We start from the raw sequence: 110621 nt of genomic DNA on the forward strand, positions 1-110621 counted from the left end.
GCTGACGCCCGGAAGTTCGGGATCGGCGACAATGCGGTTCACGAAGATCGCCTCTGTCATGACGACGATCCGCGTGTCCTTGCCGACGCGGGTGTCCATGCGGGTGGCATAGCCGACGGTCTCGCCCGCCTTTTCGCCCAGCATTTCAGCCATGCGTTCGGCAGCGGCGCGGGCAGCGACGCGGCGGGGGCTGAGGAGGAGGACCTGCCCCTCGCACCAGTCCTGATCGAGCAGAGCTGGCGCGACAGCCGTGGTCTTGCCCGCACCGGGCGGCGCGATCAGGACAGCGCAGGTGCGTTCACGAAGCGCGGCGAGAAGGTCGGGAAGGACGGCTTCGACCGGAAGGGTCATGGACCCGGCCGGATCAGAAGCGGCGGGAAACCGCGAACTGCGCCGCCTCGATCATCGCGGCGCGAGCCTCGTTCGCCGGGAAGCCGGAGATCGAATCGATGGCGCGGTTGGCAAAGTGCTTCGCCCGTTCACGAGTGTCGGCCACCGTGCCGTGCTTTGCGATCAGCGCGGTCGCGTGGGCCAGATCCTCGTCCGAAGTGCGGCGGCCCTGCATCGCGTCCTGCCAGAACTGGCGTTCCTCGGCATCGCCGCGCGCATAGGCGAGGATGACGGGCAGCGTCATCTTGCCGTCGCGGAAGTCGTCACCCTTGTCCTTGCCGCTTTCGTCGACTTCGGAATCGTAGTCGATGGCATCGTCGACAAGCTGGAACGCGATGCCGAGATTGCGGCCGTAATCGTCCAGCTTCTGCTCGATCGCCGGATCGCGCTCGGCAACGACGGCAGAAATGCGGCAAGCCGCAGCGAAAAGCGCGGCGGTCTTGGCGCCGACGATGTCGAGGTACTGGTCCTCGCTCGTCTCCACGCGGCGCTGGGCGGTCAGCTGATCGACCTCGCCCTCGGCGATGATCGCGCTGGCACCCGAAAGGATCTTGAGGACTTTGAGGCTGCCGTCCTCGACCATCAGCTCGAACGAGCGGCTGAACAGGAAGTCGCCAACCAGAACCGCCGCCGGATTGCCGAAGATGATGTTCGCGGCCTGCTTGCCGCGGCGCATGTCGGACCCATCCACGACGTCGTCGTGCAGCAGCGTGGCCGTGTGAATGAATTCTACCGCAGCCGCGAGCTTGTGATGGCGGTTGCCTTCGTATTCGAGCAGCGCCGCGCTGGCCAAAGTCAGCATCGGGCGCATCCGCTTGCCGCCGCCAGCAATCAGGTGTCCGGCAAGGGCCGGGATCAGCGGAATTTTGGACTGCATGCGATCTAGAATGATCTGATTCACGCAGTTCATGCCGTCCGCCGTCAGGGCGAGGACAGGCGCAAGCGAAGGCTCGCTACGGGGCATCGTATGTACGGTCGCACTCACGGGCGTCCGTTTGGGCGCTGCAGCGCGGAATGGCAAGTGCTTTGGGGCAGAACCATCGCGGTTAGCGGCGTTTTGCCCGTCACGCCTCGCGCCGTTTTGTTTTGCCTCTGCCCGCCACGCTTTGCTAGGGGCCTGCCCCCATGAGCGGATCGAACGAACAGCAAGGCGCGCCGGACAAGGTCCTGGCCGGTTATCGCAAAAGCATCGACAATATCGATGCCGCACTGGTCCACATCCTTGCCGAACGATTCCGCATCACCAAGGCCGTCGGCGAATACAAGGCGCAGACCGAACTGCCGCCTGCCGATCCCAATCGCGAGAAGAACCAGATCGCCCGCTTGCGCAAGCTGGCCGAGGATGCCGATCTGGACCCCGAGTTTTCGGAGAAGTTCCTGCGTTTCATCATCGATGAAGTCATCCGCCACCACGAAAAGGCGCGCGGGCAGTAATCTTCAAGAGAGGCGGCGCAATAGCCGCCGGTCAGCCGTTCAGGACGGCCTGCACGCTGTAGAACAGCACCACCACTAGGGCGAGGAACAGGCACAGCGCGACGAGCGAGCGCGTGTCATCGCGTTCGGTGCGCACTTCACGAACCGGGCGGCGCTGTACTTCGACAGGGCGCGGCTGCACCGAACGGGTCCGGCGCGCAGCATCGTCCACCACCGAAACCGGGATCGGCGCGAAGAAGCGGCAACCGTATTCATCGGCGTCGTGCCACATCACTTCGGCAGAAGTCGAACCGATCTGCGGCAGGTCCACTTGCACCGTATCACCCACGCGAAGCGCGCGCGGGCTGGAAAGCATCATGCCGGAAGTCGAAAGGTTGATGAGCGTAAGCGGGTAGTCCCCGACCGCATCATGCGTGACGAGGCGTACCGAAACGCGGTTAGCGCGACGTTGTTCGTCAAGCTTCGCCATCGCCATGCCCATTGTTTTCAACCCCTGTATCTTAGCGGTTCGTCTCAGGCTTTACTATCGCGTAAACGGTTAACGAGTTGTGGAGGAATCCCTTCCTCCCCTCATTTGTCATTAATTAGGGCGCGCGGGAGGCGAAGTTCGACGAGAAGCCCGCCCAGATCCTCGCTTTCGCCCAAGGCAACGGTACCTCCGTAAATCTCGACGACATCGCGAACGATGGCAAGGCCAAGGCCCGTTCCGGGCTTTCCGGTATCGAGTCGCGCGCCGCGATCGAAGATGCGCTGGCGATCCGCCTCGGGGATGCCGCGTCCGTCGTCCTCGATCCAGACGACGCACGAGCGGGCATTGTCGGGTTCGGCATCGACCGTCACGAAGACACTGCCGCCGCCGTACTTGGCCGCGTTCTCGATGCAGTTGCCGAGGATTTCGTCGAGATCCTGCCGCTCGATCGCGACGATCGTTTCACCTTCCGCGCATCCGGCGATGTCGAAGCGGACGTGTTGGTAGAGGCGCGACACCGCGCGCTCGACCGCTTCCGCCGCTTCGCGCACGTCAGCGCGGGCAAGACCGGTGGCACGGCGACCCACCGCGCGGGCACGGGCGAGGTGATGATCGACCTGCCGTCGCATCGTCGCGGCCTCACGCTGGACCAGTTCGTCAAGATCGGGCGCGTGCGCGGCAGCGGCATTGTTGAGGACGGTGAGCGGCGTCTTCAGCGCGTGGGCAAGATTGCCGGCATGGGCACGGGCTTCCTCGGCCTGGCGCTCCGAGTGGGCGAGCAGCGCGTTCAGCTCCTCCACCATCGGCTGGACTTCCAGCGGCAGGGGCTCGGTCACGCGGCTTTCACCCGTTACGCGGATACGCTGGATCGCACGGCGCACACCGCGCAGCGGCGAGAGGCCAAGCCATGTCTGAAGCGCGGCCATCATGATGAGGCCGCCCGCCAGCACGATGAAGCTGTAGAACAGGATCGAGCGGAACCGCGCGATCTGGGCGTTCAGTTCCTCGCGGCTTGCGGCGACAACGAACCACCATGTCGTATCGCTGCCCGGCAGCATGATCGGCCGCTGCATGACGCGCAGCGGTTCACCAGTGAACTGGACGCTGTCGAAGACCATCGGTTCGAGATGGTCGCTGGGGCGTACTTCGAGCGTACGGTCCCACAAGGAGCGCGAGGGGAAATCCTCGTGCCCCTCGCCCGTGATCTGCCAGTAAAGGCCAGAGTTCGGTTCAAGGAAACGCTGATCGCCCAGCGGGCGCGAGAAGAACACCTCGCCATCGGGGCCGATCTCTGCCGAGGCGACCATCGCGGTCAGCATATATTCGAGCTGTTCGTCGAAATTGCGGGTGATGAGGCCCGACAGCGTGCGATCGAGCGCGACGCCGCCGATCAGCAGCAGGAACACGATCCACCCGATCGCGATCAGCATCATGCGCCGCGACAGCGATCCGGTGTGCCCGGCGTTCAAAATACGGTCAGGGCGCACCAATCGGCGAGCGACCTTCAGGCGATACTTGCCCACGCCCGAGCCGCCGGGCTCAGCCCCAGCCGAAGGCGGCGTACCAACGCCACCCCCGCCTGTCGGGCGATCAGCCGCGGGGCTGGTCGGCGGGATCGTCGAGGCTGTATCCGAGGCCACGTATCGTCGTAATCACGTCGGCACCCAGCTTCTTGCGGATGCGGGTGACGAACACCTCGATGGTGTTCGAATCGCGATCAAAGTCCTGGTCGTAGATATGTTCGATCAGTTCGGTGCGGCTGACGACCTTGCCCTTGTGGTGCATCAGGTAGCTCAGCAGCTTGTATTCCTGCGCGGTCAGCTTGACCGGTTCGCCCTTCAGGGTAACTCGGCCCGAACGCGTGTCCAGCCGCACGTCGCCCGCGGTCAGTTCGCTGCTGGCGTTGCCGGTCGCACGGCGGATCAGCGCGCGCAGGCGGGCGATCAGTTCCTCGGTCTGGAAAGGCTTTGCCAGATAGTCGTCGGCCCCTGCGTCAAGGCCCGCGACCTTGTCCGACCAGCTGTCGCGCGCGGTCAGGACCAGCACGGGGAAATTCCGCCCCTCGCGCCGCCACATGCCCAGCACGGTCAGGCCATCGATCTCGGGCAGGCCGAGGTCAAGCACGACGGCGTCATACTCTTCGGTCGAACCCATAAAGTGACCGTCCTCGCCATCGACGGACAGGTCGACGGCATAGCCGTTCTGCTCCAGCGTGGTCTTGAGCTGGTTGCCGAGGGTGGGTTCGTCTTCGACGATCAGGATACGCATGTGCTCTCCACATCAACGGGCATTGTGCCCGGCTTGTTCATGTAGATGAACAGATGGGAGCAAGAAAAGGTCCGCGCAAGATGAACGGATTGCGATTCCGGCGGGCAAAAGGAAAGGCGCGCGCCCAAGCGGCCCCTCACTTCATGACGTTGATGATACGGCCCGTCCGCGCATCCACGTCGACGAAGACGACGCGGCCGTTCTTGATGAACTTCAGGCGGTAGGTATTGGCCACGAATTCATCCATGCCGAGATAGTCCATGCCGCGCATCTGCGGCAGGACCCGGTTTTCGATCTGGCGAAGGGTCTGGACGTTACCCGCCCGCAGCTCGCGGCGCGCCTCGCCCTGCCCGTCCCGGCGGCCCTGCGCCGACGCGGGGGCCACCATGGCAAGACATGAAAGCGAGGCCAGCGACAGGCCGACAAGGCGCATGAGACGGTTCATCCTGGGCACTGTGCCTATCCCCATGGCATTGAACAAGGCGTGAATGTGGCGTTCGCGAACCGGAAAGCAGGGAAGTGTTGCCGCTTGGCGACAGTCACTTAACCAGCTCGAATTTCGCGATCAGGGTCACCTGCGTGGCAACACGGCCCGGTCGGGTCGGCGTTACTGCTGCAGGCGGCGGCGGAGCGGATGCCTGAGCAGTGATGGCCCTGTCATACATCGGCTGCGAATAGCCCAGCGACTCTTCAACCGCGAGCAATCGGGCATCGGAATATCCCGCCATCCGGGCATAGTCGCGGGCCTGCGCGAAAGCTGCCTCGAACGCGGCCTTGCGGGCCTGTGCCTTGGGCGCGGTATCGTCGACGATACCCCAGGCCGGACCGTTGAGGTTCGTCGCGCCAGCCGCCACCAGCGAATCCAGCACCGGTCCCACGCGCTCCAGATCGCGCAGCTCGATGCTTACCGTATTGGTCGCGTCATAACCGATGAACTGCGGCGGCTGATTGTTGCGGTAATTGTACTGCGGGTTGAGCGTGATGCCGCTGGTCTGCACCCGATCATCCGGCACGCCCAGATCCTTCAGCCGCTTGAGCACTGCATCCATTTCCCTCGCGTTAGCCTGCATCGCGGCAACCGCGGTCTGGGCGCGGGAGGTAACACCGGCGCTCACCATCGCCTTGTCCGGATCGCCCAGAACCTGCTGGCTCACCTGCAGTTCAACGACCGGACCGGTTACCGCGATGTCGACGTTGGCGGCCAAGGCAGGCGTTGCGGCAGTGGCGACGGCGGCCAGTGCGACGGACGGCATGGTGATTATTTCGCGCATGGGGTTCTCCTCTAAATCCCTTCCCATCTCAACCCGCCCCGAATGCGGCTTGTTCCCTGAACCATCGCTTGCGGCCTCGTTCACACACAGCTAGTCGCCGCGCGACATGGCACAACCTCCGATCCTTTCATGGGAAGGCCTCGGCCTGCAGCAGGGTGGCGGCTGGCTGTTCGGCGGCCCCGACAGCCCCACCGCGTCCGGCGGCCTCGACCTCCACATCGCCCCGCGCGACCGGCTGGCGCTTATCGGCCGCAACGGCGCGGGCAAGACGACGCTGCTGAAGCTGATCGGTAACGAGATCGAAGCCGACCGCGGCAAGCGTTCGATCCAGCCCGGCGTCAAGGTCGTGATGCTGGAGCAGGAGCCCGACGTCGCGAAATACGAAACGCTGATGGACTACGCGCTGGCGGGCAAGGACGCCCCGGCGCAGTACGAGGTGGAATCGATCGCCGGACAGCTCGGCATCGACATGACCCGCAACGCGAAAAGCGCCAGCGGCGGTGAACGCCGCCGCGCCGCGATTGCGCGGGCGCTGGCGATGGAGCCGGACCTGCTCCTGCTGGACGAGCCGACCAACCACCTAGACCTCGGCGCGATCGACTGGCTGGAATCCTGGCTCAACCGCTTCAACGGCGCTTTCGTGGTCATCAGCCACGACCGTACTTTCCTCACCCGCCTGACCAACGCGACGCTCTGGCTCGACCGCGGCAACTTGCGCCGCCGGGAAATCGGTTTCGGCGGGTACGAGGCATGGGAAGAGCAGGTCTATGCCGAGGAAGCGCGCGCGGCCGAAAAGCTCGACGCAAAACTGAAGCTGGAAAACCACTGGCTGCAACGCGGCGTCACCGCGCGGCGCAAGCGCAACATGGGGCGGCTCGAAAAGCTCCACGAAATGCGCGCCCAGCGTGCCGCGATGATGAGCCCGCAGGGTGCTGCGAAGATGGCGGTCGTCGCCGACGACACCAAGACCAAGTCGGTCATCACGGCAGAGCACGTCACCAAGACTTACGGTGACCGCACGATCATCAAGGACTTCAACCTTCGCATCCAGCGGCAGGACCGCATCGGCATCGTCGGGGCCAATGGCGCGGGGAAAACCACGCTGCTAAAGATGCTGACCGGCGAGCTGGAGCCCGACAGCGGCACCGTCACCCTCGCCAAGACGCTGAACGGCGTAATGATCGACCAGCAGCGCAGCCTCTTGAGCGACGAAAAGCGGATGCGCGACATCCTGGCCGAAGGCGGCGACTGGGTCGACGTTCGCGGGGTTCGCAAGCACGTTCAGGCTTACCTCAAGGACTTCCTGTTCGACCCATCGCTGGTCGATGCGCGGGTCGGCACCCTGTCGGGCGGCGAACGCTCGCGGCTTCTGCTCGCCCGCGAATTCGCGCGCACCTCGAACCTCCTGGTGCTGGACGAGCCGACCAACGATCTCGACCTCGAAACGCTCGACATGCTGCAGGAGGTCATCGCCGACTATGACGGCACCGTCCTAATCGTCAGCCACGACCGCGACTTCCTCGACCGGACGGTGACGATCACGCTGGGCCTTGATGGCAGCGGCACGGTCGACGTGATCGCGGGCGGCTATGCCGACTGGGAAGCGAAGCGCAAGAAGCCGGCGGGCTCTGCAAAAGAAGCGAAGAAGGCAGCTGCTCCGACACCCCCTCCCCCGCCGCAGAAGAAGACGAAGCTGTCGTACAAGGACCAGCGCGACTACGACCTGCTGCCCGGCAGGATCGAGGAACTGGAGGCCGCGATCATCGCCGACGAGGAAGCGCTGGCCGATCCCAACCTCTACGCCAGCGACCCCGCGAAGTTCGCAAAGCTGAGCAAGGCGCTGGAAGACAAACGCGCCGAAAAGGACGCCGCAGAAGAACGCTGGCTGGCGCTGGCCGAAGAGGTCGAGGCGCTGGAGGGCTGACCTGCCGCCCTGATTGCAGTGGGTGACAAAGGTGACACCCTGTCACCCACTGCAAATCGCACGAAACCCGCAGAATTGCTCGCCTGACCGCCCATGCGGTCAGGGTGACAGGTTGTGCGCAGACATCACGATGGCAAAGAACGGCGCGCATCATGACGGGCGCGGCGCGTGTAGGAAAATGGTTTCGCGGGCGGCTTTTGCGCTTGAAATGACGCCGCGACGACCGATATAGTTACCATGATAACAAAAGGACTTTCCATGACCGAACGGCTGAACGTCATCGCCCGCATCAAGCCGCACGCCCGCCATCTCGACGACGCGCGGGCCGCCATCTGCGACATCATCGACCGCACCCGCGCCGAACCGGGCTGCATCGAGTTCCGGTTGAGCGAGGACGCAGGCGACGGCGCGCTCTATCTCTACGAGGAATGGCGCGACGAAGCGGCGCTGGCCGCCCATCACGAACAGGATTATACCCGCGCCGTCTTCACCGCTTACGAGGACTGGCTGGCCGAAGAACCGCAGATCCGGCACCTGACGCCGGTCGGTTGAGGCGCGCATGTTCTTTCTGAAAGACCTGCCCAGCCGGCGCATGGTGACAGGCTATGCCGACCGGTTCGAAGGCGTGGACCCAGCCAAGGTTTCCGATGCGCTTGCCCTGATGCGCGCCGCGAGCGTGCTGATCCGCGACCTTGAATCCTATTTCGCCGCACACGGCCTGTCGCAGCTGCGTTTCCTGACCCTGATCGTGATCGACCGCGAACCGGAACGCACATCGCTCTCCGTCCACGAGATCGCCGACCGGCTCGACGTCTCCCGCCCCGTCCTGACCCGCACGCTGCAAACGCTGCACAAGGCGGGCCTCGTCACGATGAACGCGAATGAGGACGATGCGCGGTCGAAGGAAGTGTCGCTGACGAAAGCGGGTAGCGACAGGCTCGAGCAAGTCCTGCCGGGTTATTTCGCAATCCTTGATCGGGCGATGTCGGGAGATGGCAATGATTTGAACTAACGGACAGCGCGTCATTGATGTGCGTAAGAATAGACCTCGTCTTGCGCGTAATCGTCCGCACCCTATTCCTCACCACATGAACTTAAAATCGCTACTTCTCACAGGCTTATTTGCTCCTGCCATGGTAGCCCTGACCGGTTGCGGCGAGAGTGGAGACAAGCCTGCCACTCCGCCTGTTTCGGTTCCGAACCCGACGCCAACGCCAACGCCTACCCCGACACCCACACCCACCAGTGCCGGCTTCGCGAAACTACAGGCGGCGCTGGCCGAAGGGCGTGCACTGACCGTCGATGAAAGCGCTGGAGTTACCGCGACAACGCAATCAGCCTCTTCGTCATTCACGTCTCCGGAAGTCATTGCTTTCGACGACGAACGAATTCGATGGCTTGGCGGAAAATGGGTCCGAGGGGAAAACTATCCTCTCAACTGGGCCCGCGTGGGCCAATCGACCACGTATCGAGACCCATCCGAGCTTAACGGTGGCGGAGTGCCGCGCTACCGCCTTGGCCAGAACAACGGGGTTCAATTCAGCCTTCCCGCCAATCAGAATGATTTCGAAGCAGTCTTGCTCGACTCCGGCTCTCCGCAGAACATCAATCTGATCGTCGATGGCTTTGCGACAAGTTCATCGGGTTACAGTGGAGAGCAAACCTTCAACGGCAGCTTTAAATACACCCGTTTCAGTCTGCCACCTTCCACAGAGGCGCGGACCGTGACAGTGAATTTCGGCTTTCGCCCATTCCTGGGGCTGAGACTTCCCTCCGGCGGCACAATCGATGCTCCGCCCGCCGCCAATGTAAGCGTGGTATTTATTGGCGACAGCATCACTGAAGGGGCTGTCTCGACCATGGCGGACAAGGCTTGGCCGATGCAGACTGCCTATCGGCTAGGCATATCCGATCCCATCGTTTCCGGCGTCGGCGGTTCCGGCTACCTCAAACGAAACCCCTCCGATACTGGCTTTAATTTCCGCGACCGGATCGACGACGTTTTGACGGCCGTAGAAGGCGGCCCTCCGGATGCGGTGATCGTCGCCGGTGGCATCAATGATTGTTCGGTCGCTCCAGGTGGGCCGTACTCGGCAAGCGAGGTTGGAAGCGGAGCCTTGATCTACTTTCAGGAATTGCGCTCGGGCGCTCCTGACATGCCGATATTCGTGCTAGGGCCTTTCACCGACTACAATAATCCAAATTATTCGCAGACTCTCGCCAACTGCCGGGATGCGATCTTTGATGCAGCCGCCCAAGTGTCAGACACTTACACGATCGATGTGTCGGACTGGGTAAACACCAGCAATCGTGACGTGGTCTTTGACGGCAATAACAACGGGCCGCACCCGGTGAATGCGGGCCATGCAATTTATGGCGAACGGGCTGCCGAGGCCATTGTCAGGATACTCAACGACCGCATGTGATTGCGGGGCGACTTGCCCCTCAAACCCCCAGCCGCGCCTTCTCAGCCGCGATCCACTGGTCGATGCGTTTGTCGAGCAGGGCCAGCGGCATGTCGCCGTCGAGCAGGAGCGTGTGGAAGCGCTTGATGTCGAAGCTTTCGCCCAGCGCCATGCGCGCGCGTTCGCGGCCTGACAGCCAGGCGTTCTGGCCGATCTTGTAGCTGCACGCCTGCCCCGGCATCGTGATGTAGCGTTCGATCTCGTTGCGGGTCTGGTTGTCGGGATAGCCGACGGTCGATCCGAAATAGTCGATCGCCTTCTCGCGGCTCCACCGCTTGGAATGAAGGCCCGTATCGGTCACCAGCCGCGCCGCGCGGTAGAGCCATGACTGCAGCGCGCCTGCGCGTTCCAGCCCGTCGTACATGCCCAGTTCGTCGGCAAGGATCTCGCTGTAAAGCGCCCAGCCTTCGGAATAGGCCCCGATATACTGGTTGCGCAGCAGGAGGTGCAGGTCGTCGTTTCCGGTCAGCAGGCCGGTCTGCAGATGGTGTCCGGGCAGCCCTTCGTGGAAGATGATCGCGGGCAGCGTGTAACGCGGCCAGTCGTTCATGTCGTAGAGGTTGAGGAAGAACGTGCCCGGACGCGTCCCGTCGGGCGAAGGCGACTGGTAATAGGCGGTCGACGCGCCGACCTCGATCGCCACCGGCACGCGCTGCACTTCCAGCGCCTGCGGCGGAAGCTGCGCAAAGGCGGGGCTGACCTGCTGCCAGCTTTTCTCGACCCGACCGGCCAACCAATCGATGATCTCCACGCGTCCTTCGGCGCTGTCCGCGAACAGCTGGTCGGGCCGCTTGTTGAGCGCCATCAGCCGCTCACCCACCGTGCCGCCGGTCATGCCAGCCGCGGATAGTTCAGTGTCGAGCTGGGCGAGAAGGTCGGCGACCTGTTCAAGCCCGATCTCGTGGATCTCGTCCGCGCCGAGGTTCGTTGTCGTGTAATAGGCCAGCGCATCGGCATAGAGCGCATCGCCATCGGGCACGCGCCACACCCCGTCGCCTTCGCGGGTGCGCGGCAGCAGGTTGTCAACCAGCGCCTTCTGACGCGACAGTGCGGGATAGACCGCGCCTTCGAGGATTTGCGCCGCCCGCGCGGCCCAGTCGCCCGCGATACCCTTGTCCGCTGCGCGCTTGGCCAGCGATTGCACCATCAGCGCATCGGCGGGCTTGGTCGCCAACATCTCGCCCAGCGAATTCGACACGTGTGTCAGCGACCAGTCGGGCGCGGCGAACCCGCGTGCGGCCTCGCTGCGCTGAAGCTCGGTCTCGTTGTCGAGCGCGTAGGCAAAGCTGTCGAGGCGGGCGAGATAGGCCTCCGCATCCCCGGCGGTTTCGACCGGATGCACGGTGTCGAGGAAGTCGGGGACCGAACCGTAGAGCCCGTCCTGCTGCGAAAGGACATAGGGCGTGCCGAGGTGCGACAGCCCGTGATCGCGCGCCTTCAGCCGGGAATCGAGCGTGAATGAGACGATGCCGGCGTGGACTTGCGTGAGGTCGGAAAGCGCGGACGTATCGACCTTCGCCAGTTCGCCCTTCATCCGCTCGGCATGTTTCCACGCCGCGACACGGCCCGCCATGCCCCCGCTCGCCAATTGCGAACGCGCCCAGGCATAGGGGCCGGTGTCCAGGCCCATGTAGGTCAGTTCCGAGGGATCGAGACGGAAGTCGCCCCACAAGATCCGGTCCATCACCTGATCAAGCTGACCCGCCCCACCTGCGTCCGTGGCGGCGATCGCCCGCCCGCCGGTGGAGGCGAGAAACGCTGCCGCCGCCCCGGTCCCGAGAAACTGCCTGCGATCCATGGCGCGTCCCTTATGCTCCGCGTTCGCGGGCGATGAAGGCGTCGACCCGCTTTTCCAGCAGGTTCAGCGGCATCACGCCTTCGAGCAGGATGTCGTGGAACCGGCCCAGCACGAACTTGTCGCCAAGCTCGCGCTCTGCCTTGGCGCGCAGGTCCATCCACTTGTTCTGGCCGATCTTGTAGCTGCAGGCCTGACCGATCATCACGCAATACCGCTGCGTTTCGCCCAGCGAACGATCGTACGTCAGGCCGATCGTGTTCTGGAAATAGTCGGTCGCCTTCGCAATATCCCAGCGCTTGTAATGCAGGCCCGTGTCGGTCACGAGCCGCGTCGCGCGGTAGAGCCACGATTGCAGGCGGCCGATCTGTTCAAGGCCGGAATAACCGCCCAGTTCATTCGCCACCTGCTCTGCATAGAGCGCCCAGCCTTCGCCATAGGCGGAGATGAAATAGCCCTTCAGAAGCAGCGGCAGGTCTTCGGCCTGCTGCATGAGGCTGCCGTGCAGGTGATGGCCCGGTACGCCCTCATGATAAGTCAGCGCGGGCAGGAAGAACTTGGGCCAGTTCGCCGTGTCCTTGAGATTGATCCAGTAGATGCCGGGGCGCGACCCATCGAGCGAGGGGCGGTGGTAGTAACCGCCCGATGCGCCGTCCTGGATCGCTTCGGGCACGGCGCGGATCTCCAGCGGCTGGGTCGGGACCGTGTTGAACGCCTGCGGCAGCTTTTCCATCATGGCCGCAGTCTGTTCGTTGAGGCTTTCAAGCAGCTCCGCCTTGCCCGCAGGGGTATTGGCGTAAAGCTGGTCCGGGCGCTTGTAGAGTTCCGCCATGCGCGCACCGACCGGCCCCTTCGTCAGGCCCGCACTTTGCAGCAGGGGTTCCAGCTCGGCATGGATTTCATCGACCTGGCGCAGGCCGATCTGGTGGATTTCCTCGGGCGACAGGTCGGTCGTGGTGTAAAGCTTCAGCGCGTCGGCATAGATTTCCTCACCACGCGGCAGGCGCCACGCACCGTCGCCTGCGGGCGTATCGGCCTTCAACGCGCGCATCGCCTCTGACTGGCGGGCAAGCGCCGGATAGACCGCGTCCTCGAGGATTTTCGTTGCGCGTGCAGCCCAATCGCCCTCGATCCCCTTTTCGGCCGCACGCGTGGCGAGCGAGGAGACCATGCCGCTTTCCGCTGCCGCGGGCGCCATAAGCGCGTCGATCTGCTTTGCGGTCATTTCCAGCGACCACACGGGCGGCAGGTAGCCGCGCGCGCCTTGCGCCTTCTGGTATTCGGTCTCTGCATCCAGTTCGCCTGCGAAAGCGTCCAGACGATCCAGATAAGCCTCGGCATCGTCGGTCGTTTCCACCGGATGCTTGGTATCCAGCATGACGGGGATGGACACATAGGCCCCGCTGCGGTGTTCCACGACGAAGGGATTGCCGACATTGGGCAGATCGTATTTCGTTGCCAGAAGGCGCTTTTCCATCATGTCGATGGCGATGGCGCGCTGGGTCTGCTTCGCCTCGCTCAGCCCGCTTTCAGGAACACGCTTGAGGCTTTCAAGCACGTTTGCCGACAGCGCCATGCGTGCCTTGGTGCCGCCTTCGCCGTAATTGTCGATCGCGTGCCGCGCCCATGCGAAGCGACCATCGTCGAGCCCTGCACTCGTCAGCGATTCCGGGCTCAATTGCTTATCGCCCCAGAACGCCGCGTCGAGGACGGTATCGAGCTGCGAAGAGGCATCGGCCTGCGCAAGCGCGGTGCGCGGCGCGGCGGCGGCGATGGAGGCTATCGAGGCGGAGGCGATGAACTGGCGACGATGCATAGAACGGTGTTTCCCGGGATTGCTTTGGTTGCAGGGGAAACCATGTGCCAGCTAGGGCGGGCGTGCTCAAGCAAAAGCGCCCGCCCTTTCGAACTCAACCCATCCGATAGTAATCCGCCACCCTGTCGAGCGCGAGGCCCAGCACCAGTTTGCCGCTGCGTGCGGGCCATGACAGCGCCTTTTCCGCGTCCGGCAGGCTCTCGCCGGCGCAAGCCACGCGCCAAAGGATGTCGGACAGGCCCGGTCCTGCTTGCGCCGTCGCCTCGTCAAAGCGGCGCTTGGCTGCAAGTTGGCGTTCGGACGGTGTAAGGTCCGCATCACGCTTGCCGCCGTCGACGCGCACCGGGTTCCAGCTCATCGTGATAGAGGGGGCAAGCTGCGCGCGTTCCCAGTCGGCGCGCAGGCGTTCGCCCGCATCGTACTGTCGTTCGGACAGATGCCCGCGCGCGTGGAGCCAGCTGAGCGGGCTTTCGCGCAAGTTGACCGTGACGCTGCGTCCGCGTTTCGGCGCGCCGCCCTTGTACTTGGCCGATGTGCGGCGCGGACCTTCGCTGGTGAGTTCGCGGGTGACGTAGTGGGCGCTCTCGGGCTGGCTCATCCGGTGATTCTCCCTTCTGGACAAGATGAACCGCCCTCTTGCGCAGCGGTTCATTGTGTAGGAAAATAACACCAGATAGGTTATTTACTTTCGGAGCCTGCCCCGATGATCAACCGCATCCGCGCCATCCGTAAAGACAAGGGTATGACCCTGTCCGACCTCGCCCTCGCCTGTTCGCCGCCGACCACGCCGCAAACGATCGGACGGCTCGAAACCGGCACGCGCACGTTGTCGATCGACTGGCTGAACCGCATCGCCGGTGCACTGGGCGTCGATCCCGAAGCGCTGTTGACCAGCGAGGCAAAGGCCGCACCAATGGTTGTCGCGCGATTGGGTGCGGAAGGCCCTGAGGCGCTGACCCGCCCGCGCGAAGCGGTACCGCCGCAAGTCCTGTTGGGCGATGCGCCGATGGGCGTTCTGGAAATCGAAGTCGCGCAGGGTGAATACCGGCCCGGAGACCGGCTATGGCTGCGCGAATTGAAGCCGGAGGAAACGGCGCAGGCCATCAACCGCGACGTCCTGGTCCCCCGTCCGGGCGGGCGGTTCGTGTTCGGCCGGCTGATCGACCGCGACGCGAACTTCGTGGCGATCCTGCCGCCGGGTGCCGGGCAACGCCAGGCCGTGGTCAAGGACCCGGCCTGGGTCGCACTCGGCGTTATGCTGGTACGAATGCTTTAGGCGGTTTCCGCCTCGACCATCTTGCGCAGCACGGCGATCCGCTGACGGGTCGCGTCATGATTGCGTTCGGGGTGGTCGCGCATTTCGGCAAGCAGGTTCTGCAGCTCGGCGCGGTAGCGATTGTCGTGTGCCATTCTCGGCCTCCTTTCCCATTGGAAGCCGAGATTAGCACAAATGCTCCGATCGCGAAAAACCCCCCTGCCGCAAGGGCAGGGCGGACCGCCCGTCAGATCTCTCCGCGGGCGATCTTTTCCTGCTTGTCGGTGGCGGTTTCACGCGGGACGAAGCTGTCCGAATTGACCTTCAGCCAGATCAGGATCGGCGCGGCCATGTAGATCGACGAATAAGTACCGACGAAGATACCGAACGCGATCGCGGCCGAGAAACCGAACGTCGTTGCCGGGCCCAGGAACATAAGCGCGAGGAGAACCATCAAGGTCGTCATCGAGGTCATGATCGTGCGCGGCAGCGTTTCGTTCACCGACAGGTCGAGCAGTTCCTCAATCGGCATCTTGCGATACTTCTTCAGGTTCTCGCGGACGCGGTCATAAACGACGATCGTGTCGTTCAGCGAATAACCGATGATCGCAAGAATGGCGGCGACGATATTGAGGTCGAACTCAAGCTGCGTCAGCGCGAAGAGGCCAAGCGTCAGCGACACGTCGTGGACCAGCGCGAACAGCGCGCCCACGCCGAACTGCCATTCGAAACGGACCCAGATGTAGATCGCGATCGCGACCATCGCGGCCAACAGCGCGAGCATACCGGTTTCGAACAGCTCGCTCGACACCTTGCCCGACACCGAATCGACGCCATCGATGCGTACGCCGGGGTAGTTCGCTTCCATTTCGCCGACGATGGCGTTGGTCATCTGGTCGGCAAGGTCTTTCACCTGCACCGCGTCTTCGCCTTCTGGCAGACGCATGCGGATCGACACCTCGTTCGGCTGACCGAACCGCTGGATGATCGGCGTGCCGTAGCCCAGCCCCGCGATATCGTCGCGCAGTTCGGCAACGGGTGCCTCCGTGCTTTCGACGAACGTAGCGCGGATCATCTGGCCGCCGACGAAGTCGACGCCGAGGTTGAGGCCGTTGGTCGCGACCGCAGCCCAGCTTGCGGCCATGAGGATCAGCGAGACAATGTAGAACGGCAAGCGCCAGCGAAGGAACTTGATGTTCGTGTTGTCGGGGACGAGTTTCAGGAGTTTCATGCGTCCCTCCTCAGATGTTCAGGTCGCTGGGGCGGTGCTTGCGCAGGTAACCTGCCACCCACATGCGGGTCATCGTCACGGCGGTGAAGACCGAAGTCACGATACCGATGATAAGAACGATGGCGAAGCCGCGGATCGGGCCGGAGCCGAACAGGAACAGCAGCACGCCGGCGATCACGTTGGTGACGTTGGCGTCGATGATCGCGCGCTGTGCCTCGCGGTAACCCACCTCGACCGCCTGTACGACACGGCGTCCGCGCCGCCGTTCCTCGCGGATGCGTTCGTTGATCAGCACGTTGGCGTCGACCGCGGTACCGATGGTGAGAACGAAACCGGCGATACCCGGCAGGGTGAGCGTGGTGCCCAGCGCCGCCATGATACCGAGGATGATCAGCACGTTGAGGAAGATCGCAAGGTTCGCATAAAGGCCGAAGCGGCCATAGCTGGCGAACATGAAGGCCAGCACGGCCGCGCCGCCGATCATGAGCGCGAGAACGCCCTTGCGGATCGAATCGGCACCGAGATCAGGCCCGACGGTACGTTCCTCGACAACCTGCAGGTCGATCGGCAATGCGCCCGAACGCAGCGAGATGGCAAGCGCATTGGCGCTGTCCACCGAGAACCCGCCCGAGATCTGGGCCGAGCCGCCCAGGATCGGTTCGTTGATGTTCGGCGCGGAAAGCACTTCGCCGTCGAGGATGATGGCAAAGGGCTTGCCGACGTTGGCGGTCGTCAGCGCGGCGAACTTGCGGCCGCCTTCCTGGTTGAAGGTGATGTTGACGACGGGCGTGCCGTTCTGATCGTAGCCCTGCTGCGCATTGGTCAGCTGGTCACCCTGAATCCCGCCAAGGCGGCGAACGGCGATCGCGCCCTGCTGGCTGGCGTCGGGCGCGAAAGGCAGGATCTGGCTGCCCGGAGGCACGATGCCCTGCGCGATATCGGTCGGTAGCGCGGTCTGGTCGACCAGCTTGAATTCAAGCTTCGCGGTCTGACCCAGCAGCGCCTTCAGCGCCTGCGGATCGTCAAGGCCCGGGACCTGAACGACGATGCGGTCATCGCCCTGCCGGATGATGGTGGGTTCACGCGTGCCCAGTTCGTCGATGCGGCGACGCACGACGTCGGTCGCGGTATCCATCGCGTTTTCGACGGCCTGGTTCAGGCCGACATCGGTCGGTTCGAAAATGAAACGCTGGCCGTCGACGACGTTGATCGTCCAGTCGCGCTGGCCGGTCAGGCCCACGCCTTCGGTCATCGGCAGCAGCACTTCGCGGGCCGCATCGACCTGGCTTTCATCCTCCACCATGAACGACAGGCGGCCGTTCGCGGTCGAGATATCGCCGATGGCAATGGCCGGATCGGCATCGCGCAGGGCGCGGCGCACTTCCTCTTCCATCGCCTCGATACGAAGCGAGCGGACTTGCCCGGTGTCGGCTTCCAGCAGGATGTGGCTGCCGCCGGCAAGGTCGAGGCCGAGGTTGATTTCAGGGTCGGGAAGCTGGGACGGCCAGCGTTCACCGGCCAGCATCGTCAGCGACGGCAGGGCCATGAACACGCCGACGAGCGTGAGACCCCACAGCCAGATGCGTTTCCAGCGTGGAAAATCGAGCATTCGCGTTAACTCAGTCGTTCGCCGGTGCCGAGCTGCCCGGCGGGATCACGTCGCCGATGGTCGAACGCACGGCCTTCACCTTGACGTTCTGGCCAAGGTCGATGTCGACGTAGTGTTCGTCCAGCTTGACGATCTTGCCGACCAGACCACCTGCGGTGACGACCTTGTCGCCCTTTTGCAGGCCGGCGATCTTCGCCTGGTGCTGCTTGTGCCGCTTCATCTGCGGGCGGAACACGAGGAACCAGAAGATGACGCCCATCGCGAGAAGCGGCAGGATCTGCACCCATCCGGGAGGGCCCCCGGCAGGGGCGGCGGCGGCGAGTACGAGCATGGAGCTGGACATGAATGGCCTTCGTCTTGTTGTGACGGCTTGAATAGGGTCGATCGGCCGCCAGACAAGAGCAAAGGTTCAAGGGCGACCGGTCAAGCCCGCGCGCCTAGCAGCATTGCCAGAAGGTGGCAATGGAATGGGGCAGCATTGCCATAGTGTGGCAATGGAGGGTCGCGGGCTGCACACGGCGATGCCGCAAGGCCGACAGGCCTGCGGTGCCTTGATCTATCGATGTCCTGAAAAGACTGGTCGGGACGAGAGGATTCGAACCTCCGACCCCCACACCCCCAGTGTGATGCGCTACCAGGCTGCGCTACGTCCCGACCGGAGCGCGCCCTATAGGCCCGCACTTTTGGCGATGCAACCCGTTGTTGCGCCCTAATTCGGACGCTTTCGGCCTTTGGTGACCGTTCGCCTCGTCCCTTCGGTCGAACTTGGCGCAAAATGATGCAGATCCATGGTTAACGCCGGCGCCCGAAAGGATTCGGCAAGACCTTTGGCGTATCGCGGGTGGAGCGGTCGCTCGCTCACACGGAGTCGCTCTCGTGAAAGGCATAGTCTTCAACCTGCTTGAAGAAGTGGTCACCTCCGACCACGGTGCCGACACGTGGATCGCCCTGATCGAGGCGACCGAGGTTTCGGGCATCTATACCTCCGTCGGATCCTATCCTGACGAAGAACTGTTCACGCTGGTCATGGCCGCCGCCAATGGCCTCAACATCTCGGTCGACGAAACGCTGCGCCTGTTCGGGCGCAAGGCCATGCCGCTTCTGGCAGAGCGTTATCCGGTCTTCTTCCAGGATCACACGTCGGCGCGCAGCCTCATCCTGTCGGTGAACGACATCATTCACCCCGAGGTGCGCAAGCTCTATTCGGGCGCAGGCTGCCCGCATTTCCACTTCCAGCACGGCGCGGACGGGCGGTTGATGGTCGGCTACCAGTCCCCGCGCAAGCTGTGCCAGTTGGCCCACGGTTTCGTCCACGGCACGGCCGACCACTTTGGCGAAGCGGTCCGCATCGAACACGAGATGTGCATGAACCAAGGCGATCCCGTCTGCCGCATGGGGATCGAGTGGATGTCATGAACGCCGGAGAGCCATCTGGCGTGTTCGGAGAAGCGACCGATACCGAGGCTCGCATCGCGCGGCTGGAACGGCAGGTGCTTCGCGAACGCATGGCGCGGATCGAGGCCGAATCGATTGCCGAAAAGGGCCTGCGCGACCTCTTCGAATCGACCCAGCGCATCAGCCTGCTCCAGAAGATCACCGACATCGCCAACAGCTCGAACGAGGTGAACGCCTCAATCAGGGCCGCGCTGGAGGAGATCTGCTGCACGCTGGGCTATGATTTCGGCAACGGCTACCTGCTCGACGGCGAAGGACGCATCTGCGCCTGCGACACGTGGTTCGTGCAGGAACCGCAGGATTTCGCGCGGCTGGTCGCGGTATCGCGCAAGGCCGAATTCGAAGTCGGCAACGGGCTTCCGGGCAAGGTCGTGGCAAAAGGCGACATCGTCTGGACGCGCGAGCTCTATTCGATCACCGGCTGCACCCGCGCCAAGGAAGCCGAGGCCTGCGGCCTTGCCTCTGCCTGCGCATTTCCTGTGCGGGTCGAGAACGAGATCGTCGCGGTGCTGGAATTCTTCACCCGCAAGCCGGTCCACGAGACCAAGGAACTGAGCTGGCTGATGAACCAGATCGGCACCCAGCTTGGCCGCGTGATGGAACGCCAGCGCGCATGGTCGCTGCTGCAGACCGCGCGGCACGATACGCTGACCGGCCTTCCCAACCGCGCGATCCTTGCCGACAGGGCGCACGCGGTCTTCGCGTCGCTTCCGGCGGACAACACTGGCATGGCGATGATCGTGCTGGACCTCAACGGCTTCAAGGCGGTGAACGACCGCCACGGCCACCACGCCGGCGACAAGCTGCTGACGCTGGTCGCCGCGCGGCTGGGGCGGTCCGTGATGAGCTGGCAGGAACATCACCGGCTGGGCGCCAAGACGCTGCTGGCGCGTACCGGCGGTGACGAATTCGTGCTGATGCTGCACGGGCGTTTCGATTCCACCTCGCTCAACACGCTTGCCGAAACGATCCACGATTGCCTCGCCCCGCCGTTTCGCATGGGGAACACCTCGGTCAATGTCGGCGCATCGATCGGCATCGCCACCAGCAACACCGTGCACGAAAGCCACGATCACCTGCTGCGCGACGCCGACCTTGCCATGTACGAAGCCAAGAAGCTGGGCAGCCGCCGCACGATCATGTTCACGCGCGAACTGGGCACATCGGTGCGCCGCGCCCGCCAGCTTGAAGGCGAAGTGCGCGACGCGGTTTCGAAGGGGCAATTCCAGCTCTACTATCAGCCCATCTTCACGCTGGGCCCCAACACGCGCATCTGCGGGTTCGAGGCGCTTTTGCGGTGGAACCACCCGATGCGCGGTCTGATCGGGCCGGACGAGTTCCTGTCGTGTGCCGAGGATATCGGCGCGCTGTCGACCATCGGCGAATGGGTCCTGCAGGAAGCCTGTGCCACGATCGCGCGCATGCCGCCCATGGCCGGCGCGGTGGAATCGCCGTTCATTTCAGTCAACATCGCGCCCGAACAGTTCCTGCTGCCCAACTTCGTCAAACAGGTAAAAAGCGCGGTCAACGGCGCGGGCGTCGCGCCATCACGCCTCAAGATCGAGATTACCGAGAACGTCGCGATCATCGACGCAGCAGCGGCGGCAGAAGTGCTCACCGAAATCCGCCGGTGGGGCGTGAAGGCCAGCCTCGACGATTTCGGGACGGGCTATTCCTCGCTGTCCTACCTGCACCAGATGCCACTCGATTCGCTGAAGATCGACAAGAGCTTCGTCGCATCGCTGCACGAACCGAAGAACGTGAACATCATTCGCGCCATCGTCGACCTTGCCCGCGATCTCGAACTGACGGTTATCGCCGAAGGGATAGAGACGAGCGAGCAGGCGCGCGTCCTTGCCAGCTTTGGTTGCCAGCAGGGCCAGGGCTTCCTGTTCGGCAAACCCCGTCCGCAGTGGAACATCTTCGGCCTGCTGGCCGCCTGATCACCACCCGCCTTGCCACTATGCCGCGCCACTGATCCTGCACTCGTTCAGGAAACAGCCATCTGATAGTTCACACTTTTGCAGCCGAAACGTGCAACACCAGCGCCAAAGTGTGGGGAGGCGCCGGAATGTGAGAGGCGCCAGAATGTGGGGAGATAGGGCCGTGGCAAAAGGTTTCAAACGGGCATTCGCATCGCTGGCGCTAGCCGGAACGGCTTTGATCGCCGCGCCCGCGATTGGCCAGAGCGACCCGACCGGCAAGAGCGAGCAAGGCGACGTTGCCGTCACCATCTACAACAGCGGACAGGCGCTGGTGCAGGACGTGCGCCAGATCGCGATCCCGCAGGGTCGCACCCGAATCGAGTTTCCCGACGTGTCCAGCCGCATCCGGGCGGAAACGCTGTCCTTTGATGCCGCGGGCACGACGATCGTCGAACAGAACTTCGACTATGACCTGCTGACGCCGGGCAAGCTCATGGAAAAGGCGGTGGGCGAGACGATCACGCTCGTCCGCACGAACCCCGCCACAGGCGCCGAAACGCGCGAGCGGGCGAAGGTCCTGTCCGTCGCGGGCGGGGTCGTGGTGCAGATCGGCAACCGCATCGAAGTGCTGCGCGATGACGGCCTGCCGGTGCGCGCGGTCTTCGACAAGGTACCCGACAACTTGCGCGCGCGCCCCACGCTTTCGGTGACGGTCGATTCCGCGCGCGGCGGCACGCGGCCCGTATCGCTGCGTTATCTGACGCCGGGGCTCGGCTGGTCCGCCGACTATGTCGCGCTTTACGACGAGGTGAAGGGCACGGTCGACATGCAGGGCTGGGTCACGCTGACCAACCAGACCGGCACCACGTTCGAGGCGGCAAAGACCATGCTGGTCGCGGGCAACGTCCAGACGCAGAACAACAACCGCTATGGCCGCCCTTCCCCGCCGCCCCCGCCGCCCCCGCCGCGGGGCAGCATCGATTCCATGGGCACCGAGAGCCCGGACCGCGAGCGGCTGGGCGATTTCTATCTCTACCCGCTGGATGAACGCACGACGATCGCCAATGCGCAGACGAAGCAGGTCAGCTTCCTAGACGTGACCGCCGTTCCCGCGTCCAAGGTCTATACCCGCACCATCGGCTGGCTGCAGAGCGACAACGAACCGCAGAAGGCCGCGAGCGAGATCGCTTTCTCTTCCTCGCGAAATGGCGGGCTGGGCGATGCGCTTCCCGCTGGCACGGTGCGTTTCTACCAGCGCGATGCGCGCGGCACGCCGCAGTTCATCGGCGAGAATTCAGTCGGACACACCCCGATGGGCAGCCGCCTCTCGCTCAGCACCGGCGAGGCTTTCGACGTGTCGGTCGAGGCGACCGTCATGGCGCGCACCAAGATCGCGTCTGAGGAATATGAAAGATCGGCCCGTTACCGCGTGATCGAGGACGGGCGCGTCCGGCAGGTCCAGATCGACCGGGCCAAGGACTTCTACCGCACGACGATGCGTTACCGCGTCACCAATGCGCGGCCCGTGCCAGTCAATGTCGAAGTGACGCAGGCAGGGCTCGACCGCGGATACTGGAGCAACGACTTCCGCGTTGTGTCTGAAAACCTGAAGGGCGAGCAGATCAATCTCGACCGCCGCAAGTGGACCGTGCCGGTGCCCGCGAACGGCGACTATGAACTGACCGTCGTCTACGAAACCCGCTATTGAGGGGCGGCCCCGTGCGGCACCTTCCCCTGATCCTTGCGGTAAGCGCGCTGGCCCTGCCCGCGCAGGCAGAGACGCGCACGGTAGTCGAGGCGTCGGCGCCCGAAAGCCTTTCCGTCACCGTCTATCGAGATCCCGACCGCGACCGGCCCATGCGGCTCAACTGGCTGAACGGCTTTGCGCTCATTTCCGAAACGCGCACCGTCACCCTGCCGCCGGGTGAGAGCCGCATCCGCTTCGATGGCGTCGCCGAAAGCATGGTCGCGGTCAGCGCCATCGTCACCGGCCTTCCCGGCGGGACGATAGAGAAGAACCGCAACGCCGACATCCTCTCGCCCGCATCACTCGTGAACGGGGCGCTGGGCAACCGCGTCACGATCACGCGCACAAATCCCGCGACCGGCGCGGAGACCAGCGAGCGCGCCATCGTGCGGACGCGGGCCGACGGCGGGCTCGTCCTGCAAACGGACGAAGGTTACGAAGCGGTGCGATGCGCCGGCATTCCCGAGCGGCTGACTTTCGACGAAGTGCCCGAAGGCCTGTCGCCCAACCCCGTCTATAGCGTCGACACCCGCAGCGAGAGCGGCGGGACTTATACCGTCACGCTGACCTACCTCGCCTCGGGCTTTGACTGGAGCGCGCATTACGTCGCGACTTTCGCAAAGGCGGGGCAGGAGCGGGAACGCCGCCTGAACCTCACCGCCTGGCTGACGCTGGCGAACGGCAACGGGCAGAGCTTTCCCGATGCCGAACTGATGGCCGTGGCGGGCAAGCTGGAGATCAGGAGCGACTACCGCGATCTGGGCACCCCGCCGCGCGGAGAGCCGCTGCGCCTGACCTGTTACCGGATCGGCAGCACGGCAACGGGGACGAACTATCCGCCGCCCCCGCCACCGCCGCCTCCCCCGCCCGCAGTGATGAGCGATGCCATCGTCGTGACGGGCAATCGCGTCATGGCGCAGGAAATGGCTTTCGCGCCTACCGCCGTGATGAAGGCGACCGAGGAGGCCTTGGGCGACCTCAAGCTCTACCGCGTGCCCGAGCCTGTCACCGTCGCCGCCAATGCGCAGAAGCAGGTCGCTTTCCTGACGCTGGACGCGGTCGAGGGAAAGCTCGTCCACCGTGCCACCTGCCTGCCGCATATGCCGGGTAACGAGATGCTCGCCGATGTCGTGCTGCGCAGTACGAACGAAGACAGGTTCGGGCTTGGCCGCGCGCTTCCCGCAGGCGGGATCACCGTTTTCGAGCCGAGCGGCTATGGCCCGCTTCTGATCGCGGAAGACAAGATGGAAGACCGCGCCGTGGGGCAGGAAGTCGAGATCGCCATTGCCCCGTCCTCGCAAGTCAAAGTCTCGTGCGAGGCAGGGCGCGGTTTCGTGCTCGGCGAAACCGACGTGCACGACGGCAAGTGGCATGAACTCGCCGCCAGCATCACGAACGACAGCGCGGAGGCGGCCGAGGCCGAGATCGCCATCGGCAACCCCGCGCAGTGGGAAGTGCGTAAGTCTTCGCGCAAGACGGCAATGCAGAACGGGTTAAAAGTGATCCGCTTGTCGGTCCCGGCAGGCGAGACGCGTAAGCTTAACTGGCAGGTCCGCAATCCGGCGCAAGCGCGGTAGCTATTCGACCGGCAGCGCTGGCGAGGTCTTCACGTTTTCGAGGACAAGGATCGACTTCACGTCGCGCACGCCGGGAATGCGGACCAGCGTCTTCAGCGTGATTTCGGACAAATGCTCCATGTCCCGCGCCGTCACGTGCAGCAGGTAATCCATCTCGCCGGTCACCGCGTGGCACGCGATCACATAGGGGTTGTCCTTAATCTCGCCCTCGAACCGGTCGATGATCTCGTCGCTGTGCGCCTGCAGGTTGATCATGATGTAGGCGTCGAGCGGGAAGCCCAGCTTGCGCGCATCGAGCCGCGGGGAATAGCCGGTGATGACGCCGTCATCCTCCAGCTTTTTCAGCCGCCTGCTTACGGGCGTGGCCGATAGCGACACGCGTTCCGCGATCTGCGCCACGGTCATGCGCGCATCTTCCTGCAGCGCGGCGATGATACGGCGGTCAAATCTGTCGAGGGGCATGAAATCACTCACTTTAGGGTATTCGACGCGATAAATCGGCGCGTCACCGCGTTACCTTGCATGGATTAGCACACAAATCGCCACCTGTTGATGGTATTGTGCACGTAATGGAGAAGCCTGGAACAGCAAAAAGCGAGAGTGAACTGCGCGGCGATTATTCGCAGGCCGGGCGCGACTATACCGTTGCGCAGGACTGGGATGCCTATTCGCCCGAAGAGCACGACCGCTGGCGCCGCCTTTACGAGCGGCAGAGCAAGCTCGCCGAACTTTATGCAGCACCCCAGTTCCTCGACGGGCTGAAGCGGCTGGATTGTTCCTACGGCATCCCGCGCTTCGAATATGCGAACATGGTGCTGAAGGAAGCGACCGGCTGGCAGCTTGTCGCCGTCCCCGGCTTTATCCCGGACGAGATCTTCTTCGACCACCTTGCCGCACGCCGGTTCCCCGTCACCCGCTGGATTCGCGAGGAGCACGAGCTCGACTACCTGGTCGAGCCGGACATCTTTCACGACTTCTTCGGCCACGTGCCGATGCTGCTCGACCCCAGCGTTGCCGACTTCCTCGAAGCCTATGGCAAGGCGGGCCGCCGTGCGATGGAAATGGGCGCGCTCGACATGCTTGCGCGCATTTACTGGTACACGATCGAATTCGGCCTGATCGACAGCAAGAAGGGCCTGAAGGCCTTTGGCGCTGGCATCGTGTCCAGCGCCGGCGAGACCGTCTATTCGGTCACCGATCCCGATGTCCTGCGCCTGCCGTTCGATCCCGAACGCATCATGAAGACCGCGTACCGGATCGACGATTTCCAGACCAACTACTTCGTCCTCGATTCGATGGAGCAGCTTCTGCAGCGGCTCGTCGAACTGGACTTCGGACCCATCTACGAAACCTGGCGCGACAGCGACCCGATTCCGGCAGGCACCCTGCTGGAAGGCGAGGCGGCGTGGCGCGGAAAGCTTGCGGAGAAAGCATCATGACCGACCTTTTCGAAAATCCCATCGGCCTCGACGGGTTCGAATTCGTGGAATTCTCCGCGCCCGAAAAGGGCGTGCTGGAACCGGTGTTCGAAGCCATGGGCTTTACCCGCGTGGCGCGCCACCGTGCGAAGGACGTGGAGCTTTGGCGTCAGGGCGACATCAACCTCGTCACCAATTACGAACCGGGCAGCGCTGCATGGTACTTCAGCCGCGAACATGGCCCCTCGGCCTGCGGCATGGGCTTTCGCGTCAAGGATGCGGCCAAGGCCTATGACGAACTGCTGAAGCGCGGGGCGGAGCCGGTGGAGACCAACACCGGGCCGATGGAACTGCGCATCCCCGCGATCCGCGGCATCGGCAACGCCATCATCTACCTCACCGACCGTTACGACGACGGTGCCAAGAACGGGGGGGGCGGCAGCCTGTCGATCTACGACATCGATTTCGAATACCTGCCCGGCGTTGCCAAGCGTCCCGAAGGCGCAGGGCTCGACCGGATCGATCACCTGACGCACAACGTCTATGGCGGGCGCATGGCCTATTGGGCCGACTATTACGAAACGCTGTTCAACTTCCGCGAAATCCGCTTCTTTGACATCAAGGGCGAATATACCGGCCTTACCAGCAAGGCGCTGACCGCGCCCGACGGCAAAATCCGCATTCCGCTGAACGAGGAAGGCAAGTCCGGCGGCGGCCAGATCGAGGAATTCCTGCGCGCCTACAACGGCGAAGGCATTCAGCACATCGCCTTCATCTGTGACGATCTGCTGGGCACGTGGGACAAGCTGAAAGAGAGCGGCGTGCCCTTCATGACCGCGCCGCCTGCGACTTATTACGAAATGCTGGAAGAACGCATGCCCGGCCATGGCGAACCCGTGGGCGAACTGCAGTCGCGCGGCATCCTGCTGGACGGTACGACCGAAGGGGGCACGCCGCGCCTCCTCCTCCAGATTTTTGCCGAGGCGCAGGTTGGCCCCGTCTTCTTCGAATTCATCCAGCGCCGCGGCGACGAAGGGTTCGGCGAAGGCAACTTCACGGCCCTGTTCGAAAGCATGGAGCGTGACCAGGTGCGCCGCGGGGCGCTCAAGGTCGACGAAAAGGCCTGATTTGCACCTGCCGGGGGCCGCGTGTCCCCGGCTTGCACCGCCTGGCGCTGCATTTTCACTCCAATGTATGGTTTGACCCGCAGGGTGCGGAACCCCTAGGCCTTCGGTCGATTTGTCAAAAAGACACCGAAAGCTGGAGAAGCCGTGCAAGTGCTGGATATCGTCGAGATACTGAAGACCGAACTGCTGGGAATGGGCGAAGGCCTGATCGCCCTGCTGCCCAATCTTGCCATTGCGCTGCTTGTCGTTTTCATCACGTGGATCGTCGCGCGTTTCGCAACGCGCATCGCCGATCGCATCACCGGCAAGACCGCGATGCGCGAAAGCCTGAAGGCCCTGGTCGAAACGCTGGTAAAGCTGACGATCTGGCTTGCCGGCCTGCTCATCGCGCTTACCATCCTGCTTCCCGGCCTGTCGGCGGGCGGCCTGATCGCAGGCCTTGGCGTCGGCACCGTCGCCATCGGTTTCGCCTTTCAGGACATCTTCGAAAACTTCCTCGCCGGCGTGCTCATCATGCTGCGCGACAAGATGCAGATCGGCGATGCGGTCGAAGTTGAAGGCATTCTGGGCAAGGTGGAGCACATTACGCTGCGCGAAACGCATATTCGCCAGTTCACCGGCGAGCTGACGGTCTGCCCCAATTCGATGCTGTTCAAGAACCCGGTCAAGATCCTGACCGAACAGCCGATCCGCCGCTGGGAAGTCATGGTTGGCGTGTCCTACGACACCGATCTCGACCACGCGACCGAAGTGATCAAGAAGTCGCTCGAAGGTCTTGAGGACATACCCGACGACAAGCCGATCGACGTCTATGTCGTCAACTTCGGCGGCAGTTCGGTCGATTTCATGATCCGCTGGTGGTGCGGTTCGATGCCGCGCGACATGTTCGCCATCCGCGATGATATCTTCAAGCGCGTGAAGGCAGGGCTTGAAGCTGCGGACATCGAGATTCCGTTTCCCTACATCACCCATACCTTCAAGGAACCGGTGCCCTTCCTGCCTGCACCCGAAACAAAGCAGGACTGATCGCTGCGGCAGTATTGTTTTCCCGCCCGCCGGTCTATGACGGTGAGCGGGAGAACACGCACATGTACGACATCAACCTGCCCCGCCGCATCCGTATTGGCGGCGGAACACTTTCTGAAACCGGATCGCTGATGCAGGCCGCCGGCCTGTCGAAAGCGCTGATCGTCACCGATGCGTTTCTTGCAGGCAGCGGACTAGTCGAAAAGCTTCAGGACATCCTGAGTAAATCGGGTTGCAGCAGCACGGTTTTTGCCGACACGGTTCCCGATCCGACGGTCGCCGTGGTGGAAGCGGCGCTCGACGTCGTGCGCGCAGGCGATTTCGATTGCGTCATCGGCTTTGGCGGCGGCAGCCCGATCGATACCTCGAAAGCGGTTGCCGCACTGGCGCTGGACCCGCGGCCCATCCCTTCGCTGAAAGTGCCGACGATCACCGATACGCCCGGCCTGCCCGTCATCGCCATTCCGACGACGGCGGGCACGGGTTCGGAGGCGACCCGTTTCACGATCATCACCGACGAAGCGACAGACGAAAAGATGCTCTGCGCAGGGCTGGCTTTCCTGCCGATGCTGGCGGTGATCGACTACGAACTCACGCTGACGAAGCCGCGCCGGTTGACCGCCGACACCGGCATCGATTCCCTGACCCACGCGATCGAGGCCTATGTCTCGAAAAAGGCGAACGCCTTTTCCGATGCCATGGCGATTTCGGCGATGAAGCTGATCGCGCCGAACTTGCGCACGGCCTGCGACGATCCGTCCAACCGCGCGGCGAGAGAGGCGATGATGCTGGGCGCGCACCACGCGGGGCTGGCGTTTTCCAACGCCTCTGTCGCACTGGTCCACGGGATGAGCCGCCCTATCGGTGCCTTCTTCCACGTGCCGCACGGGCTTTCCAACGCGATGCTGCTTCCCGTCGTCACGCGCTATTCGGTACCGGCCGCCACGGCCCGCTATGCCGACTGCGCCCGCGCCATGGGCGTTGCCGCCGACAGTGATGCGGACCAATTGGCAACCGCGCGGCTGGTGGAAGAGCTGGAGCGTTTCAACGCCGATCTCGACGTGCCCGGGCCCGGTGCCTACGGCATCGCGAAAGAGCGTTGGGACGAACTGCTTCCGGTCATGAGCGAACAGGCCATCGCCTCGGGGTCCCCCGCCAACAACCCGATGGCGGCGGATGCGGACGCCATTGTCGAGCTATACCGGCAGGCGTGGTCCTGAGACTGGGAGCTAAGGCGCAATCCAGAGCCTGAGCACATAGGCCACCGCACCCAGCGCCGCGACACTTCCCGCCCAGATCACGACCAGCCAGATCAGGCGCTTCCACAGGGGGCCGGCAGGGTCGTTTTCAGGCTGTTTCATGACGCTTCCAGAATAAGTTCAATCCGACCCACAAAGTATCTTCCCAATTCCCGATTTCCGGCGCAATCAATGCCGATAATTGGAGGGAATGTCTTATGGGTCGCAGTAAGTTAGCCGGCGTGATAGCCGGAATCCTCGTGCTGTCCGCTTGCGGTGGCGGAGGCAGCAGTTCAGGCGGCGGGGCCCCGACCGGAGGGGGCGGAACGCCGACGCCTTCACCGTCACCAAGCCCCACCCCGTCACCCACGTACAGCACTTATGCCGAACTGACCGGCAACCAGACTTTCGCGCTGACTTGCGCAGGGCTTGAGCGTGACTCGTTCCAAGCATTTAGCTCCATCCCGATCCCGTTCGGCATGGACACGCAGACGCTGTCCTATGACGCATCGGCGGATACCTGGACGGTGTCGGGCGAAGTCAGCCAGACGTTCGGACCGGCCGATGCCGTCACGTCCACCAATCCACTGGTCGAAAACTACTACCGGATCGACCAGACGGGCGCCCCGCCCAAGACGTTGCTGATCGCGGCGCCCGAACCGGGCGGCAGCAAGCTGCAATATGCGCGCTCGATGTTCTATCAGCTGCCGAACACCGCGATGGGCACGACGCAGAACCGCAACTGCGTGTTCGGTGTTCCATCCGACCCGAACGACCGGCCCAGCGCATCGTCGGTCAGCTACACCGCGTTCGATCTGGCCGGCACGATCACTCGCCAGTTCGACGATAATTCCGTCGCCAGTTACAGCCTCTCGGGATCGAACATTTCGGTCTCGGTGAACATGAATACCTACAGCGTCAGCATCTCGATGGATGTCACCGGCACGCTGGCCAACAACTCGGGATCGGGTCTTGCCGCCAGTGCTCCGAACACGATCGATCTCGGCACGCTGACCGCGACCGATGTCGGCATCAATGACGAGCCCTACGGCATCGGCGGCCTGTTCAATTACGAGGACCCCGACAAGAACATCCCGTTCGAAGGTTGGTTCTTCGGTCCGCAGGGCAAGGAGATCGGCTTCGCCATCACCTATTCCTCGAACGACCCCGACATCACGAACCGCACCTGGGGCACGATCGGCAACATGACGCTTACTGCCAGCCGCTAAGGACATGGGGCGGAAGGCTCAGTGATAGCCTTCCGTCCCGACCTTCCCGCGAAACACCCAGTAGGCCCACGCGGTATAGGCGATGATCAGCGGCATCGTCAGGCCGACACCCACCAGCATGAAAATCTGGCTGCGTTCGGGGGCGGCGGCATCCCAGATCGTCATGTCGGGCGGTACCACGTCCGGGTACATCGTCAGCCCCAGCCCCGCCATGCCGAGCAGGAAGAGCAGCAGGCTCAAAAGGAACGGCGCGACCTCGCGGCGCTTTACCAGCGCGCGCCACAGGAAAATGCCCGCGATCGCCGTCGCGATCGGGATCGGCCAGGTGAACAGGATTTCCGGCGTCGTCAGCCAGCGTTCGGCATATTCGGGGCGCAGCCCCAGATTGTAGAGCGAGACCGCCGCCATCAGCGCCGCGGTCGCCAGCATCGCCTTGAACGCCAGTTTATAGGCGTGGTCCTGCGCCGGACCTTCCAGCTTCCAGATCAGCCACGTCGAACCCAGCAGCGCATAGCCCGCCGTCGTACCTAGGCCGGTCAGCAGCGTGTAGGGCGTCAGCCAGTCAAACCACGATCCGGCATAGGCGCGGTTCGCGACCTCGATCCCCTGCAGCATCGCGCCAAGGATCATGCCCTGCGACATCGATGCGACCAGCGAACCGCCGGTGAACGCCGCGTCCCAGAACGGCCGGTGCGCGGGATCGCGCCAGCGGAATTCGAACGCCACGCCGCGAAAGACGAGGCCGAGCAACATGGCGATGACCAGCGGGTAAGTCGCAGGCAGCAGCACGGCATAGGCCAGCGGGAACGCGGCAAACAGCCCGCCGCCGCCCAGCACCAGCCACGTTTCGTTGCCATCCCACACCGGCGCGATGGAGTTCATCGCCTGGTCGCGTTCCGGCCCGACCTTGAATGTCGGGAACAGCACGCCGATGCCAAGGTCGAACCCGTCCATGACGACATAGGCGAAGACGGCGAAGGCGATGATGCCTGCCCACAGGATCGTGAGGTCCATCAGCGTTCTCCCCCTTCGTTGTAGCCTTCGGGCGGATCCTCGTCGGTGGGATCGCTATCAGGCAGCCTCTCGGCATGGCCGGGGTTCTGCGTCGGTCCAGGCGTGATGCCGGCGGTGCGGATCGGGCCCTTCATTCCACGCTTCACACCCATTTCGTGCGGATGCGGCGCCTTCTTCATCAGGTGCAGGATGTACCACGCGCCCATGCCGAAGACGGCGAAGTAGATGATGACAAAAGCCAGCAGCGATGCACCCACGGCAGGGGCGTCGAGCGGGCTGGCGCTGTCCACGGTGCGCAGCAGGCCATATACGGTATACGGCTGGCGGCCCACTTCGGTCGTAAACCAACCCGCGATCACCGCGACGAAGCCCGACGGCCCCATCACGATCGCTGCGCGGTGCAGCCACGACCAGTCGTATAGCTTGCCGCGAAAGCGCGCGAGCAGGCTCCACATGCCCAGCCCCAGCATCGCGAACCCGATGCCGACCATGATACGGAAAGCCCAGAAGACGACGCCTACGGGCGGGTGATCTTCTTCAGGGATCGTGTCGAGCCCTGCCAGCGGCGCATTGGGATCGTGCTTCAGGATCAGCGAAGAGGCCTTGGGAATCTCGATCGCGTATTTGACCTCGCCCGCCTCGCTGTCGGGAATGCCGAACAGGATCAGCGGCGCGCCATCAGGGTGGCTCTCGTAGTGCCCTTCCATCGCCATGACCTTGGCGGGCTGATGTTCGAGCGTGTTGAGCCCGTGCATGTCACCGGCAAAGATCTGCACCGGCGCGACGAGCGCGGCCATCCACATCGCCATCGAGAACATCTTGCGCGCGTGCGCGTTCGACCGGTCCTTCAGCAAGTGCCACGCACCCACTCCGCCCACGGCCAGCGCAGTCGTCAGGTAGGCCGCGATCACTGTATGAACGAGGCGATAAGGAAAGCTGGGGTTGAAGATGATGGCGAGCCAGGAATCGCCCGGCATGAACTGCCCGTTCGCGCCCAGTTCGTATCCCGTGGGCGTCTGCATCCAGCTGTTCACCGACAGGATCCAGAAGGCCGAGATGAAAGTGCCGAGCGCCACCATGCAGGTCGCGGCAAAGTGGATCTTCTTTCCCACCTTCTCCATCCCGAACAGCATGACGCCAAGGAAGCCGGCCTCCAGGAAGAAGGCGGTCAGCACTTCGTAGGCCATGAGTGGGCCGATCACCGGCCCCGCCTTGTCGGAGAATACCGCCCAGTTCGTGCCGAACTGGTAGGACATGACGATGCCCGACACGACGCCCATCGCGAAGGCGACGGCGAAGATCTTCAGCCAGTACTTGAACAGGTCGAGGTAGAGCGACTTGCCCGTTTTCAGCCACAGCCCTTCCAGCACCATGAGATAGCTGGCGAGCCCGATCGAAAAGGCCGGGAAGATGAAGTGGAAGCTGACCGTGAACGCGAACTGGGCTCGCGCCAGGAACAGGGCATCAAGGCTGTCGAACATGTCTTCTCCTTGAGGCGCGTCCTTACAGCCGTGTAAGTTGCATTAAAAGCGCGCAGAATACCGTCGCAGTTGCGCGAAATGCATTTTGCTCGCGATTGTCAGATACGCGCACCCTTCGCATCGAAGCGGTGGATCGCGGTATCGTCGAACGTCACCGAGACCACCTGTCCGATCTTCGGATCGTCGAGCGAACGGTCCCTGACTGCGATGGTTTCGCCGCCCTCAAGCTTGACGTGAAGAATGCGCGTCTCGCCCAGTTCCTCGACTTCCTCGATCGTGCCGGACAGCCCGCTGTCGGCGACACGCATATCCTCGGGCCGGATGCCGACGCTGTCCGCCCCGCCCGCATCGCCGACCACCGAAGGCGGCAGGAAATTCATCGTAGGCGAGCCGAGGAAGGCCGCGACATATTTCGTCGCAGGCTCGTGATAGAGCACGACCGGCGGTCCGACCTGTTCGATATGCCCGCCGTTCAGGATCACCATGCGGTCGGCAAGGCTCATCGCCTCGACCTGGTCGTGCGTCACGTAGATCATCGTCGCGGCAAGCTTGCGGTGCAGGTCCTTGATCTCGATCCGCGTGCGGGTGCGCAGCGCGGCGTCGAGGTTGGAAAGCGGCTCGTCGAACAGGAATACGTCCGGTTCGCGCACGATGGCCCGCGCAATGGCGACGCGCTGCCGCTGGCCGCCCGACAATTGCCCTGGCTTGCGGTCGAGCAGCGCCTCGATCTCAAGCATGGTAGCGACGCGGGTGACGGCCTCTTCCATCGCGGCCTTGCCTGTCTTCTTCAGCTTGAGACCGAAGGCGATATTCTCGCGCACCGTCATGTGCGGGTAGAGCGCGTAGGATTGGAACACCATCGACACGCCGCGCTCAGACGGCGGGGCGTCGGTCACGTCGCTGTCGCCGATGAAGACGCGGCCCTCGCTCGGCTGCTCCAGTCCTGCGATCATGCGCAGAAGGGTCGATTTGCCCGAACCCGACGCACCGACAAAGACGACGAATTCGCCGCTCTGGATGTCGAGGTCGACGCCGCGGATCACTTCGGTCGAACCGAAACGCTTGGCTATGCCTTCAAGGCGGACGGACGACATCTCTTATCCCTTCACTGCGCCGGCAGTCAGCCCGGCGACGAGTTTCTTCTGGAAGAACAGCACCAGCACGATCAGCGGCACCGTCACGATGACGGAGGCGGCCATGATGTTGCCCCACGGCAGTTCGTACTGGCTGGCCCCGGTGATCAGCGCGATGGCGACAGGCACGGTGCGCTGTTCGTTGGTAAGCGTGAACGAGAGCGCGAAGAGAAACTCGTTCCACGCCGCGATGAAGGCGAGCAGTCCCGTCGTCACCAGCGCGGGCGCGAGCAGCGGCAGGAACACCTTGGTCACGATAGTCCACGACGACGCGCCGTCCATGATTGCGGCCTCTTCGATCTCCACCGGCAGATCGCGCATGAAGCTCGTCAGCACCCAGACCGTGAAGGGCAGGGTGAAGATCATGTAGCTGAACACGAGGGAGAGCAGATTGTTGTAGAGCCCGAACAGGCGCACGATCTCGAACAGGCCCGACAGCACCGCGACTTGCGGAAACATCGATACGCCGAGGATCGTGTAGAGCAGCAGTCGCCGCCCTTTGAACTTCGCCCGCCCGAAAGCATAGGACGCAAACGTCGCCAGCCCCAGCGACAGCGCGACGACCGAGACGGCGACGATCAGCGAGTTGAGGATATTCGTCGCGAAAGGCTGGTCCGTCATCACCGCTTCGTAGTTCGCGAAAGTCGGGTTCGCGGGCCAGAGCGAAGCCTCAAAGATCGCCGACCCTTCGCGGAAGGACGAGACTACCGCGTAGTAGAACGGAAACAGCAGGAACAGCGCGACGACGATCCAGAGCGCGACCAGACCGCCGGTCTTCAAGGCAGCCTTGCCCTTCATGACGCCTCCTTCCCCAGCGGCTTCAGCGTCATGATGTAGATGACGGTGATAAGCGCGATGATGAGGAACAGCCCCGTAGAGGCGGCGGAGCCGTAGCCCACGTCCTGAAACGATACGAGCGCCTGCCGCGCGAAGACCGAGAGCGTCATCGTCTCCTCGCTCGACCCCGTCATGACGTAGACGAGATCGAACATACGCATCGCGTCCAGCAGCCGGAAGATCACCGCGACGACAAGCGCGGGCTTGATCAGCGGCAGGGTCACCCTGAAGAAGACCTTCACCGGATGAATGCCGTCGACTTTCGCCGCCTCGTAAATCTCTTTCGGCAGAGTCTGCAACGCGGCCAGCACGAGCAACGCGACGAACGGCGTCGTCTTCCAGACATCGACCATGATGATCGACACCATCGCAAGGCTCGACCCGCCAAGCCATGCGATCGGCCCGTCGATAAATCCCGCCCCTTCCAGCATGGCGTTCACCACGCCGAACTGGTCATTGAGCATCCATTGCCAGATTTTCGCCGACACCACCGTCGGGATCGCCCATGGCACCAGCATCGCCGCGCGCATCAGGCCCCGGCCCGGAAGCGCGGCATTGACGATCAGCGCGACGATCACGCCCAGCACGAGTTCGAGGCTGACCGAAACGGCGGCGAAGACCAGCGTGTTCCACAGCGCGCGAAGCCATTGCGGATCGGTGAAGATGCCGTACCAACGCCCGTCGGCATGGACGACGAAGTTGTCGAACCAGATGAAGTCGTAATCCGTCAGGTCGACCAGCGTCGCGTTGGTCATCGAGAACCAGATCGTGCGCGCCAGCGGCCACGCCGCGACAAGCGCGAGGACGATCAGCATCGGCGCAACGAAGACCCACGCCGACCGCGCACGCGCCTTGTCGATGGCGGAACGCGCGCTCACTCGCCGACCTCCTTCTCGGCCCAGCGGGCGCGGAAGGCGATGCGGGCTATTTCCTCTTCGAGATTGGCCAGCGCCCGGCTGCCCGATGTGTCGCCTTGCAGCACGTCGTAACTCGCCCGCCAGATCGCGTCGGATACCTGGTTGTAGCGCGCGCCTGCCGGACGCGCCGGACGGGCTACCGCATTCTCGAACGCGGGGTAGAGCGTGCCGAAGAACGGGTTCGCCTCCAGCACGTCGGCATCCTGATAGAGCGCCATGATCGTCGGGTTGTAGGCGCCCTTGATCGCACGGCGCTTTTGCTCCTTGGCGCTGGTGAGATAGCGCACGAGGTCTTTGGCCGCCTCGGGGTTCTTCGAATAGCGCGACACGGCAAGTTGCCAGCCGCCCAGTGTTGCCGCGCTCTCGCCGCCCGGTCCTGCGGGCAGCGCGACGACGCCGACCTTGCCGCGGATCGGGCTGCTCTCCGCCTGCGCCAGCGCCCATGCATAGGGCCAGTTGCGCATGAAGACGGCATTGCCGGTCTGGAACACACCTCGCGATGCTTCCTCGTCGTAGTTCAGCACGCCGCGCGGCGAAATCGTGCCGACCCACTTCGCAGCCCGGTCGAGCGCCGCGGCGGCGCGCGGGTTGTCGCCGGTATAAGCCCGGTCAGGGGCAAGGAACGATCCGCCGCCATATGACGAGACCCATTCCAGCGCATTGCAAGTCAGGCTTTCGCTCGCCTTGGCCTGAAAGACATAGCCCCACATGCGGCGATTACCCGCCTCGCGCTCAGCCTTCTGGATGGCAGCGGCGATGCGGGTAAGATCGTCCCACGTTTCGGGCGGGGCATAGCCGTATTTCGCCAGCAGGTCCTTGCGGTAATAGAGCACCCCTGCGGAGATGAACCATGGCACGGCCACGAACTTCCCGCCGACGCGGTTGTTGGCGACCAGCGCGGGGAACATCATGCCGTCCGCTGTCTCACCTATCTCGGAAAGGTCTGCCAGGTGCGTCTGCAGCATGCCCGCCCAGATGACGTCGATCTGCAGCACGTCGATGTCCGACGACTGCGAGGACAGGAGCTGGACGTAAAGCTGGAAACGGTCGCTCGACGAATTGGGGGTGTTGACGATCTCGACCGTATTGCCGGTTTCGCGCGCCCATTGCTGCGCCGCTTCCCTGCACAATTCAAGCTCGATACCAAGCGCCCCGCACGCGATCGAGACATGCGCGCCATCGCGCTGGGCTTGTGCGGGGCCCAGCGCGAAAAGCGCCACGATCGCGACGAGGAAAACGCGCAGGCGCGCCATCGTCAGGCTGCGGCTTCGGCCGTCTTGGGCTTGTCCTTCGTGGCGTCGAAGCCGACCCGTTCGAACGATGCGAACAGGCTGTCGATCCAGTGGACGATGTCGTAGGTTTCGACGTCGGCACGCATGCGCTTCATGCGGCCCGCCGCTTCGATGTCGTCCATCGCCAGTGCCTCGTCCAGCGCGCGATCGAGGTCGCGGTGGCCATAGGGATTCGTATAGATCGCCTCGGGTAGTTCGACCGCGCAGCCAGCGAATTCGGACAGGATAAGCTTGCCCGGCTCCCCGTTCTTGGCCGCGACGAATTCCTTGGCGACAAGGTTCAGGCCATCGCGCAGCGGCGTGGTCACGCACATATCGGCGGCCTTGTAATAGCTCATCAGCCGGTCGAACGGGATCGCGTTGGAATAGAGCACGATGGGCGTCCAGCCGAGGTTGGAATAGAGGCCGTTAACCCGCCCGACGAGCTGCTCGATCTCTTTCTGCGTCTCGTCATAAATCGCCATGCCGCTTGCCGCGCGGACCGAGACGCAGAGCATCTTGATCTTGCCGCGAAGGTCCGGCCTGCGGTCGATCAGGCGTTCGAAACCCTTCAACGCCTCGATCGTGCCCTTGGTGTAATCGGTGCGCCCGACGGTGACGATCAGCTTGCGCCCGTCGAGACGGCCAAGGATGCGGTCTTCAAGGTCCGAGGTATCCTGCTTGGCAAGGATGTCGTCGATCAGGTGCACGTCGGCGCCCACCGGCGAGATGTCGATCGCGATTTCCCGGTCGCCCAGTTTCAGGGTGCGCGGCATCTGCGGTTCGGACAGCGCCTGCCCCGGCACGTTGAGGTGCACCGGCGTCGTCACGACCTCGCTGATCTCCGCCCCCGTCAGCCCGCGGGCAACGTCGGTGAAGTTCTTGGCATAGCGCGGGATATGGAAACCCACGAGATCACAGTCGAGCAGCGAGCCGAGGATTTCGGCACGCCACGGCAAGACGTTGAACACGTCCTGCGACGGGAACGGCGTGTGGTGATAGAACGCGATCTTCACGTCGGGCCGGATCTGGCGCAGGTAATGGGGCACCAGCCACAAGTTGTAGTCGTGAATCCAGACCAGCGCGCCTTCGTCCGCCTGCTCGGCAGCGGCCTCGGCGAAAAGGCGGTTCACTTCATGGAACGTGCGCCAGTCGACATTGTCGTAGCTGAACAGCCAGGGGAAGCTGTGCAGCACCGGCCAGAAAGCTTCCTTCGACGTCACGTGATAGAAGCTCGACGACTGCTTCTTCGTCAGCGGCAGGCGGCGGACGTGGAAGCCGCCGTTTTCGTCGTCGATGTGGATCACGCGCTCGAACTCGGGATCGCCGGGTTCGTGTTCCTTCCACGCGACCCATGCGCCGCGGCCCGGTTCCAGCCGCTTGAAGAAGGCCTTTAGGGTCGGGACAATGCCATTCGGGCTCTTGTTCGCGCGGAAGACGGTCTTCCCGTTTTCCTCGACCTCTTCATAGGGCTGGCGGTGATAGACGATGACGAGTGACGATTTCTGCATGACGGTGTCCGCTCCGTATCTCTTATCGTTCGGTCAGGTCGAAGTGGTGGATGGCTTCCAGCACCCCGGCACAGCCGTGCCCTGTCGCACGGTAGATGTGCGGCGCATCGGGTAGCGCAGCAAGAAGGCGATCTTCCGAATTGCCGACCGCGACCGCGTTCAAGCCGCAGTCCAGCATCGACATGTCGTTCATCGTGTCACCCGCGGCCAGCACCTTGCCTTCCGGCAGGGCGAGCGCATCGACCATGCGGCGCAGCGTCGGGCCCTTGGCGATGCCCTTGGGCAGCACGTCGAGATAGAGGTCCGCGCTGGTGATGCAGTCGAAGCCCGCTTCCTCGATCTTGCGAACGGTCGATTGCTGCAGCTCGGCAGGCTTGTAGTAATAGCTGACGCGGTGGCGGAATTCGGTCGGCTGAAGCTCGATGCCCGGCTCGTCCTTCAGCATTTCCATCACGCGTTCATTGGCGTTGTCCCACTTGGCCACGATGTCCGCTTCCAGTTCGTGAACCGGCGTGAAATCGGCCGCCACGTCATAGACCGATGTGCCGACATCGCCGACGATATAGCGCGGCTTGGGCATGCCGGGCTGTGCGATCAGTTCGCGGATGAAGTCGCGGTCACGGCCCGTCACGAAGACGAGCAGCACGTCGTCGCGCGCCTCGATCGCTTCGTAAAGGATGCGACGTTCCTCGTCGCTGCCGCCAAGGAACGTGCCATCGAGGTCGGTGGCGAGGACAAGGCCATAGTCCTGTGCGGTCGATGCGGGGGAATTGCGGTCTGCAAGCGTCGTCAAGGTCATGCCTCCGGGTGATTGGGCCGAACGTCGAGGGTCGCACCGATGCGCAGGGCGGCGGAGCGGTTATCAAGAACCGCAACGGGCACCCCGGAGTATTCATCCGAAGAATGAAGTCTGTTTTGCGATCTGTTATGCAGTTCTTCTATCAACAGTCTTCCATTGCGTCGTTATACGGGATCGACGAAATAAAGCCGGAAACTGTGAAAACTGATATTTTGGAAATTATTTTAATTTTGTTTCACAGGCGTTTTGCAATTGGCTTTACTGCCATTTTATTACAAACACCCTCTGCCCCAGATGAATTATTTCTTATCCCGATTGCGCTTGAATATCAAGGTGCGCACCCCAAAACTTCATGCTAGCCTTACGGCAGGCCGGGAGAGAATGGCCGCATAAGGCGCGAACCTAACGGACGGGGCGGGCACAAGTTCCGCCCTTGCAATGTGAGTGCGAGAAGCCCCTGCGATGACCCTCGAAACCGGCACGACACCGGCCCCCACCATCAGCCCCGAAGAAACGGGCATCGTGCCCCAGGGCATGACCCGTACGCCCGGCGCGTCGGATTTCCCGTGGTGGCGCGGCGCGGTCATCTACCAGGTCTATCCGCGCAGCTATGCCGATGCGGACGGTGACGGGGTCGGCGATCTGGTCGGGCTAACCGACAGGCTCGAACATATCGCCTCGCTCAACGTAGACGCGCTCTGGCTCTCGCCGATCTATGCCTCGCCGATGAAGGACTTCGGCTACGACGTTTCCGATTATTGCGACGTCGATCCGCTGTTCGGCACGCTGGCCGACTTCGACGCGATGCTGGAAAAGGCGCACGGCCTTGGCCTCAAGGTGCTGGTCGACCAAGTCTATTCGCACACTTCGGACGAGCATGAATGGTTCGCCGAAAGCCGGTCCAGCCGGGACAATCCCAAGGCCGACTGGTACGTCTGGGCCGATGCCAAGGCGGACGGCACGCCGCCCAACAACTGGCAGTCGATGTTCGGCGGGCCTGCGTGGAAGTGGGACCCGGTCCGCGCGCAATATTACATGCACAATTTCCTCGTCTGCCAGCCGCAGCTGAATCTCCATAACCTTGAGGTGCAAGACGCGCTCTTGGGCGTAGCGAAGTTCTGGCTGGACCGCGGTGTCGACGGGTTCCGCATGGACGCGCTGAACTTCGCGATGCATGATCCGCAACTGCGCGACAATCCGCCCGCGGCCCTGTTCGACCGGTCGGTCGTCCGGCCCTTCGATTTCCAGCACCACACCTACAGCCAGTTCCACAAGGACACGCCGCGCTTCCTGGAAAAGCTGCGCAAGCTGACCGACCAGTACGAAGGCATTTTCACGCTGGCCGAAGTCTGCGCCGACGATGGCAATGTCGCGATCAAGCGCTTCATCAAGGGCACGACCCGGATGAACAGCGCCTATGGCTTCGACTTTCTCTACGCGCCCGAACTGACCCCGCACCTCGTGCAGGAAGTCATGTCGCACTGGCCGGACGAACCGGGCATGGGCTGGCCAAGCTGGGCGTTCGAAAACCACGACGCCCCGCGCGCCGTGTCCCGCTGGGTCGCGCCGGAGCACAAGGACGCCTTCGCCAAGGTGAAGCTGGCCCTGTTGGTCGCGCTGCGCGGCACGGTCATCGCCTATCAGGGCGAGGAGCTGGGGCTGGAGCAGGACGAGATCCCCTACGAACTGCTGAAAGACCCCGAGGCGATCAATAACTGGCCGCGCACCCTGTCGCGCGACGGTGCCCGCACACCGCTGCCATGGGACGAAAGCGAGCATGGCGGCTTCACCACCGGCCATCCGTGGCTGCCGCTGGGCGAAGCGAATGCAAAACGTGCGGTATCGCTTCAGGAAGGCGATCCGGGTTCGACCCTGAACATCGCGCGGGCCATGTTCGGGCTTCGCAAGCATTTCCCCGCGCTGCGGCTGGGCGGGATCGAAAATTGCCAGTTCGACAGCGAATTGCTGGTGCTCGACCGCGTGTACGAAGCGCAGCGCATCCGTTGCCTTTTCAACCTTGGCCCGAACGAACGGCCTTTCTCCGACACTTCGGAAGACACCGTCCTGATCGCGTCGGTTGGCGGGGCAACGCGGGACAAGCTGCCGGGCTTCTCCGCGCTGTTCTGGGAATGCGACTGGTAGATGCGAAAACGGCCGGCCCTCGAGAGGACCGGCCGCTCCCGATGGCGGTGACGGGGTCTAGTTCAGCCAGCCGTAGCCGAACCGCTTGCCATCAGGGCTCCTTCGGCCGTCGCCATGATCGAACCGACGGGAAGGGTCTGTTCGCCGTTCGCGGTGTCGAGCACGAGCTGTTCGACACGGCCCGCTTCGTCGGCGACGACGGTTTCGACACGGCCCAGCGTTTCACCAGCAGGCGTCAGGACATCCATGCCCGGCGCGACCGAAACCGCTCCGGTCGCCGAAGCCGCGGCGGTGCCTGCTGCGGCGAGCATCAGGTTGGCCGATGCCATGCCTGCATTGCCAAGCGTGGTCGCACCTTCGACCGCACCTGCCGCCGTGGAGCCAACGGTGGCCTGGGCCATGCCCACCGCATTACCGGCAGCCGCTTCGGCCTGACCGACGGCCGAGCCGACCTGCGAGGTCGCGCTGTCGACGACGCCGCCAACCGCATCGGTGCCGACAAGCTGCGCGCTGGCGCTGCCCGAACCGGCAACGCTGCCCGAGGCATCGACTGCGCCGGTCACGGCACCGAGCGGGCCGTCGACGGCCTGCGTCACGTCAACCGAACCGCCTGCGCTGGCCTCACGATCAGCCGAGACCGAGCCCGACGCCGTGTCTGCCGACTGGCTGCCCGAGGTAGCGGCATTGGTGTCGATGGCGGTGGACGTCGTCGAGGTCACGCTGTCGGTCGCGCCCGAAATGGTCGAGCCGATCGAGCCGGTTCCGCCCAGCGTTCCGCCGACTGCGCCGCCAACGGTCGAACCGATGCCACCGAGCGCACCACCAAGGCCGCCACCACCCAGAACCTGTGCCTGGGCCGGAGCTGCGGCGATCGAAAGGGCCGTTGCGGCGATAAGAATGGTCTTCATGTCTTCGTCCTTCGTTTTGCTTCTGACGGGATTGCTTCCCGCTCGAAAAGAAGGACGAATGCCGGCGCCGGTTTAATTCATTATTTTATGCAAAAATCCGGCATATATCTGTTTTTCATGGATTCTTTTTTTCAGCGTTTTACGCATGACCCGCAGATGAGGCCGCGACCGTAGGTGTCGTCGGCGCCCTTGTCGCCAAGGTCCTTGGCCTCTCCGTCCAGCCGCCCACGCCAGTTGCCGCCACCTGTCAGCGCCGCCGCGATGCGCGCCGCGACCAGAGGGGTCGCGTAGGACGTGCCGCGCAAGTCCCTGCGCCGCCCCTTGCGGTCGCGTCCCTTTATGTCCGCACCGGGAGCCGCGTAGTCGAGGTGGAGCGCCCGCCCCGCCTCGATCAGTGCGCGGTCGTGCCGGTCGACACCGGTGACCGCGACGACGTTCCTGTAGGAGGCAGGGTATGCAGGCGGCGAGGCCGGACCGTCATTACCGACCGCCGCGACCACGACCGTCCCACGCTTCTGCGCTGCCGCGATGGCGCGGCTGACCAGCGGGCTTTCGGGACCGACGAGGCTGATCGTCACGACCTTGCTGCCGCCTTCGACCAGCCAGCCGAGCCCTTTCGCGATCGCCAGCGCGTTGCCGCCCGCAGGGTCGGTGCCATAGACATCGGCCACGCGCAGGTTCGACACACCTGCGTGATTGAGCAGCGATCCGACCGCGCTGCCGTGATCGGACGGCACGGGCGCGCCCTTGGCAAAGCCGTGCTGCGCGACAAGCGAAACACCCTTGCCCGGCGCGCCGTCGATCATGCCGACCGGCGTATTGATCCGCGCAGCCCTGCTTCCGGCCAGCGCCAGTTGCGCGACTTCGGCGCTGCCCGAACGGAAGTGCAGCACGTCGGCGCTGACGCTTGCCGTGGGTATGAGCGCGGCCAGCGCGTCTTGTGCATCGTCGAGGTCCATGCCTTCGGGCACCGATAGGCGCAGGACCGACAGGCCCAGCCCCTCAACCGTGCTTTCTTCCAACACCGCAAAGCCGGCCGCGCCTGCTGCTGCAACCTCGGCAGGTGCAGCATCCATCACGAGCAATTCGCCGCGCCGTGCCGGGTTACCCATGCGGTCGAGCGCGATAGTGTCGCGGTTGCGGCGGACAAGGTCGTCGATCCGGTCGATCCGCGCGCGCTGCAACCTGTCGGCCACTTGCGCCACGGTCTCGCCCAGCCCGTCGCCGATGTCGCCAACGGTGCGCGTAACCGGATCGATCACCCCGCCCAGCACATCGCCGACACCGCCCAGCCCGCGATCGAGCGCACCGCCCAACCCGCCCAATCCTTGCGCGCTGGCAGGCGCACCTATGGCGAGGACGAGAAGCGGGATAATCGGGAAAATTCGGCGCATCGGGTTCCGCATGATGGTTTTTGGCTTAAGCACGGATTAAACGCGCGGGCCCGTTCGTTTAATCCAGTACAAGGCAGAAGATACTGAGCAAGTCGTTCGAAACCGGGCTCCTGGCCCTGCTGCCCCGGCTGCGGCGGTTCGCCGCCGGCCTTGCGGGCAATGGTTCGGACGGCGACGATCTCTGCCAGATGACCATCGAACGCGCGCTTGCCAACCGTGGAAAGTGGCGAGGCGGCACGCGGCTCGACAGCTGGGTGTACCGCATCATGCGAAACATTCGAATAGACGAGGCCCGCGCCGTGAACCGCCGCAGCCAGACTTTCGTGGCCGAGGAAGCCGGCGCCTCCGTCGGCAGCGACGGTGCGCAGGAAGCCAGTGTCGAACTGTCCGACGTGGACGCGGCCATGGCCAAGCTGCCCGATGAACAGCGCGAGGCCGTGCTGCTCGTGATGGTGGAAGGCTACAGCTACAAGGAAGCGGCCGAAATCGTCGGCTGCCCTGTCGGCACGCTCAATTCGCGGCTGGTGCGCGGGCGCGATGCGCTGATGGCGATGCTCGAGGAGAACGCGGCATGACCCCGACGAAAGAGGAACTCGCCGCCTTCGCCGACGGCCAGATCGAAGGCGAACGCCAGGAAGAGATCGCAGCGCTGGTCGCGGGCGATCCCGCGCTTGCCGCCGAAGTCGCGCGCCACCACGCGCTGCGCCAGAAGCTTGCCGCGCACTATGCGCCGATACTCGAACAGGACCTGCCCGAAGCGATGCTGGCCCCGCTGAAGGCGGGCGAACCGGGCGTCGTCGACATGGCAATGGCGCGGCAGGAACGGGCGATGAAAAGGAAAGCCCCGCGTTGGGGCTGGATCGCGGGACCGCTTGCGGCGGCAGCAGCGCTGGCGATCGTGTTCCTGCCGGGCGGCAAGGACCTGCCCGATGGCTATGCGCAAGGACAGCTCGCCTCCGCGCTCGACACGCAGCTAGTCTCGGACGGTGCTGCAGACGGCACGCGCGTGCTGCTCAGTTTCGAGGACGAGGCGGGCCGCTATTGCCGCGCCTTCAGCGCTGGCGATACCGGCGGGATCGCCTGCCGCGATTCTACCGGCTGGAAGCTGGAGGCAGATGGCGATGCAGGAGAGGCGCAGGCAACGCAGTATCGCCAGGCCGGGTCCGACGCAGACCTGATGGCCCGCGCGCAGGACATGGCGAGCGGCCCGGCCCTCGACAGCGAAGGCGAACGGGCCGCGCGCGAACGGGGCTGGCTGGCGCGATAAGCGCCCAGCCGCCCCTGTTCGATCAGATCATGCCAAGGGCAGCCATGTAGGTTTCCAGCACGGCTTCCTCGTGCTCGAAATCTTCCTTCTTCTGCTTGCGGATGCGCATGATCTTACGCATCGCCTTGACGTCAAAGCCGCGGGCCTTGGCTTCTGCGAAGACGTCCTTGATGTCTTCGGCGATGCCCTTCTTTTCTTCTTCGAGACGCTCTGCACGCTCGATCAGGAGGCGCAGTTCGTCTGCGGTGACATTGTTGACGCCCATGGCGCTGTCGGCACCGCCGATCGTGGTGGTTTCTTCGGACATTTGGCAACCTTTGCGATTGTTCGGATGGAGCGCGGGATCACGCGAAGTGCGGACCCGCAGCGAGAATCACGCGAGGCAAGCTGATAGCGATGCACCGGGCGCTGGTGAAGGGCGCAGCGGCAATTTCCACCGCCGCCCGCGCCCACCTCGCCGATCAGGCCGCGTTCTTCTTCAGGCTTTCGTCCATGCGCGCCAGTTGTTCGGGGGTGGCGGGCGTTTGATAACGGTCCTTCCACTCGTCCATCGGCATCCCGTGGATCAGCGCGCGCGCATCGGCCTTGTCACCTTCGTATCCGGCATCGCGAATCCAGTCGGCAAGGCAGTTACGGCAAAAGCCCGACAGGCCCATCAGGTCGATGTTCTGCGCATCGTGGCGATGGCGCAAGTGACGCACCAGGCGTCGGAAGGCAGCGGCCGCAACTGCATCGGGCAGGGCATCAAGAGGGTCATTTTCGGTCGCGGGCAGGTCGGAATCGCAGGACAAGTCGTTTTCTCCGGTCATGTGGGCGTCATCGAGGTTGCTTAGGCGCGATGCAGCCAATAGGCCTCGCACTAAAGCTCCCTCATAAAAATAACAGGTACAAACCCCTCGTGAACAAGTTCGACCCGCGCGACCGCAAGGTCAAGATTCTCGCCACGCTGGGCCCGGCCAGCCGCGATCCTGAAATGATCGAGCGGCTGGTCAAGGCCGGGGCCGATGCCTTCCGCGTGAACATGAGCCACGGCGAACACGAGACGCACGCGGAAACCATCGCCTCTATCCGCAAGCTGGAAAAGAAGACGGGCCGCCCGCTGGGTATCCTGTGCGACCTTCAGGGGCCTAAGCTGCGCGTGGGCAAGTTTGCCGAAGGCAAGGTCGTCATCCCGCATGGCCGCCACTTCACGCTGGACCGCAAGGACGAACCGGGTGACGAAACCCGCGTCCAGCTGCCGCATCCCGAACTGTTCGGCCTGCTGGAAAAGGGCCAGCGCCTGTTGATCGACGACGGCAAGATCCGCCTGCGCGTCATCCGCGCTGACGAGGACGAAATCCTGTGCAGTGCCGAAGTCGGTGGGGTCATTTCCGACCGCAAGGGCGTGAACGTGCCCGATGCCGAAATCCCGATCCCCGCGCTCACCGAAAAGGACCGCCGCGACCTGGCCTTTGCCGTCCAGCACAAGGCCGACTGGATCGCGCTGTCTTTCGTGCAGCGCCCCGAGGACGTGGCCGAAGCCCGCCGGTTGATGGGCGGGTACGGCGCGCTGATGTCCAAGATCGAAAAGCCGCTGGCCGTGCGCCACCTCGATGGCATTCTCGAACTGTCCGACGGCATCATGGTTGCGCGCGGCGATCTGGGCGTCGAACTGAACCCCGAAGAAGTGCCGCCGCTGCAGAAGCGTATCGTTCAGCAGGCCCGCGCGGCGGGCAAGCCGGTTGTCGTGGCGACCCAAATGCTCGAATCGATGATCGAAAGCCCTTCGCCGACCCGCGCCGAAGTGTCCGACGTTGCCAACGCAGTCTATGACGGCGCCGACGCGGTCATGCTGTCGGCCGAAACCGCGGCGGGCCAGTGGCCGCAGGAAGCCGTGACGATCATGGACCGGATCGCCGCGCAGGTCGAAATGGACCCCGGCTATGCCGAACGCATCCACCTGACCGGCGTTGAAGCGGACGCGACGACTTCGGACGCGCTGGCGCAGGCCTGTTCGTCGATCGCCAATACGCTCAACATCTCTGCCATCACGGTCTTCACCGCATCGGGCAGCAGCGCCCGCCGCGTTGCGCGCGAACGCCCCAAGGTACCGCTGCTGGTGCTGACCCCGCTGGAATCGACGGCGCGGCGGCTTGCCCTGTTGTGGGGTGTCCACGCGGTGCAGACCAAGGACATCGGCAGTTTCGAAGAGATGATCGCCAAGGGCAAGCGCATGGCGCTGCGCAATGGATTTGGCGAAGGCGGGGCGAAAATCATCGTCTTGGCCGGTGTTCCCTTCGGCAAGCCCGGCGCGACCAATCTTTTGCATGTCGTCACGCTGTCCGGACGCGAACTGGAAAAGCGCGAGGGCTAAGCCCGCTCAGGCAGGCGGCACGCGCCGCCCGCGCGGTTTCACATGCAACCGGCTTGACGCGCCCTGCCCTTGTGCGCAAGGCGCGAGGCCATGCAGTTCCTCTCGGACAATGCCGCCCCCGTCCATCCCCGCCTGTGGGATGCGATGCGCGATGCCGATGCAACCGACGCGCCTTATGACGGCGATGCGCTCTCGCGCTCGCTCGACAGCGCGTTCTCGGACCTGTTTGGCATGGAATGTGCGGTGGTCTGGACCAGCACCGGCACGGCGGCGAACTGCCTTGCGCTGGCAACGCTGGTCCCGCCCTATGGCGGCGTGGTCTGCCACGATGACGCGCATATTGAGCAGGACGAGGCCGGCGCGCCCGAGTTCTACACCCACGGCGCAAAGCTTATGTTGGCACACGGCCAGCACGCGAAGCTGACGCCCGAGAATGTCGCCGCCGTGATCGACCCGATCCGCGACGACGTGCACCGCGTCCAGCCGACAGCAATCGCAATCACGCAGGCGACCGAGCAGGGCTGCGTCTATACGCCCGAAGAACTCGCCGCGCTGACCGGTTACGCGAAAGCAAAAGGCCTGAAGGTCCACATGGACGGCGCGCGTTTCGGCAATGCCGTGGCGCATCTCGGCTGTTCGCCTGCAGAGGCTGGCCCTGCCCACGGCATCGACACGCTGTCCTTCGGGATGATCAAGAACGGCGGCATGAGCGCAGAGGCGCTGGTCCTGTTCGATCCGGCCAAGGCGGCAGAGGCAAAGCGCCGCCACAAGCGCGCGGGGCAGTTACAGTCGAAGGGCCGCTATCTCGCCGCGCAGCTCCTCGCGATGATCGAGGACGACCTGTGGCTGTCCAACGCCCGCGCCGCGAACCATGCCGCAGGGGCCATCGCCAAGGCAGCGGGTGACCGCCTGCTCTACCCGTGTGAGGCGAACGAGGTTTTCGTGACCCTGTCGGCGGACGAGCGTGAGGCCCTGCGCGCGCAAGGGTTCGGGTTTTACGACTGGGGCGCAGATGCCGCACGCTTCGTAGCTGCCTGGAACACCAATGCGGCCGATGCGGACAAGCTCGCCGCCGCGATCGCAAGCTTATGACCGCGCCCATCAAGCGCGAGCGCCTGTCGTTCGCCGATCCGCGCGTTTTCCTGCCCTTCTGCCTAGTCGCGCTGATCTGGGGCTCAACCTGGCTGGTCATCAAGGACCAGATCAGCTTCGTTCCGCCCAGCTGGACAATCGCCTACCGCTTCATGATCGCCAGCGCGGCGATGCTGGTCCTGCTGGCGTTCCGGCGCGAAAAACTACGAATTACAAAAGCGGGCCTGCCGATCATGGCGATCGTCGGCGTGACGCAGTTCGTGATGAACTTCCACTTCGTCTACCGCGCGGAAATGACGCTGACGTCCGGCATCGTGGCGCTGTTCTTCGCGCTGATCATGATTCCGAACTCGATCCTCGCGTGGTTCGTCCTGCGCGACACCGTGTCGAAGGGCTTTGTCGCAGGCTCGGCCATCGCCATTGTCGGCGTCGGGCTTTTGCTGGTCCACGAATACGACATGGCAGGCGCGCGCGAAGGCGTGATGCTGGGCGTCATACTGGCGATCCTCGCGACATTCTCGGCCTCGGTCGCCAACGTGACACAGGCCACCGACCGCGCCCATGCGCAGCCGTTCCTGCCGCTGCTGACGTTCTCGATGATGCTGGGCACCGCGATCAACGTTGTGCTGGCACTGGTACTGGATGGCCCGCCGGTCTGGGATCCGCGTCCGGAGTACGGGTTCGGATTGCTTTACCTCGGCGTTGTCGGGTCCGTGATCACCTTCCCGCTCTACTTCACGCTGATCCGCAACATGGGCGCAGGGCGCGCGGCCTATATCGGGGTGGCGACGCCGATCCTTGCCATGCTGCTCTCGACATTGTTCGAAGGCTATAACTGGACCGCGTTGACGGTGGGCGGCTCTCTACTCGCGCTCGTCGGTCTCGTTCTCGCTTTGAAGGCACGCAGCTAGCCCTTCGCGGTAGGTGGGATAACGCGGGGCCCAGCCCAGCACGCGCTTCGCCTTGCCATTCGCGACGCGGCGATTTTCCGCATAGAACCCCCGCGCCATGGGCGAAAGGTTCGCTTCCTCTATCGTCTGCATCGGCGGCACGGGGGCATGCAGCATCCGGCAGGCGTGTTCGATCAGCTCGTTCTGGCTGCACGGATAGTCGTCGGCAAGGTTGTAGGCCCCTGCAGGAGCATCGAGTCCGCAGACGACACCGCTGGCGATATCCTCGACATCGACGCGGCTGAAGACCTGACCCGGAATGTCGATCCGGTGCGCCCTTCCCTCGCGCACGCGGTCCAGTGCGGAGCGGCCCGGACCGTAGATGCCCGGCAGGCGAAAGACCCGCGCGCCAAGTGCCAGCCAGTCCGCGTCCGCATCGCTGCGCGCCGTGCGGCGGCCGGTGCCGACAGGGGCGCTTTCATCGACCCACGCCCCGCCCGCGTCGCCATAGACACCTGTCGAGGACAGATACCCGATCCACCCGCGAAAGCCCCCGAGCGCCGCGCCATATCGCGCCAGAACCGGATCGCCGCCGTCCTTGGTGGGCGGAACCGAGGACAGCACCGCGTCCGCACCTGCCAGCGCCGCACATACCGCGCCCTCGTCATCGAACGCCATGTCCCCGTCGCTGCCGGTGGCGCGAACCTGCCAGCCTTGCGCGCGCAGCCGTGCCGCGATGACTTTCGCCGAATAGCCCAGCCCGAAGATCAGCATCTGCATGGAAAAGGCACCTAACCGGCGCGACGCCCCCTGCCCAAGCCTTTTTGCGCTTAAAAATTTATCCCGTAGGCCCGCGACATACAGGATTGGGCCTTGCCTCTCGCGGTCGAAGGCGCATCTATCCCTCCATGGATATTGCACGCACGCCTTCGAACCCCGCCGGCAACCCCGAGATGGCGGACGCCGCCGTCGAGCCAGTCGATCCCGCAACCATCTTCCGCAAGAACTATACGCCGCCCGCGTGGCTGGTCCCGGAAATCCGGCTGGACTTCGACCTCGGCATCGAACTGACGAAATGCGTCGCGACCCTGAAGGTCGAGCGTAATCCCGATGGCGACGGCGACCAGACGCTGCACCTGTGCGGCGACAACCTTGCGGTGATGAGCCTGAAGGTCGACGGCGCCGATGCCGAGGGCTGGTCGATGAGCGGGTCGAACCTGCTTCTCCCCCTGCCCGGCGCATCGCACGAAGTCACGATCGAGACGCACCTGCACCCGGCCACGAACAGCCAGCTGATGGGGCTCTATGCCTCCAGCGGAATGCTCTGCACGCAGTGCGAGGCCGAGGGTTTCCGCCGCATCACATTCTTCCCCGACCGTCCCGACGTCCTGTCGAAGTACACGGTGCGCATGGAAGGCGACAAGGAGACCTTCCCCGTCCTGCTGTCGAACGGCAACCTCGTCGAAACGGGCGAAGGCGACGCGGGCCGCCAGTGGGCGCTGTGGGACGATCCCTGGCCCAAGCCGAGCTATCTCTTCGCGCTTGTCGCAGGGCAGCTTGTCGCCAACCGCGATACCTTCACGACGATGAACGGCCGCAAGGTCGAACTGGCCGTCTGGGTCCGCGAAGGCGACCTTGAACGCACCGACCACGCGATGCGCAGCCTCATCAATTCGATGAAGTGGGACGAGGAAACCTTCGGCCGCGAATACGACCTCGACCAGTTCAATATCGTCGCCGTGTCCGATTTCAACATGGGCGCGATGGAGAACAAGGGCCTCAACATCTTCAACACCCGCTATGTCCTGGCCGATCCGGAAACGGCGACCGACGGCGACTATGACGGTGTCGAGGGCGTCGTGGGTCACGAATACTTCCACAACTGGTCGGGCAACCGCATCACCTGCCGCGACTGGTTCCAGCTCAGCCTCAAGGAAGGCTTCACCGTCCTGCGCGACCAGATGTTCAGCGCGGACATGGGCAGCGAACCGGTCAAGCGGATCGAGGACGTGCGCGTTCTGCGCGCCGCCCAATTCCCCGAGGATTCGGGCCCGCTGGCACACCCGATCCGCCCCGATTCCTATCAGGAAATCAGCAACTTCTACACCGCGACCGTCTATAACAAGGGCGCCGAGGTCATCCGCATGATGCACACGATGGCGGGGCCCGAGGCGTTCCGTAAGGGCACCGATCTCTACTTCGACCGTCACGACGGCGAGGCCGCGACTTGCGAGGATTTCGTGAAGTCGATGGAGGACGGCGCAGGTCTGGACCTGTCGCAGTTCCGCCTGTGGTACGAACAGGCCGGTACGCCCAAGGTGACGATGCGGGCCGAGTTCGACCAGTCCGAAGGCGCGGTTACGCTGCACTTCACGCAGAAGGTTCCGGCAACCCCCGGCCAGCCCGTGAAGAAGGCCATGCCGATCCCGGTCAAGGTCGCCCTGTTCGACCGCGATACCAAGGCGCACGACGGCGAAAAGCTGCTGATCGTCGACAAGGACAAGGCCGAGTTCACGTTCAAGGGCTTTACCCGCCCGCCAGTGATCAGCGCCAATCGCGGCTTCACCGCCCCGATCCAGCTCGATGCCGAGAACGCCGACGAAGACCTCGTCTTCCTCGCCGCCAACGACGACGATGCCTTCGCCCGTTACGAGGCGCTGCAGCAGCTCGTCACCCGCGAACTGCTGGGCGCGATCGAGAACGGTCCGGACGAGAAGCGCCGCACCGCCATCGCCGATGCCATGGGCGCGGTGCTGGACGACACGCAGATCGACGACCTGATGCGCGGCGAATTGATGATGATGCCCGCCGTCACGTTCCTGCTGGAACTGGCCGCCCCTGCCGATCCGGTCGCGCTGCACAATGCGCGCGAACGGCTGAAAAGCTATATCGGATCGCGCCTGCGCGACCGTCTGATCGCGCTGCACGAACGTGCCTCGGCCATCGGCTACAGCCTGAGTGCAGAGGCACGCGGCGCGCGCAAGGTGAAGACACAGGCGCTCGTCCTGCTGTCCGCCGCCGACGCGAAGGAAGCCGCCGCCCGGGCAGAGGCGCAGTACCGCGCTGCCGACAACATGACCGACCGTCAGGGCGCGCTCATGGTGCTGGCAGGCATCGACTGTCCGGCCCGCGCCGAACTGCTTGAGGATTTCCGCGCCCGTTTCGAAGGCAACGCGCTCGTCACCGACAAGTGGTTCGCGCTTCAGGCAGGCTCGCTCGATCCCAAGGTGCTCGACACGGTCGAGGCGCTGGCGAACCACGCCGACTTCACGATCAAGAACCCGAACCGCGTGCGCAGCCTTTACATGACGATGGCGGTCAACCAGCCAGCCTTCCATGACGAGAGCGGGCGCGGATATCGCATGATCGCCGACCTTGTCCTGAAGCTCGACCCGCTGAACGCGCAGACCGCCGCGCGCTTCATTCCGGCACTGGGCCGCTGGCGCAAGATCGAGCCGAAGCGCGCCGCGATGATGCGCGCAGAGCTTGAACGCATCGCCAAGGCCGAGGGGCTTTCCAAGGACACGCGCGAGCAGGTGACCAAGAGCCTCGATGGTTGATCGTATTACCGCACACGCGCTTGCCGGGGTCCCGCACGGGTTCCTCGGCCGGCGCGGCGGCGTTTCCACCGGGCAATACCTGGGACTCAACGTCGGGACCGGGTCGGACGACCTGCCCCGCGCGATCGAGGCGAACCGGACGCTGGCCGTCGACGGCGTGATGCCGGGGGCGGAACTTGCCACCGTCTATCAGGTCCATTCCGCCGAAGTCGTCCGCATCGAAACGCCCTTCCCGCTGGAAGCGCGGCCCCATGCCGACGCGATGGTGACCGACAAGCCGGGCATCCTGCTAGGCATCCTCACCGCCGATTGCGCGCCGGTCCTGCTGGCCGACGAGGAAGCGGGCGTTATCGGCGCTGCCCATGCCGGATGGCGCGGGGCGTTTGCGGGCGTGTGCCGCAACACGGTCGAGGCGATGCAGACGCTGGGCGCGGACCCTGCGCGCATCGGTGCCGCGATCGGGCCGTGCATCGCACAGGCTAGCTACGAAGTGGATGAAGGCTTCTACTTGCGGTTCCTTGCCGAGAAATCCGAGTACGACCGCTTCTTCAAACCGGGCCGCATCGGGCATCACCAGTTCGACTTGGCCGCCTTCGTCGCGTCGGACCTTGCAAATGCAGGCGTGCGCAAGGTGGAGATCACCGGCCACGACACGTACGACGACGAAAACCGCTTCTTCTCCTACCGCCGTTCGACGCAGGCGGGAGAGAAAGGTTACGGCAGGCAGATCAGCCTGATCGGCCTCAACGGGTGAGCGACCCCGTTGGCATTCGAGCCTGGCAAAGGCTGGATGCGCGGGTCACGACTTCGGGAGCGTTGGGCGCAGCGGATATCGCCGCGCTGGCGGACATGGGCGTGCGCCACGTGGTCAACCTCGCCATGCCCGACCATCCCGAGATCCTGCCCGACGAGGCGGATCTCTGCGCGCAGCATGGCATCGGCTTCACCGCCATTCCGATACCGTTCGATTGCCCGACCGAGGATCATTACCAACGGTTCCGCGCGGCCATTTCGGGCGACGATCCGGTCCACGTGCATTGCGTGTTGAACTGGCGCGTATCGGCGCTGTTCTATCGCAGCAATGTCGAGGACGGCATGGCGCCGGATCGGGCGCTCGCCCTGCTCAGACAGCAATGGGATCCGCGTGCGTCGGATAATCCCGCTGCCCCGGCTTGGGCCAGCCTGATCGGCTTTTAGTGGGTGGCAGGGCGCAAGGCCCTGCCTGCCCGATCAGAGCGCCTTCAACATCGAGAGGAACACGTCATAGGCGCGTTCCGCCTCCGCCTTGTCGTAGGCGGGCGAGTCCGGAACGGTCCAGCCGTGCCCGGCGGCATAGACGTCGACCACGCCTTGGGCCCCAGCCGCGTCCAGCGCCGCCTTCAGCGCGGTCTTGGCCTCGGGCTGTTTCGCGTCATCGTCCTCGGCAATACCGATCAGGTAGGTCGCGCTGTCGACGATCATCTTGTTCGGGCTGGTCGGCGCATCGGTGACGAGGCCACCGCCATGCATGGATGCTGCGACTTTCACACGGTCGGGCGATCCGTGCGCGGCCCAGATTGTCCAAGATCCGGTCATGCAGTGCCCGCGCGTACCGACGCCCTTCGACGTATCGACCACGTCCTGCGCGTCGAGCCATGCGACAATGCTGGCGGTATCAGCCATGACCGTGTCGGCGGAGAACTTCTCGCGGTAGGGGCCGACTTTCTGGAAGCCGTCGTTCTCCATGAAATCGGCGAAATCCTCGAACATCGCGTGGCCTTCGTCGCGCCAGTAGGGGTCGGGCACGATCACGGCAAAGCCTTCTGCGGCCAGCCGCTCGCCCATCGCCTTTGCGGCGGGGCGCACGCCCGCGATGTCGGGCCACATGATGACGGCGGGGTGGTTGCCGGCAGAGGGGTGGTAGAACCACGCGCTCATCGTACCGCTACCGGTCGGGACCTGTACTTCGTTGCCCAGCACGCCGCCGTTCGTGGCCGCGGCCATCGAGGCCTCGGCATCGGCGGCGGTGTCGGAGGTCGAGCAGGCGGACAGGATCGCTGCGCCCCCTGCTGCGCCCACGCCCGCGGCAAAGGTGCGGCGGTTCACGCCGCGGCGGGCGAATTCTGCAAGTTGCTGTTGATCACACATTAAATTTCGCTCCCAGCATAACGTCCGCCCATCCGGAGGCGGAGATTAGGAGCGTGGCGTCAGGGCGCAACCCCATGCGCCTAATCAGCCGTCGTGAAAGTTCAGTTCGAGGAGAACATTGTCCGGATCGGTCAGGAACACCTGCTTCAGCCCGATGCCGGATACGCCCGACTGGCGATAGGCAATGCCCATCTCCTCCAGCCGCGCCACGAAATCGGCATGGCCCGCGCAGTTGAGCGCAACGTGATGGACCGCCCCCGTCGGCCCGCCGGGCTTGCTGTCCCGGTTCGCGGAATCGCGACGATCTTTCGAGACGAGGTGCAGCACGGGCCGCCCCTCACCATCGTGCATCCACTGGATCAGCGAGGGTTCAAGCGGTTCGGGCGGGTCGTGACGCGTCAGTCCCACGACCTCGGCATAGAACCGGGCCGAGCGTTCCAGATCGTTCGAGACGATATTGACGTGGTCGAGCGCTTTAACCTGCATTGGCGCAGTGTGCCCGACCGTGCCCCGAAGCTCAACGCCGGTTAAGCGCAGCCTCGCTCTCGGCCATCAGCTCGGCGATGATGTCGGCGACAGGCTCTTCCTTCTTCACCATGCCGACCGACTGACCCGCCATCAGCGAGCCGTTCTCGATATCGCCGTCGATCACCGCGCGGCGCAGCGCGCCTGCCCAGTAATGCTCGATCTGGAGCTGCGCCTCGCCCATGTCGACATTGCCATCGTCGAGCAGCTGGGCGACTTCGCGCTGCTTGGCCGTGAACGCCTCGGTGCCCTTGTTCTTCAGCGCGCGGACCGGGATGACCGGCAGGCGCGGGTCGACCTGCACGCTGGCAACCGCATCGCGGGCACCGGCGCGGAAGAAGGCCTTCTTGAAGTCGGGATGCGCGATCGATTCGGTGGCACAGGCGAAGCGCGTGCCTAGCTGCACGCCCGCCGCGCCCATTTCGAGGTATCCGGCCATCGCCTCGCCGCGCCCGATGCCGCCGGCAACGAAGACGACATGGTCTTCGGCCAGTTCGGGCAGGAATTCCTGGGCCAGGACGCTGGTCGCGACGGGGCCGATGTGGCCGCCCGCTTCCATGCCCTCGATCACCATGGCGTCCGCGCCCGAACGCAGCAGCTTCTTCGCCAGCGCCAGCGTCGGCGCAAAGCAGATCACCTTGGCGCCCGCTTCCTTGATCTTGTCGACACTCCCCTTGGGCGGAAGGCCGCCAGCCAGCACGACATGGCCGACGCCGTGCTTCGCGCAGACATCGATCAGGTCCATGATCTGCGGGTGCATCGTGATGAGGTTCACGCCAAAGGGCTTGTCCGTAAGCTTCTTCGTCTCGGCAATCTCGTTGTCGAGAAGCTCGGGCGTCATCGCGCCGCAAGCGATCACGCCAAAGCCGCCCGCGTTGCTGATCGCGGAAACGAGGTTCCTCTCGGACACCCAGCTCATCGCACCGCACAGGATCGCGTGCTTCGAGCCGAGGAATTCCGCGCCGCGACGCATCAGGGCGTCGGTTTTCGTATAGGTCGTCATAGGCGGCGGATTAGTCCCACCTGCGCCCAGCGGCAAGAGGAACGGGCCGGATACCCCCGTGAAGCCGAGTCGCGCCGTTGACGGCCCTCATCGACTCGGCCTGCCCGCCACTGATCGCTTTTCCCAATGTTTCTGTGCAGGTTTGATCATTTCAGCCGATTGACCGGAACTGGTAATCTTCGATCAGCATTAATTCGAGAGGGGATTGACCCCCATAGAGGAGGATGCCGAGATGGATGTTGCAACTGGATCGATGCCGGGCGGTGGGTGCCCGTTCAATCACAATGACGGAGGCGTACGCGGCCTGCTGGGCCGGACGAACCGGGACTGGTGGCCCGATGCGCTTCAGCTGGAGATCCTGCATCAGGGCGGCGTCTCGCCCGATCCAATGGGCGAAGATTTCAACTATGCCGAGGCGTTCAACGCGCTCGACTACAATGCGCTGAAGGCCGACCTGACCGCGCTGATGACCGATTCGAAGCCGTGGTGGCCGGCGGATTACGGTCACTACGGTCCGTTCTTCATTCGCATGGCATGGCACGCGGCAGGCACTTATCGCACCGCGGACGGCCGCGGCGGAGCAGGTTCGGGTCAGCAGCGGTTCGCCCCGCTCAATTCCTGGCCCGACAACGCCAACCTCGACAAGGCACGCCGCCTGCTCTGGCCGATCAAGCAGAAGTACGGAAAGCACATCAGCTGGGCCGACCTCTTCGTCCTTACCGGCAATGTCGCGATCGAATCGATGGGCGGGCCCACGTTCGGCTTCGGCGGCGGCCGCGCGGACGTCTATGAACCCGAAACCGACGTCTATTGGGGCACCGAGGAAGAGTGGGTGAACACGGGCGCGGAAACGCGTATCCAGCCCGACAAGGACTGGGCGCTCGAAAACCCGCTCGCCGCGATCCAGATGGGTCTCATCTACGTCAATCCCGAAGGCCCGGGCGGCAATCCGGATATCGAGGGTTCGGCCCGCGACATCCGCGAAACCTTCGCCCGCATGGCCATGAACGACGAGGAAACCGTCGCGCTGACTGCAGGCGGCCACACATTCGGCAAGTGCCACGGCGCAGGCGATGCCTCGCTGGTCGGCGCGGACCCCGAAGGCGCGGACATCGCGTTCCAGGGCCTTGGCTGGACCAGCGGCTATGAAAGCGGCATGGGCGCCGACACGATCACCAGCGGCATCGAGGGCCCGTGGACCAACACGCCGTTCGAATGGTCGCAGAACTACTTCCGCCTGCTGTTCAAGTACGACTACGAACTGACCAAGTCGCCCGCAGGCGCGAACCAGTGGACGCCGAAGAACCCCGAAGAGGCGGACATGGCGCCCGACGCGCACGATCCGTCGAAGAAGGTCCCGACGATCATGACGACGGCGGACATGGCGATGAAAGTCGACCCGTCCTATCGCGCGATCTCCGAACGGTTCCGCGACAACCCGGACGAGTTCGCCGACGCCTTTGCCCGCGCGTGGTTCAAACTGACCCACCGCGATATGGGCCCCAAGTGCCGTTACCTCGGCCCCGAAGTGCCCGAAGAAGACCTGATCTGGCAGGACCCGATCCCCGCGGGTTACACGCCGTCGGACAGCGAAGTCGCCGACCTCAAGGCGAAGATCGCGGATAGCGGGCTTTCGGTCGCGCAGCTGGTGAAGACCGCCTGGGCCTCGGCATCGACCTATCGCAAATCGGACCATCGCGGCGGCGCCAACGGTGCGCGCATCCGCCTTGCCCCGCAGAGCGAGTGGGAAGTCAACGAACCGGCCGAACTGCAGAAGGTCCTTGCCGTCTATGACGACATCAAGGGTTCATCGCAGGTGTCCATGGCTGACCTTATCGTGCTGGGCGGCTGCGTCGGCGTCGAAAAGGCGGCCAAGGCAGCAGGGCACGATGTGACGGTGCCTTTCACCGGCGGTCGCGGCGACGCGAGCGAGGAGTGGACCGATGCCGAAAGCTTCGAGCCGCTCGAACCGGCGGCGGATGCTTTCCGCAACTACCTGAAGACGAAGATGAGCGTGAAGACCGAAGAGCTGATGCTCGACCGGTCGCAACTGCTTGGCCTGTCCGCACCGGAAATGACGGTGTTGATCGGCGGCATGCGCGTGATGGGCGCCAATTACGGCGGATCGAAGCACGGCGTGCTGACCGATCGTGAGGGCCAGCTCACCAACGATTTCTTCGTCAACCTGCTGGACATGGACACGGCCTGGAAGGTCGTGGACGACAGCGGCGATGAAGAATTTGTGGGTAGTGACCGCGCTACTGACAAAGAGAGGTGGCGCGCGACGCGAACCGATCTTATATTCGGTTCGAATTCGCAGCTGCGGGCTCTCGCCGAGGTTTACGCGGAAAACGGACACGAGCAAAAGTTCGTCAAGGATTTCGTGGCAGCTTGGACGAAAGTCATGAATGCCGACCGCTACGACGTGGCGTAAGGCAGCAAAAGGAAGGCCAAAACTCCAGGGCGTTTGCGTTCCCCCCACAACGCGCAAGCGTCCACCCCCCAACCAACGGAGACTAGGCCGCCCCCCGTGTTAACTCACGGGGGGTTCCTTTTTTGGGGCATTCACCAAGCTACCAAACCAATTCTTAACCATGGTCACCCCATGCTTTCCCCATAAGGAAAGGGAGAGGGACAATGGTCACTTTCTTCGTAATGGTTCTTGCCGCAGGTGCAGTGCTGTTGTGGGTACTGCCCGTATCGAAGGACCGTACAAAGCGCCTTGCCACACAAGTCGGCGGCGGCGCGCTGTTTACCGTCGGGGTTGCCGGCATCGTCATGAACCTGATGGGGCCAGCCGCCGCCTGATCGCAGACCCGGTTCGGATCACCACAGGTTCGGATCGCAGCGCCGGTTTGCCATGTCAGACCGGCGGGCGATTCGCACGTTTCGCCGCACGGCAATGCTGCGCCAGGCGCAATCGCGCTTGACTGAGGCCGAGCATCGTCTAGTGGCGATGAAATGTTATATCATACACGTACGATCGCACTCGTTCTCGCTCTCGCCCCCATGTCCCTTGCCGCCCCTGCCCTTGCGCAGGATACCTCTTCACAGGACACGGTGGACGCTCCCTCCAGTGACGATTTCCATGACCCCATCGTCGTAACCGCCAAGGGCATCGGCCGGATCGACTTTCTTGCCGGCACCTCGACCATTTCGGGCGAAGACCTGCAGCGCGAAATGGAAGGGCAGATCGGCGAAGTGCTCGAAGGCCTGCCCGGCGTGAGCGCATCGGGATTTGCGCCCGGTGCCTCGCGCCCGATCCTGCGCGGCTTTTCCGGCGATCGCGTCCGCGTGCTGGTCGACGGCATCGGATCGATCGACGCATCAAACGCCTCTGCCGACCATGCCGTTTCGGTCGACCCGCTGACCGCGCAGCGGATCGAGGTCCTGCGCGGCCCCGCCACCCTGCTTTACGGCAGCTCCGCCATCGGCGGCGCGGTCAACGTCATCGACAAGCGCATCCCGCGCCGCGTGCCCGATGAACCCATTCATGTCGATGCGCTCGCCGCACTCGACAGCGCGGCCAATGCGCGCGAGGCGGGTGCTTCGTTCGATGTTCCGCTCGGCAGCGGCTTCGTGCTTCATGCCGATGGCTCATGGCGCAAGACCGACGACCTCCATGTCGCAGGCAATATCCTGTCGGACCCGCTGCGCGCCGAAGTCCTTGTCGAAGCGGCAGAGGACGAAGGTGAAGATCCCGAACACGCCGCCGAATTGCGTGAAGCGGCCAATATGCGCGGTGTCCTGCCCAACAGCGGGACCGAGACGAAATCGGCAGGCGCAGGCCTGGCCTGGATCGGCAATCGCGCGCACATCGGCGCTTCGGTCTCGCTATACGACAGCAATTATGGCGTCCCGACCGCACCGGGCATGGAACACGCCCACGGCGAAGAGGAAGATCACGCCGACGAACATGAAGATGATCATGCCGAGGAAGAGGGCCACGAGGAAGAAGAAGGCCCCGTCTCCATCGACCTGAAGCAGGTGCGCGCCGACTTTCGTGCCGGCCTGACCTTCGCTGACGGCCCCTTTGCCGAAGTGCACACGCGCTGGGGCTATAGCGATTACGATCACACCGAGATGGAAGGCGATGAAGTCGGCACCCGCTTCTTCGTCGAAGGCGTCGAAGGCCGCGTCGAACTGGTCCAGCGCCAGCGCGGTACGTGGAACGGCACGATCGGGGCGCAGTATTTCCATCGCGACATGGAAGCGATCGGCGCCGAAGCCTTCGTTCCGCCGAACAAGACCGAGCAATATGCTCTCTTCGCCTTGCAGGAAGTCGAGACCGGCCCCGTGACGGTCGAATTTGCAGGGCGTTTCGAACATGGCACCGCCAAGGCGTCCGACATCTCGCTCTCGCGCAGTTTCGATGCCGTGTCGGGCGCAATCGGCGCGTGGCACGAAACTGACGGCGGCATGCGCTTCGGCCTTAACGCCAGCCGCACTGCCCGCATCCCCACTGCCGAAGAACTCTTCGCCAACGGTCCCCACGTCGCGACCCAGCAGTTCGAGATCGGCGATCCCGACCTCGACCTTGAAACTGCGCTCGGCCTTGAAGGCTACGTGCGCGGGCGCGTGGCGGGCGTGGACCTGTCGCTGACCGGCTATGCCAGCTGGTTCGACGATTACGTCTATCTCGCCGCCACTCCCGATGAGGAGGACGGCCTGCCCATCTACGTCCAGCAGCAGCAGGACGCGGACTACTACGGCTTTGAGGCCGAGGCTGATATTCCGCTGGGCCGCGCAGGCGGCTTTGCGATCTCTACCGAGTTGCAGGGTAGCTATACCCGGGCAACGCTCGCCGACGGGACTGCCGTCCCGCGGATCCCCCCACTCGCGCTGGGAGGTGCTCTCGTCGGCGAGTCAGACAGGCTCGATGCCCGTCTCGGGATCGAATGGAACGCGTCGCAAAAGCGCGTGGCCGACTACGAGACCAAGACCGGCAGCTTCGCCATGGTCGATGCTTCGCTGGCGTGGAAACCGATGCGCGGTTCGGAGAATTTCACCGTCATCGCGGCGGTCGAAAACCTGTTCGACGCCGAAGGCCGCCGCCATGCCAGCTTCACCAAGGACTTTGTCCCGCTGGCAGGCCGGAACTTCAAATTGAGCGCGCGCTTGAGCCTTTGAGCCAAACCTGCGCATACTCCCCCCTGCGACCCGAGGCCGCAGGGGGGAATGACGTGCTGGGAAAATCGCTGATGGCAGGGCTGGCGCTATGCGCGCTGCTGCTGGCCATCCATGTCGGGGGAATCCTCGACCTCGGCCACTTCGTCTTCGGCGTCGCATTGATGGCAATAGGCTTTGCCATCGGCATCATCTCAAACAATGCGACCGCCGGGAAAAGCGAGGAAGACCGGGCCGACTGACGCGGTCCTCCCCATACCTTGGATCAGGCCGCTTCGCTGTCCTCGTCGAGGCCGTAGGCGGTGTGCAGGATACGCACGGCCAGTTCGGTCTCGTCCTCGTCGATCAGGACAGAGACCTTGATCTCGGACGTGCTGATCGCCTGGATGTTGATGCCGCGATCGGCCATCGCCTTGAACATGGTGGCTGCGATGCCGGCGTGGCTTCGCATGCCGACACCCACGATCGAGATCTTGGCGACCTTGGCGTCGGTGATGATCCGGTTGAAGCCGATTTCGCCCTTCTGCTCTTCGAGCAGCGCCTGCGTGCGCACGAGGTCCGCGCTGGGCACGGTGAAGGTCACGTCGGTTTCGCCCTTTTCGCGGCCGACGTTCTGGATGATCATGTCGACGTTGATGCTGGCAGCGGCCAGCGGGCCGAAGATCTGCGCCACGGCGCCCGGCTTGTCGGGCACGCGGGTCAAGATGACCTTCGCTTCGTTCTTGTCGGCGGCGATGCCGGTGATCAGCTGGCTTTCCATGTCTAGTCCTTCGAGCTCTTCATCGCTCACGATAAGGGTTCCGGGCAGGTCGTCGGCAAGCGGTGCATCGTCGTCCACGAACGAGGACAGGACCTGCACGCGCACGCCTTCCTTCATGGCGAGGCTAACCGAGCGGGTCTGCAGCACTTTCGATCCGACCGAGGCGAGTTCGAGCATTTCCTCGAACGTCACGGCCTTCAGCTTGCGAGCCTTGGCGACGATGCGCGGGTCAGTTGTGTAGACGCCGTCGACGTCGGTGTAGATGTCGCAGCGGTCGGCCTTCACCGCCGCTGCCACGGCCACGGCGCTGGTGTCGCTGCCGCCACGGCCCAGCGTCGCGACGCGGCCATCTTCGCCGATGCCCTGGAAGCCCGGGATGACCGCGATCTCGCCCGCCTGCATCGATGCAATGACGGCATCGGAATCGATGTCGCCGATGCGTGCCTTGGCATGGGCGTTGTCGGTGTGGATCGGCAACTGCCAGCCCAGCCACGAACGCGCCTTGCAGCCCAGCGCCTGCAGCGTGAGCGCAAGCAGGCCCGAGGTAATCTGTTCGCCCGCGGCGACGACAACGTCGTATTCCGCCGGATCGTAGAGCGGATTGGCTTCACGGCAGAAGTTCACGAGCCGGTCGGTCTCACCCGCCATGGCGGAAACGACCACCGCGACTTCGTGTCCGGCTGCCTGTTGGCGGCGCACGATGTTGGCGACGCGGCGAATACGCTCCGTCCCTGCCATCGAGGTTCCGCCGAATTTCATAACGATGCGGGCCAAGGCCGCGTCCCCTTCGTTGTGGAATCGGTGTGAGCGCGCTGTTAGGGATAGGGCATGACAAGCGCAACTGTATCAGGCGAAACCAGTTCGCCCACTATCCGCCCTGAGGAAGCCGCACACTTCGGAAAGCTCGCGGCGGAGTGGTGGGACCCCAAGGGTTCGTCGGCAATGCTGCACAAGCTGAACCCACTGCGCCTCGGCTTCATCCGCAGCGCAGTGGACATGCATTGGGGCACCGACGTGACCACGCGCGCGCCGCTGGTGGGCAAGACCGCGCTCGACGTCGGGTGCGGTGCGGGGCTGCTTTGCGAGCCGCTGGCGCGCATAGGCGCGAAAGTCACCGGCGTCGATGCGGCGGCGGAAAACATCGCGGCGGCGCGCCATCATGCGGCCGGGATGCGGCTCGATATCGACTATTACGCGGGCGAGTTGTCGACTTTGCCTGCGGGAACCTTCGATCTCGTGACCTCGATGGAAGTGATCGAGCACGTGGCCGACAAGGCGGCCTTCGTGCGCGAACTGGTCGCGCGGCTTGCGCCGGGCGGGCTGATGATCCTCTCGACCCCCAACCGCACCGCGGCGTCGAAGCTGCTGCTCGTCGACGGGGCCGAGATGATCGGACAGGTTCCGCGCGGCACGCATAACTGGGACGATTTCATCGTGCCCGAGGAGCTGGACGAACTGCTCGATGCAGCCGGGATGGAGATGGGCACGCCGCGCGGCATTGCTTTTACCGCGATGAAAGGTCTGCACCTCTCCGACGATCTCAAGCTCAACTACATCGTCACGGCAACGCGCCGGTAACCCTGGGGCGATAAGACCACCGCGAAGTTACGAGGGGGACGACGCAATGGGTGCATGGGGCGCAGGCAGTTTCGAGAACGACACCGCTCTCGACTGGGCGGACGAGCTGGAAACGGCCGACGATATCGAGAAGGTCTTTACCGGCCTGCCGCCCTTTGACGGAGCGACCGATCTCGATGCCGACGATGCCAGCCGCGTGATTGCCGCCGCCGAAGCGGTCGCCGCGATGATGGGGCAGGTGGCAAGTGACGTGCCCGAAGACCTGCTCGAAAAGCTGCAGGGCAAGGAGCCCTCAGCCGAACTTATCGAAATGGCGCGCGGCTGCGTCTCGCGGGTGATGAGCAAGTCCGAACTGCTCGACCTCTGGGCCGAGGACGAGGCAGGATCGGAAGAATTCGGCCGCGCGATCACCGGCCTTGTCGACCGGCTCAACCCCGACATGAGCTGGGACCGCCCGACCAAGGAAGAGGTCGAGAAGCAGGCCGGCCCGATCATGCCCTGCGTCTTCTGCGACGAGGGCATGAGCGAGGGCGATATGTTCTACCTCGGCTTTCGCGACTACACCGACCGCAACGGGCTGTTCGGCGAGCAGGGGCTTTATTGCCACCTGAGGTGCCTCAACGCGAAGCTGCACCCGCGGCATATGGTTCAGAACTGGAAGTTCGACCTCAGGTAACGCCGCGGATGCTTCGCGCGATCAGTCCCCCGTAGCGAGGGTCTCGATACGCTCGCGCTCTTCCTCGGTCAGGTCCTCGGGCTTGCGCGGGGGCGGCAGGTGTGCGGTCGCTTCCTGCGCCTTGCCGATCAGGGCGGGCATGGCCTCCATGATCTTCGGCATCGATTCCTGCATTTTGGCCATCATCTTCGGGTCCATGAAGATCATCATCGCGTTCTCGGCATACTTGGTGCCGGTGGGCGTGGCGAAGAAGGCGGTGAGTTCGTTCAGTTCGGCTGCGGTGAACTTGTCGGCATAGGCTTCGGCCAGACCTTCGCGCATGGCAGGTTCCATTGACGCCATGACGTCGACCATGCCGTCCATCATGACCGAGTTGGTCAGCTGCATCCGTTCGATGAAATGCGGGTCCAGCACTTCCATCATCTCGCGCATGGTCGCCTCGCCAAGGTCGGCGACCTTGTCTTCGGGCAGGTCCATCTGCGACACGAGGTTGCGCATGGGGATGTCCATCATGGACTCCATCATTTGGCCGGTCATTTGCTCCATCGTCCCGCGCATCATGCGTTCGTAGATGCCTTCGGGAAACAGGTAGTCGACAGTGGCCTGCGCAGCCTCCTCACGCGAAGCGGGCGCGTCCTGCGCGGCGGCAGGCGCGGCAAGTGCAACAAGGGCAAGCGCCGAAACGGCGCCGAAAACGGTCTTCATCAGGTAACTCCCCCGGATTGATCCCTGCGCCCGACTTTAGGCACCAAGTCCATCGGGGGAAAGGATAAATTCAGCCCGCAAGAACCCCGTCGGCCTGCTTAGCCTCGCGGTGGCCGTCGTCGTCCTCGCCGTGCTTCCAGTAGCTGGAGACGTAGAGGTGATCGCGGTCCAGCCCGCATTCGTCGCGAAGATAGGCGCGCAAAGCCTGCATCGATCCGAACTCGGCAGCGGCCCAGCCATAGACCTCGCCCGCGCCGCGTCCCGCATCACGTAGCGCATTGACGAGAAGATCCGGCTGCGTCCCCGGCTGCGCGTTGACCAGCCAGACCAGTTCGACACCTTCGGGGTGGGCGATGTCCTGCCTGTCGGCCTCGGACTGGATCTCGATCACCGCGACGCCCTTCGCATCGGCGGGCAGGCGTTCGAGATTGACCGAGATCGCGGGAAGCGCGGTCATGTCGCCCGCAATCAGGTACTGGTCCATGCCTTCGGGCAGGGTCTTTGCCGGCCCCGGCCCGCCGGCCATGATTGTCTGGCCGGCTTCTGCCGCCAGCGCCCATTCGACCGCGGGACCGGCATGTCCGCCCTCGCCGTGGACAACGAAATCGACATCGACACTTTCTGCATCCTGCCTGCGGATCGTGTAGGACCGGACCGGAGGCTTGCCGCCGTCCTCGTCACCGAAGCGCATCTTGAAATAGCCGCCCTCGGCCTGCGGCCGCAGCGTCGCCATACCTTCACCGCCCAGGGTCACGCGGATCATGTTCGGCGTGACGCGGGTCTTGGAAATAACCGTATAAGGTTGCGGGGCGGGGCGGCGCGGTGGGCCACCGGCGGGTTTGGTCGTATCGTTCATAAGCAGTAGATGGGCTTCTTGCGAACAGTTCGCAAGAACTCGCGCGTTGATTTTATTGCAACGAGCCGTTCCATTTATCGGGATCGAACCCGACGAGCAGGCCGCCTTCATGCTCCACCACTGGCCGCTTGATCATCGAGGGATGCTCCATCATCAGCGCGATCGCCTTGTCCGCGTCGATGTCCGCCTTGTCGGCATCGGAAAGCTTGCGAAACGTCGTGCCGCGCTTGTTCAGCAGCACTTCCCAGCCCTCTTTCGCCACCCATTCGCGCAAGTGGTCTTCGGGCACACCGGCCTTCTTATAGTCGTGAAAGGCATAGTCCGCGCCCCGCGCCTCAAGCCACTTGCGCGCCTTTTTCACGGTGTCGCAATTGGGAATGCCGTATAGGGTCACGCTCATGCCTTAAGGTCCAGTCCTGATCGAAGTGCGGATTGCCTTCCCCCTCTAGCAACTGGACATTTGCGCGCAATCCGCCAAAGAGGCGCGCGAAAGGCGCTTGAGACATGAGCTTCAATACGTTCGGCCGCGTGCTGCGGTTCACCACCTGGGGCGAAAGCCATGGACCGGCGCTGGGCGCCGTTCTCGACGGGTGCCCGCCGCAGATCGACCTGTCAGAAGCCGACATTCAGCCCTTCCTCGACGCGCGCAAGCCCGGCACCAGCCGCTTCACCACGCAGCGCCGCGAACCGGACGAGGTCAGGATCCTGTCGGGCGTTTTCGAAGGCCGCACGACCGGCACTCCGATCAGCCTGATGATCGAGAATACCGATCAGCGTTCGAAGGACTATTCCGAAGTCGCCAAGGCCTATCGTCCCGGCCACGCGGACTATGCCTATGACGCGAAATACGGCTTTCGCGACTATCGCGGCGGCGGACGTTCCTCTGCCCGCGAAACGGCGGCGCGCGTGGCCGCCGGTGCCGTGGCGCGCAAGATCGTCTCCGGCGTGCAGATCCGCGGCTGGGTCAGCGCGATCGGCGGCGACGAGATCGACGAGAGCAACTTCGACGCGGACCAGATCGGCCAGAACCCGTTCTTCTGCCCCGATGCCGACGCGGCCAAGCGCTGGGAAGCGATGGTGGACGAGGCTCGCAAGGCCGGTTCCTCGCTGGGCGCGGTCGTGACCTGCGAAGCGACAGGCGTTCCGGCAGGCTGGGGCGCGCCGATCTATGCCAAGCTCGATGCAGACCTTGCCGCCGCGATGATGGGCATCAACGCCACGAAGGGCGTCGAGATCGGCGACGGTTTCGGAGCGGCTGCCCTGCGCGGTGAACAGAACGCCGACGCGATGAGCCCCGGTTCGCAAGGCCCCGACTTCGCATCGAATCACGCCGGCGGCATCGCGGGCGGCATCTCCACCGGACAGCCGGTGCGCGTGCGCGTCGCCTTCAAGCCGACCAGTTCGATCCTCATCCCCGTGCCCACGATCACCCGTGACGGCGAGGAAAGCGAAATCGTCACGAAGGGCCGCCATGATCCGTGCGTCGGCATTCGCGGCGTTCCGGTGGTGGAGGCGATGATGGCGCTGGTGCTGGCCGACCACTTCATGCTGCACCGCGCACAAACCGGCGGCTGACCTGCGCGCAGGGATTCGGGGCATGTTCGCCCCTTGAATCCGACTGTTCCCGCAAACACATTGATTCATCGCAAAAATCGATCAGTTCAGCCTGATTGATTTAATCGATCAAACTGTTCGGCTTTTACCGTTTGGGATTTGTTGCGGCGCAACCTATCTGGGGTGCGTCAACGAATTCACGCGTACAGGAGAAAAACGCAATGGGTATCATCGGCAGCCAGATCAAGCCGTTCAAAGCCACCGCATTCCAGGCCGGCAAGGACTTCTTCGACGTCACCGAAAAGGACATCGAAGGCAAGTGGGCGGTCTTCTTCTTCTACCCCGCCGACTTCACCTTCGTTTGCCCGACCGAGCTCGAAGACCTTGGTGAGCACTACGAGATGCTCCAGAAGATGGGTGTCGAAGTGTTCGGCGTTTCGACCGACACGCACTTCAGCCACAAGGCCTGGCACGACACTTCGGAAAAGATCAACAAGATCAAGTATCCGTTCCTCGGCGACCAGCTCCACACGCTGTCGAAGAACTTCGACGTTCTGCGTGAGGAAATGGGCCTTGCCGACCGTGCGACTTTCGTCGTCGATCCCGATGGCGTCATCCAGCTGATGGAACAGACCTGTGAAGGCGTTGGCCGTAATGCCAACGAACTGGTCCGCAAGATCCGCGCCGCACAGTACGTCCGCGAAAACCCCGGCCAGGTCTGCCCGGCCAAGTGGGAAGAAGGCAGCGACACGCTTGCCCCGTCGCTGGACCTCGTCGGCAAGATCTAAGCTGATCGCCACGATCTAAGGGTCGGATCGCCCCACCCTCCCCCCAATCCGGGGCGATCCGACCAACCATGCGGCCCGGGGCACCCTTTCCGGAGCTCCGGGCCGTTTTGCGTTCATAATCCAGGAGATTTTCCATGCTCGACGCCAACCTGAAGCAGCAGCTGCAGCAGTATCTCGGTATGCTGCGCGAGCCGATCGAGCTCGTCGCCTCGCTTGGCGACGGGCAGAAGTCCACTGACACCCGCGAACTGCTGACCATGATTGCCGAGATGTCGGACAAGGTTACGGCCAGCTTCGACGGGGACGACGCCCGCAAGCCCAGCTTCATCATCCGCCGCGCCGGTGACCACGACGTCGCCGTGACTTTCGCAGGCATCCCGCTGGGCCACGAATTCACCTCGCTCGTCCTTGCCCTGCTCTGGGCAGGCGGCCACCCGCCCAAGGTCGACGAGAAGCTGGTCGAACAGGCCAAGGCCCTGTCCGGCACCCACAACTTCGAGATGTATTTCTCGCTATCCTGCCACAACTGCCCCGACGTCGTTCAGGCGCTGACCCTGCTCAGCCTGTTCAACAAGGGCGTGTCCGCGACCCTGATCGAAGGCGGCACGTTCAAGGACGAGGTCGAGGAACGCGGCGTGCTTGCCGTCCCCGCCGTCTTCAAGGAAGGTGAGATGTGGGCCAGCGGCCGCATGGGGCTGGAAGAAATTCTCGCCAAGGTCGACACCGGCGCCGCCGACCGGATCGCCGACGAGATGAAGGAAATGGCTCCTTTCGAGGCGCTTGTCGTCGGTGGCGGCCCCGCAGGGTCCGCAGCTTCGATCTACATGGCGCGCAAGGGCTTTCGCACCGGCATCGCCGCCGACCGTATCGGCGGGCAGGTTCTGGACACGATGGGTATCGAGAACTTCATTTCGACCGCCTATACCGAAGGCCCGAAGCTTTCCGCGCAGATGGAAGCGCATATCGGCGAATATGACATCGATGTCGTGAAGCCGGTCCGCGCCAGCAAGCTGATCCCGGCGGAAAAGCCCGGCGGCTACCACACCGTCGAGTTCGAAAACGGCGGCACCTTGAAGGCCCGCAGCCTCGTCCTGTCGACCGGTGCGCGCTGGCGTTCGCTGGGCGTGCCCGGTGAGGCCGAGTACCAGACCAAGGGCGTTGCCTATTGCCCGCACTGTGACGGCCCGCTCTTCAAGGGCAAGCGCGTCGCGGTGATCGGCGGCGGCAACTCCGGCGTCGAGGCGGCGATCGACCTTGCCAATATCGTCGGCCACGTCACCCTGATCGAATTCGACAGCCAGCTGCGCGCCGATCAGGTGCTGCAGGACAAGCTGCGCTCGTTCCAGAACGTCGACATCCACGTCTCGGCCCAGACGACCGAGATCACGGGTGACGGCTCGAAGGTGAACGGCCTCGTCTACAAGCACCGCGAAACGGGCGAGGAGCACAAGATCGAGCTCGAAGGCGTCTTCGTGCAGATCGGCCTTGTCCCCAATACCGAGTGGCTGAAGGACAGCGGCATCGAGCTGTCGAAGCACGGCGAGATCGTGATCAACGACCGCGCCGCCACCAACCTGCCCGGCATCTTTGCCGCGGGCGATGCAACGACGGTGCCCTACAAGCAGATCATCATCGCCATGGGCGAAGGGTCGAAGGCGGCGCTGTCCGCGTTCGACTACCTGATCCGCACGGAACCGGCCGAAGAGATCGCGCAGGCCGCCGCCACGCACGAGGCAAAGGTCGCCTGACCTTACGCACCCAACCCTGAAAGGGCGGGATCGGCACTGCGCCGGTCCCGCCCTTTTCATTTGCGCCCTGCGCGTTAGACCTTCCGTCCATGAACGCCATCACACCCGCAGCCAGGATTTCGGCCGGCGTCATCGCCATCGTCAGCCTTGCGACTTTCGCGCTGCAGATCGCGTTGAGCGTTGAGAAGACCGGCTCTCTGTTCGGGGCCTTCGCGGCGCTGTCGCGCTATTTCACGATCCTCACCAATGCGGCGGTCACGGTCGTCATGCTGCGCCTCGCGCTGGGCCGCGTGCCGGGGCACCGGCTGATGCTGGCGCTGGTCACGGCGATCGCGATGGTGGGAATCGTGTTCCACGCGGTTCTGGCCGACCTGCAGACGTTCAGCGGGCTTGATGCCGTGACCAATCAGGGATTTCACACCGTGATACCGGCGCTGACGGTGCTGTGGTGGGTGGTGTTCGGCGGCACGCCGGGGATCCTCTGGCGTGACCTCGCGTGGGTCCTGCCCTGGCCCGTCGTCTATACCGCCTATGCACTGGTCCGCGGGGCGGTGACGGGTGCATATCCCTATCCGTTTCTCGACGTGGCGCAGATCGGCGGGCTGATGCTGGGCGTAAACGTCCTTGCGCTGACAGCGATATTCCTGGTCGTCGGCGCGATCTTCGTCGGGATCGCGAAAGCGCGACGCTAGAGCCGGTCCTGCCGCGGCCTGCGCAAGACGAGGTAGAGCGCGCCATCCCCGCCATGCCGCCGCTGCGCATTGCGCACCGCCGCGATATCGGAGCCGTGCGGGCCAGCCGCCAGCCAGTCGAGGATCTTGGCCCGGATCGCCCCGCGCCGCTCACCCCTGTCGGCGGCCTCCACCGGACGCGGCCTGCCCGTCACCAACAGCACGACCCGCGCGCCCATGGCCTTCGCCTGCGCGAGCCCCATGTCGAGCCGCCGGTGCGCCTGGTCCAGCGTGTGGCCATGCAGGTCGAGCGTGAAATCGGGCTGCAACATCCGCCCCGTCAGTTTCCGGTCCCAGTGTGAGTCCAGCCCCGGAGGCGGCGCAGGTGCAGGCGGTGGCGGCGGAGCCGGACGCGGCGCGGGCACGCGGCCTTTCACCTTCTTAGGCGGTGTCACGGTGACCGGAACGGGCTTGGCAGGGACGGGCGCGGGCCGTGTCATCCGTTCCTTGAAAGGCGTGACGGTCGCGGCGACCTTGGCCCAGAGCGCGGCTTCCTCGTCGCTCAACCCTTCGGGCGTGCGGGGATTTGGCGGTTTCATTGCGCCAGCCGCGCCAGCGTTCCCTTCGGCAGGAAGACCAGCGCACTGGCATCACTGCTCATGCCGCCGGCGATCGTCTTTGCCTCTGCTCCTGCACCCCAGAACGTGTCGAACCGGTTAGCGCCCTTGATCGCGCCGCCGGTATCCTGCGCGATCCACAAGCCGTCGGCCACATCATGCGCGGCATCGATGAAGACCGGAGCGCCGAGCGGAATGAATTTCGGATCGGCAGCGACGCTGGCATGGGCGCGCACCGGTACGCCCAGCGCGCCGAGCGGTCCGTCGCCGGTCAGCTCCTTGAAGAAGACCCACGACTTGTTTCCGTTCATGACCTCGTCGGCCTCGTCCGGATTGGCGTGGAGCCATTCCACGATCCCCTGCATCGTCGCCTCACCAGGCGCGAAGACACCGCGTTCGCGCAAGGTGCGCCCGATGGCGACATATTCGCGCCCGTTCTGGCCGGCGTAACCGATGCGCAGCACGTCGCCGTCGGGTCCGATCAACTGGCCCGAACCCTGTATCTGCAGGAAGAAGAAATCGACCGGATCCTTGGCCCATCCGATGACAGGCGCCTTGCCGTCCAACGCGCCCGCGACGATCTCGGCCCGCTCGTAATAGGGCACAAAGGCGCCGGTTTCGTCCACGCGGCCCAGCGGACCCCGGCCTTCGCCGGCATATTCGGGATCGCGGATCAGGTCGTCCGGCATGCCATAAACCGCAACGTCATACCCGTCGCGCTTCTCGCGAACGCCATCGATCTGCGGTTCGAAATACCCGGTCAGGAACGCCTCGCCCGATCCGATCTGTGCCGTCTCGAAAAAGGCGTCAAAGAAACCAACAGGATCGCTGCCCCATAAGGGCGCGGCTTCGCAGGCAGGCGTCCAGTATGCCTCAATCCCGCTGTTATCGTTCCGGCCCAGCAGTTTCGGGCAGGATTCGACGAAAGACAGCCGTGCCGCTTCCGCATCCTCGGGCGTCAGCGGCAGGGTCGACATGGCGGGGCCGGGCGAGAGCCCGGCCTCGACTGCATTGGTGGGTTCAGGAGGTGGCGGCGCTTCCTCGGGCGGAGGGGCGGCGCAGGCGCCAAGCGCGGCCACGCCGGAAAGGATCGCGATCCGGCGCGCCCACTTCACCATGATGACGGGATCAACCCTCGTCGGTTTCGTCGAGCAGCCAGTCGGGCCGCATCGCGGTGACCTTGCGGCTGAAGGTCCAGACGTCGTGGCTTTCGATCGCGTCGTCGAGCGAGCCGGCGATCATGTTGCCTTCCTTGTCCTTTGTCATCGCGGCGATGTCGGCAGCGAAACGGACGGTGATGCGTGCCATCGGCGAATCGAAGTCGGCGCTGGTGATCTCGGCCTCGTTGATGCGGATCAGGCGGTTTTCGACCACTTCGCCCGCTTCCTCGCGCGCATCGATGGCAGCGGCGAAGCTGGCATAGACATCGTCGTCGCAAAGCTGGTTCAGCGTTTCCTTGTCGCCCTTCCAGAAGGCCTCGAGGATCATGCCGTAGGCAGCCTTCGCGCCCTCGATGAAAGCCATCGGGGTAAAGCGGCGGTCGGCATTGGCGATTTCGCGAACGGCGCGGTGCGCGCCGACGGGAACGCCGATCAGCACGCGATCAAGCGCAGGCGCGCCTTCAACCGTGCGGGCCGGAGCCGGTTCGCCCGGGCGTTCGCCCTGTGCAGGCTGACGCGGTTCGGCGGCGCGGGGCATGTGCCCCATCAGCGTCTCTTCCTCGTGTTCGGCGCGCCGGCCCAGCACCGAATAGAGGCGCAGGCCCAGAAAGGCGGCAATCATGGCGAGGATGACGATTTCAATAATCACTGGGACCCGTCCCGATTTTCGTGCGTGTGACGCCATTATGGCGATAAAGTGTGAACCTGCCCCAAATAGGAAGGAAACACAATTCGACAACCGTCGAATGGCCCTTGGTATCCCGCCAAACGTTGCCCTTTTTGCACGGAAGAGGCCGGTTGCGGGCCACGCGCGCCGGTGCTACTCGCCCCCGTCATGCGCGGGCGGGGTTTAACAAGCCTTCGATACCCGCGGGTCGCACCGTTTCCAGTTTCATAAAGTGAAAGACATCATGGCCGACGAAGGCAACATCATCACCGATCTTGGCGGCAACGCCGACGCGAACCAGCCCAACGGTGCGGACAACCAGCCCGCGATCGGCCTTATTTCGCAGTATATCAAGGATCTCTCGGTCGAGAATCCGAACGCGCCCAAGTCGTACCAGTTTCCGGGCCAGCCGAACGTCGACGTGCAGTTCAACATCAACTCGACCCCGGTCGAGGGCGAGGTTCACGAAGTCGTCCTGAAGATCACCGTCACGGCCAAGGCCGAGCAGGGCGCGCTTTACATCGTCGATCTCGCCTATGGCGGCCTGATCGGCATGCGCAACGTCCCGGCGGAACAGGGCCACATGTTCCTTTATGCCGAAGCCCCGCGCATCCTGTTCCCGTTTGCCCGCCGCATCATCGCCGATGCCGTGCGCGATGCAGGCTTCCCGCCGATGCTGCTCGATCCCATCGATTTCCAGGGCATCTACATCCAGCAGCTTCAGCAGCGCCAAGCCCAGGGCGAAAACCCGGCAGCTGCCGCCCCGACGGGCGAGGCCTGATCGGGCTGAGCGCCTGACGGGCCGAGGGGGCGCATGAGCCTGCTCAAGAACGTAGGGACCATTGGCGCGCTGACGATGGTCAGCCGCGTCTTCGGGTTCGTCCGCGATGTCATGCTGGCCCGCGTGCTGGGCGCGGGCGGCGTGGCAGATGCCTGGCAACTGGCGTTCCAGCTACCCAACATATTCCGCCGCCTCTTTGCCGAAGGCGCCTTTGCGCAGGCCTTCGTGCCGCTGTTCAACCGGCGGATAAAGGACGAGGAGACGAGCGAGGCGCGCCAGTTCGCGAACGAGGTGCTGGCCGTCCTGTTGCCGCTGCTCATCGTGTTCGGCGCGCTGTTCCTGATCTTCATGCCATGGGTCATGGGCCTCTTCGCCACCGAGGAGCTTGAGGCCGACCCGCAGAACTTCCCGCTTGCGGTGACGATGGCGCGGATCGCCTTTCCGTATCTGTTGTTCATGAGCCTCGCGACGCTCTGCGCCTCGATCCTCAACAGCCTGTCGCGCTTTGCCGCCGCCGCTGCCGCGCCGATCCTGCTCAACATCTGCCTGCTCGCCGCGCTGACATATGGCGCGATCCTGCCCGATAGCGAGGCGACGCGGCAGGCAACCGGCTTCTGGCTGGCCGTCGCGGTCTCCGCCTCGGGCCTGTTGCAGCTATTGTGGCTGGGCTTCTGGATGCGCCGCGCGGGCTTTCGCCTGTCGCTGGGCCGTCCGCGCATCACCGGCGGGGTGAAGGAACTGGGCCGACTGGTCGTGCCCGCCGTCTTCGGTGCAGGCGTCTACCAGATCAGCCGCTTCATCGACCTGTTCTTCCTCTCCACCCTGCCCGACGGCAGCTATACCTATCTCGCCATGGCGGACCGCTGGAACCAGCTGCCGCTGGGCATCATCGGTATTGCGCTATCGACCGCGATCCTGCCCGCGCTCTCGCGCTTTCTGGGCCGCGGCGAGGCGGACGGTGCGTTCCGCCTGCAATCGAACGCGGTGGAGCTGGCGATGCTGCTGACCGTGCCCGCCGCGGTCGCGCTGTTCGTCACGGGAAGTGCGTTTACCCGCGTGTTCTATGTCGGCGGGGCGTTCACGCTTGAGGACGCGCTGGTCACCGGCACGGTGGTCTCGGGCCTCGTGCTCGGTCTTCCGGCCTATGTCCTGGTCAAAGTGCTGACCCCCAACTTCTTCGCACGCAAGGATACCAAGACGCCGGTCTTTACCGCAGCGGCGGGCCTTGCGGTGACGGTAGGCCTGAACTTCATCCTCGTCCCGCGGCTTGGCGTGCTGGGCCTAGCAGTGTCGGGCTCGGTCGGCGCGTGGACGAACACGATCCTGCTTTACGCGATCCTTGCGTCAAAGGGGTATTACCACCTGACTCCGTTGGTAGCCGGGCGCATAGCGCGCATCGTACTGGCTGCGGCGATCATGGGCGTGGCCTTGTGGTTCGCGATGCCGCTGGGCGAAGGGCATTTCGCCGGCCCCACGGGGGAGCGTGCGATCGCGGTCATTTCGATCATGTTGCTGGGTGCTGTCGTGTTCCTTGCCGCAGCTTGGGCCTTGCGTGTTCTGGATCGATCGACCATCGAACGGCTGGTCAAGCGTCAGGGATGACGGCACTGGGCTGACATCAAGACAGATACGGGTTTATTTCATGCGCATCGTTTCGGGCATCCAGCCCACCGGCAACCTTCACCTCGGCAACTACCTCGGCGCGATCCGTAACTGGGTGCGCATGCAGGACGACGTGGCCGAAACCGGGGGCGAGTGCTTCTTCTTCCTCGCCGATCTCCACGCGATCTCGATGCCGCACACCCCGGCGGAGCTGACCGCCAACACCCGCGAGATGGCCGCCGCGCTGCTGGCCTGCGGCGTCGATACGACGAAGTCGGTCCTGTTCAACCAGGCGCAGGTTCCCGCCCATTCCGAACTGCAATGGCTGCTGAACGGCACCGCCCGCATGGGCTGGCTGAACCGCATGACCCAGTTCAAGGACAAGTCGGGCAAGAACCGCGAAGGTGCCAGCGTCGCGCTGTTCACCTATCCCGTGCTGCAGGCCGCTGACGTCCTGCTCTATCAGGCGACCCACGTTCCGGTGGGCGATGATCAGAAGCAGCATCTCGAACTGGCACGCGACATCGCGCAGAAGTTCAACAACGACTTCTGCGCAGAGGACGCGCCCGTCTTCACTCTGCCCGAACCCTTCATCCCGCCAGAGGCTGCACGCATCATGAGCTTGCGCGACGGTACCGCGAAGATGAGCAAGTCGGACCCGTCGGAGATGAGCCGCGTCAACCTGTCGGACGATGCCGACACGGTCATGAAGAAGGTCAAGAAGGCCAAGACCGACCCCGAACCGTTGCCTTCGGAAGAAGCGGGGCTCGAGGGCCGCGCAGAGGCGAAGAACCTCGTCGCGATCTATGGCGCGCTGTCGGGCCAGTCGGTGGCCGAGGTTTTGGGCGAATACGGCGGCGAAGGCTTCGGCAAGTTCAAGCCTGCGCTGGGCGAACTGCTGGTCGAAACGCTGCGCCCTATTTCCGAGCGTTTCAACGAGCTGAAGCAGGATACGCCCGAGCTTGACCGCCAGCTTGCCACCGGCGCCGCCAAGGCGCGCGATGCCGCGGCCGATACGCTGGCAAAGACTTACGAGGCCCTCGGCCTGCTGCGGTAATACCCTTGCGCGAAGGCTATCGCGGTAAGTCCCTTGAATATCTTGCGTTTAGCACAAATGTTAAGCGCACTATTCAAACCCGGTTCATGGCCATTGGGCCATAAGGCGTGCATATTATGCGATGCCCCGTCCGAGTCTGGGCCCGAATCGGTACGCGAATCGGGTGTGGTCAGAAACCGTGCGGCACGTGACCTTTTTGGAGGGATTGAAATGAAGTTCAACGCCAAGCGCGCGCTGAAGCTGGCCGCGGCACCGCTGCTGGTTGCCGGGCTTGCCGCATGTGCGACCCCGTTCAATGCCGATGTCTCGCGTTTCCAGACGCAGCTTCCGGCACCGCAGGGCATGACCTTCGCGGTCGTGGCCGATGATCCGGCGCTCGCCGGTGGGCTCGAGTTTGCGCAGTACGCGGACTACGTCGAGGCAGAGATGTCGGAACTTGGCTACACGCAGGCCGCGCCGGAAAGCGCCGATCTGCTTGTCCGGTTCGACTATGGCGTCGACAATGGCCGCGAAAAGTTGGTCACCACCGGCTTCTCGCGCCGCGACCCGTTCTATGACCCGTGGTACCGTGGTTATGGCTACTATCGCCCGTTCGGCTATCGCCGTTCGGCATGGGGCTACGGCTGGCACGACCCGTTCTTCGACGCAGGTCCGGACGTGCGCAGCTACACCATCTATACCAGCGGCATCGACATGAAGATCGAACGCCGCGCGGATGGCGAACGCCTGTTCGAAGGCAAGGCCGAAGCGGTCTCGCGCTCGAACCGCCTGCAGTATCTCGTGCCGAACCTGGTCGATGCGATGTTCACCGATTTCCCCGGCCAGTCGGGTGAAACGCTGCGCATCTCGATCGCACCGGAAGACCGCGAGAAGAAGGTGAAGGTCGTCGACTGACGCCTAGCCTCAGGGCAGAAACAAAAAGGCCGGGCGCACCCTTCGATGGGCGCGCCCGGCTTTTTGTTTGTCTGTGGGGTTTAGGGGCTCAGTCCTTGCGGATCGGCTCAACCTCTGCCGCGCCGAAACCCGTTGAGCCAAAGCCGCCCTCGCCCCGCGCGGTTTCGTCAAGTTCGTGGACTTCGAGCCAGCTTGCCATGACCACCGGGCTCAGCACCGCCTGCGCAATCCGGTCGCCACGGCGGATCTTGTATGGCTCCAGCCCATGGTTGATGAGGATGACCTTCAGTTCGCCGCGGTAGTCGGAATCGATCGTGCCGGGCGTGTTGGGCACCGTGATTCCGTGCTTGAGCGCAAGGCCCGAACGCGGGCGGATCTGGATTTCGTAGCCTTCGGGAATAGCCACCGCGAGGCCGGTCGCCACTGCCGCGCGGTCACCGGGGTTCAGGATACGCTCCTCGCTCGACACGACGTCCATTCCTGCCGCGCCATCGGTGGCATAACTGGGGAGCGGCAGGTCGTCGTTGCCTTCCAGCCGCTTGACCGGAACGGGGACGCGTTCATGCGATTTCATCGGCAATCCTGTCTATTAATGCGGCTGCGACGCGGGCCTTGGGCATAGTCTCAAGGCTCGTCGTGCCGTCTTTCGTCACGATGTGAACGGTATTGGCATCGCCGCCCATGACGTCACCCGACACGTCGTTGGCAACGATCCAGTCCGCGCCCTTGCGCTCCCGCTTGGCAGAGGCATGGGCGACGACGTTCTCGGTCTCTGCGGCAAAGCCCACCAGCAGGCCGGGGCGCTGCGGCGATTTCGCCAGCGTGGCAAGGATGTCGGGGTTTTCGGCCAGCGCCAGCGGCGGCACCGTGCCCGATCCGTCCTTCTTGATCTTCTGCTGCGCCGCATCGGCTGCGCGCCAGTCGGCAACGGCGGCGACCATGACGGCGACATCGGCAGGCAGCGCGGCCTCGACCGCGGCCAGCATCTCGCGCGCCGATTCGACATCGACGCGGTCCACGCCCTGCGGCGTTTCAAGGTTCACCGGCCCCGCGACCAGCGTGACCCGCGCCCCCGCAGCCGCAGCAGCAGCGGCGATGGCAAAACCCTGCTTCCCGCTCGACCGGTTGGCGATGTAGCGAACCGGATCGATCGGTTCATGCGTGGGGCCGGCAGTGACGAGGACGTGCTTGCCGTAAAGATCGCGGTGCGTCTCGCCGGCGAAGTCGGGCTGGCCCGCCAGCGGATCGATACCGCCGAAATTGCGGATCGCGGCCATGATCGCCTCGGGCTCGGGCAAGCGGCCCGGGCCGTATTCGCCGCAGGCCATCGCGCCTTCGTCAGGCTCCATCACCGTCACGCCGTCTTCGCGCAGGCGCGCGACGTTGCGGCGGGTGGCGGGATGCTCCCACATCTTCACGTTCATCGCAGGGACCGCCATGACCGGCTTGTCCGTGGCGAGCAGCAGCGTCGTTGCCATGTCGTCGGCCACGCCTTGCGCCATGCGCGCCAGCAGGTCCGCCGTCGCCGGACAGACGACAACCAGATCGGCCTCGCGGCTCAATTGGATGTGGCCCATCTCGGCCTCGTTCTTGAGGTCCCAGAGCGTGGTGTGAACGGGGTTTTCGCTCAATGCCGCGAGCGTCATGGCGGTCACGAACTTCGATCCGCCCTCGGTCAGCACGCAAGTCACCTCGCCCCCGTCCTTGCGGATCAGGCGTACGAGCTCGCAAGCCTTGTAGGCCGCGATGCCGCCGCCGACGATGAGGAGTATCTTCTTCGCCATCAGGCCGATTCCATGGACGTTTCGCCCCGCCCCCGCAAGGCCGAGCCCAGATCGGCCATCCCGCGCGGCACAAAGGCCAGCCCTGCCAGCGTCAGCGGCAGGCCGAGCGTCGCCCAGTACCAGTTCTCGGGCCGGGCGAAGAGCGCGATCATCGCGGCCAGCCCGATCAGCCAGAGCAGCGCATAGATCGCTGCCGCCTGCCCGCGTGCGAGAAACCCGAACAGCGCCAGCACGACCACCGGCCCTGCCAGCCACATCGGCAGGAAATAGAGCGCGGTCGACTGGCGGATACCGGCCACGAACAGCGCAGGCCCCGCAAAACCGGACCACCCTTGCGAAGCCGGATCGGCCGCCGTGGTCACGGCCGCGACGGCATTTGCGTGGAGCGTCAGGGCCACCGTGAAGACCGCGAGTACTGCGACCACGCCCGCCAGTTCGCGCCAGCGCCGCATGACCAGCGCAAGCGCGGCCCAGAGCAGCACGGCAGGCAGGGCGGTTTCGCGGATCAGCAAGGCCGCCAGCGCACAGAGCAGCGAGAGCCAGATCCGGTCGGGCTTGCGCAAGGCCTGCGCCAGCGTCAGCAACGCGCCTGCCCACAAGTCATGGAACATTACCCCCGGCCCTGCCGCGACGACCGCCACGGCCAGCACCATCGCCAATATCCCGATGCCCTCGCCCGAAGTGCGTGCCAGCGCCTTGGGCAGCATGACCGCGCAGCCGATGAACAGCGCGAGAAGAACGATCTTCAGCCCCTTCTCCCCCACGAGGGCATAAGCCCAGGCCAGCGCGGGCTGGCGCACGGTAAAGAAGGGTTTGAGCGGATAGTTGTGCAAGCGATGCTCGGCGACGACGGCTTGGTAATAGCCCTCACCCGCAGCCACGCGTCCCGCGATCAGGCGATAGAGAGCATCGTCCCCGATGGCCTGGTTCTCGGCAGAGGCAGGCGGCGCAGAGCCTTCGGGCTGGGCCGGAATGGCGGAGACGACGAAGAGCGCGAGGAGGACGATGGCCACCACGATCGCCGCCATGCGCGGCAGGCGGCGCAGCGGGCTGTCTTCCAGTAATGCGCCCGTGACTGCCATTGCCCCCCGCAAGACCGGCTATCCCAGAAGACCGGCCAGCATCGCGCCATAGACGGCGCCCGCGCCGAGGAATGCGGAAAGCAGGTAGGGCAGGATGGAGTCGCCTCCCGGCTGCCGTTCCTTCTTTTCCCAGATCAGTTCGATGTCGGTCAGCGGCGGCGGTTCGGGCGCGCCGCCCTTGGGCGGGAAGCGGTCCTCTATCCGGCGGATGAGATCCGGGATGCGCAGCAGTGTTTCGGTGTCGGTGCGGATGCGGTCGGCAATCGCCGATTCCGGCCCCAGTTCGTCGCGGATCCATTCGCGCACATAGGGTGCGGCGGTGTCCCACAAGTTGATAGAGGGATCGAGCTGCGTCGCGATGCCTTCGACCATGACCATCGTCTTTTGCAGAAGCAGCAGGTGCGGCTGCGTCTGCATGTCGAAATCGCGCGTGATCGCGAACAGCCCGTCGAGCATCTGGCCGACCGAAAGCTCGCTCACCGGCTTGCCGCGCATCGGTTCGCCCACCGCGCGCAGCGCCGTCGCGAATTCGTCGACGTTGTGATAGCTCGGCACATATTGCGCCTCGAAATGGATCTCGGCGACGCGGCGATAGTTCCCCGTCGTCAGGCCATAGAGGATTTCCGCCAGCCACGCCCGCGCACGGCGATCGATGCGGCCCATGATGCCGAAATCGATGGCGACGATCGTGCCGTCGCCGCGCACGAACAGGTTCCCCTGGTGCATGTCGGCATGGAAGAAACCCGCGCTGATCGCCTGGCGCAGAAAGGCGAGCACCAGCCGCTGCGCGATGGACGGCAAATCATGCCCCGCCTCTGCCAGGGCCTCGTGGTTCGATATCTTGATGCCGTCGATCCACTCGATCGTCATCACGCGCCCGTTGGTGCGATCCCAGTCGACCGAGGGGATGCAATAGCCCGGAATGGCGTGCATCGCCTCTGCCAGTTCGGAGGCCGAGGCCGCCTCGCGCCGAAGGTCCAGTTCGCGCAGGGTCCAGCGCTTGAAATTCGCGATGACGAGCCGCGGGCGCAGGCGCTTCGCCTCTCCGCCCAGACCTTCGAGATGTGCTGCAGCCCACTCGTAAGTCTCGATATCGCGGGCGAACTGTTCGCGGATTCCGGGGCGCAGGACCTTGACCGCGACCGTCCGGCCATCGGTCGTCACCGCCTTGTGCACCTGTGCGATCGAGGCTGCGCCGACGGGCACGGGATCGATATGGTCGTAGAGGCTGTCGATCGAACGCTCGAAGCTGCCCTCGATGGCCTTGGCGATCTCGTCGAAATCGACCGGCGGCAGCGAATCCTGCAGCGACAGCAGATTGCGCGCCGCATCTTCGCCGACGATGTCGGGACGGGTCGCCAAAGTCTGGCCCAGCTTGATCGCGGCAGGGCCGATCGCGCGGAAGGCCCCTGCGAAATCGGGTTCCTTGGGCTGCACCGTGCCGAAACGCGCCAGCTTGCACAGGCGGCGCACCTGTTCGGGCGTGTTCGGGTTCTGCTCGATCGGGCGCAGCGCACCGTGACGGGCCAGGATGCGCCCCCATTTCAGGAGCCGGAAGATATGCGTCGAATGGCGGGTCATGAAAGGAGCGTCAGACCTTCCAGCCCGAGTGGATCGCGACAAGGCCGCCCATGATCGGCTCCACCTTCGTCTGCGTGAAGCCTGCGGCGCGGATCATCTTTTCGAATTCCGGCATCGTCGGGAAACGGCGGATCGATTCGATAAGGTAGCGGTAGGAATCGGCATCGCCCGCAATGGCCTGCCCGATCTTCGGCACCAGCTTGTGCGAATAGGTATCGTAGACTTCCTTGAAGCCCGGCCATTCGGTCGTCGAAAATTCGAGGCAGAAGAACCGGCCCCCGCGGCGCAGGACGCGGTATGCCTCGGCCAGTGCCTTGTCGATGTGGGTGACGTTCCGGATGCCGAACGCGATCGTGTAGGCATCGAAGGAATTGTCCGCGAAAGTCAGCTCTTCAGCGTTCTGGCGCGACCAGACCAGCGTATCGATCCCGCGCTTCACCGCGCGTTCGAGCCCGACGTCGAGCATTTCCTGGTTGATGTCCGACACGGTGATCTGGGCGCCGTGCGCTTCCATGCGGAAGGCGATGTCGCCGGTGCCGCCCGCCATGTCGAGAATCTGTTCACCGCTGCGCGGCTTCACCCGGCGTACAAAGCGGTCCTTCCAGAGCCGGTGCATCCCGCCCGACATCGCGTCGTTCATCACGTCGTACTTGCGCGCGACGGCGGAGAAGACTTCGCCCACGCGGGCGGTCTTTTCCTTTGCATCGATGTCCTCGTAACCGAAAGAGACGGTCGACGGCGAATTCACGGGTTCGTTCATGTCACAAGCCTCTAGGGCCGGATGGCCTCAGATAAAAGCAACTTGTGGGCAGCAGGCCGGTTCCTAGCGCTGGCAGCGGCGGCAGAAGAAGGTGCTGCGCCCGCCCTGCACGATACGCTCGACCGTGCCGCCGCAGTGGCACGGCTCGCCCTCGCGGCCATAGACCTGCCACTGCGTCGCGAAATAGCCGAGTTCGCCATCGGGCTTGGCATAGTCGCGCATCGAGGACCCACCCGCCGCGATCGATTCGAGCAGGACCTCGCGGATCGCGGGGACGAGCAGTTTGAGCTTGGCATAGGAGACCTTGCCCGCCGCTTTGTCGGGCCGGATACCGGCGCGGTGCAGCGCCTCGCAGACGTAGATATTGCCGAGGCCGGCGACGATGCGCTGATCCAGCAGCAGGACCTTCACCGGCGAGATACGCCCCACGAACGCGTCGGCGAGATGTTTTGCCGTCAGGTCTGCGCCCAGCGGCTCCGGCCCCATGTCGGCAAAGGGCCCAAAGCCTTCGAGATCGTGCGTATCCCACAAGTCCACCGAACCGAACCGGCGCGCATCGTTGAGCGCAAGGACGTGTCCCGCCTTGGTTTCGAGCACGAGGTGATCGTGCTTGCCCAGTTCTTCAGGATCGATCCGCCAGCGCCCGCTCATGCCAAGGTGGAAGATCATCGTCTGCCCGCGATCGAGATCGACGAGACCGTATTTCGCCCGCCGCCCCAGCCGCTCGACCCGCGCGCCCGTCATCATCTGAACGAGTTCTGGCGGAAACGGTCGGCGCAGGTCCGGGCGATTGAGCTGCACGCGCGTCACGGTCTCGCCCTCGAGATACTGGGCAAGACCGCGCACGGTGGTTTCGACTTCAGGTAATTCGGGCATCGCGGGTCCAGATAGGGATCAGTCGTGATGCCCGGTAGAGGTTGAGGCCTGGTAGAGGCTCAGCTCTCCAGCTGGCGCAGGAGGCTGCGCACGTCGCCGTCCATGTCGGCATCGCGGGTGCGCAGGTCCTCGATCAGGCGGACCGCGTGGATCACGGTCGAGTGATCGCGGCCGCCGAACTTGCGGCCGATCTCGGGGTACGAACGCGGGGTCAGCACCTTGGCGAGGTACATCGCGACCTGGCGCGGACGCACGACGGCGCGGGCGCGGCGCTTGGACGCCATCTCGCTGCGGTCGAGCCGGTAGAACTGGCAGACCGTGCGCTGGATTTCGTCGATCGTGATGCGGCGGCGGTTGGCCGACAGGATGTCGGTCAGCTGTTCCTCGGCCAGTTGAAGAGACACCGGCTGGCCGGTGAGCTGGGCATAGGCGATCAGCTTGTTCAGGCCGCCGACCAGTTCGCGCACGTTGCGGCTGATGGTGCGGGCCAGGAACTCGATCACGTCGTCCGGCACGTCGTTCGACGTAAAACGCGTCAGGCGATGTTCGAGGATCTTGCGGCGCAGATCGATGTCGGCGGGCTGGATGTCCGCGACAAGACCCATCGACAGGCGCGAGAGCAGGCGCGGCTCGACACCGTCCAGCGCCTGCGGGGCGCGGTCGGCGGCAAAGGCGAGGCGCTTGCCTTCCTGAAGGAGGGCATCGATCGTGTAGAGCAGTTCTTCCTGCGCGGAAGCCTTGCCGATGATGAACTGGATATCGTCGACCAGAAGCATGTCGAAGCCGCGCAGGCGCGCCTTGAACTCGATCATCTGGTTCTGGCGCAGGGCCTGCACGAACTCGACCATGAAACGCTCGGCCGAGCAGTAGAAGATCCGTGCGCCGGCCTTGGCGGCGGCGAACTGGTGGCCGATCGCGTGCAGCAGGTGCGTCTTGCCCTGGCCGGTGGCGGCCTTGAGGTAGAGCGGCGAGAACTGCGGCGCTTCGGTGGCGGCCATGCGCTGTGCGGCGTTGTAGGCCAGCACGTTGCCTTCGCCGGTCACGAAAGTCGTGAACGTCAGCGAGGGATCGAGACCTGCCGAACCCATCTCGGTGATGGCTTCGACCGGGCTGGGCGGGGGAACGTGATCGTTGGCAGCAGCAGGGCCGACGCGCAGGTCGACCATCTTGCGGCGACCGGGGTGGACCGAGACACGGACATTGCGGACTTCGCTGCGCGCGATCTTCCATGCCAGCGACAGGCGATCGGAGAATCGATCGTTAACCCAGTTGGCGGAAAATTCGGTCGGCAGGAAAAGATCCAGCGTGCCGGTTTCCTGGCAGAACGAGCCCAGTTCGATCGGGCGAATCCACTGCGAGTAGAGCTGGTGGCCAAGGTCCTTCTTCAGACCTGTACAAATATCCGACCAGTCCGCTGCAAGTGCCTCACGCTCATCCTCGAACATCTCGCTCGCCTTGTCCTTTTCTGGCGTACGCCCCGCCAGCGAGCCGAAACCCCCCGTCCGTGTCATGCGTCCTATGCCTCCGTCCATACCACTCATATAAGTCCCCCGACGCCAGACAAAAGTCGAGCGTCGTCCGCCGAACCCCCTTCGGCAGGAGACAAGTATTTGCGCTGTTAAATAATGCCGGTCACGACCAATGCCCGACGACTCATTTTGTAGGGCTGTGGATGGCGAACCGGCAAGGGTTGTGGCGTAAAAAAATTGAAATAATGGCGCTTGACTCGGCAAAGCCCGCAGAAAGCCATCGATCCTGAATCAAGCGCCTGAAAAGGCACGATTTTTGGAAAGTGAACGTTCCGAATCGTGGGATATCCTTGGGTTTACCGCAAGTGCAGCATGATTCTCCGCCCATTGCTGCAGCGCAACAAAAAGGGCCGCCGGAAACCCGGTCGGCCCTTTTCGTACCTGCAGCCGGGTGTCCTGCCTTAACAGGTCACCCGAATCACCGTTCAGGTTAGCCCAGCGCGGCGACGCGCTTGGTGAGTCGCGAAAGCTTACGCGACGCGGTGTTCTTGTGCATCACGCCGCGAGCAACACCGCGAGCCAGTTCGGGCTGCGCATTGCTGAGGGCGGTCTTGGCCGCGTCCTTGTCGCCGCTTTCGATCGCAGTTTCGACCTGCTTCACGAAAGTGCGGATACGGCTCATGCGGTTGCCGTTGATTTCGGCGCGACGCTCGTTGCGGCGGATGCGCTTGCGGGCTTGCGGCGTATTGGCCATGCTCGATCCTTATGCTGCCGCGTCCAGATGCGGCGAATTGCTGTTCAACCTGTTCGTGCTTCCCGTGCAGGCCCTGCGCCGACAAGCAGCGTACCAGAACCGATTCGGGTGCTAAAATCCCGTGCAGGAACGCATGCCTTGTCGGCACAATCCCGCAAGAAAGCGCGGCGCATAGCGGCCATAGTGCGAATCGTCAAGCAATCAGCCGCCTGAAGGCCCCGACACCGCGCCAGGCGCCTCAGATACCGTGCGATCCCCCTTGCCCCGAAGCCCGCGCAAGGGCAAGGCACAGGCCATGCTGGAACATGACAGGCTGGAGCGTTTTGCGCGGCACATCGTCCTTCCCGAGATCGGCGGGGCGGGACAGGCGCGGCTTGCCGCATCGCACGTCGTCCTGATCGGCGCGGGCGGGGTCGGTTCGCCAGCGCTGCAATACATGGCGGCGGCAGGCGTCGGCAAACTGACCATCGTCGATTCGGATGAAGTCCACGTCAGCAACCTGCAGCGCCAGACGATCTTCACCCAAGACGACATCGGCGCTGCGAAAGCATCGCGCGCGGCATACTGGACCCGCGCCTTCGATCCGGTGATCGAGGTCACTGCGCTGGACCAGCGCGTCGACGCCGGTAACGCCCGCGCCATCGTGGCAGGGGCCGACCTCGTCCTCGACGGCTGCGACAATTTCGCCACCCGCCTTGCCGTGTCCGATGCCTGCGTTGCCGAAGGCGTTCCGCTCACCAGCGTCGCGGTCGGGCGGTTCCAGGGACAGGTCGCGAACTTTGCCGGGCACCGCGAGGATCAGGCCTGCTATCGCTGCTGGGTCGGCGATGCCTTCGACGCGGACGATTGCGATACGTGCGCCGAACAGGGCGTGCTGGGCGCCTTCGTCGGCATGGCCGCGACGATGGGTGTGATGCAGGGCCTGCGCGTCCTATTGGACGGCGCGGCGACGCTGGGCGATCCGCAGTGGGGTCAACTGGTCCTCATCGACGGGCTCAAGCCTTCGATGCGGACAATCAACGTGACCAAGGACCCGGGGTGCAAGGCCTGCTCTGCCTGAGCGCGGCTCGACACATCGATCCCCACGCCCCATATCGCCTGACATGACGGACAAGAGCGAAATCGAGATGCCCACCGGCCTGGTCGAGGAACTGGAGCCGCTGGTGCGCCGCGTGCTCGCGCCCAATCCGTCGCCTTTTACTTATACGGGCACGCAGACCTACCTGATCGGCACCGACGCCGAACTGGCCGTCCTCGATCCCGGCCCCGACGATCCGGCGCACATCGCAGCACTCGTTGCCGCGATCGGCGAGGCAAAGGTCGTCGCGATTGTCTGCACCCACACCCACCGGGACCATTCGCCCGCCGCCGATCCGCTGAAGGCAGTGACCGGAGCGCCGATCATCGGCTGCGCACCGCTTGTCATCGAAAGCGACATCCCACGCGCCGATGCGCCGTTCGACCAGTCCTATTCGCCCGACCGAGTGTTGACCGATGGCGAGAGCATCGGCGGCGAAGGCTGGACGCTGACCGCGGTGGCCACGCCGGGTCACACCTCGAACCACCTGTGCTTCGAACTGGAAGAGACAAAGGCGCTGTTCACCGGCGATCACGTCATGGGCTGGTCCACCACCGTCGTCGTGCCGCCCGATGGGAACATGGCCGACTACATGGCCTCGATGGAAAAGATCTACGAGCGCGAAGACCGCGTCTATTATCCAGCCCACGGCCCCGCGGTCGAAAAGCCGCAGCAACTGGTGCGCGGCATGATCGGCCACCGCCGCCAGCGCGAGCGCCAGATCCTGAAGCACCTGGCCGGTGGCCCTGCGACGATCCCCGACATGGTTGCGAAGATGTACGTCGGGCTGAACCCGCGCCTCGTTCCCGCTGCGGGGCAATCGGTGCTGGCCCACCTCCTCGACCTGGAAAATCGCGACGTGGTGCACGACACCGGTGAAGGCTGGGGACTGGTCGAGCCTGCCTGATCACTTGGCCTGATCACCGTGTTTGATCCACTGGCCTGATCCGTTGATGGCAATTTGATACGGATTGCCTCCCCGCCCCGAACGGCTAATCTGCCGGACGGGGAAAACAAGAAGGGGGGACGGCCCGTGGCCACGACATTCGAGAAACCGGCAACAGCGGACAGCGAACGCCGCTTTTTCCTGATCATGACCAGCATCATCACTGCGGGAATCGTCGCGGGCTTTTCCGTGCATCTGGGCATGGGGCGATCCACTTTCGCGGTGCCGCTGCCCTATCACTTGCACGGCGTGATCTTCTTCACGTGGGTCGCGCTATTTTTCACGCAGAACGTACTGATCACCAAGAACCAGGTCGCCCTGCACCGTACGCTGGGCATGGTGAGCGTGGTTTGGGTCCCGCTGATGGTCGCGGCCGGCGTCTATCTCATGTTCGTGGTCATGCAGCGAACGGGCGGTCCGTTCTTCTTTGCGCAGAACACATTCTTCTTTTCCAACATCACCGAAGTGCTGTGCTTTGCGCTGCTCACGTTTGCAGGCCTGCGCGTGCGGCGGCACACCGGCTGGCACCGCCGGCTGATGCTTTGTGGTTTCGCCGTGCTGTCCAACCCCGGCTTCGGGCGGCTTTTGCCATTGCCGCTACTCATCCCTTACGCATGGCATGTCATGGTCTTCGTCGTGCTCGTCTTCCCGATTGCAGGCATGATCCGCGACAAGATCAGACTGGGCCACGTCCATCCCGCGTGGTGGTGGGGCGTTGGCGCGATCGTCGCGTTCCAGATCGTGGCGGACCTTCTGGCGATGAGCGCATTCGGCACCGGCCTTGTCGAACAGCTGATTGCCGGAACGCCTGGGGCCGAACGCCCGATGGAAGCGTTCCTGCCGCCCGGTTTTGCCATGTGATTTGCGACGTAATCGCTTGAACTCCAACCGCGCGCAGGCCATCTGCAGGCGCAAGGAATGGAGATTTGCGAAAAATGACCGCGCACGAAAACCTCACCGGCCTCGACCTTCGCGAAGAGATCGAGAAGCTTCGCAAGGAACGCAACGCGGTCATCCTCGCGCATTATTACCAGACGCCCGATCTTCAGGACATTGCCGACTTCGTGGGCGACAGCCTCGAGTTGTCGAAGAAGGCGGCGGCCACCGATGCCGATGTCATCGCGTTCTGCGGCGTGAAGTTCATGGCCGACACCGCCAAGATCCTCAGCCCGGAAAAGATCGTGGTCCTGCCCGATCTCGACGCCGGGTGCAGCCTTGAAGACAGCTGCCCGCCCGAAAAGTTCAAGGCTTTCCGCGAGGCGCATCCCGATCACATCGCGCTTACCTACATCAACTGCAGCACCGAGGTGAAAGCTCTGTCCGACGTGATCGTCACGTCCTCCAGCGCAGAGACGATCCTGGCCCAGATCCCCGAGGACCAGCCGATCATCTTCGGCCCCGATCGGCATCTTGGCGGATACCTGAACCGCAAGTTCAACCGCGACATGCTGCTTTGGCCGGGCGTGTGCATCGTGCACGAGGCGTTTTCCGAAACCGAGCTGCTTAAGCTCAAGGAAGAACACCCCGAAGCGCCGATCGCCGCGCACCCGGAATGCCCGCCGCACATCATCGACCATGCCGATTACGTCGGGTCGACCAGCGGCATCCTGCAGTATGCAAAGACGATGGAAGGCGACAAGCTGATCGTCGCGACCGAACCGCACATCATTCACCAGATGGAAAAGGCGCTGCCGAACAAGACGTTCATCGGCGCGCCGGGTGCGGACGGCAACTGCAACTGCAACATCTGCCCCTACATGGCGCTTAACACGATGGAGAAGCTCTACATCGCGTTGCGCGACCTCGAACCGCGCATCGAGATCGAGGAAGGCCTGCGCCTGAAGGCGAAGCAGAGCCTCGACAAGATGATCGAGATGGCATCGGGCACGATCGGCAAGGGCGACCTCGGGCGCGCATAACCGCGTCCCAAGGCACCAACCCCGCATTTGCGCGTTAGTGCGGCGATGACTGCACGCCTTCTGACAATCTGGAACCGCATCAACGCCAGCTACTGGTTCTGGCCGGCGACGTTCTGCATTATCGCCTTCTTCCTGTCGCTCTTCACCGTCTGGCTTGACCGGAACGGTGCATCCGACTGGCTTTCTGCCAGCAGCGCACTGGCCCCGGCGCGGCCCGGCGGGGCGACGACGATGCTGCAGGTTATCGCGGGTTCCATGCTCGGGGTGGCGGCCACGGTCTTTTCGATCACCATCGCTGCCGTCGCCTATGCCAGCGGCACGTATGGCCCGCGCCTTCTCACCAATTTCATGGAAGATCGCGGCAACCAGCTATCGCTCGCGACGTTCATCGGCACGTTCGTCTATGCGATCATGATCCTGCGCGTCGTGCGGCACGAGGATGAACAGGCCACGACGCTGAAAGGCGCACTGGCGAGCGACATTCCGGGCTTCGTCCCGCAGTTGTCGCTGCTGGTTGCAACGGGGCTGATGCTGGTCTCGGTCGCGGTGCTGGTTTTCTTCCTCAACCACATCCCGTCGAAAATCCGCATCAACAAGGTGCTGGAAAATATCGGCCGACGGCTGATCTCCCAGATCAAGGACCGCTTTCCGAAAGAGGGCGGCGACGCGGACACAGTCGACCTTCCCGATGGCAAGCAGGTCACCGCCGGGCGCAGCGGCTATATCGAGATGATCGACTTCGACGGCCTCGAAGATGCCGCCAACAAGTTCGAGGGGCGCATCGTCCTGCTGCAGGAGGCAGGCGATTTCGTACACCCGCTGGTTCCGCTGGCGCGTTTTTCAGACGGGCAGTGCGACGATGCCTGCGCCGACGCAATCCGCGACTGTTTCGTCCTCACCGGCCTGCGCACGCCGCAGCAGGACTTGCGCTTTCTGATCGACGAACTGGTCGAAATCGCATTGCGCGCCCTTTCCCCCGGCATCAACGACCCCTTCACCGCGATGACCGCGCTGCACTGGCTGGGAGCGGCGACGGCAGAGCTGGGGCGACGCGAACTGCACGTTTCACCCAACGACATCGACAAGCAGGACAAGCGCTGCGTCTTCCCGCTTCATTCCGACTTTACCGACTATGTCGCGCATGGTTTCGGCGCATCGCGCTCTGCCGTGGCGACCAGCCGGAAGGCGGCGATCGCGATGTTCGACGCGCTGCGGGACTGTGCGACCTCGGTCACGTCCCACAGCCGCGTTGCCGCATTGCGCGCAGAAGGTGATCGACTGATGGACCAGTGCGCGACGAACCTCAAAGGGCCGGACCTGTCCGAAGTCCACGACCGGCACCGCGCATTCCAGGCGGAACTGGCCGCAAAAGCCCCCGCCTAGGGCCTCGCCGGTCCTGCCCTTGGCCCCGCGATCCGCGCCAGCACCAACGCTGTCGCCATCAGCACCATGCCGACGACATCGCCTGCCGACAGCGTCTCGCCGAATGCGACCCAGCCGGTGAACGCGGCAATCGCGGGCTGTGTCAGAAGGGCAAGGCCGATGACCAGCGGGCGGAACCAGAACAGCGCCCAGATCAGCACCCCTTGCCCCACGATCTGGCTGAGCACCGAAAGCATGAGCAGCGGCGTCCAGTCGGTTGGCACAATCTGCTCGCCAAGTCCGTAGGCAATCGCGAACAACACGGGGATGCCTGCGGTGACGGACACAGATAGCAATGCCCATGAACCGACACGCCCGCGCAGATGGCGCAGCAGCAGGATGTAACAGGCGTAGAGAATCCCGGCGAGCAGGCTGAACAGATCTCCGACGAAGTTCTCTCGCCCGATTTCCAGCGATCCGCCCATCAAAAGCGCTGACCCGATGACGGCCGCGGCAATCGCGCCAAGCTCTGCCCGGTAAGGTGCCCGGCGTGCCGCGATCAGGCTCCACATGACAAGGATTACGCTGCCCGAGTTGCCGAAAAGCGCCGCATTGCCCAGCCGCGTGCGTTCGATTCCGATGTGCCATGACGCGATGTCCATCGCGAAGAACACGCCCGCCGCGACCGCGAACGAGATGCCGGTGTGCCCGAAACTGCCCTTTCCGCGTTCCCGCCAGCCGAGCAGCAGGATGACCGGCAGCGCCAGCGTCAGCCGCCAGAATCCGGCTGCTACCGGCCCCGTATCGGCCATCCGCACCAGCAGCGGCCCCATGGCGAGCGCCGCATTGCCGAGCAGAAGCAGCCCCAGCCTCCACGGGCCGGCGTGCGGGGTCTCGTCTGTCATGTGGGCAGGACCCGTCCGGTCACTCGGCCGCGGGTTCGTCCCCGGCGGCTTCGGCGGGTTCTTCCGCCGATGCCGCTTCGGTTTCGCCCGAGGTACTGGCCGAGCCGCCTTCCTCGCCGTCTTCGCCTTCGGGTTCCGCCGATTCGCCCTGGCTCTGCAACTGGTCGAGCGGGATCATGTCGTCGGTGATCGACCCTTCCAGCACTTCGCCCCCCGCCTCGCGTGTATCGTCGACCGGCGCTGCGCCGTCCGAACCGCAGGCGGCAAGCGTGGCAGCAAGGGTCGCGGCGAGAACCGGGGCGAGAAGGTTGCGCAAGAATGCAGGCTTCATGTCGGTGATAGTCCCGTTGGTGTTCATTGCGTGGGGCACGCCATTTCCAGCTTGTCGAAAAAGGCCTGCGCATGGCGGCCAAGCGCCGCGTCCCACTGGCTTGCCGTGACCTCATGGCCGAGGCGAGCCATGCTCGTCACGCCATATTCGCTGATCCCGCACGGCACGATGCCGGTGAAATGCGACAGGTCGGGCGAGAGGTTGACCGAAAAGCCATGCATCGTGACCCACTTGCGCACGCGCACGCCGATCGCGCCGATCTTCGCCTCGCCTCCGTCGATGTCGCGGGTCCAGATGCCGATGCGCCCTTCGGCGCGCCATGCCTCGACCCCGAAATCGGCAAGAGCGTCGATGACCCAGCCCTCGATCGCGTGGACATAGCCGCGCACGTCTCGCGCCCGCTTACCTAGGTTCACGAGGACATAGCCGATGCGCTGGCCCGGCCCGTGATAAGTGAATTCGCCGCCGCGTCCGGCTTCCACCACGTCGAAGCGAGGGTCGAGGAGGTCTTTCTCTTTAGCGCTGGTGCCTGCGGTGTAGACGGGCGGATGTTCGAGCAGCCAGACAAGCTCGTCCGCCTCGCCCGCATGGATCGCGGCATTGCGGTCCTGCATCGCGGCAAGCGCATCGCGATAGGGCACGAGGGCATCCTCGCGCCGCCATTCGACGCCCGCGATTTGCGGCAAGTGCGTGTTATCAACTGTCATCGCCACGTTGCGTGGCGGCAAACGCCGTGCCAATCAAGGGCCATGACGAAGATCCCAAGCGATGGCCCCGGCACGCCCGGCAACGGCGGGCCGATTCCACCCCGGTTCGACGCCTCTGCCGCGTGGAGCGCGGCGGTAAAGATGATCGCCGCCAACCGCGAGATGATGCTAGTTCTGGGCGGCCTGTTTTTCCTGATCCCGCAAATGCTGCTGGGCATGCTATTGCCCGATGTGCCGCCGGGACTGGAGGACGAGGCCGCGACACAGGCGGCGATGGACATTTTCGCGGTCTGGTGGCCGCTGGTGCTCGGCGTGGCGGTCGTGCAGGCGGCAGGCATGCTGACGCTGATGGTGCTGCTCTGCGATTCCGGCAGGCCCGTGGTGCGCGATGCGATCGGCACCGGCATCAAAGCGCTTGGCCCCTATGTCGGCGCGACGCTCGTGCTGGTGGCGGGCATGGGCATTCTTGCCTTGCTGATCCTGCTGCCGATTACGCTGGCCGCGGGCGAGGCTGCTGCTGCCGTCGCGATGATCCCGATCCTTGCCGTCGCGCTGTGGATCAACGTGCGTACCCTGACGCTGGCGCCGGTCGTCGCAGTCGGTCGCGAACGCAATCCGTTCGAGGCGCTGAAGAAGGCCTGGGGCCAGACCAGCGGCAGCGGACCGCGCATCCTGATGATGGTGGTGCTGTTCCTGCTGGCCGCACTCGTCATCTCGATCGTGACGACGGCAGTGCCGGGCACGATCCTGATCGCGACGCTGGGGCAGGAAACGGGCCGAGACGTTGTCGGCGTGATCGAGGCTTTCGTCTCGACCTTCCTGATGCTGGCATGGTCGGCGCTGATCGCGGCGAGCTATCGCCAGTTCGCGAAAGCCTGACGGTTAGCCGACGGCTGCGACTTTCGCGGGCGCTTCCTCTGCCTGCGCGGCAGCGGCAGGTTCTGCATCCTTCCAGCCCCAGAACAGGCGGCAGGGCAGGACGTTCAGCGCCTCGAACCCCGAAGAAATCCGCTTGAACCGGCGCGCCATGTAGTCGCGCGCCTTGGCCGAGAACTGGTAGACGAGGAACGCCCCGCCTTCGCGCAGGATGTCGTAAGTGCCATCCACGATCGCCGGACCTACGCCATCGGGCAGGGTCGAGAACGGCAGGCCCGACAGCACGTAGTCCGCCCCGTCATGGCCATTGTCGCGCACGATCTTTTCAACGTCCGCAGCAGAGCCGAGCACCGCGGTAAAGCGCGGATCGGTGATCGTGCGCTTCAGATAGTCGATGTAGAGCGGGTTGGTGTCGATCACGATCAGCGCGCCATCGGGGCGCAGCCTGTCGAGCACCGGCTGGCAGAACGTGCCGACGCCCGGGCCATATTCGACGAAAAGGCGGCAGCGTTCCCAGTCCACGGGGCCGAGCATCTTGTCGATGGTAAAGCGCGATGACGGGATGATCGAGCCGACCATGACCGGGTGTTCGACGAAACCGCGAAAGAACACGCCCCAGGGGCCGAGCTTTGCCGCGAGGCCGCGTTTCGCCTTCGGCGCGGCAGTGCCCTGCGCCAGATCCGTACCCGTCATTTAGGCCTGCAACCTCTTGATAGTCCCTCTTGCCCCTTGGCGTCGCAAATTGACCGCTTCATTGCAAGGGGACCAAAAGACTTGTCCGGCTCGGCCCCAAAAAGGGAATCGGCTGCCGGATCAGAGGATCTCGTGGACCTTTTCCTGCGGACGGCACAGCCGCGCGCCCTTGTCGGTTTCGACCAGCGGGCGTTCGATCAGGATCGGTTCGGCCGCCATCGCAGCCAGCACGGTCGCATCGTCCGCATCGGGGAGGCCGCGTTCGATCGCATCGGTGCCGCGCGTGCGCAGGCCCTGCTGCGGGGTGATGCCGGCGTCCTTGTAAAGCTGGGCCAGCTTGTCGGCCGTGGGCGGGGTCTTGAGGTATTCCACGACATTGACCTCGACACCCGGCGTTTCCTCAAGGATCGCCAGCGTCTTGCGCGAGGTGCCGCACTTCGGGTTGTGCCAGATGGTGGCCTTCATTCTTCGCTCTCCTCTGGGGGCAGGGGTGCCACGATGGCGGGCACGTCCTGCGAAGCCTCTGCCGGGTCGAGACCCGGGACCGGCAATGCGTCGAGCCGCTCGCGGCTGCGGATGGCGCGGCCTGCGCGTTCGATCGCGCGCAGGATGCGCGGACCGGCGCCGCAGGCGCAGATATTGGGAATGGCTTTGGCGATATCGTCGCGCCCCGCACGCGGGTTCTGCGCCAGAAGCGCGGCGCCTGCCATGACGAAACCGGGGGTGCAGAACCCGCACTGGATCGCGCCTTCGGCCACCATCGCCTGTTGCAGCGGGTGCGACCGGTCGCCCGACAGCGCCTCAATCGTGGTGACGTAACGTCCTTCGACTTCGTCCAGCGTGACAAGGCACGAGCGGATTGCCTGTCCGTCGATGATGACGGTGCAGGCCCCGCAATCGCCGTTGCCGCAGCCGTATTTCGCGCCCGTCAGGTTCGCCGCATCGCGCAGCGCCCACAGGAGCGGGGTATCCCCGTCCATGAGGAAGTGCACGGGGCGGTCGTTGACGGTGAGGCGGGTCATCGCGCCGCCCTGTTAGCGCGGGAATCCCTTGCGCGGAAGATCAAGCAGACAGCAATCCACGCTGTACCAGATCGGCCTCCAGCGCATCGGCGCCGTCGAAGTGGTGAACCTGCCAGCCCAGCTTCTTCGCGGCCTTCACGTTGGCGAGATTGTCGTCGATGAACAGCGTGGTCGCCGGCGCATTGCCGAAGCGCTGCTCGGCCAACCGGAAGATCGCAGGATCAGGCTTCGCCATTTTCTCGACGCCCGAGACCACGATGTCGCGGAAACAGTCGAATACGGGGCGGGTTGAGCGGAACTCCTCCCAGAAACCGGCAGCGAAATTGGTGATCGCGAACAGGGGCACGCCCGCATCGTCCAGCCGTTCGACCAGTTCGATAGAGCCGGGCACGGGGCCGGGAATGCTCTCTTCGAAGCGGGTGGCATAAGCGTCGATCAGGTGCGCGTGATCGGGGTAGACCAGCTTGCGCTCTGCCACCATCTCGCCAAGGTCGCGGCCCGCGTCGTGTTCGAAGTGCCACTTTTCGGTGACGACATGGGTGACGAACCATTCCAGTTCGGCCTCGTCGGCGATCAGCTTGCCGAACAGGAACCGGAAGTCCCAGCGATAGAGCACGCGGCCCACGTCGAAGACGACCGTATCGATCATGTGAGAATCCCAATTGCTTCGATCCGACAAACGCGAAAAGCGCCGCTCCGGCTACCCGGGCGGCGCTTCAGCACAAGGTGATCCGCGCCCCGTTGAGGCGCAGGAAAATCAGCCCTGGCGCGCTTTGAAGCGGCGGTTGGTCTTGTTGATGACGTAAGTCCGGCCACGACGGCGGATCACGCGGTTGTCGCGGTGGCGGTTCTTGAGCGACTTGAGGCTGTTGCGAATCTTCATCTGTCTTATCCGTCGGCTAACTGGTGTTTTCGGGCCGCGGCCGCCAGATGGGGCGCATCCCTCTAAAATCAAGGCTGGCCCGTTACGGGCAGGTCACCCCTGAGTCAAGCGATTCACCCCTTGGCAGCGCGAATCCCGGTCAGTTTCTTTTCCCACGCCAGCGCATGGCCGATGATCTCTGCCAGATCAGCATGTTTCGGCTGCCACGGCACGGTCGCCATGATGCGGCTGTTGTCGGAAACGAGGCTGGCGACATCGCCCGCACGGCGCGGTTCCATCCGGCGCGGGACGGGCTGGCCGACGACGGTATCAACTGCATCCAGCACCTCTAGGACCGAGAAACCGCGCCCATAGCCCACGTTCATCGTCAAGCTACGGTCGGGCTGGTCCATCAGCGCCTCGAGCGCGAGGACGTGCGCTTCGGCAAGGTCCGAGACGTGGATGTAGTCGCGCATACCCGTGCCGTCAGGCGTGGGATAATCCTCGCCAAAGACCGCCACCCCGTGCCGCTTGCCCAGCGCTGCCTCCACCGCGACCTTGATGAGATGCGTCGCCCCTTGCGTCGACTGCCCCGACCGCGCCCGCGGATCGGCTCCCGCGACGTTGAAGTAGCGCAGGACGCAGTGGTTAATCGGGTGCGCGGCGCTGACGTCGGCAAGGATGCGCTCGGTCATAAGCTTGCTCATGCCATAGGGGTTTACCGGGACGAGCGGATCGTCCTCGGTCAGCGGCTTGCACTCCGGTTCGCCATAGACGGTCGCGGTGGAGGAGAAGATGAAGTGCTTCACCCCCGCGTTCACCGCCGCTTCCATCAGGGTCCGGCTCTTGGCCGTGTTGTTCTCGTAATACTTGAGCGGGTTTTCGACCGATTCGGGTACGATGATCGATCCGGCAAAGTGCAGGATCGCCTGGATGCCGCGCTCGGCGAAGATGCGGGCGAGCAGGTCGGTATCGGCAATGTCGCCCTGATAGAGCGTCACGCCTTCGGGAATTGCCCATTCGAAGCCGGTCGACAGGTTGTCGATGACCGACACGTCCCAGCCGCGATCGACCAGCGCGAGCACCGCGTGGCTGCCGATATATCCTGCCCCGCCTGTCACCAGCACCGGAATGGTCACTCTTGAAACTCCCTCTGTAATTCGATGGCCGATCGATAGCGCCTGCCCCCGCGCCGTTAAAGGGGTAGCGGCCGACTATATCGGGTAGGAAGCAAGTGTGTGCGGAGAAACGGTTTATTTACCAAACAAACGTTACACGCCCCCTCAAGGCATCAGGGGTCGCACGATGGAAGATCGCCGCACGGACCGGCACGACATTTCCGCGCAGGGCAAGTTCCGGGCAGGCATGGGCCTTGCCCTGTCGGTCAACGTGTCCGACCTCAACGCGCATGGCTGCAAGCTGACCGACATTCCGCGTAACATGGCGACGGGCGACCGTATCTCGCTGCGCATCGGCAGCATCGGCCCGATCGAGGCGCTGGTCCGCTGGGTCGAACGTTCTCAGGCCGCGGGGCTGGAGTTCGAGACACCGCTGCACGATGCGATCCTTGCCCATGTCGTCGAACAGAACCGGACGGCGACCAAGGCTTTCAACGCAGAGATTTCGCATTACGAATCGGATCTCTCCGCCCTGAAGAACCGCCGCGTTGCCGCGCGCGATGAAGCCGTGCGGGCCCAGGCGATATCTGTTGCGTCGTCTTCGGTAACCGAACCGGCACCGCCCGCGCCGGAGCCGGAGCCGGAGGCAAAGCCCGTCAGCGAATTGATGCCGCCCGAAAGACGGCAGGATATCCGCCGCGCACATAACGAAGACGTCATGCTGTTCGACGAGACGCAGCGTCCCGCCCAAGCAGCGATCCTCGACAAGTCGACGACGGGCTATCGCATCCAGTTCGAAGGCGACGGGATCGAGGTTGGATCGACACTGGGCATCCTGTTCGGCGACAATCGCCTGCAGGAAGGCGAAGTGGTGTGGAACTACGGGTCCATGTACGGCGTGCGGCTGAAGACCGACATCGACGAGCTTGTCGCAGGGAGCAGATCAGCGAGCGAGACCGCATTCTTGCCTGCCGGTGAGAGCTCCCCCACGGTCAGCATGATCGCCAAGGACATGCCGAACCTTCCGACCGAGCAGCTTCAGAAGTTCCTCGACCTGTTCGAGGCAGCGAAGCAGAAGGACTATTCGGTCGTCCACATCCGGATCGAGGAAGACGCGATCGAGATGGTGGTTTCAAGCCGCCAACCCTGATTTGCTGCTTCTGACCGGTCAGGCAGGCCGCGTTTCAAGCGCCTTGCCGCGGCCCGCATAAGTGCCCAGCCGCCACAGCTTTTCCAACGGCCCTTGCGCGTGGCGGGCAAGGTAATGCCGCGCGAACAGCAGCTGCAGCGCATAGAACGCCAGCGCCAGCGGCACGAAACCCGATGGCGAGACATGCGTCGCCAGCCCGCCCCAGACGCCGGTGAAGACGAGGATTCCGAACACCGATTGCGAAATGTAGAGCGTAAGCGCCATGCGTCCCGCAGGCGCCAGCGCCCCCGCCAGCCGCGATCCCGGTCGCGAGGTCCAGAGTAGCAACGTTGCGCCATATCCGATCGCAAGTGGCACCGTGCCGATGATCGCAGGCACGCTGTTCGGCCCGCCGCCGACGACCGCGAACCACAGGCAGAACGGCATCCCCACCGCGAAACCGCCCAGCGCCGCGTTGCGCAGCGCCATGACCGGCAGCGGCTTTCCGTTCAGCAGCAGCATCCGCGCAAAGGCCATGCCCAGCAGCATACAGCCCAGCACGCGCGGGAAACGCCAGCCATCGAGCAGGTTCGCCAGCCGCACCACCGGACCTGCGCCCTGCCATGCGAGGTACGATCCGAAATCGGGCCGCGCGATCCATTCGGCAGGGCCCATGAACTGCGTGCCGGTCTGCTCGCTCAGCCACCGGAAAGCCCCGGCCCAGAGCGTGCGGCCGGTCCATTCGGACAGCTGCGCATCAAAAAGCGGCACCAGCAGCAATGGCGAGAATACCAGCAATGCGCCCACGGCCAGCAGCGCCTTTTCCGAAAGCTTGCGGAACAGCGGCAGGATGAACCCCATCAGCGCATAGAGCGTCAGGATATCGCCCAGCCACACGACGATCATGTGGATCAGCCCGATGAGGAGGAGCAGCGTCATCCGGCGATAGAACACCGCCAGCCCCTGCCCGCCGCGCTTGTCGATCCGGTCCAGCTGCAAGGCGAACCCTGCCCCGAACAGCATCGAGAACAGCGAATAGAACTTCGCCTCGATCAGTCCCAGCTCGATCCCGTGCCAGCCTTCGACCACCCATGCAGAGGCCATCGCCAGTTGCTGTTCGTGGTTCAGGAACACCCAGGCCGAAAAGAACCCGATATTGGCGAGGAATATGCCCAGCAGCGCAAACCCGCGCAGCGCGTCGAGCGCGACGATACGCTCGTTACCCGGTGTGGAACCCCCGACTTCGCCCATTGCCAGCCCCCCTTCGGCCGATGAAGCGGCGAAGCTATGCCCGCGCGGCCTTGCTGGCAATAGTACCCTGCCCCTTGCGATTTGCCCTGAGAAACCCCAAGTTTTGGCGGTAATTGAGCGCCTTGCGCGCCGGGAGACCATCAGATGCTGAACAGGAAAGCGATCCTTGCCGCCGCCTGCCTTGCGCCGATCATGACGCTGGGTGCCTGCGCGACGCCGACCGGTCCGGTCGAAGTCACGCGCTTCCACGCCGAGGAAAAGATCGCGCTGCTAGGACGCGGCTCGATCGCGGTCGAAGCCGGGCCCGGCATGGAAGCGGACTCGCTCGAACTCAACAGCTACCGCGCAGCAGTGGGCCGCGAACTGGCAAAGCTGGGCTACAAGGAAGTGGGCGCAGGCGAAGGTTCGCAAGTCGCCGAAGTGCGCGTACGCCGCGCCGTCATGTCGCCGATGCGCGAAGGCGGGCCGGTCAGCGTGGGTGTCGGCGGTTCGACCGGCAGCTACGGATCGGGCGTGGTCGTCGGGGTCGGTATCGACCTGTCGGGCAGGCCAAAGGACCAGGTCATGACCGAACTGGCCGTCACCATCCGCTAGCGCCTGACCGGCGAACCGCTTTGGGAAGGCCGCGCGCAATTCTCGGTAAAGGCCGGTGCGCCGCTGGCCGAAACGCAGCTTGCCGCCGCGCACCTTGCCGAAGCACTCTTCGTGGACTTTCCCGGAGAGTCGGGCGAAACCTTCGAAGTGAAACAGTAAGCGACTTGCAGGTTTAACGCGTGGCCGATCCGATCCGCATCGACGCCGCTTTCGACAGCGGCAACATCGAAGTCCTTGGCATCGACCATGCCGAGGCGACCCTTTCGATCCGCAAGGACCGCGAGAGCGAGTTCTACCAGTGGTTCCACTTCCGCGTATCAGGCGTGCGGGGCCGCGAACTGGTGCTGAAGATCACGGGTCTGAACAAGAGCGCCTATCCCGGCGGCTGGCCCGATTACGATGCGCGCGTGTCCGAGGACCGTGTCGACTGGCGCCGCGCGGCAACCTCGTTCGACGCGCACGAAAAGGAAGGCACGCTGACCATCCGGCACCGCCCGTCGGGCGACGTCGCGTGGTTTGCCTATTTCGCGCCCTATTCGATGGAGCGTCACCACGACCTCGTCACCCGCACCGCGCAGGCCGAAGGGGCAAGCCACTCGGTGCTGGGACACAGCCTCGACGGTCAGCCGATCGATTGCCTGACATTCGGGTCGGGCGAAAAGCAGGTCTGGCTCTATGCGCGCCAGCATCCGGGCGAATCGATGGCCGAATGGTGGATGGAAGGCGCGCTTGAGGCCTTGGCCGATGGCAGCGACGAATTGACGCAGCGTTTGTGCAAGGCCGCGACGATCCATGTCGTGCCCAATTGCAACCCAGACGGGTCGCAGCGCGGACACCTTCGCACCAATGCGGTCGGCGTGAACCTCAACCGCGAATGGCACGAACCCAGCAAGGAAGGCTCGCCCGAAGTGCTGGCGATCCGCAATGCGATGGACGCGACCGGCGTGGATTTCGCCATGGACGTCCACGGGGACGAGGCGATCCCGCATGTCTTCATCGCAGGTTTCGAAGGCATTCCCGACGTGAAGGTCACCCAGCTCGACAGCTATGACCGGTTCCTCGCGTTGCTGAATGCCGAAACGCCCGATTTCCAGCGCGACAAGGGCTATCCCACCGCCGCACCGGGCAAGGGCAACCTGTCGATGTCGACCAACCAGGTCGCCCACCGCTTCGGCGCGACGGCGATGACGCTGGAAATGCCGTTCAAGGACCACGACGACGCGCCCGATGCTGTCCGCGCGTGGAGCCCGGAACGTTCGAAGGCGCTGGGCCGCTCGTGCCTTGCCTCGATCGCCGACTGGCTGGACGGCAGGGACGTCCGCTAAAGGCGTTAACGCACGTTAAGTTTTTGGTAGGAAATCGGGTCCATATTGGATCCATGGCAAAGAGAATCGCCCGCGCTGTTACCTACCCGATCCACCACCGTGGTGTGGCGGCGGCGAACACCGTGCGTTTCGTGATCGTGGCCGGCTCTGCCGTCGCCGTGATCATGGCGGGCCCGTTCCTGCCTTTCTGAGCCCTTCTCTACAATCCGAGCTTAGGCTGCCTTGCGCAGTTCCCTTGGCGCACGCCTTGCGCTAACCGCTGCGCATGTCCGATGCATCTCCGCTTGCGCTGGCCCAGCGCCTGATCGCCTGTCCCAGTGTCACGCCCGCCACCGGCGGCGTTTTTGCCGAGATGGAGGCGATGCTGGCCCCGCTCGGCTTCGAAGTCCTGCGCACGGTCGACGGCGAAGCGCCCGACGGGCCGGTCGAGAACCTGCTCGCCACGCGCAAGGGGCCGGAAGGTTCGCGCCACTTCGCCTTTGCCGGACACCTCGACGTCGTTCCGCCGGGCGAGGGGTGGACCAGCGATGCCTTCGAACCCGAAATCCGCGGCGACCTGCTCTACGGGCGCGGCGCGGTCGACATGAAAGGCTCGATCGCCTGCATGGTCGCCGCCATCGCCGACATTCCGGCAGAGGCAGGCACGATCACTCTCATCATCACCGGCGACGAGGAAGGCCCCGCGCGCCACGGCACGCTGGCCCTCATGGACCACATGGCAGAGCGAGGCATCGTGCCCGACCTGTGCCTCGTCGGCGAACCGACCAGCGTTCACCGCCTTGGCGACATGATGAAGATCGGGCGGCGCGGATCGGTCAACATCTTCCTCGGCGTCGACGGCGTTCAGGGCCACGTCGCCTATCCGCACCTTGCCGACAATCCCGCGCCCAAACTGGTCGCGATGCTGGCCGAACTCGACGCGCTCGTGCTCGACGAAGGGACTGACTGGTTCCAGCCCTCGAACCTCGAGATTACCGAGATCGGAATCGGCAATCCCGCGCACAACGTCATCCCCGCCAAGGCAGAGGCACGCATCTCGATCCGCTTCAACGACCTCCACTCGGGCGCGAGCCTGTCGGAAAAGGTCACGAAGATCGCCGAAAGCCACGGCGGCTGGGCGCGTCCGGTCATCAGCGGCGAACCGTTCCTCACCGCACCGGGCAAGTTCTCCGACATGCTGGCCGACGCCATCCGCACCGAAACCGGCGTGGAGCCCGAACTGTCGACCAGCGGCGGGACGTCGGACGCACGCTTCCTCAAGAACGTGTGTCCGGTGATCGAATTCGGCCTCAACAACGCGACGATGCACAAGCGCGACGAGGCCGTGGCGGTCGCTGATCTCGACGTGCTGACCCGCATCTACGCCCGCGTCGCCAAGGCCGCGCTGGCCTGATCCGCGTTCACGGCTGAGGGCATAAGCCCCGGCCGCCCTTGCAGGCAGGGCATCGCGCAGGCACAACCGCCGCTTCGTCACGTCTGCGCGAAGGGTCGCCCCACATGCTCCGTTTCTGGTTTTCCATCCCCCTCTGGCAGCGCGTGATCGGCGCGCTCATCCTCGGCGTTGCGCTGGGGCTGTTCTGGGGACCGGAGGCCGAGGCGATCAAGTGGATCGGCGACTTCTTCATCGCCTCGATCAAGATGCTGGTCGTGCCGCTGATCTTCTTCAGCCTGGTGTCGGGCGTGACCTCGATCGGCAACCTCAAGAAACTCGGCTCGGTCGGCGGGCGGGCACTTCTGTTCTTCCTCGTCACCAGCCAGGTCGCGGTGTGGCTCGGCCTGCTGCTCGGCACCGTCTTCGCGCCGGGCGTGGGGCTGGACCAGAGCCGGATCAAGATGGGCGACATTCCCGAGCCCAAGACCGAAGGCTGGCGCGAGATGATCCTGTCGATCGTCCCGCAAAGCCCGGTGCAGGTCATGGCCGATGCCAATGTCCTGCCGCTGATCGTCTTTGCCCTGCTGATCGGCATCGGCATCCTGATGGCCAAGGAAGAAGGCCAGCCGCTGATCCGCATTTTCGATGCGGGGTCCATCGTGATGCAGAAGATCACGATCGTGGTGATGGAACTGACCCCCTTCGGCGTCTTCGCGCTGATGGCGTGGGTCGCAGGCACGTTCGGGGTCGACGCACTCTTCGCCCTCGCCAAGCTGGTGGCGCTCAACTACGCGGGCTGCCTGATCCTGATCGGCGTGGTCTACGTCGGCATCCTGAAGTTCCTGGCCAAGGTCCCCGTCGGCGACTTCTTCCGCGGCATGATCGACGCGCTGGCCGTTGCCTATTCGACCGCATCGTCGAGCGCGACACTGCCCGTCACCCTGCGCTGCCTCCAGCGCAACGTCGGCGTCAGCCCGTCGGTCTCCAGCTTCACCGCTTCGCTTGGCGCGACGATCAACATGGACGGCACGGCGATGTATCTCGGCCTTGCCACCGTGTTTGGCGCGCAGATCTTCGGGGTGCAGCTCGACATGGTCGACTACCTGATGGTCGCGATCACCGCGACCCTGGGCTCGATCGGCGCGGCGGGCATTCCGGGCACCGGCCTCATCATGATGACGCTGGTCTTCGGCACCGTCGGCGTGCCGCTGGAAACGATCGCCTTCGTCGCGGGCGTGGACCGCCTGATGGACATGATGCGGACCGTCACCAACGTGACGAGCGATTCGACCGTGGCAACGGCAGTCGCGGCATCGCTGGACGAACTCGACCGCGAAGAACTGGTCAGCCACGATGATGTGTGATGACGGAGGCTGACCATGGCTACCGGCGGCCCCGCATCGTCAGTCTGTTGAAGAGTGCCGCCTGGGCCAGCTTTGCCGGTTCGGTCTTGGGGTCGATCCTGTTCTGGCTGGTCTATTATATCGCACTCAAGCCACCTTCGCTGGGCATTGCCTTGAGCGGGCTATCTATCTTTTTCCCCTTAAGCATCGCACTGTCCTTCGGGATATGCCTCTTGGCGAGCCTGCTGATCGGAATACCGCTGGCGATCCTGCTCGATCGCCTCGGCTGGGCGAACGGCGTGATCTTCGTCCTCATCGGAACCCTTGCAGGGGCAGCCATCCTCGCCGCCGCAGTCGGGGTCACGGCCTTGATGCTGGGAACGGGCGCGATCTACGGTTTCGTCTGCTCGTTACTGTTCTGGCGCCTTCGCCCGGAACCCGCCTGAGCCGCGCCTCAATCGAAGTTCGGCGCCCGCTTCTCCAGCACGGCCCGCACGCCTTCCTCATGCTCTTTCGTGTGGTGCATCAGCCCTTGCGTCGATGCCGCCAGTTCCAGCGCGCCGTCGTAACTCATCGTCTGGCCCTGCCGCAGCATCGCCTTCGTCGCGCGTAGCTGCGCCGAGGGCTGCGCGGCGATTTCTGCGGCCAGCGTCCGCGCCTCGTCCATCAGCGCATCGGGTTCGACCACGCGGGAGATCAGTCCCCAGTCCATCGCCTGTGCGGCATCGATGACGCGGCCGGTATAGAACAGTTCGGCCGCACGGCTCATGCCGATGACGCGGGGCAGGATCCACGTCCCGCCATCGCCGGGGACCAGCCCGATCTTCAGGAAGGTCACGCCGAACTTCGCTTTGCGGGACGCAATCCGCACGTCGGCAAGGCAGGCAAGGTCGCACCCAAGGCCAATGGCCGGACCGTTGACCGCCGCCACAACCGGCACGTCCAGCCCGTAAAGCGCGCGCAAGGCGACGTGGATATTCCCACGATAGCCGTCGCGGATATCGGATGGATCGCCCGCGAAATTGCCCTCGCGCGCCAGCATGGCTTTCAGGTCGCCGCCTGCCGAAAAGGCCCGCCCCTCGCCCGTCAGGATCACCGCCCGCACGCGCTTGTCGCGGGTGATCTCTGCGCAGGCCGCGGCAATCGCGGCCCCGTCGCCGTCCTCGCCCAGCGCGTTCATCGTATCGGGGCGAGTCAGGGTCAGCGTGGCGACAGCGCCGTCCATTTCGAGCTTCACGATATCGGACACGGGTGCATTCTCCTGTGGCGCGAAGGGCCGGTCATTCGGGGCGCAGATGCTCGTATTCGGCAACGACGTCGGCAAGGATCGACAGCGCCAGCGTGCGCGCATCGCGAGTATGCGGGATCAGGCCGACAGGGCTGCGCACGCGGGCGATCGCCGCCTCGTCGCGGCCAAGGTCTTCCAGTTGCGCGCGCCGCACGTCGCGCGTGTTCCGCCCACCGATCGCACCCACGTAAAACGCGGGAGTGTCGAGCGCCCAGTCGAGGATCGGGCCTTCCCATTCGTGATCGTGGAACAGCAGGACCACCGCGGTCCACGCGTCCGCCTGCGCTTCGGGCCGCTGGCCCAGCGACAGGCCCTTGCCCGGCACCAGCTTCGCCGCCGACACGCCGAAAGCCTCGGCCATGCGCTGCAACTCGCCCGCCTCAAGGCTCTCGCCGAAAAGCGTGAGGTTCAATGGCGGGATATAGCGCCGCTCTGCCAAAAAGCCGCCCTCCACCGGCAGCGCCAGCGACGCTGGTTCGCGCGCGTCCAGCCGGTTCACGACATCGCGCAGGGCCCGCCGGTCAGGCGCTGGATCGATCAGGATGTCGAGGCCCGACCCGCAAGGCAGGCGGAAATCGATGACGGGCGAACCTTCGCCGTATCGGATCGTGCGGCGCTTGCCCTCTGCCCGCGCCTCCATCACCTGCGTTGCAAGTTCGCGTTCGAGGCAACCGTCGGCAAGGCTGCCGACGCAGCGTCCGTCCTGAAGGATCGCGATCTGCGCACCCAGCCTGCGCGAAAAGCTGCCGTCGAGGCCCACGACCGTGCACAGCGCCGCATCGCCCCGCGCCGCCGTGCGCAGCGCGGCCTGGTCGCCGTCCATGATCTGGGATCGCTCGCCTTCCATTAAGCCTTCCGCCTGGCCATCACGCCTTCCGCTTGGGCTTTTCCAGCACCTTCTTGCGATAGCTGCAATAGTCCACGACCGGACAGCGCCAGCACTCGGGCGTGCGCGCCTTGCACACGTAGCGACCATGCAGGATCAGCCAGTGGTGCGCGCCCATGCGGAACGGGGCGGGCACGCGCTTTTCCAGCTTCGCCTCGACCTGTTCGGGCGTCTTGCCCTTGGCAAGGCCGGTGCGGTTGCCGACGCGAAAGATATGCGTGTCGACCGCAAAGGTTTCCTGCCCGAACCAGCAGTTGAGCACGACATTCGCCGTCTTGCGCCCGACACCGGGCAGGCGGACCAGATCCTCTCGCGTGCCCGGCACTTCGCCGCCATATTCGTCGACCAGCAACTGGCTGAGCGCGATGACGTTCTTCGCCTTGGAATTGAACAGGCCGATCGTCTTGATGTGCTCTTTCAGCCCATCCTCGCCCAGATCGAGCATTTGCTGCGGGGTCTTCACTTCCTCGAACAGCTTGCGCGTCGCCTTGTTGACGCCGACGTCGGTCGCCTGCGCCGACAGCGCCACCGCGACGACGAGCTGGTAGGCATTACCATATTCCAGCTCGGTCTCGGGCTCGGGATTATCCTCTGCCAGCAGGCGGAAGAATTCGAAGATCTCGTCCTTGGTCATGTCGCCTTGCGTTTAAAGCCAGCCACGACGATCGCAACGAAAGGCATCGCCGACAGCGCCCAGATCACGCTCCACACCGTCATTGTTTCTAAATGAAGAACGCGCATCCAGCTCGGCACGAACAAGGGTTCCCATAAGAAGAGGGCGACAAGCGCCATCGCTACCAGCACCGCACCGCCGCCTGTGGCTGGCATCTTGCGGGTAGCGACCAGCCAGTAGCCCAGCGGGAGCATGGGCAGCGCAAACATGCTCGTCCGCATTGGCGAGGGATAGGTATTCGGCCCGCCGAGCCCGATCATCGTAAACCCGATCATGACCAGCAGCATGGCAAAGGAGAGCCCTGCCAGAACGGCCAGCACCTGCACCGGTCCCTCGCCTTGCCGGTCATAACGCCACCACATCAGGTCCAGCCCCAGCGGCATGATCAGGAGGATGGTGAGGATGGCGACAGCGGTCAAAGCCCCAGCACCTGCGGCATCGTGTAGCGACCCGCGTCCTTGTCCAGCAGCCAGCTTGCGCCCTTCACCGCGCCGCGGGCGAAGATCATGCGGTTTTCGGCCAGGTGCGTCAGCGCGATGCGTTCTTCCGATCCGGCGAAATAGACCGTGTGCTCCCCCGCCACGGTGCCGCCGCGCAGGGCCGCAAAGCCGATCGCGCCGTCCGCGCGCTTGCCGGTGATGCCGTCACGCCCACTTTCGGTATTGGCGGCAAGGTCGATGCCGCGCCCCTTGGCAGCCGCTTCGCCCAGCAGCTTCGCTGTGCCCGAAGGCGCGTCGACTTTCATGCGGTGGTGCATCTCGACGATCTCGATGTCCCAGTCATCGCCCAGCCGCGACGCAGCCTCGTTCACAAGGTGCGCCAGCATCGTCACGCCCAGCGAGGTATTGCCGGTCTGCAACACGGGGATCGCCTTTGCCGCCTCGTCGATCGCGGCGTGGTGCTCGCCTTCAAGCCCCGTCGTGCCGATCAGCACCGGAATGCCCGCCGCCTTGCAAGCATCGAGCGTTGCCTGAAGGGCAGCGGGGGCAGAGAAATCGACCAGCGCGTCGCTCTTGCCGGCAAGCTCGGCCACGTCGCCTTCGTCACGGTCGACGCCGCCCGAATGTTCGTGCCCGGCGGCCTTGATCGCTTCGGCCAAGGCGGCTCCCATGCGTCCCTGCGATCCGACGATACCGATGCGTGCCATGCGCTGTGTCTTCCCCTGGCCTTTACCCTGAAATGCGGGCGTGCTTCATGGGCGGAATGAACGGCAAGAGCAATGGCATCCGCAACATCGTCGTGCTGACCGGCGCAGGGGTTTCGGCCGAAAGCGGTATCGACACCTTCCGTGCAAGCGACGGCCTGTGGGAACAGCACCGCGTAGAAGACGTCGCCACGCCCGAGGCGTTCGAGCGCGATCCCGACCTTGTCCAGCGGTTCTACGACATGCGGCGCGAGGCGGTGCAGACCAAAGACCCCAACCCCGCGCACTTCGCACTGGCCAAGTTGCAACGCGAACTGGACGGCAACCTGCTGATCGTCACGCAGAACATCGACGACCTGCACGAACGCGCGGGCGCTGAGGACGTGCTGCACATGCATGGCGAGATTCTCAACGCGTGGTGCACATCGTGCGATGTGCGCAGCCGCTGGACCGGCACGCTGATCGAGCGGCCCGCCTGCCCCGAATGCGGAGACGCGGCGCTGCGTCCCGATATCGTGTGGTTCGGCGAAATGCCCTATCGCATGGACGAGATTTTTGACGCGATCCGCGAGGCGGACCTGTTCGTGTCCATCGGCACATCGGGCGCGGTCTATCCCGCCGCCGGGTTCGTGCGCGATGCAAAGTCGCTGGGGGTCGCGACGCTCGAACTCAACCTAGAACGCAGCCAGGGCAGCCACTGGTTCGACGAAAGCCGCCTTGGCCCTGCAGGCACCATCGTGCCCGAGTGGGTACAAGAAATATTAGACAATAAAGGCTAGCCATTCCCCCCAAACGGCGCGATCATCGCCGGACTGTTTTTCGGGGGGAATACAGATGCTGGGATGGTTCAAGCCCAAGATGGCGCCCGAGGGCCCCGTCGTTTTAGAATACGAAATCGAAATCGACGTTCCGCCGAGTGAGCTTTACCCGCTTCTCGACTTTGCCGACCCGCGCAATTCGAAGCGCCAACTTGGTGAAATCGTGCGCGAAGTTCCGGGGCGCGACGACGCCTTCGCACTGGTGCTGGCCAGCTATCCCGATCTCGGCGACCTGACGTTCGATATCGAGGTGACGGAAGCAAAGCCGAACGAGGTCTATGCCTTCGACGGCAAACTGCCCGAAGGGCCCGGCGCGCTGATCTCCACGCACGAACGCTATGAAATCGAACCGACCGGCGAAAACACCTGCATGATGCGCCTGATCGTCGATGCGACCTTTCGTTTTCCGATGAAGTTGAAGGCCTACAAACGGGAAGTGGCGACGATGATGATCGCGCTCCACAACGCCTGCGCCAAGTTGAAGCTGCACGCCGAACAGGGCACCGATGCTGTCCATGCAGTGCATGACCACGCGCTGG

The 110621-nt window shown here is 64.2% G+C and carries 116 protein-coding genes and 1 tRNA gene (2 of these 117 running past the window's edge); 54 read left to right on the top strand and 63 right to left on the bottom strand.

What is annotated here, in order from left to right; translation table 11 throughout:
* Window positions 1-351 carry the 5' portion of an ATP-dependent helicase HrpB gene (hrpB, locus tag KIH45_RS10225; protein WP_213175902.1) on the bottom strand. It extends 2064 nt beyond the left edge of the window, so the window shows 351 of its 2415 coding nt (coding positions 1-351); it begins with the start codon at window positions 349-351; the stop codon falls past the left edge of the window.
* A gap of 13 nt (window positions 352-364) precedes the next feature.
* Window positions 365-1354, bottom strand: a complete 990-nt coding sequence (locus tag KIH45_RS10230; RefSeq protein WP_213176107.1) for a polyprenyl synthetase family protein — start codon at window positions 1352-1354, stop codon at window positions 365-367.
* Between the two features lie 161 nt (window positions 1355-1515).
* On the opposite strand from KIH45_RS10230, the gene KIH45_RS10235 reads away from it, so the two are divergent.
* The gene (locus KIH45_RS10235) at window positions 1516-1824 is read left to right on the top strand and encodes a chorismate mutase (RefSeq protein WP_213175903.1); all 309 of its coding nucleotides are present in this window, start codon (window positions 1516-1518) and stop codon (window positions 1822-1824) included.
* 31 nt (window positions 1825-1855) lie between these two features.
* On the opposite strand, the gene KIH45_RS10240 is transcribed toward KIH45_RS10235, so the two are convergent.
* The 5 genes from KIH45_RS10240 to KIH45_RS10260 all read right to left on the bottom strand — a co-directional run bounded on the left by KIH45_RS10240 (window position 1856) and on the right by KIH45_RS10260 (window position 5832).
* Window positions 1856-2293, bottom strand: coding sequence for a PilZ domain-containing protein (locus KIH45_RS10240; RefSeq protein WP_213175904.1), 438 nt, complete (start codon window positions 2291-2293; stop codon window positions 1856-1858).
* 101 nt (window positions 2294-2394) lie between these two features.
* The gene (locus KIH45_RS10245) at window positions 2395-3726 is read right to left on the bottom strand and encodes a sensor histidine kinase (RefSeq protein ID WP_213176108.1); all 1332 of its coding nucleotides are present in this window, start codon (window positions 3724-3726) and stop codon (window positions 2395-2397) included.
* 157 nt (window positions 3727-3883) lie between these two features.
* On the bottom strand, window positions 3884-4561 hold the full coding sequence (locus KIH45_RS10250; RefSeq protein ID WP_066763252.1) for a response regulator transcription factor: 678 nt from the start codon (window positions 4559-4561) through the stop codon (window positions 3884-3886).
* Between the two features lie 136 nt (window positions 4562-4697).
* Window positions 4698-5006 carry a PepSY domain-containing protein gene (locus tag KIH45_RS10255; RefSeq protein WP_225899820.1) on the bottom strand — a complete coding sequence of 103 codons (309 nt, stop codon included), beginning with the start codon at window positions 5004-5006 and terminating at the stop codon, window positions 4698-4700.
* A 94-nt stretch (window positions 5007-5100) separates the two neighbouring features.
* Window positions 5101-5832, bottom strand: a complete 732-nt coding sequence (locus tag KIH45_RS10260; protein WP_213175905.1) for an SIMPL domain-containing protein — start codon at window positions 5830-5832, stop codon at window positions 5101-5103.
* A 106-nt stretch (window positions 5833-5938) separates the two neighbouring features.
* Here KIH45_RS10260 and KIH45_RS10265 point away from each other — a divergent pair, with 106 nt between their 5' ends.
* The 4 genes from KIH45_RS10265 to KIH45_RS10280 all read left to right on the top strand — a co-directional run bounded on the left by KIH45_RS10265 (window position 5939) and on the right by KIH45_RS10280 (window position 10182).
* On the top strand, window positions 5939-7756 hold the full coding sequence (locus tag KIH45_RS10265) for an ABC-F family ATP-binding cassette domain-containing protein (protein WP_213175906.1): 1818 nt from the start codon (window positions 5939-5941) through the stop codon (window positions 7754-7756).
* A 258-nt stretch (window positions 7757-8014) separates the two neighbouring features.
* Window positions 8015-8308 carry a putative quinol monooxygenase gene (locus tag KIH45_RS10270; protein WP_213175907.1) on the top strand — a complete coding sequence of 98 codons (294 nt, stop codon included), beginning with the start codon at window positions 8015-8017 and terminating at the stop codon, window positions 8306-8308.
* A 7-nt stretch (window positions 8309-8315) separates the two neighbouring features.
* Window positions 8316-8768: a MarR family winged helix-turn-helix transcriptional regulator gene (locus KIH45_RS10275; protein WP_213175908.1), complete on the top strand. Its 453-nt coding sequence runs from the start codon at window positions 8316-8318 to the stop codon at window positions 8766-8768.
* A gap of 76 nt (window positions 8769-8844) precedes the next feature.
* Window positions 8845-10182, top strand: a complete 1338-nt coding sequence (locus KIH45_RS10280; protein WP_213175909.1) for an SGNH/GDSL hydrolase family protein — start codon at window positions 8845-8847, stop codon at window positions 10180-10182.
* Window positions 10183-10201: 19 nt separating this feature from the next.
* Here the strand turns inward: KIH45_RS10280 and KIH45_RS10285 are convergent, their stop codons facing one another.
* The 3 genes from KIH45_RS10285 to KIH45_RS10295 form a co-directional block, all read right to left on the bottom strand.
* The gene (locus tag KIH45_RS10285; RefSeq protein WP_213175910.1) at window positions 10202-12019 is read right to left on the bottom strand and encodes a DUF885 domain-containing protein; all 1818 of its coding nucleotides are present in this window, start codon (window positions 12017-12019) and stop codon (window positions 10202-10204) included.
* 10 nt (window positions 12020-12029) lie between these two features.
* The gene (locus tag KIH45_RS10290; RefSeq protein ID WP_213175911.1) at window positions 12030-13832 is read right to left on the bottom strand and encodes a DUF885 domain-containing protein; all 1803 of its coding nucleotides are present in this window, start codon (window positions 13830-13832) and stop codon (window positions 12030-12032) included.
* 94 nt (window positions 13833-13926) lie between these two features.
* Complete coding sequence (locus KIH45_RS10295) at window positions 13927-14430, bottom strand: DUF6456 domain-containing protein (RefSeq protein WP_213175912.1); 504 nt, start codon at window positions 14428-14430, stop codon at window positions 13927-13929.
* 105 nt (window positions 14431-14535) lie between these two features.
* Here KIH45_RS10295 and KIH45_RS10300 point away from each other — a divergent pair, with 105 nt between their 5' ends.
* Window positions 14536-15108, top strand: a complete 573-nt coding sequence (locus tag KIH45_RS10300; RefSeq protein WP_213175913.1) for a helix-turn-helix domain-containing protein — start codon at window positions 14536-14538, stop codon at window positions 15106-15108.
* Here the strand turns inward: KIH45_RS10300 and KIH45_RS10305 are convergent.
* From KIH45_RS10305 to KIH45_RS10325, 5 genes are all read right to left on the bottom strand, one after another.
* Complete coding sequence (locus KIH45_RS10305) at window positions 15105-15242, bottom strand: hypothetical protein (RefSeq protein WP_213175914.1); 138 nt, start codon at window positions 15240-15242, stop codon at window positions 15105-15107. The genes KIH45_RS10300 and KIH45_RS10305 overlap by 4 nt on opposite strands.
* A 92-nt stretch (window positions 15243-15334) precedes the next feature.
* The gene (gene secF, locus KIH45_RS10310; RefSeq protein WP_213175915.1) at window positions 15335-16318 is read right to left on the bottom strand and encodes a protein translocase subunit SecF; all 984 of its coding nucleotides are present in this window, start codon (window positions 16316-16318) and stop codon (window positions 15335-15337) included.
* A 10-nt stretch (window positions 16319-16328) separates the two neighbouring features.
* Entirely contained in the window at window positions 16329-17927 is a 1599-nt protein-coding gene (gene secD, locus KIH45_RS10315) for a protein translocase subunit SecD (RefSeq protein WP_213175916.1), read from the bottom strand.
* Window positions 17928-17937: 10 nt separating this feature from the next.
* A complete protein-coding gene (gene yajC, locus KIH45_RS10320) occupies window positions 17938-18270 on the bottom strand; it encodes a preprotein translocase subunit YajC (protein WP_213175917.1) in 333 nt (110 codons plus the stop codon).
* A gap of 234 nt (window positions 18271-18504) precedes the next feature.
* Window positions 18505-18581: transfer RNA gene (locus tag KIH45_RS10325), tRNA-Pro, on the bottom strand.
* Window positions 18582-18803: 222 nt separating this feature from the next.
* On the opposite strand from KIH45_RS10325, the gene KIH45_RS10330 reads away from it, so the two are divergent.
* The 4 genes from KIH45_RS10330 to KIH45_RS10345 all read left to right on the top strand — a co-directional run bounded on the left by KIH45_RS10330 (window position 18804) and on the right by KIH45_RS10345 (window position 24631).
* Window positions 18804-19343 carry a heme NO-binding domain-containing protein gene (locus tag KIH45_RS10330; RefSeq protein ID WP_213175918.1) on the top strand — a complete coding sequence of 180 codons (540 nt, stop codon included), beginning with the start codon at window positions 18804-18806 and terminating at the stop codon, window positions 19341-19343.
* Window positions 19340-21325: an EAL domain-containing protein gene (locus KIH45_RS10335; RefSeq protein WP_225899851.1), complete on the top strand. Its 1986-nt coding sequence runs from the start codon at window positions 19340-19342 to the stop codon at window positions 21323-21325. The genes KIH45_RS10330 and KIH45_RS10335 overlap by 4 nt, the downstream gene beginning before the upstream one ends.
* A gap of 163 nt (window positions 21326-21488) precedes the next feature.
* Window positions 21489-23015, top strand: coding sequence for a DUF4139 domain-containing protein (locus KIH45_RS10340; protein ID WP_420481932.1), 1527 nt, complete (start codon window positions 21489-21491; stop codon window positions 23013-23015).
* Between the two features lie 11 nt (window positions 23016-23026).
* Window positions 23027-24631 (top strand): DUF4139 domain-containing protein, encoded by a 1605-nt coding sequence (locus tag KIH45_RS10345; protein ID WP_213175920.1) that lies wholly within the window; start codon window positions 23027-23029, stop codon window positions 24629-24631.
* Here KIH45_RS10345 and KIH45_RS10350 read toward each other — a convergent pair whose 3' ends face one another.
* Window positions 24632-25093 carry an Lrp/AsnC family transcriptional regulator gene (locus KIH45_RS10350; RefSeq protein ID WP_213175921.1) on the bottom strand — a complete coding sequence of 154 codons (462 nt, stop codon included), beginning with the start codon at window positions 25091-25093 and terminating at the stop codon, window positions 24632-24634.
* A 107-nt stretch (window positions 25094-25200) separates the two neighbouring features.
* Between KIH45_RS10350 and phhA the strand changes: the two genes are divergently transcribed.
* The 4 genes from phhA (at window position 25201) to KIH45_RS10370 (ending at window position 29422) form a co-directional block, all read left to right on the top strand.
* Complete coding sequence (gene phhA / locus KIH45_RS10355) at window positions 25201-26070, top strand: phenylalanine 4-monooxygenase (RefSeq protein WP_213175922.1); 870 nt, start codon at window positions 25201-25203, stop codon at window positions 26068-26070.
* On the top strand, window positions 26067-27176 hold the full coding sequence (gene hppD, locus KIH45_RS10360; protein WP_213175923.1) for a 4-hydroxyphenylpyruvate dioxygenase: 1110 nt from the start codon (window positions 26067-26069) through the stop codon (window positions 27174-27176). The genes phhA and hppD overlap by 4 nt, the downstream gene beginning before the upstream one ends.
* Window positions 27177-27320: 144 nt before the next feature.
* Entirely contained in the window at window positions 27321-28202 is an 882-nt protein-coding gene (locus KIH45_RS10365) for a mechanosensitive ion channel family protein (protein ID WP_337925458.1), read from the top strand.
* Window positions 28203-28264: 62 nt separating this feature from the next.
* Complete coding sequence (locus KIH45_RS10370) at window positions 28265-29422, top strand: iron-containing alcohol dehydrogenase (protein ID WP_213175924.1); 1158 nt, start codon at window positions 28265-28267, stop codon at window positions 29420-29422.
* Window positions 29423-29431: 9 nt separating this feature from the next.
* Here the strand turns inward: KIH45_RS10370 and KIH45_RS10375 are convergent, their stop codons facing one another.
* The gene (locus tag KIH45_RS10375; protein ID WP_213175925.1) at window positions 29432-29563 is read right to left on the bottom strand and encodes a DUF2474 domain-containing protein; all 132 of its coding nucleotides are present in this window, start codon (window positions 29561-29563) and stop codon (window positions 29432-29434) included.
* 95 nt (window positions 29564-29658) lie between these two features.
* Between KIH45_RS10375 and KIH45_RS10380 the strand changes: the two genes are divergently transcribed.
* Complete coding sequence (locus tag KIH45_RS10380) at window positions 29659-30669, top strand: HupA family protein (protein ID WP_213175926.1); 1011 nt, start codon at window positions 29659-29661, stop codon at window positions 30667-30669.
* Window positions 30670-30687: 18 nt separating this feature from the next.
* On the opposite strand, the gene cydB is transcribed toward KIH45_RS10380, so the two are convergent.
* From cydB to KIH45_RS10420, 8 genes are all read right to left on the bottom strand, one after another.
* Window positions 30688-31683 (bottom strand): cytochrome d ubiquinol oxidase subunit II, encoded by a 996-nt coding sequence (cydB, locus tag KIH45_RS10385; RefSeq protein ID WP_213175927.1) that lies wholly within the window; start codon window positions 31681-31683, stop codon window positions 30688-30690.
* A complete protein-coding gene (locus tag KIH45_RS10390) occupies window positions 31683-33164 on the bottom strand; it encodes a cytochrome ubiquinol oxidase subunit I (RefSeq protein WP_213175928.1) in 1482 nt (493 codons plus the stop codon). The genes cydB and KIH45_RS10390 overlap by 1 nt, the downstream gene beginning before the upstream one ends.
* A gap of 98 nt (window positions 33165-33262) precedes the next feature.
* Window positions 33263-34258, bottom strand: a complete 996-nt coding sequence (locus tag KIH45_RS10395) for an ABC transporter ATP-binding protein (RefSeq protein WP_213175929.1) — start codon at window positions 34256-34258, stop codon at window positions 33263-33265.
* A gap of 3 nt (window positions 34259-34261) precedes the next feature.
* The gene (locus KIH45_RS10400; RefSeq protein ID WP_213175930.1) at window positions 34262-35095 is read right to left on the bottom strand and encodes a carbohydrate ABC transporter permease; all 834 of its coding nucleotides are present in this window, start codon (window positions 35093-35095) and stop codon (window positions 34262-34264) included.
* Window positions 35092-36012 (bottom strand): carbohydrate ABC transporter permease, encoded by a 921-nt coding sequence (locus KIH45_RS10405; protein WP_213175931.1) that lies wholly within the window; start codon window positions 36010-36012, stop codon window positions 35092-35094. Before KIH45_RS10405 ends, KIH45_RS10400 begins: the two co-directional genes overlap by 4 nt.
* Window positions 36009-37304 (bottom strand): ABC transporter substrate-binding protein, encoded by a 1296-nt coding sequence (locus KIH45_RS10410; protein WP_213175932.1) that lies wholly within the window; start codon window positions 37302-37304, stop codon window positions 36009-36011. The genes KIH45_RS10405 and KIH45_RS10410 overlap by 4 nt, the downstream gene beginning before the upstream one ends.
* A 2-nt stretch (window positions 37305-37306) precedes the next feature.
* Complete coding sequence (gene ggpS / locus KIH45_RS10415) at window positions 37307-38833, bottom strand: glucosylglycerol-phosphate synthase (RefSeq protein ID WP_213175933.1); 1527 nt, start codon at window positions 38831-38833, stop codon at window positions 37307-37309.
* Between the two features lie 22 nt (window positions 38834-38855).
* Window positions 38856-39626 (bottom strand): HAD-IIB family hydrolase, encoded by a 771-nt coding sequence (locus KIH45_RS10420; RefSeq protein ID WP_213175934.1) that lies wholly within the window; start codon window positions 39624-39626, stop codon window positions 38856-38858.
* Between the two features lie 14 nt (window positions 39627-39640).
* Here KIH45_RS10420 and KIH45_RS10425 point away from each other — a divergent pair, with 14 nt between their 5' ends.
* Both KIH45_RS10425 and KIH45_RS10430 read left to right on the top strand, forming a co-directional pair.
* Window positions 39641-39991, top strand: a complete 351-nt coding sequence (locus KIH45_RS10425; RefSeq protein ID WP_213175935.1) for a hypothetical protein — start codon at window positions 39641-39643, stop codon at window positions 39989-39991.
* Between the two features lie 175 nt (window positions 39992-40166).
* Entirely contained in the window at window positions 40167-41774 is a 1608-nt protein-coding gene (locus tag KIH45_RS10430; protein WP_213176112.1) for an alpha-amylase family glycosyl hydrolase, read from the top strand.
* Between the two features lie 62 nt (window positions 41775-41836).
* Here KIH45_RS10430 and KIH45_RS10435 read toward each other — a convergent pair whose 3' ends face one another.
* Window positions 41837-42682 (bottom strand): hypothetical protein, encoded by an 846-nt coding sequence (locus tag KIH45_RS10435; RefSeq protein WP_213175936.1) that lies wholly within the window; start codon window positions 42680-42682, stop codon window positions 41837-41839.
* A gap of 131 nt (window positions 42683-42813) precedes the next feature.
* Window positions 42814-44076 (bottom strand): S8 family serine peptidase, encoded by a 1263-nt coding sequence (locus KIH45_RS10440; RefSeq protein WP_213175937.1) that lies wholly within the window; start codon window positions 44074-44076, stop codon window positions 42814-42816.
* 80 nt (window positions 44077-44156) lie between these two features.
* Here KIH45_RS10440 and KIH45_RS10445 point away from each other — a divergent pair, with 80 nt between their 5' ends.
* Both KIH45_RS10445 and KIH45_RS10450 read left to right on the top strand, forming a co-directional pair.
* Window positions 44157-44651 carry an RNA polymerase sigma factor gene (locus tag KIH45_RS10445; protein WP_420481936.1) on the top strand — a complete coding sequence of 165 codons (495 nt, stop codon included), beginning with the start codon at window positions 44157-44159 and terminating at the stop codon, window positions 44649-44651.
* Window positions 44648-45343 (top strand): anti-sigma factor family protein, encoded by a 696-nt coding sequence (locus KIH45_RS10450; protein WP_213175938.1) that lies wholly within the window; start codon window positions 44648-44650, stop codon window positions 45341-45343. Before KIH45_RS10445 ends, KIH45_RS10450 begins: the two co-directional genes overlap by 4 nt.
* A gap of 22 nt (window positions 45344-45365) precedes the next feature.
* On the opposite strand, the gene KIH45_RS10455 is transcribed toward KIH45_RS10450, so the two are convergent.
* Both KIH45_RS10455 and KIH45_RS10460 read right to left on the bottom strand, forming a co-directional pair.
* A complete protein-coding gene (locus KIH45_RS10455) occupies window positions 45366-45608 on the bottom strand; it encodes a DUF2312 domain-containing protein (protein WP_066763566.1) in 243 nt (80 codons plus the stop codon).
* A 196-nt stretch (window positions 45609-45804) separates the two neighbouring features.
* Window positions 45805-46152 (bottom strand): DUF1244 domain-containing protein, encoded by a 348-nt coding sequence (locus tag KIH45_RS10460; protein ID WP_213175939.1) that lies wholly within the window; start codon window positions 46150-46152, stop codon window positions 45805-45807.
* 89 nt (window positions 46153-46241) lie between these two features.
* Here KIH45_RS10460 and pyk point away from each other — a divergent pair, with 89 nt between their 5' ends.
* The 3 genes from pyk (at window position 46242) to KIH45_RS10475 (ending at window position 49699) form a co-directional block, all read left to right on the top strand.
* Window positions 46242-47696, top strand: coding sequence for a pyruvate kinase (gene pyk, locus KIH45_RS10465; RefSeq protein WP_337925459.1), 1455 nt, complete (start codon window positions 46242-46244; stop codon window positions 47694-47696).
* A 90-nt stretch (window positions 47697-47786) separates the two neighbouring features.
* Window positions 47787-48788: a threonine aldolase family protein gene (locus KIH45_RS10470; protein WP_213175941.1), complete on the top strand. Its 1002-nt coding sequence runs from the start codon at window positions 47787-47789 to the stop codon at window positions 48786-48788.
* Window positions 48785-49699 carry a DMT family transporter gene (locus tag KIH45_RS10475; RefSeq protein ID WP_213175942.1) on the top strand — a complete coding sequence of 305 codons (915 nt, stop codon included), beginning with the start codon at window positions 48785-48787 and terminating at the stop codon, window positions 49697-49699. The genes KIH45_RS10470 and KIH45_RS10475 overlap by 4 nt, the downstream gene beginning before the upstream one ends.
* Here KIH45_RS10475 and KIH45_RS10480 read toward each other — a convergent pair.
* On the bottom strand, window positions 49652-50458 hold the full coding sequence (locus KIH45_RS10480) for a Rossmann-fold NAD(P)-binding domain-containing protein (RefSeq protein WP_213175943.1): 807 nt from the start codon (window positions 50456-50458) through the stop codon (window positions 49652-49654). The two genes, KIH45_RS10475 and KIH45_RS10480, sit on opposite strands and share 48 nt — an antisense overlap.
* A gap of 128 nt (window positions 50459-50586) precedes the next feature.
* Here KIH45_RS10480 and pepN point away from each other — a divergent pair, with 128 nt between their 5' ends.
* The 3 genes from pepN to KIH45_RS10495 are packed head-to-tail and all read left to right on the top strand — an operon-like array spanning window position 50587 to window position 54435.
* Window positions 50587-53238 (top strand): aminopeptidase N, encoded by a 2652-nt coding sequence (gene pepN, locus KIH45_RS10485; RefSeq protein WP_213175944.1) that lies wholly within the window; start codon window positions 50587-50589, stop codon window positions 53236-53238.
* Window positions 53231-53992: a peptidoglycan editing factor PgeF gene (gene pgeF / locus KIH45_RS10490; protein WP_213175945.1), complete on the top strand. Its 762-nt coding sequence runs from the start codon at window positions 53231-53233 to the stop codon at window positions 53990-53992. The genes pepN and pgeF overlap by 8 nt, the downstream gene beginning before the upstream one ends.
* On the top strand, window positions 53989-54435 hold the full coding sequence (locus tag KIH45_RS10495; protein ID WP_213175946.1) for a protein tyrosine phosphatase family protein: 447 nt from the start codon (window positions 53989-53991) through the stop codon (window positions 54433-54435). Before pgeF ends, KIH45_RS10495 begins: the two co-directional genes overlap by 4 nt.
* A 33-nt stretch (window positions 54436-54468) precedes the next feature.
* Here the strand turns inward: KIH45_RS10495 and KIH45_RS10500 are convergent, their stop codons facing one another.
* From KIH45_RS10500 to KIH45_RS10510, 3 genes are all read right to left on the bottom strand, one after another.
* The gene (locus tag KIH45_RS10500; RefSeq protein WP_337925460.1) at window positions 54469-55323 is read right to left on the bottom strand and encodes a dienelactone hydrolase family protein; all 855 of its coding nucleotides are present in this window, start codon (window positions 55321-55323) and stop codon (window positions 54469-54471) included.
* 126 nt (window positions 55324-55449) lie between these two features.
* Window positions 55450-55851 carry a VOC family protein gene (locus tag KIH45_RS10505; protein ID WP_213175948.1) on the bottom strand — a complete coding sequence of 134 codons (402 nt, stop codon included), beginning with the start codon at window positions 55849-55851 and terminating at the stop codon, window positions 55450-55452.
* A gap of 31 nt (window positions 55852-55882) precedes the next feature.
* Window positions 55883-56893, bottom strand: a complete 1011-nt coding sequence (locus KIH45_RS10510; protein WP_213175949.1) for an NAD(P)H-dependent flavin oxidoreductase — start codon at window positions 56891-56893, stop codon at window positions 55883-55885.
* A gap of 232 nt (window positions 56894-57125) precedes the next feature.
* On the opposite strand from KIH45_RS10510, the gene katG reads away from it, so the two are divergent.
* The 4 genes from katG to KIH45_RS10530 all read left to right on the top strand — a co-directional run bounded on the left by katG (window position 57126) and on the right by KIH45_RS10530 (window position 62262).
* On the top strand, window positions 57126-59327 hold the full coding sequence (gene katG, locus KIH45_RS10515; protein WP_213175950.1) for a catalase/peroxidase HPI: 2202 nt from the start codon (window positions 57126-57128) through the stop codon (window positions 59325-59327).
* A gap of 203 nt (window positions 59328-59530) precedes the next feature.
* Window positions 59531-59701, top strand: a complete 171-nt coding sequence (locus KIH45_RS10520) for a hypothetical protein (RefSeq protein WP_213175951.1) — start codon at window positions 59531-59533, stop codon at window positions 59699-59701.
* A 153-nt stretch (window positions 59702-59854) separates the two neighbouring features.
* Complete coding sequence (locus KIH45_RS10525; protein WP_213175952.1) at window positions 59855-62023, top strand: TonB-dependent receptor; 2169 nt, start codon at window positions 59855-59857, stop codon at window positions 62021-62023.
* Between the two features lie 53 nt (window positions 62024-62076).
* On the top strand, window positions 62077-62262 hold the full coding sequence (locus KIH45_RS10530; RefSeq protein WP_213175953.1) for a hypothetical protein: 186 nt from the start codon (window positions 62077-62079) through the stop codon (window positions 62260-62262).
* Window positions 62263-62285: 23 nt separating this feature from the next.
* On the opposite strand, the gene KIH45_RS10535 is transcribed toward KIH45_RS10530, so the two are convergent.
* On the bottom strand, window positions 62286-63554 hold the full coding sequence (locus KIH45_RS10535; RefSeq protein WP_420481933.1) for an aspartate kinase: 1269 nt from the start codon (window positions 63552-63554) through the stop codon (window positions 62286-62288).
* Between the two features lie 54 nt (window positions 63555-63608).
* On the opposite strand from KIH45_RS10535, the gene ubiG reads away from it, so the two are divergent.
* Together ubiG and KIH45_RS10545 are read left to right on the top strand one after the other, a co-directional pair.
* Window positions 63609-64358 carry a bifunctional 2-polyprenyl-6-hydroxyphenol methylase/3-demethylubiquinol 3-O-methyltransferase UbiG gene (ubiG, locus tag KIH45_RS10540; RefSeq protein ID WP_213175954.1) on the top strand — a complete coding sequence of 250 codons (750 nt, stop codon included), beginning with the start codon at window positions 63609-63611 and terminating at the stop codon, window positions 64356-64358.
* 46 nt (window positions 64359-64404) lie between these two features.
* Window positions 64405-65034, top strand: coding sequence for a DUF4259 domain-containing protein (locus KIH45_RS10545; protein WP_213175955.1), 630 nt, complete (start codon window positions 64405-64407; stop codon window positions 65032-65034).
* Between the two features lie 21 nt (window positions 65035-65055).
* Here the strand turns inward: KIH45_RS10545 and KIH45_RS10550 are convergent, their stop codons facing one another.
* The 3 genes from KIH45_RS10550 to KIH45_RS10560 all read right to left on the bottom strand — a co-directional run bounded on the left by KIH45_RS10550 (window position 65056) and on the right by KIH45_RS10560 (window position 66995).
* Window positions 65056-65739, bottom strand: a complete 684-nt coding sequence (locus KIH45_RS10550; RefSeq protein ID WP_213175956.1) for a DUF2059 domain-containing protein — start codon at window positions 65737-65739, stop codon at window positions 65056-65058.
* A 70-nt stretch (window positions 65740-65809) separates the two neighbouring features.
* Window positions 65810-66595, bottom strand: a complete 786-nt coding sequence (locus KIH45_RS10555) for a siderophore-interacting protein (RefSeq protein WP_213175957.1) — start codon at window positions 66593-66595, stop codon at window positions 65810-65812.
* A 52-nt stretch (window positions 66596-66647) separates the two neighbouring features.
* Window positions 66648-66995: an ArsC family reductase gene (locus tag KIH45_RS10560; protein WP_213175958.1), complete on the bottom strand. Its 348-nt coding sequence runs from the start codon at window positions 66993-66995 to the stop codon at window positions 66648-66650.
* A 104-nt stretch (window positions 66996-67099) separates the two neighbouring features.
* Between KIH45_RS10560 and aroC the strand changes: the two genes are divergently transcribed.
* The 4 genes from aroC (at window position 67100) to KIH45_RS10580 (ending at window position 71377) form a co-directional block, all read left to right on the top strand.
* Entirely contained in the window at window positions 67100-68170 is a 1071-nt protein-coding gene (gene aroC / locus KIH45_RS10565) for a chorismate synthase (RefSeq protein WP_213175959.1), read from the top strand.
* A 200-nt stretch (window positions 68171-68370) separates the two neighbouring features.
* Entirely contained in the window at window positions 68371-68937 is a 567-nt protein-coding gene (gene ahpC / locus KIH45_RS10570; RefSeq protein WP_213175960.1) for an alkyl hydroperoxide reductase subunit C, read from the top strand.
* 134 nt (window positions 68938-69071) lie between these two features.
* On the top strand, window positions 69072-70685 hold the full coding sequence (gene ahpF, locus KIH45_RS10575) for an alkyl hydroperoxide reductase subunit F (protein ID WP_213175961.1): 1614 nt from the start codon (window positions 69072-69074) through the stop codon (window positions 70683-70685).
* Window positions 70686-70774: 89 nt separating this feature from the next.
* A complete protein-coding gene (locus KIH45_RS10580) occupies window positions 70775-71377 on the top strand; it encodes a Pr6Pr family membrane protein (RefSeq protein WP_213175962.1) in 603 nt (200 codons plus the stop codon).
* On the opposite strand, the gene KIH45_RS10585 is transcribed toward KIH45_RS10580, so the two are convergent.
* The 3 genes from KIH45_RS10585 to KIH45_RS10595 are packed head-to-tail and all read right to left on the bottom strand — an operon-like array spanning window position 71374 to window position 73782.
* A complete protein-coding gene (locus KIH45_RS10585; RefSeq protein ID WP_213175963.1) occupies window positions 71374-71955 on the bottom strand; it encodes a Smr/MutS family protein in 582 nt (193 codons plus the stop codon). The two genes, KIH45_RS10580 and KIH45_RS10585, sit on opposite strands and share 4 nt — an antisense overlap.
* Window positions 71952-73091, bottom strand: a complete 1140-nt coding sequence (mltA, locus tag KIH45_RS10590) for a murein transglycosylase A (RefSeq protein WP_213175964.1) — start codon at window positions 73089-73091, stop codon at window positions 71952-71954. Before mltA ends, KIH45_RS10585 begins: the two co-directional genes overlap by 4 nt.
* Before the next feature lie 10 nt (window positions 73092-73101).
* Window positions 73102-73782, bottom strand: a complete 681-nt coding sequence (locus tag KIH45_RS10595; protein ID WP_213175965.1) for a Tim44/TimA family putative adaptor protein — start codon at window positions 73780-73782, stop codon at window positions 73102-73104.
* A 262-nt stretch (window positions 73783-74044) separates the two neighbouring features.
* Between KIH45_RS10595 and secB the strand changes: the two genes are divergently transcribed.
* The 4 genes from secB (at window position 74045) to KIH45_RS10615 (ending at window position 78134) form a co-directional block, all read left to right on the top strand.
* Entirely contained in the window at window positions 74045-74581 is a 537-nt protein-coding gene (gene secB / locus KIH45_RS10600; RefSeq protein WP_213175966.1) for a protein-export chaperone SecB, read from the top strand.
* A 33-nt stretch (window positions 74582-74614) separates the two neighbouring features.
* Window positions 74615-76183 carry a murein biosynthesis integral membrane protein MurJ gene (gene murJ, locus KIH45_RS10605; RefSeq protein WP_213175967.1) on the top strand — a complete coding sequence of 523 codons (1569 nt, stop codon included), beginning with the start codon at window positions 74615-74617 and terminating at the stop codon, window positions 76181-76183.
* Between the two features lie 40 nt (window positions 76184-76223).
* Window positions 76224-77240 (top strand): tryptophan--tRNA ligase, encoded by a 1017-nt coding sequence (gene trpS, locus KIH45_RS10610; RefSeq protein ID WP_213175968.1) that lies wholly within the window; start codon window positions 76224-76226, stop codon window positions 77238-77240.
* A gap of 210 nt (window positions 77241-77450) precedes the next feature.
* A complete protein-coding gene (locus tag KIH45_RS10615; RefSeq protein WP_213175969.1) occupies window positions 77451-78134 on the top strand; it encodes a DUF4136 domain-containing protein in 684 nt (227 codons plus the stop codon).
* A gap of 88 nt (window positions 78135-78222) precedes the next feature.
* Here KIH45_RS10615 and dut read toward each other — a convergent pair whose 3' ends face one another.
* The 8 genes from dut to rpsT form a co-directional block, all read right to left on the bottom strand.
* Window positions 78223-78708 carry a dUTP diphosphatase gene (gene dut / locus KIH45_RS10620; protein WP_213175970.1) on the bottom strand — a complete coding sequence of 162 codons (486 nt, stop codon included), beginning with the start codon at window positions 78706-78708 and terminating at the stop codon, window positions 78223-78225.
* Complete coding sequence (gene coaBC / locus KIH45_RS10625; RefSeq protein WP_420481934.1) at window positions 78695-79918, bottom strand: bifunctional phosphopantothenoylcysteine decarboxylase/phosphopantothenate--cysteine ligase CoaBC; 1224 nt, start codon at window positions 79916-79918, stop codon at window positions 78695-78697. The genes dut and coaBC overlap by 14 nt, the downstream gene beginning before the upstream one ends.
* Window positions 79918-81000: a hypothetical protein gene (locus tag KIH45_RS10630; RefSeq protein ID WP_213175971.1), complete on the bottom strand. Its 1083-nt coding sequence runs from the start codon at window positions 80998-81000 to the stop codon at window positions 79918-79920. Before KIH45_RS10630 ends, coaBC begins: the two co-directional genes overlap by 1 nt.
* An 18-nt stretch (window positions 81001-81018) precedes the next feature.
* Window positions 81019-82581, bottom strand: coding sequence for a 2-polyprenylphenol 6-hydroxylase (gene ubiB / locus KIH45_RS10635; RefSeq protein WP_213175972.1), 1563 nt, complete (start codon window positions 82579-82581; stop codon window positions 81019-81021).
* 10 nt (window positions 82582-82591) lie between these two features.
* Window positions 82592-83341 carry a class I SAM-dependent methyltransferase gene (locus KIH45_RS10640; RefSeq protein WP_213175973.1) on the bottom strand — a complete coding sequence of 250 codons (750 nt, stop codon included), beginning with the start codon at window positions 83339-83341 and terminating at the stop codon, window positions 82592-82594.
* A 63-nt stretch (window positions 83342-83404) separates the two neighbouring features.
* The gene (gene mutM / locus KIH45_RS10645; RefSeq protein WP_213175974.1) at window positions 83405-84217 is read right to left on the bottom strand and encodes a bifunctional DNA-formamidopyrimidine glycosylase/DNA-(apurinic or apyrimidinic site) lyase; all 813 of its coding nucleotides are present in this window, start codon (window positions 84215-84217) and stop codon (window positions 83405-83407) included.
* 59 nt (window positions 84218-84276) lie between these two features.
* Entirely contained in the window at window positions 84277-85662 is a 1386-nt protein-coding gene (gene dnaA / locus KIH45_RS10650) for a chromosomal replication initiator protein DnaA (RefSeq protein ID WP_225899859.1), read from the bottom strand.
* 514 nt (window positions 85663-86176) lie between these two features.
* Window positions 86177-86440: a 30S ribosomal protein S20 gene (gene rpsT / locus KIH45_RS10655; protein ID WP_144096648.1), complete on the bottom strand. Its 264-nt coding sequence runs from the start codon at window positions 86438-86440 to the stop codon at window positions 86177-86179.
* Between the two features lie 295 nt (window positions 86441-86735).
* Between rpsT and KIH45_RS10660 the strand changes: the two genes are divergently transcribed.
* From KIH45_RS10660 to KIH45_RS10680, 5 genes are all read left to right on the top strand, one after another.
* Window positions 86736-87500 carry a HesA/MoeB/ThiF family protein gene (locus tag KIH45_RS10660; protein ID WP_213175976.1) on the top strand — a complete coding sequence of 255 codons (765 nt, stop codon included), beginning with the start codon at window positions 86736-86738 and terminating at the stop codon, window positions 87498-87500.
* Window positions 87501-87543: 43 nt separating this feature from the next.
* The gene (locus KIH45_RS10665; RefSeq protein WP_213175977.1) at window positions 87544-88425 is read left to right on the top strand and encodes an MBL fold metallo-hydrolase; all 882 of its coding nucleotides are present in this window, start codon (window positions 87544-87546) and stop codon (window positions 88423-88425) included.
* 126 nt (window positions 88426-88551) lie between these two features.
* Window positions 88552-89325 (top strand): hypothetical protein, encoded by a 774-nt coding sequence (locus tag KIH45_RS10670; protein WP_213175978.1) that lies wholly within the window; start codon window positions 88552-88554, stop codon window positions 89323-89325.
* A gap of 74 nt (window positions 89326-89399) precedes the next feature.
* On the top strand, window positions 89400-90383 hold the full coding sequence (gene nadA, locus KIH45_RS10675; protein WP_213175979.1) for a quinolinate synthase NadA: 984 nt from the start codon (window positions 89400-89402) through the stop codon (window positions 90381-90383).
* A 45-nt stretch (window positions 90384-90428) separates the two neighbouring features.
* Window positions 90429-91766 carry a DUF2254 domain-containing protein gene (locus KIH45_RS10680; protein ID WP_213175980.1) on the top strand — a complete coding sequence of 446 codons (1338 nt, stop codon included), beginning with the start codon at window positions 90429-90431 and terminating at the stop codon, window positions 91764-91766.
* Here KIH45_RS10680 and KIH45_RS10685 read toward each other — a convergent pair.
* Genes KIH45_RS10685 through lipB form a run of 3 tightly spaced genes read right to left on the bottom strand, consistent with a single transcriptional unit; the run spans window position 91763 to window position 93688 of the window.
* Window positions 91763-92650 carry a DMT family transporter gene (locus KIH45_RS10685; RefSeq protein WP_213175981.1) on the bottom strand — a complete coding sequence of 296 codons (888 nt, stop codon included), beginning with the start codon at window positions 92648-92650 and terminating at the stop codon, window positions 91763-91765. The two genes, KIH45_RS10680 and KIH45_RS10685, sit on opposite strands and share 4 nt — an antisense overlap.
* 19 nt (window positions 92651-92669) lie before the next feature.
* Window positions 92670-93008 carry a hypothetical protein gene (locus tag KIH45_RS10690; protein ID WP_213175982.1) on the bottom strand — a complete coding sequence of 113 codons (339 nt, stop codon included), beginning with the start codon at window positions 93006-93008 and terminating at the stop codon, window positions 92670-92672.
* Entirely contained in the window at window positions 93005-93688 is a 684-nt protein-coding gene (gene lipB / locus KIH45_RS10695; protein WP_213175983.1) for a lipoyl(octanoyl) transferase LipB, read from the bottom strand. Before lipB ends, KIH45_RS10690 begins: the two co-directional genes overlap by 4 nt.
* Before the next feature lie 42 nt (window positions 93689-93730).
* Between lipB and KIH45_RS10700 the strand changes: the two genes are divergently transcribed.
* Window positions 93731-94567: a hypothetical protein gene (locus tag KIH45_RS10700; protein ID WP_213175984.1), complete on the top strand. Its 837-nt coding sequence runs from the start codon at window positions 93731-93733 to the stop codon at window positions 94565-94567.
* A gap of 3 nt (window positions 94568-94570) precedes the next feature.
* Here the strand turns inward: KIH45_RS10700 and KIH45_RS10705 are convergent, their stop codons facing one another.
* The 6 genes from KIH45_RS10705 to galE form a co-directional block, all read right to left on the bottom strand.
* Window positions 94571-95257, bottom strand: a complete 687-nt coding sequence (locus tag KIH45_RS10705) for a class I SAM-dependent methyltransferase (protein ID WP_213175985.1) — start codon at window positions 95255-95257, stop codon at window positions 94571-94573.
* 120 nt (window positions 95258-95377) lie between these two features.
* Window positions 95378-95722: an arsenate reductase (glutaredoxin) gene (arsC, locus tag KIH45_RS10710; RefSeq protein WP_213175986.1), complete on the bottom strand. Its 345-nt coding sequence runs from the start codon at window positions 95720-95722 to the stop codon at window positions 95378-95380.
* Window positions 95719-96279 (bottom strand): (2Fe-2S)-binding protein, encoded by a 561-nt coding sequence (locus tag KIH45_RS10715; protein WP_213175987.1) that lies wholly within the window; start codon window positions 96277-96279, stop codon window positions 95719-95721. The genes arsC and KIH45_RS10715 overlap by 4 nt, the downstream gene beginning before the upstream one ends.
* 40 nt (window positions 96280-96319) lie before the next feature.
* Window positions 96320-96928, bottom strand: a complete 609-nt coding sequence (locus KIH45_RS10720) for an HAD family hydrolase (protein ID WP_213175988.1) — start codon at window positions 96926-96928, stop codon at window positions 96320-96322.
* 108 nt (window positions 96929-97036) lie between these two features.
* Window positions 97037-97162: a type B 50S ribosomal protein L36 gene (gene ykgO / locus KIH45_RS10725; protein WP_066763420.1), complete on the bottom strand. Its 126-nt coding sequence runs from the start codon at window positions 97160-97162 to the stop codon at window positions 97037-97039.
* Window positions 97163-97275: 113 nt separating this feature from the next.
* The gene (galE, locus tag KIH45_RS10730) at window positions 97276-98280 is read right to left on the bottom strand and encodes a UDP-glucose 4-epimerase GalE (protein ID WP_213175989.1); all 1005 of its coding nucleotides are present in this window, start codon (window positions 98278-98280) and stop codon (window positions 97276-97278) included.
* A gap of 166 nt (window positions 98281-98446) precedes the next feature.
* Between galE and KIH45_RS10735 the strand changes: the two genes are divergently transcribed.
* Window positions 98447-99409, top strand: a complete 963-nt coding sequence (locus KIH45_RS10735; RefSeq protein ID WP_213175990.1) for a hypothetical protein — start codon at window positions 98447-98449, stop codon at window positions 99407-99409.
* A gap of 18 nt (window positions 99410-99427) precedes the next feature.
* Here the strand turns inward: KIH45_RS10735 and KIH45_RS10740 are convergent, their stop codons facing one another.
* Window positions 99428-100639: a DUF418 domain-containing protein gene (locus KIH45_RS10740; RefSeq protein ID WP_213175991.1), complete on the bottom strand. Its 1212-nt coding sequence runs from the start codon at window positions 100637-100639 to the stop codon at window positions 99428-99430.
* 144 nt (window positions 100640-100783) lie between these two features.
* Between KIH45_RS10740 and KIH45_RS10745 the strand changes: the two genes are divergently transcribed.
* The 6 genes from KIH45_RS10745 to KIH45_RS10770 all read left to right on the top strand — a co-directional run bounded on the left by KIH45_RS10745 (window position 100784) and on the right by KIH45_RS10770 (window position 105719).
* Complete coding sequence (locus KIH45_RS10745) at window positions 100784-101233, top strand: DUF4136 domain-containing protein (RefSeq protein ID WP_225899821.1); 450 nt, start codon at window positions 100784-100786, stop codon at window positions 101231-101233.
* A 179-nt stretch (window positions 101234-101412) separates the two neighbouring features.
* Entirely contained in the window at window positions 101413-102558 is a 1146-nt protein-coding gene (locus tag KIH45_RS10750; protein ID WP_213175992.1) for a M14 family metallopeptidase, read from the top strand.
* Between the two features lie 53 nt (window positions 102559-102611).
* Window positions 102612-102749 carry a hypothetical protein gene (locus KIH45_RS10755; RefSeq protein ID WP_156521684.1) on the top strand — a complete coding sequence of 46 codons (138 nt, stop codon included), beginning with the start codon at window positions 102612-102614 and terminating at the stop codon, window positions 102747-102749.
* Window positions 102750-102823: 74 nt separating this feature from the next.
* Window positions 102824-103951 (top strand): succinyl-diaminopimelate desuccinylase, encoded by a 1128-nt coding sequence (dapE, locus tag KIH45_RS10760; protein WP_213175993.1) that lies wholly within the window; start codon window positions 102824-102826, stop codon window positions 103949-103951.
* Window positions 103952-104055: 104 nt separating this feature from the next.
* Window positions 104056-105294 (top strand): dicarboxylate/amino acid:cation symporter, encoded by a 1239-nt coding sequence (locus KIH45_RS10765; protein ID WP_213175994.1) that lies wholly within the window; start codon window positions 104056-104058, stop codon window positions 105292-105294.
* Complete coding sequence (locus KIH45_RS10770) at window positions 105294-105719, top strand: hypothetical protein (protein WP_213175995.1); 426 nt, start codon at window positions 105294-105296, stop codon at window positions 105717-105719. The genes KIH45_RS10765 and KIH45_RS10770 overlap by 1 nt, the downstream gene beginning before the upstream one ends.
* 8 nt (window positions 105720-105727) lie before the next feature.
* Here the strand turns inward: KIH45_RS10770 and KIH45_RS10775 are convergent, their stop codons facing one another.
* Genes KIH45_RS10775 through dapB form a run of 5 tightly spaced genes read right to left on the bottom strand, consistent with a single transcriptional unit; the run spans window position 105728 to window position 109267 of the window.
* Window positions 105728-106522, bottom strand: coding sequence for a crotonase/enoyl-CoA hydratase family protein (locus KIH45_RS10775; protein ID WP_337925461.1), 795 nt, complete (start codon window positions 106520-106522; stop codon window positions 105728-105730).
* 31 nt (window positions 106523-106553) lie between these two features.
* Complete coding sequence (locus KIH45_RS10780) at window positions 106554-107384, bottom strand: XdhC family protein (RefSeq protein ID WP_213175997.1); 831 nt, start codon at window positions 107382-107384, stop codon at window positions 106554-106556.
* A 43-nt stretch (window positions 107385-107427) separates the two neighbouring features.
* Entirely contained in the window at window positions 107428-108081 is a 654-nt protein-coding gene (gene nth / locus KIH45_RS10785) for an endonuclease III (protein ID WP_213175998.1), read from the bottom strand.
* Window positions 108078-108539 (bottom strand): hypothetical protein, encoded by a 462-nt coding sequence (locus tag KIH45_RS10790; RefSeq protein ID WP_213175999.1) that lies wholly within the window; start codon window positions 108537-108539, stop codon window positions 108078-108080. Before KIH45_RS10790 ends, nth begins: the two co-directional genes overlap by 4 nt.
* Window positions 108536-109267, bottom strand: a complete 732-nt coding sequence (dapB, locus tag KIH45_RS10795) for a 4-hydroxy-tetrahydrodipicolinate reductase (RefSeq protein WP_213176000.1) — start codon at window positions 109265-109267, stop codon at window positions 108536-108538. The genes KIH45_RS10790 and dapB overlap by 4 nt, the downstream gene beginning before the upstream one ends.
* Before the next feature lie 47 nt (window positions 109268-109314).
* On the opposite strand from dapB, the gene KIH45_RS10800 reads away from it, so the two are divergent.
* Together KIH45_RS10800 and KIH45_RS10805 are read left to right on the top strand one after the other, a co-directional pair.
* A complete protein-coding gene (locus KIH45_RS10800) occupies window positions 109315-110043 on the top strand; it encodes an NAD-dependent deacylase (RefSeq protein ID WP_225899822.1) in 729 nt (242 codons plus the stop codon).
* 55 nt (window positions 110044-110098) lie between these two features.
* Window positions 110099-110621, top strand: partial view of an SRPBCC family protein gene (locus KIH45_RS10805; RefSeq protein ID WP_213176001.1) — the 5' portion only. Its footprint extends 11 nt past the window's final position; 523 of the gene's 534 nt are visible here — the first part of the coding sequence; the start codon lies at window positions 110099-110101; its stop codon lies off the right edge, out of view.

It is taken from the genome of Croceicoccus gelatinilyticus (assembly GCF_018398395.1).
GTDB lineage: Bacteria > Pseudomonadota > Alphaproteobacteria > Sphingomonadales > Sphingomonadaceae > Croceicoccus > Croceicoccus gelatinilyticus.

Coding starts and splice junctions, on each gene's coding strand:
- KIH45_RS10300 (WP_213175913.1), top strand. CDS start 14,536: ATGATCAACCGCATCCGCGCCATCCGTAAAGACAAGGGTATGACCCTG.
- trpS (WP_213175968.1), top strand. CDS start 76,224: ATGCGCATCGTTTCGGGCATCCAGCCCACCGGCAACCTTCACCTCGGC.
- ubiG (WP_213175954.1), top strand. CDS start 63,609: ATGACAAGCGCAACTGTATCAGGCGAAACCAGTTCGCCCACTATCCGC.
- KIH45_RS10240 (WP_213175904.1), bottom strand. CDS start 2,293: ATGGCGAAGCTTGACGAACAACGTCGCGCTAACCGCGTTTCGGTACGC.
- KIH45_RS10440 (WP_213175937.1), bottom strand. CDS start 44,076: ATGCGCCGAATTTTCCCGATTATCCCGCTTCTCGTCCTCGCCATAGGT.
- KIH45_RS10505 (WP_213175948.1), bottom strand. CDS start 55,851: ATGCAGGTTAAAGCGCTCGACCACGTCAATATCGTCTCGAACGATCTG.
- rpsT (WP_144096648.1), bottom strand. CDS start 86,440: ATGGCCAATACGCCGCAAGCCCGCAAGCGCATCCGCCGCAACGAGCGT.
- dapE (WP_213175993.1), top strand. CDS start 102,824: ATGTCCGATGCATCTCCGCTTGCGCTGGCCCAGCGCCTGATCGCCTGT.
- katG (WP_213175950.1), top strand. CDS start 57,126: ATGGATGTTGCAACTGGATCGATGCCGGGCGGTGGGTGCCCGTTCAAT.
- KIH45_RS10270 (WP_213175907.1), top strand. CDS start 8,015: ATGACCGAACGGCTGAACGTCATCGCCCGCATCAAGCCGCACGCCCGC.
- KIH45_RS10740 (WP_213175991.1), bottom strand. CDS start 100,639: ATGGGCGAAGTCGGGGGTTCCACACCGGGTAACGAGCGTATCGTCGCG.
- KIH45_RS10285 (WP_213175910.1), bottom strand. CDS start 12,019: ATGGATCGCAGGCAGTTTCTCGGGACCGGGGCGGCGGCAGCGTTTCTC.
- KIH45_RS10290 (WP_213175911.1), bottom strand. CDS start 13,832: ATGCATCGTCGCCAGTTCATCGCCTCCGCCTCGATAGCCTCCATCGCC.
- ubiB (WP_213175972.1), bottom strand. CDS start 82,581: ATGACCCGCCATTCGACGCATATCTTCCGGCTCCTGAAATGGGGGCGC.
- KIH45_RS10335 (WP_225899851.1), top strand. CDS start 19,340: ATGAACGCCGGAGAGCCATCTGGCGTGTTCGGAGAAGCGACCGATACC.
- KIH45_RS10375 (WP_213175925.1), bottom strand. CDS start 29,563: ATGAAACAGCCTGAAAACGACCCTGCCGGCCCCCTGTGGAAGCGCCTG.
- KIH45_RS10260 (WP_213175905.1), bottom strand. CDS start 5,832: ATGCGCGAAATAATCACCATGCCGTCCGTCGCACTGGCCGCCGTCGCC.
- KIH45_RS10705 (WP_213175985.1), bottom strand. CDS start 95,257: ATGACGGGTACGGATCTGGCGCAGGGCACTGCCGCGCCGAAGGCGAAA.
- secF (WP_213175915.1), bottom strand. CDS start 16,318: ATGAAACTCCTGAAACTCGTCCCCGACAACACGAACATCAAGTTCCTT.
- KIH45_RS10660 (WP_213175976.1), top strand. CDS start 86,736: ATGCTGGAACATGACAGGCTGGAGCGTTTTGCGCGGCACATCGTCCTT.
- KIH45_RS10480 (WP_213175943.1), bottom strand. CDS start 50,458: ATGCAGATGCTGATCTTCGGGCTGGGCTATTCGGCGAAAGTCATCGCG.
- ggpS (WP_213175933.1), bottom strand. CDS start 38,833: ATGCAGAAATCGTCACTCGTCATCGTCTATCACCGCCAGCCCTATGAA.
- KIH45_RS10765 (WP_213175994.1), top strand. CDS start 104,056: ATGCTCCGTTTCTGGTTTTCCATCCCCCTCTGGCAGCGCGTGATCGGC.
- KIH45_RS10470 (WP_213175941.1), top strand. CDS start 47,787: ATGCAGTTCCTCTCGGACAATGCCGCCCCCGTCCATCCCCGCCTGTGG.
- dnaA (WP_225899859.1), bottom strand. CDS start 85,662: ATGTTCGAGGATGAGCGTGAGGCACTTGCAGCGGACTGGTCGGATATT.
- KIH45_RS10680 (WP_213175980.1), top strand. CDS start 90,429: ATGACTGCACGCCTTCTGACAATCTGGAACCGCATCAACGCCAGCTAC.
- KIH45_RS10245 (WP_213176108.1), bottom strand. CDS start 3,726: ATGATGCTGATCGCGATCGGGTGGATCGTGTTCCTGCTGCTGATCGGC.
- KIH45_RS10715 (WP_213175987.1), bottom strand. CDS start 96,279: ATGACCCGCCTCACCGTCAACGACCGCCCCGTGCACTTCCTCATGGAC.
- coaBC (WP_420481934.1), bottom strand. CDS start 79,918: ATGGCGAAGAAGATACTCCTCATCGTCGGCGGCGGCATCGCGGCCTAC.
- arsC (WP_213175986.1), bottom strand. CDS start 95,722: ATGAAGGCCACCATCTGGCACAACCCGAAGTGCGGCACCTCGCGCAAG.
- murJ (WP_213175967.1), top strand. CDS start 74,615: ATGAGCCTGCTCAAGAACGTAGGGACCATTGGCGCGCTGACGATGGTC.
- KIH45_RS10615 (WP_213175969.1), top strand. CDS start 77,451: ATGAAGTTCAACGCCAAGCGCGCGCTGAAGCTGGCCGCGGCACCGCTG.
- nadA (WP_213175979.1), top strand. CDS start 89,400: ATGACCGCGCACGAAAACCTCACCGGCCTCGACCTTCGCGAAGAGATC.
- KIH45_RS10370 (WP_213175924.1), top strand. CDS start 28,265: ATGTACGACATCAACCTGCCCCGCCGCATCCGTATTGGCGGCGGAACA.
- KIH45_RS10275 (WP_213175908.1), top strand. CDS start 8,316: ATGTTCTTTCTGAAAGACCTGCCCAGCCGGCGCATGGTGACAGGCTAT.
- KIH45_RS10380 (WP_213175926.1), top strand. CDS start 29,659: ATGGGTCGCAGTAAGTTAGCCGGCGTGATAGCCGGAATCCTCGTGCTG.
- KIH45_RS10780 (WP_213175997.1), bottom strand. CDS start 107,384: ATGGACGGCGACCAGGCCGCGCTGCGCACGGCGGCGCGGGGCGATGCG.
- KIH45_RS10585 (WP_213175963.1), bottom strand. CDS start 71,955: ATGAAACCGCCAAATCCCCGCACGCCCGAAGGGTTGAGCGACGAGGAA.
- KIH45_RS10520 (WP_213175951.1), top strand. CDS start 59,531: ATGGTCACTTTCTTCGTAATGGTTCTTGCCGCAGGTGCAGTGCTGTTG.
- hppD (WP_213175923.1), top strand. CDS start 26,067: ATGACCGACCTTTTCGAAAATCCCATCGGCCTCGACGGGTTCGAATTC.
- pepN (WP_213175944.1), top strand. CDS start 50,587: ATGGATATTGCACGCACGCCTTCGAACCCCGCCGGCAACCCCGAGATG.
- KIH45_RS10560 (WP_213175958.1), bottom strand. CDS start 66,995: ATGAGCGTGACCCTATACGGCATTCCCAATTGCGACACCGTGAAAAAG.
- KIH45_RS10280 (WP_213175909.1), top strand. CDS start 8,845: ATGAACTTAAAATCGCTACTTCTCACAGGCTTATTTGCTCCTGCCATG.
- KIH45_RS10410 (WP_213175932.1), bottom strand. CDS start 37,304: ATGGCGCGCCTGCGCGTTTTCCTCGTCGCGATCGTGGCGCTTTTCGCG.
- KIH45_RS10460 (WP_213175939.1), bottom strand. CDS start 46,152: ATGACCGGAGAAAACGACTTGTCCTGCGATTCCGACCTGCCCGCGACC.
- KIH45_RS10700 (WP_213175984.1), top strand. CDS start 93,731: ATGACGAAGATCCCAAGCGATGGCCCCGGCACGCCCGGCAACGGCGGG.
- KIH45_RS10265 (WP_213175906.1), top strand. CDS start 5,939: ATGGCACAACCTCCGATCCTTTCATGGGAAGGCCTCGGCCTGCAGCAG.
- secD (WP_213175916.1), bottom strand. CDS start 17,927: ATGCTCGATTTTCCACGCTGGAAACGCATCTGGCTGTGGGGTCTCACG.
- KIH45_RS10800 (WP_225899822.1), top strand. CDS start 109,315: ATGGGCGGAATGAACGGCAAGAGCAATGGCATCCGCAACATCGTCGTG.
- KIH45_RS10555 (WP_213175957.1), bottom strand. CDS start 66,595: ATGAACGATACGACCAAACCCGCCGGTGGCCCACCGCGCCGCCCCGCC.
- KIH45_RS10510 (WP_213175949.1), bottom strand. CDS start 56,893: ATGACGACCTATACGAAAACCGACGCCCTGATGCGTCGCGGCGCGGAA.
- KIH45_RS10735 (WP_213175990.1), top strand. CDS start 98,447: ATGGAAGATCGCCGCACGGACCGGCACGACATTTCCGCGCAGGGCAAG.
- KIH45_RS10550 (WP_213175956.1), bottom strand. CDS start 65,739: ATGAAGACCGTTTTCGGCGCCGTTTCGGCGCTTGCCCTTGTTGCACTT.
- phhA (WP_213175922.1), top strand. CDS start 25,201: ATGGAGAAGCCTGGAACAGCAAAAAGCGAGAGTGAACTGCGCGGCGAT.
- mutM (WP_213175974.1), bottom strand. CDS start 84,217: ATGCCCGAATTACCTGAAGTCGAAACCACCGTGCGCGGTCTTGCCCAG.
- nth (WP_213175998.1), bottom strand. CDS start 108,081: ATGACCAAGGACGAGATCTTCGAATTCTTCCGCCTGCTGGCAGAGGAT.
- KIH45_RS10350 (WP_213175921.1), bottom strand. CDS start 25,093: ATGCCCCTCGACAGATTTGACCGCCGTATCATCGCCGCGCTGCAGGAA.
- pgeF (WP_213175945.1), top strand. CDS start 53,231: ATGGTTGATCGTATTACCGCACACGCGCTTGCCGGGGTCCCGCACGGG.
- dut (WP_213175970.1), bottom strand. CDS start 78,708: ATGAAATCGCATGAACGCGTCCCCGTTCCGGTCAAGCGGCTGGAAGGC.
- secB (WP_213175966.1), top strand. CDS start 74,045: ATGGCCGACGAAGGCAACATCATCACCGATCTTGGCGGCAACGCCGAC.
- KIH45_RS10435 (WP_213175936.1), bottom strand. CDS start 42,682: ATGAAGACCATTCTTATCGCCGCAACGGCCCTTTCGATCGCCGCAGCT.
- KIH45_RS10720 (WP_213175988.1), bottom strand. CDS start 96,928: ATGATCGATACGGTCGTCTTCGACGTGGGCCGCGTGCTCTATCGCTGG.
- KIH45_RS10295 (WP_213175912.1), bottom strand. CDS start 14,430: ATGAGCCAGCCCGAGAGCGCCCACTACGTCACCCGCGAACTCACCAGC.
- KIH45_RS10745 (WP_225899821.1), top strand. CDS start 100,784: ATGCTGAACAGGAAAGCGATCCTTGCCGCCGCCTGCCTTGCGCCGATC.
- ahpF (WP_213175961.1), top strand. CDS start 69,072: ATGCTCGACGCCAACCTGAAGCAGCAGCTGCAGCAGTATCTCGGTATG.
- KIH45_RS10665 (WP_213175977.1), top strand. CDS start 87,544: ATGACGGACAAGAGCGAAATCGAGATGCCCACCGGCCTGGTCGAGGAA.
- KIH45_RS10255 (WP_225899820.1), bottom strand. CDS start 5,006: ATGAACCGTCTCATGCGCCTTGTCGGCCTGTCGCTGGCCTCGCTTTCA.
- yajC (WP_213175917.1), bottom strand. CDS start 18,270: ATGTCCAGCTCCATGCTCGTACTCGCCGCCGCCGCCCCTGCCGGGGGC.
- KIH45_RS10525 (WP_213175952.1), top strand. CDS start 59,855: ATGTTATATCATACACGTACGATCGCACTCGTTCTCGCTCTCGCCCCC.
- KIH45_RS10430 (WP_213176112.1), top strand. CDS start 40,167: ATGACCCGTACGCCCGGCGCGTCGGATTTCCCGTGGTGGCGCGGCGCG.
- KIH45_RS10630 (WP_213175971.1), bottom strand. CDS start 81,000: ATGGCAGTCACGGGCGCATTACTGGAAGACAGCCCGCTGCGCCGCCTG.
- KIH45_RS10305 (WP_213175914.1), bottom strand. CDS start 15,242: ATGGCACACGACAATCGCTACCGCGCCGAGCTGCAGAACCTGCTTGCC.
- KIH45_RS10770 (WP_213175995.1), top strand. CDS start 105,294: ATGACGGAGGCTGACCATGGCTACCGGCGGCCCCGCATCGTCAGTCTG.
- KIH45_RS10400 (WP_213175930.1), bottom strand. CDS start 35,095: ATGAAGGGCAAGGCTGCCTTGAAGACCGGCGGTCTGGTCGCGCTCTGG.
- KIH45_RS10690 (WP_213175982.1), bottom strand. CDS start 93,008: ATGAACACCAACGGGACTATCACCGACATGAAGCCTGCATTCTTGCGC.
- KIH45_RS10580 (WP_213175962.1), top strand. CDS start 70,775: ATGAACGCCATCACACCCGCAGCCAGGATTTCGGCCGGCGTCATCGCC.
- lipB (WP_213175983.1), bottom strand. CDS start 93,688: ATGACAGTTGATAACACGCACTTGCCGCAAATCGCGGGCGTCGAATGG.
- KIH45_RS10475 (WP_213175942.1), top strand. CDS start 48,785: ATGACCGCGCCCATCAAGCGCGAGCGCCTGTCGTTCGCCGATCCGCGC.
- KIH45_RS10230 (WP_213176107.1), bottom strand. CDS start 1,354: ATGCCCCGTAGCGAGCCTTCGCTTGCGCCTGTCCTCGCCCTGACGGCG.
- KIH45_RS10455 (WP_066763566.1), bottom strand. CDS start 45,608: ATGGGCGTCAACAATGTCACCGCAGACGAACTGCGCCTCCTGATCGAG.
- KIH45_RS10685 (WP_213175981.1), bottom strand. CDS start 92,650: ATGACAGACGAGACCCCGCACGCCGGCCCGTGGAGGCTGGGGCTGCTT.
- ykgO (WP_066763420.1), bottom strand. CDS start 97,162: ATGAAGATTCGCAACAGCCTCAAGTCGCTCAAGAACCGCCACCGCGAC.
- KIH45_RS10640 (WP_213175973.1), bottom strand. CDS start 83,341: ATGAACGAACCCGTGAATTCGCCGTCGACCGTCTCTTTCGGTTACGAG.
- KIH45_RS10390 (WP_213175928.1), bottom strand. CDS start 33,164: ATGTTCGACAGCCTTGATGCCCTGTTCCTGGCGCGAGCCCAGTTCGCG.
- cydB (WP_213175927.1), bottom strand. CDS start 31,683: ATGGACCTCACGATCCTGTGGGCAGGCATCATCGCCTTCGCCGTCTTC.
- KIH45_RS10755 (WP_156521684.1), top strand. CDS start 102,612: ATGGCAAAGAGAATCGCCCGCGCTGTTACCTACCCGATCCACCACCGT.
- mltA (WP_213175964.1), bottom strand. CDS start 73,091: ATGGTGAAGTGGGCGCGCCGGATCGCGATCCTTTCCGGCGTGGCCGCG.
- dapB (WP_213176000.1), bottom strand. CDS start 109,267: ATGGCACGCATCGGTATCGTCGGATCGCAGGGACGCATGGGAGCCGCC.
- KIH45_RS10395 (WP_213175929.1), bottom strand. CDS start 34,258: ATGTCGTCCGTCCGCCTTGAAGGCATAGCCAAGCGTTTCGGTTCGACC.
- KIH45_RS10250 (WP_066763252.1), bottom strand. CDS start 4,561: ATGCGTATCCTGATCGTCGAAGACGAACCCACCCTCGGCAACCAGCTC.
- aroC (WP_213175959.1), top strand. CDS start 67,100: ATGAGCTTCAATACGTTCGGCCGCGTGCTGCGGTTCACCACCTGGGGC.
- KIH45_RS10235 (WP_213175903.1), top strand. CDS start 1,516: ATGAGCGGATCGAACGAACAGCAAGGCGCGCCGGACAAGGTCCTGGCC.
- KIH45_RS10450 (WP_213175938.1), top strand. CDS start 44,648: ATGACCCCGACGAAAGAGGAACTCGCCGCCTTCGCCGACGGCCAGATC.
- KIH45_RS10545 (WP_213175955.1), top strand. CDS start 64,405: ATGGGTGCATGGGGCGCAGGCAGTTTCGAGAACGACACCGCTCTCGAC.
- ahpC (WP_213175960.1), top strand. CDS start 68,371: ATGGGTATCATCGGCAGCCAGATCAAGCCGTTCAAAGCCACCGCATTC.